The sequence below is a fragment of the Vampirovibrionales bacterium genome, assembly GCA_016712355.1.
Classification (GTDB): domain Bacteria; phylum Cyanobacteriota; class Vampirovibrionia; order Vampirovibrionales; family Vampirovibrionaceae; genus JADJRF01.
Genome location: JADJRF010000005.1, coordinates 1,724,244 through 1,839,586, shown reverse-complemented (window position 1 = coordinate 1,839,586; position 115,343 = coordinate 1,724,244). Strand labels below are relative to the sequence as shown.

Below are 115,343 nucleotides of genomic sequence, written 5' to 3'. Positions count from 1 at the left end.
CCGCAGGGATTTTCGCGATGGACGGATACGCCATCGCATGATGGTAGCGGTTGAGCTCGCCCAGCAACTGGGCCAGCGCGTCGCCGCTGCGGCTTTGCTGGCCATCCTTGCTGAAGAGTTCCAGATTGGCGATGCCGCGCAGGCGCAGTTTTTTCTCGAGGGCGCGCTCGTCGTAGAGATACTCCTCGTGTTTGCCTTGCGACAGCTTGTACAGCGGCGGTTGCGCGATATAAACGTAGCCGCGCTCAATCAGGGGACGCGCATAGCGGAAGAAGAACGTCAGCAGCAGCGTGCGGATGTGCGCCCCGTCCACGTCGGCGTCCGTCATGATGATAATCTTGTGATAGCGCAGTTTTTCGCAGTCGAATTCTTCTTCGGTGCGCGATATGGTGATGCCCAGGGCCTGAATCAGGCTCTGAATCTCGTTGTTATTGTAGATTTTATCCAGCCGCGCGCGCTCGACGTTGAGAATCTTGCCGCGCAAGGGTAAAATCGCCTGGAATTCGCGGTTTCGGCCCTGTTTCGCGCTGCCGCCCGCCGAATCGCCTTCGACGATGTAGATTTCGCAGCGTTCGGGTTCGCGGCTGGCGCAATCGGCCAGCTTGCCGGGCAGGTTGCTCGATTCCAGCGCCGTTTTGCGGCGCGTCAGTTCACGGGCCTTGCGGGCCGCTTCGCGCGCCTGCGCCGCCAGAATGGATTTCTGAATCAGCGACTTGGCCGCCTTGGGGCACAGTTCCAGCCAATCGTTGAGGCGATCGCTCACGACGTTTTGTACGATGCCCTGCACTTCGCTGTTGCCGAGTTTTTCCTTGGTCTGCCCTTCAAACTGCGGATTCGGCACCTTGACGCTGATGACGGCCGTCAGCCCTTCGCGCACGTCGTCGCCGGACAGATTCTGGTCGTTATCTTTCAACAGGCTGTTTTTGCGGGCGTAGTCGTTCATAATCCGCGTCAGCGCGTTGCGAAAGCCGGTCAGGTGGGTGCCGCCGTGCGAGGTATTGATGTTATTGGCAAAGCAGAGCACGGTTTCGTTATACGAATCGGTATACTGCATCGACACTTCGACTTGCACGCCGTCGCGCTCGTCGTCGCAGTAGAAATAATCGTGCAGCACCGTGCGGCTCTCGTTGAGGTAGGCGACGTAGCTGCCGATGCCGCCTTCGTAGAAGAAGGTTTCCGGCTCGGCGTTAGCGGCCTTGCGGTCGGTGAAGATGATTTTCAGGCCCTTGTTGAGGAAGGCCATCTCGCGCAGGCGCGTGGCGATGACGTCGGTGTCCATAATGGTGGTTTCAAAAATATCGCCATCGGGCCAGAAGGTGGTTTTGGTGCCCGTGCTTTGGGTGACGCCGATTTTTTCGACGCCGCTGGTCGGAATGCCGCGCGCGTAGCTTTGTTTCCACACATGGCCGTCGCGGCACACTTCCACCACGAATTTTTCGCTGAGCGCGTTGACGACCGAAGCCCCCACGCCGTGAAGCCCGCCGGAGACTTTATAGCCGCCGTCGCCGAATTTTCCGCCGGCGTGAAGGACGGTATGCACGACTTCCAGCGCCGAGCGGCCGTCATCTTCTTTCACCGCGACGGGAATACCCCGTCCGTTGTCGGAAACGCTGACGCTGTCGTCCTCATGCACTGTCACAAAGATTTCTGAGCAATAGCCTGCCAGCGATTCATCCACCGAATTGTCGACAATCTCGTAGACAAGGTGATGCAAGCCGCGCTGGCTGGTCGAGCCGATGTACATGCCGGGCCGTAAACGAACGGCTTCGAGGCCTTCGAGCACCCGGATCTGATCTGCGCCGTAAGAAGAAGAGGGTGTGGTCATGGTGGACATGCAATCTGCCTTCTCAGAAACAACGGCGACGCGGGTTGAGCGTCACTTAAAACCCGGCGCGCGGGGCGATTATATCACGGTCGCGCGCCGAACGCCCGCGTCGGTGAAGCCCTTCAGGCTTTTTTACAATCTCATGCCTGTCCCTTGCGCGCCACCGGGGTTTCGCTTCGTAAAAACGCAAAAACGCGCCAAAAATATAGCAATTTTGCATCACGCATGGCACGGAATCCCGTCGCGGCGACCCGCATTCTCATTAGCGCTTTCAGCGAGACGGGGAGAAGCGCGATGCCTCTCCCCGTCGGGTCGTCTCAAGCGCTGATCGTCAACTTATAGCCCAGACTGTCCAGAATCGCCTTCAGGCTATGCCATTCGGGGTTTCCTTTGGCAGAAAGCATGGTATAGAGCTTTTCCCGGCTGACGCCAGCTTCTTTGGCCAGCGCTGATTTAGACAGATTCTGGGCGTCCAGAATTCGGCGCAGGGCGACGAGAAAGGCGCTCAAATCGCTTTCACCGGCCAGCGATTCATTCAGATAGGCAATGGCAAACGCCTTGTCCTGAAGCCTTTGCGACATGTAGTCGTCATAAGGAAGCGCTGCGTCGTTGTTCATGGAAACGATCGTAACCTATAAGTCACAAATTGCAAGTGTAGAAATACTTGGAATGGCGACGGGGAGAAGCGCGATGCCTCTCCTCGTCGGGTGATGGATTGGAAATGGGCTAGTTGACGGCGCGGTCGACGAGTTTGGACTCTTTCAACCAGGTCATCATCCCGCGCAGGCGGCGGCCAACGACTTCCAGCGGATGGCCGTGGTCTTTCTGCACGGCCGCCTTCAGCGACGGCATGCCGGCGCGATACTCGGCAATCCACTCGCGCGCAAACTGGCCGGACTGGATTTCGTACAGGACGGTCTTCATCGCGGCCTTGACTTCGGGGCCCACCACGCGAGGACCACGCGAAACGTCGCCGTAGCGCGCCGTGTCGCTGATGGAATAGCGCATGTCCTCAATGCCGCCTTCATACATCAGGTCGACAATGAGCTTCAGCTCGTGGAGGCACTCGAAATAGGCCAGCTCCGGCGGATAGCCCGCCTCGATGAGGGTTTCAAAGCCGGCCTTGACCAGCGACGTAGCGCCGCCGCACAAAACGGCCTGCTCACCGAAAAGATCCGTCTCGGTCTCGTCCTTGAACGTGGTTTCAATCACGCCCGCGCGACCCGAGCCAATGCAGGCGGCATATCCCAGCGCCAGATCCCGCGCCTGGCCGCTGGCGTCTTGATGCACAGCAATCAGCGCCGGCACGCCGCGCTGGCGTTGATATTCCGAGCGGACCAGATGGCCGGGGCTTTTGGGGGCGATCATCAAGACGTCGACAAACGGCGGCGGCTCGATTTCCTTGTAATGAATGCTGAATCCATGGCTGAAGACCAGCGCCTGACCTTCGCGCAAACGGCCTTTGAAGTACTGCTCATAGACATCGCGATGCTGAATATCGGGGATCAGGAACATCAGCATATCGGCCCATTCAACGGCCTGCTCAAGCGTGACGGCTTCCAGACCGGCGGCCTTCACCTTGGCCTCGGTGGCGCTGCCCGCGCGCAAGGCGATGCGCACCTGCGCGCCCGATTCCTTGAGATTGACGCTTTGGCCGAAGCCCTGACTGCCAAAACCAATGACGGCGATTTTTTTGGCGAGGAGTTTGGAGGTATCGATGTCCGCGTCGTAAAACAGGCGCAGAGGGGTTTGCGTGGCCATGAGAGAGTGGTCCTTTCCATCGTAATGCGAGTGACTGGATGCGATTAACGCTGTGAAATTCAGGGCCGGGACGCGCGGCGCAAGGCAAGGGGGGCTTGCGGGAAAAAGACGCGTCTGGGGCGCGGGGGATGTTTAACCGGCGGCGGCGAAGGGCGCGTCGTCGACGGCCTCGACGGTCACTTCCAGCGTGGTGACCTGACGCTCGATGGCCTTGAGAAGCTTGACCAAGCGCTTTTCATCCGGGCAGTGTACCTGAATCGACACGCGCAGACAAGGTTTCATGTCGCCCGAGCGCGCCGCCGCGCGCGATTCAAAATAATCCGGCACGTAGCCCTGATGACTGAGCGTGCCCATCACGCGATCCAGCGCGCCGAGGCGGTTTTGAATCAGACAAATCAGGCGGCGTTTCATGCGCGCGGTCCTCCTTCAGCCGAGGCGTCGTCGGTCTTGGCGCCCATCAGCATCTGATCGTTACTGCCGCCGGCGGGCACCCACGGATAGATATCCGCTTTTTCCTGCACGCGGAAGTCCATAATGACCGGGCGATCCGTAATGGCATAAGCTTTTTGAATCACGGCATCAACTTCTTCAGGCTGCGAAACAGCGAAACCAACGGCGCCGTAAGCATCTGCGAGCTTGACGTAATCCGGCGAGGTCATCCGCACCTCGGACTCGCCCTGAAAGAAGCGGCCCTGCCACTGGCGAACCATGCCCAGATAGCCATTATTAATGATAGCGATTTTGACCGGCATGGCGTAATCCACGGCCGTCGCCAGTTCCTGAATCGTCATCTGGATGCTGCCGTCACCGGCGATATCCAGCACCAGACTGTCGGGAAACGCGAACTGCGCGCCGATGGCCGCCGGAAACCCGAAGCCCATCGTGCCCAGACCGCCCGAGGTAATCCACGAGCGCGGGCGCGACAGGTTGAAATACTGCGCCGCCCACATCTGATGCTGACCCACTTCGGTGGTGATGATGGCGTCTTTGGGCAAGAAGTGAAACAGGCGTTCAATGACGCCTTCCGGCTTCAGATAACGCTGCGGCGAGCCGTTATCGGCCACGCGGCGTTGTTTAAACTGTTCAATGCGCGCGCGCCATGCGTCGCGGCCTTCCAGCGGTCCTATGTTCTCGCTCTGGGCCAGAAACGCCTTGAGCACGTTGCGCGTATCGCCCTGAATCGGGATCAGCGCTTCGACGTTTTTATTGAGCGAGCCGGGGTCGAGATCAATATGAATAATCCTGGCATTGCGCGCAAAGCGGCTCGCGTTGCCGGTCTGGCGCTCATTGAGGCGGTTGCCGACAATCATCAACACATCGGCGTTGGCAATGGCGATGTTGGCCCAGTAATGGCCATGCATGCCGCAATACCCCAGATAAAGCGGATGCTCGTAAGGGAATCCGCCCAGCCCCATCAATGAGGACGCCACGGGGATTTGCATCCGTTCGGCGAAGGCCAGAACTTCTTCGTGCGCCGCGCCGCCGATGACGCCGCCGCCAATCAGCATGACGGGCTGTTTGGCCGATTTCAGCAAATCCAGCGCCTGACGCACCTGCGTATCGGTAAACGTCTCGTGCGGACGGTAGCCCGGCAGATCAATCACCGACTCATGATAGTTAAACTCGCCTTCCCCGGTCAGAATATCCTTGGGAATATCCACCAGAACGGGACCCGGGCGTCCGCTGGCCGCGACATAGAAGGCTTCCTTAATCGCGCCCGCCAGGTCTTCCACCCGCCGCACGCTGATGTTGTGCTTGGTGCACGAGCGCGTCATCCCCACGATGTCGGCTTCCTGGAAGGCGTCGCCGCCCAGCAGGGTGGTCGGCACGTTGCCGGTAATGACCACCAGCGGAATCGAATCGTAATAAGCATCCGTAATGCCGGTCACGGTGTTGGTCGCGCCGGGGCCCGACGTCACCAGCGCCACGCCCGTTTTACCGGAGGCCTTGGCAAAACCTTCCGCCATATGGACCGCGCCTTGCTCGTGGCGCACCAGAATGTGGCGGATGGGGAACTGGGGCAAATAATCGTACACCGACAGCACCACGCCGCCGGGGTAGCCAAAAATCGTCTCGACGCCGGACTCAACCAGCGATTGCAGCAAGATTTGCGCGCCGTTGAGCCGCGGTCTGGGCGCTGCGTGCAGGGGAAGCGAATCCAGCGGGGGGCTGGTTTTCATGGTCGCCATGATTGTCTGCGTCTCCTTGTGAGGGGGTGAAAATGGGGTTGACGGGGAGGGGCAGGGGGAGGAGGAGGGGGAGGATGCGTCCACTTGCGTCAAAATCCTAAAAGCGAGGGGGATTGATTTGTAAAAAACGCCGTCGGGAGATTTTGGAACCCCGGCGGCGTTAAAAGCGTTGTTTCGTCTAAATCGATCGAAGCGCGCTGCCGCCTACCGGTCAAGGCCGACAAGGACGACTTGCGTTTGAAGAGGGGGGCGGCGCGTCAACTTGAGTGAATCCTGTTGAATAGGTTAATCACACTGTAGGGCACACGATAGCACAGCCCCCTTCCCTCCGCAAGCCTTTTAGCGACGCGCGTTTGGGCGATTTTTCGTACTTACCGGCGAGAGGTGGAGAGGCATTTTGGGAGACGCGCCCAAAAAGGCGCAACTTTTGAGCGCCGCTCGATTTTATCGAATGGAGTGCATATTCCTAATAATTTTCATATTTGAATCCCCTCTTGAACCCCCTGAACAAGGAGTCTCCCTCTGTGCGTATCGCGTTTGGTTCCATCTTTACAAAACCGTCTACTGATAATAATGAATCCACTGACAAGCAGCCAAAACGCCTTCCCGTTGCGGAAGTGACTGACTACATGCTGCCTCCTCCGAAAAGTTTGATGGGACGATTCAAAACGTGGTGGCAAGATAAAACTGACCACCGCACTGTTCTGGAGAAAATTTCATTACAAGAGCGCCAATCGTTTGAAGACCGGTACGGCGTCAACTTGCCTCCGTCGTCTGCGGCGTCTCAGACACCCGATAATCATGAGTCAACACCGCCTGCCCTTACGAACAAAAAGCATTATCAGCCTGAAGAAGAAATTTTCACTCCCGAACGCATCCAACAACTGGAAGACAGGCATGTTGTTAAGAACCCGAGCCACCCGGAAAATTATTATAAATGGTTTCCCCGCGCAGGCGCCGCGTCGCCCCCTGTCCTCATGCTGAGCCCGAAGGTCCCTGAGGAATCCCAAAAGCAAAATCCGCCTTCGCGCCTTATTAGAGAGAATGGAGCCTTCCATTTGCAAGTGCCAGACGGTAACGGTCAGTACGTCGTTCCTGATGAGGGCTCGATACCGAATTTCAGAACGACGGGTAGCATTGAGGATAAACCGCCTTCAGCCAGAGGGAACGTTACTTCAGCCCCTGACGCGCCTCTCACTCTAACGCCTCCATTTAATTACCCGAAAGCAGACCTGCTCGTCATTCCCGGCGGTGGCGCGTTGACTCCGCCAGAACCGCCTACGATTCGCGTACTTGAGCAAGTCGCGCCTTCAGTAAGCGTTGTTTCTGACATTCCTTTTGATAGTCTCCTTCCGAACCCCATTAAGAGTATTAACTCTTCTGGGGATGTGAAATATGACTTCCCCCTGAGCGCTATTGATAAATTAAATAATATTAGCCGCGCTTTCTGGGATGATATCTCGTGTGAAAAAATGCAAGATGTCCAGACGTCTTCAGATGGCCGTCAAGTGTCCTTCCATTTGGATGGCGCCAAGTATACGATAACAGAAGACCCCGACCAAAGGCTGTCTGTTTCCCGTCATTCAGACGATGGAAAGGAAAGCTCATTAAGTATGAGTATTCCAAGTCGAGCTAATAATTTCCGCGCGCCGAGTTATATTATTCAATCCACAGATGGATTCAAAACGGCGCTCCTTATGACCAAGGATCCTTTAAAAAGCCCGGAGGAGAAACGGGCTTATCATGAATTCCGTGAGTCTTTCGGTAGAACGCTCCGCAAGATGCTGGAAAAAGCGTCCGCCTTAAGCGAGAACCCTATATTAATTACAGTGCCTTCTATTTTTCCTGGCGATCCTCACAAAATTAAGGACTATTTCCCCATTAAGCGCGCAGCCTTTGAATAACTCTCACTAAAGGACCCCTCTCTCGTGATGAACGCCCTCCCCCCCGCCCGCTTCGGCGCTAAAACCATGCCTCCAAGACCGGCGGCTGACCCGCTAATTGTCGGGGATGGCAAAGCTTTCTACTTAACCGACCCCAATGCCGTCAAGGCGCAACCGCGACAAGACGCTTTTGCCAGCGAAGGGTTTGCCAGAGGGCAGCGAGGCATACCTGGCGAGGCGTTGACAGACCCCAGGTCACTGCCCGGCGACCTCGGCGCAGCCATCCCGGATCCTCAATTAAGGGCTCTTTTTTATTTTACGAAAGCCCTCTCCCATGACTTAAAAGCACAAGAAAACTCTTTATTGGTTGACGATCAAGGCACAAGGATTCTCTCCCTCAAACAGGTTCCGCCCTCGCAGGATGCTCCGCCCTCGCGAGACGCCCAACCCTACGATGTTGTCCAGAGATGGTCCTTGGATAAGCATGGCGCACTCATCATTCAACGGCAAACAGAGAAGGGCGTCCAACAGCTTCGGATGATAAATTATCAGGATGAAACCAATTGCTCTGTTAATTTCAGTGATTCAGAAGCGGGGAACATCCCCTTATTTAAACCGAGAAATATCCCCGAAAACGAACGAGTCGCGTTCTGGCGACTCGCGTACGAAAGAATTATCCTGATAAATGACAGACTCACCCAGATTGCCGCTAATGCTAAACAAACGAGCGCGTCCTGACGGCTTGGCCCGCCGCGCGCTTTGCCGTATGATGGCCGCATCGCACTCACCGCGCCCGATTCATTCGCCCTGAATCGGCGCCCATGGCAGCTATGACGATTGATCCGTTTGAACATGCGGCAGACGCGCCGCTGGTGGCAATACCGGGCGCGCGCAATGGCTATCTGCAACTGGCGCCCTCAACGCGGGCGATTTGCTATGCCGATCTCCCCGATGTCGCCCTGCTGGCCGCCAAAGACTGGGCCGCGCGACTGGAAGCCCTCGGCGCCCCGCGCGTGTACTGGCTGACTCTGGCGGAAGTCGTGCGCCGCTTGCATATTCATCTCTATCCACGTTGGAGCGACGATCTGGCGCGTGGCATCGCGTTGTTCGAGGCGCGCAACACGGCGCCGCAGCCGCCATGGACGCCGCGAACGCTCGCCGAACGCGCTGCGTGGGCCGAACGCTGGCAGGTGGCCGTGATCGACTCCGCCCCTTAACTATGCAGAATCAGCGTCACCGGCCCGTCGTTGAGCAGATGCACCGCCATCGCCGCGCCAAAGACGCCGGTTTCCACGCGACAGCCGCCGTCACTGCGCAAACGCGCGACGAATTGGTCGTAGAGAAGCTCGGCCTCGGCAGGCGGCAGGGCGTCATCGAAGCTGGGACGCAGGCCTTTGCGGCAATCGCCCGCCAGCGTAAATTGCGACACGGCCAGCAGCGCGCCGTCGACATCCAGCAGCGAGCGATTCATTTTGCCCGCCTCATCGGCAAAAATGCGCAGATGCGGGATCTTTTTGAGCGGCAGATCGAGTGACGCGGCGTCATCGCCTTTCTCAAAACCGATGAGCGCCAGCACCCCCCGCCCGATTTCGCCCACCGTGCGCCCGTCCACCGCCACGCGCGCCTCTAAAACGCGCTGAATAACAACAATCACGGCGTTTTTGCGCTCAAAAACCGTCGCCCTTCCACCAATACCGGCAGCCCGCGAAGCGCGCAGAAAATCACGGCGATGAGCGTCATGATCCAGGCGGCGTCTTGCCACGGGGCGAGCGAAGCGGCAGGGACGCCTGGGCGATGGGCGACAATCATCAGGGCGAAGGCAAGCGCCTTGGTGACAGCGTAAGTCCAGCGGCTGAAGCGCGAACTCACCAGCAGCACGCCTAGCGGCGACTGCATCATCGTGGATTGCCCGAAGGCGCTGTAACCCTGAGCCTGAGCAATGGCGCGAAACCCATCGACCAGCACGCCGCGAATCATGACCGTCATCGGAACCCACAGCGGAATCCAGCCAAGCGCCAGAAACCCCAGCCAGTACGCCTGCTCGACGATGCGATCGGCAAAAATGTCAAGCTGCGCGCCGATGGTTGACGTTTCGCCGCGCGCGCGCGCCACATAGCCATCTAGCCCGTCCATCCAGATGGCGGCCACCGTCAGCCCAAAGGCCGCCCAATAGGCGCCCGGGCTGGACGTAAACAGCAGCGCAATGGCGAGCAGGGCCATTAAGGTTCTCAGAGCGGTAATCCAGTTTGCCAGCATATCAGCCGCCTTTTACGCAGACAGATCGAGATACGCCCTCTCTTGCGAGAAGTATCCGACTCATACTAGTACACGGGCAAGCGTTCGATAAGCGCCCCCTTTTTCAGGCTCGCCTGCGGCTACAGCCAGATTGTCGCCAGCGGAGACGCCAGATAGAGCGGCGTCAGCGACAGCGTCAGGCTTAGATTCTCCATCTCCAGCTCGCTGAGCGCATCGCAAGAGGCGTTCTCAAGCGCCGCCAGCAGCTCAGGATCCAGCGCATGGGCCGACAAGCCGCCGCCGGACGCGCCCTGTAAGCTGTCCTGCAAGCGCTTAAGCGCTTCCAGATTCGACGTCAGCGCGGCGTATTGCTTCTTGCAGGCGGCAGCCCATGGGAGATAGGCGCAGTCGGGCGCCATCACCACAAAGGGAGAATCCGGGTAATCGCGGCAAAACTGCGGGCGATCCTCGTGAACGCCGCATCGGTTATCGCGTTGCAGAAAACGGCAGCGGTAAAACACCACGTCCGCCTCGTTGTTTTCAAATTCGGGCGATTGGCGCGCGGCGACGAGGGTTTTTTCGACAATCCCCGGCACGACGCGGCGCGCATCCTCGTGCGAGGCGTACGGCGTCATAATCGAGAAGAAATTCCGCGCGAACTCATCGCCCTCGGCGGCGCGTTGGCGTAATTTGCGCGTGGGCGTGCTGGGCGAAACGCCCTTGCAGCAATCGCCAGCGCTGCAACAGCGCGGCAGCGGAATGCCGAAGGCGGATTCAAACGGGTTGGCGGGCATCGAGGGAGGGCCTGTTATCCAACAGACGGGGGCGATGCTGTCATTATAGCGTCCGTTTGAAGCGCCGCCTTCGCATTCGGCGAGAAATGCTTTTTCGTTTAGGCCGCAAGCGGCTCGGGCGCGGCGGGCGTATCAGCAGCAGCCGGGGCAGCGTCTTTCTGCGGGAAAAACAGCGCATGCGTCTGTTTCAGCGCTTCGCCCAGCATCGTCAGGGGCGATTTCGTGCCCTCGGCGCCCGTGTCAGGCAACTTATAAAAGCTGAGAATCTGCGTTAGCGGCTTAGTGAACGGCTCGATGACGCCGTTGAGCTTTTTACCGATGGCTTCCAGCGCGTCGATCTGCGATTCAATCGTCTCCACCGCGTCGGCGGGCAAGCGATCGCGATGCGTCGTGAGCGCTTGCCGCGTCGGCGTAACCGGATCATCGGCAAGCAGCGTAAAGGCCGCGAGTTCCTCCGCGCCGAGCGAACCCTTGCCATGCACGTCGAGCGTCTGGAAAGATTCCTCAGCGGCTTTTCTAACCGTCGCCAGCATTTTGTCTTTCAGTTCTTCAGAGACGAGGCGGGCCACATCCTGGCCGTCCAGGATCTGACTCATCGACGGCAGGGCCTGCTGCGCTTCATCAGCGGCGTCGGCACTTTTTGGGGAGCCTTTTTCTGCGCCTTTTAAAGCCGTGAAGAACGCTTTGGCATTGGATATAAACGATTTGGCCGTTTGGAGGAGAAAGAGCGTCGCCCGCTGCGCCGACTGGGTGATACTATCCACGCCCTCGCTTTTCTCAAATTCGGCGATGTTCAGGCGTCCGTCGCCGTCGACGTCGTATTTCTCAATCACATGCCGCGCTGCGCCTAGCGCCGCTTGGCGAATCTCCTGACGCTGGGCGCCATCCGGGGCATATTGACGCGAGCTTTCAAACAGATCCGCCAGTGGTCGGTCGTTCTGCTCTAAGGCGGCGAGGGCAGCTTGTCGAGCCGCGTCATTCGCCTGGGCAAAACTTTTGCCATAAGCCGCCGCATCGGGGCTGCCGCTTACGCCGGTAATCGCAGGGGGACGGGATGCATCCATTCGGGGGCGTCTCCAGAAGTCGGGGAAAATACAGAAGCAGCAAACAGAAGAGAGGGGGAGAGAGAGGGGGAAACCATAACCGAGGATCGTCGACGAATCGGGCGCCGCGTACCCGTAACAACGACGGGCAATCTTAAAAGTTGCGCTTCTTTAACGCCGTGTAACAACGGCGCCGATTCGCGCACTTTGTTTCAAGCAAGCGTGTTGATATCGTATATATGTTACATAAATAGCAGGACAAAGCCCCCGATGTCTTCACTCGGCCCGTTCGCCTTCTCTCCGTCCCTGCGCTTTGGCCATCTGGACCGCTCCGGCGAAGATCTGGAGGGCTGGAGCAAGATGACTAACGCTACGGTGCAGCGGATTTCTCTGAATGGTCACTTCAAGACCGTCTACCTCCTCATTCCCAATGACCCGCAGCAAACCGATCCTTTTACCGTCGTGGGCAAAGCGAAATTTGTAGCGGAACGCGCGCAGTCAACGGTTATTTTGCGGCATCGCGGGATCGAGATGGCGGTTTTCCCCTATTCTCGAAATTACGAGTTGGTGGAGGCCTTTACAACGCTGATGGCCTTACAAAAATCAAACGCCCCCGCCCGCTGAGGCAATTCAGCGCGTTGAGGCGCTTTATCTTTACCAATCCCCTCGTTGGGAGAATCCATAATCCACAGGAGATATTGTCTATGACTGTTAAGTCTATCCCATTAACCTACCTGAACAAGGACGTCGGCGGGAGAGTCTTTCTTCAAGCGGCAGGCCCTTCCGGTAAGAAAACTACAATCGTATACCGCCCTGGCCATGACGTTTCACCTGCAGAGGCGCTCGACAATAAGAAGTATTTGGAGAAGCTTACGCGCAGGCCCGTTGAGGTCAAAGGCATCCTCGGATTCGACGCTTAAACCGCTGTTTTTTGACGCCTCGCGCCGGGGCGCGCGCTTTGCCCGCTGGATTCTTTCAGCGGGTTTTGCGTTTTTGAGCTTCCGTCGGAAACAGCGGCGGTCCAAAGACGTAAGCGGATCCTGAACGCAGGCAGTCAGTAAAACGGATTTTGAGGGTGAAACCCTCAAATAAGGACAGGGTGGGGGCTCGGGGGCGGGAACGGCCCCCGAGAGTCGGACTGAGAGAGACGATCGAAGGCATCCTCGGATTCGACGCTTAAACCGCTGCTTTTTGACGCCTCGCGCCGTGGCGCGCGCGTTACCCGCTGGATTTTTTCAGCGGGTTTTGCGTTTTTGAGATTCCGCTTGACGTAGGGGTCAAATGGCTCATAAATACCACGGCTGGCAAGCCGCAGCAGCAGCAAGAGCGCGCACATGACGGACACTGAGGCAAAATACGCCAATTAAAGGAATTGGCGCAGGAGAAAGCGCGTCTATAATGCGACTGAAAATAATCATTTCAATCAGCCTGATCAAACGCACAGCCGTCTGTCGCGTCAAATGAGTCGCTGTCTGAAATCTGATTCCGGTACAAGAAGGAGTGTCCGCGCAATGAACCATTGGCTTGATACGATCTGCAAACCCGCTATGTCTCTGGTGGCAAGACTGAATTATTCTCAAAAATTCATGGTCGTTGCGGCGATTTTTCTGCTGGTACTCGCCCAGCCCCTGTGGAATTTTTATGGCTTTGTCTCCAATACGGAAACCATCTCTCAAAGCGAACTCAAAGCGGTGGAATATATGCATCCGCTGTCGTCGCTGCTTTTTAAAGTGCTTTCTTACGAATTAGAAGCCAAGGATGTTGAAAGCGGCCATGCCGAAAAAGGGGAAGCCGCTTCCCAATTACAGAAGTTCCAACAGGAGATTAATCAACTCGTTCAGAATTTTTCAGACACGCACAAAAAGCTGGGCTCCTCACTCGATACAGATAAAAATGGAAGTCAGTTTATCGCGTTATTTCAAAGTCAGGAATGGAAAGAAAACCCTTCCAAAGTTATTCTGGTGGCCAAATCCCTTCTGGATGACACGGCCAATAACGGCAAAATGACGCTGGACCCTGAAAATGATACCTATTATCTGGGCAGCATTCTCTATGATTATGCCCTGTCGTCCGTCATGGTGCTGCCGAGAATCGAAGGCGCGCTGGACACGCTGCGCGAATCTGGCGGCGCCAACGCAAAATTGAGCCTTGAATTGATTACCTCTAGCGAAAAATTTAAATCGAGTTCCGAAAATATCCTCAACAATCTGGATCGCGTGATTGCCGCAATGCCCGATAACGACCAGCGTCGACGACTGGAAGAGGCGCGGAAGACGTATCATCTTCAAACCCAAGAATTACTAAACGCGATCGAGAACGACATTCTGAAACGTTTTCAGCAGCCGAAAACCATTCAGATCAATGGCGATCGTTTTACGAATCTCGTTAAAAAAGCCATTGACTCGCAAGATGCGTTGTTTGATAGCGTCGCCTCGGTATTTAACGAACTGGTGAAGGATCGCATCGAACACACCCGCGCCCCCTTCTACCAGACGCTCCTGGTTGCAGGACTCATGCTGCTGGCGGCAGGCTATTTTATGACCGGCTTTTATTTATCCGTCATCCGCTCGGTAAAAAATCTGCAACGCGTCACCACTGCCGTGGCGCAAGGCGACCTGACCGCCGAAGCGCCCGTCGACACCCGCGACGAGTTAAGCCGCGTCAGCACCTCGTTTAACGAGATGGTCGTCTCCTTCCGCGAAATCGTCGCCAACCTCAAAGCCAGCGCCCAGGACGTCATGAACGCGTCTCAGTCGCTGTCTGCCACATCCACCCAAATTAAACAGGGCGCTGAAGAAGTCAGCCAGCTCTCTTCTTCGGCCTCACAATCCACCACCACCGTTGACAATAGCATTAAAACCGTGGCGGCGGCGGTGGAACAGTCTTCTTCCAACCTGCAACAGGCCCATTCCGCCAGCTCTCAGGTGGAGCAGAATATCCATGACGTGGAACAGGCCGCCGAAAAAGTATCCGATCAGATGCAAAACGCCTCGGCCGCAGCGGAAGAAATGTCCGCCTCCGTTAACACCGTCGCCAGCGCCATCGAAGAAATGAGCGCCTCTCTGGGAGAAGTCTCCCAGAACGCCAGTCATGCCCGGCAAATTGCCAACAACGCAGAACAGAGCGCGCAAAGCACCAAAGAAACCATGCACGCGCTGGACGCCTCCACTCGAGAAATCGGCGACGTGCTGGAAATTATCAGCGATATCGCCTCACAAACCAATCTGCTCGCACTCAACGCCACCATCGAAGCCGCCAACGCAGGAGACGCCGGCAAGGGTTTTGCCGTGGTCGCCAACGAGGTCAAAGCGCTGGCGCAACGTTCTGGCGAAGCCACCGAGGATATTCGTCGCCGCATTGAGGGCATTCAAAGCAATACCGATGCCGCCATCAATGCCATGAACGAGATCTCCGGCATTATTGCCAACGTCAACCAGTTTATTACCTCCATTGCCAGCGCGGTCGAAGAGCAAACGGCCACCGTGAACGAAATCAGCAACAACGTCAACAGCGTCGCAACGGCTGCCGACTCGGTTTCCGAAAACGTCCAGCAAACCGCCGGGCTCTCGGTGGAAGTCGCACAACGCGTCCAGCAAGCCAACGTCGGCGTGCAGATGATCTCGCAAAGCATGAGCGAGCTGGCCAAAGGCTCCGACGATATCGCCCGCAGCGCGGGAGAAGTCGCCGCCAGCACGGGTGATATGACGCTGACGGTCGAAAAAGTCTCGCGCTCCAGCGCCGAAAGCCGCAGCGGCGCCGTTCGTCTGGAAGGCGCCGCGCGAGAACTCTCCGGCGTGGCTCAAAAACTGGAAACCGTCGTCAACCGCTTCCGCATCGCCAGCTAAGGCGGCGATCGCCCTCTTTACGCGTAAAGCGCCCCCAGCCAACGGCTGCCGGGGCGCTTCGCCTGAGCGCGAATCCCCATCGGCGCGCCGTCGATTCATCCCGCGACGCGTGTGGTATCATGCGCGTCGGGATTCAGTGAAATCAGGTTGTTGTGAAGGAGAATAAGATGACACGCACGGCACTCCACGTTGGTGATACGCGTCCAGCCCCAAAGGCGCTTCAACAGTTGCGAGCTGACAACGGGCTTCGCGAGTTGGGCGAAATCGGTTCTGGCAATCGGCGCTACCTGACGTTGACTGTGGAAAAAGGCGATCCCTTGTTGGGACTAAAAGTTTCGCGGGGCCTAGAAGCCGCAAGGAGCGCAGACCGCCCGATTATTTTCGACTTCGCCGGCCAGAATGTTCGCCTGGTCGAGCGTCCCGGGGTGACTTCGGTTGATGTGGAGCGGGACCTTGCGGCGGTAAAACGGCTGGATACAATGGCGTAATGGCCTGACAGTCTGACGCCGCGCGCGTGAAACCCCTCCGCGTCGACCCGCTGGATCGCGGCGGCGGGTTTGGCCTATGATGGGGGCGTTTCGGATGCCCTCCAGAGAAGGAACGCCCCGCCCATGGATATGAGCCGCCTGCTGGCGACCACGCTGCGCGAAACGCCCGCCGACGCCGAGGTGGTCAGCCACCAGTTGCTGGCCCGCGCCGGTTACATCCGCCGTCTGGCGGGAGGGCTGTATAACCTTCTCCCGCTGATGAAGCGCGTCGTGCGCAAGGTCGAAACCATCGTCCGCGAGGAGATGGACGCCGCTGGCGCGCAGGAACTGCTGATGCCCATTCTGCAACCCGCCGACCTGTGGAAGGAATCGGGTCGCTGGGACGTCTACGGCAAGGAGCTGATGCGTCTGCAAGACCGCCACGGGCGCGATTGCGTGCTGGCCCCTACTCATGAAGAAGTCATCACAGCGATCGCCCGCAACGAGGTGAAGTCGTATCGTAATCTGCCGGTGAATCTCTACCAGATTCAAAACAAATACCGCGACGAGGTGCGCCCGCGCTTTGGCCTGCTGCGCGCGCGGGAATTCGTGATGAAGGACGCCTATAGCTTCCACGTCAGCGACGCCGATCTCGACCGTGAGTACGAGGTGATGGCGGCGGCCTATACGAGGATTTTCGAGCGCTGCGGCCTCGAAACGGTGATGGTGCGCAGCGACAGCGGCGCCATTGGCGGCAGCGTCAGCCACGAGTTTATGGTATTGACCCGTATCGCCCCCGGCGAGCCGGAAAGCGGCGAGAACGTCGTCTTCTACACCGACGACTACGGCTACGCCGCCAACGCCGATCGCGCAGAATCCATCCTCCCGCCGGCGCTCACCGACGGCTCGGCTTTATTTGCCACGGAGCAAGAAGTCGAAACCCCCAATTGCGATACGATTGAAGCGCTGTGCCGCTTTCTGAACTGCCCGCCTTCGCTCATCTGCAAGGCGATGCTGTATATTCGCAACGAAAGAGAACCCTTTCTGGCGCTGATTCGCGGCGATCTCGAAGTCGAAGAAACCCGGCTGAAGAACGCCGTTCTGGCGCAAGAAATCCGTCTGGCCACGGCGGAAGAGATTCAGCAATATACGGGCGCCGTCAAAGGCTATGTCGGCGGCGTCACGCGATGCGTTATTTCTGGCGGCCCGCTGAACGAGTCGCTCTCGCCGATTGCCAATAATCCTGACGTTGCGCCCACGCATCTGCTGCTCAACAATCGCCCGATGCCGGTGATCTTTGACGCGAGCGTCCTGCCGCTTCGACGCTTTGTGATGGCCGATAACCGCGCGGGATTTCACACCGTCGGCGCTGAGTGGCCCTGGACCGCAAACGCAGGCGCCAGCGCGCCGCCGCCTTTTTGCGTGCGCGATATCAAACTGGCCCGCGAAGGCGATCTGTCGCCCGATGGCAGCGCCCAGCCCCTGCGGCAGACGCGCGGCATTGAAGTCGGCAATATCTTCAAGCTGGGAGTCAAATACTCGGAGCGCATGGACGCGCGCTATATGGCTGAAGACGGGACGGAACAGCCCTTTATCATGGGATGCTACGGCATCGGCGTGACGCGAACGGCGGCGGCGGCAGTCGAGCGCTTCCACGACGTAAACGGCATCGTCTGGCCGATGGCGATTGCGCCGTATCACGCGATTGTGATCCCCGTCAATACGTTTGATGAGACGCAAATAACCCTCGCCCGACGCGTCTATGCAGCGTTACAGGCCGCCGGCGTTGAAACCGTCTTCGATGATCGCGACGAACGCGCGGGCGTCAAGTTCAAGGACGCCGACCTGATTGGCTTCCCCATCCGCATCACCGCCGGAAAAAAGGCAGCCGAAGGCTTACTGGAAGTCCGCATGCGCGACGGCGCGGCGGCCGCTGATATTCCAGAGGCGCAGGTCGTCGAGTGGGCGCGTGCGCAGATGGCCAGCTGGCGGCCGTTCGCAGATTGCGCTTCGCGGCAGGCAGGCGCTTGAGCGAGCAGCAACGCCTGTTCGAGACGAGCCTCCCGTCCCCGGCGGCTCGCGATCAGGCAGCGCAGAATCCCGACGGGACAAAGCCGCCTGCGCCCAAACGTAAACGCGCCCCACGCGCCGACGCCGCCATTTCGAACGCAAATTCATCTTCGCTGGCGCCCTCGTCTCCCTCCCCGCTCACGGTCAGCGAGCTTACCGCACTGATTAAAGGCGCGCTGGCCCGCGATCCGGCTCTCGGGCAAACGATTCTGGTGGAAGGCGAACTCTCAAACGTCAGCGTCTCCTCGCGCGGGCACGCGTATTTTATGCTGAAAGACGACGGCGCGGCGATTAAGGGCGTTATTTGGGCCAGCGTGCTGCGCGCCATGCCCTTTGAGTTGAAAGACGGCCTTGCTGTTACCGTCAGCGGGGCGTTAGACGTCTATGCGCCCAACGGAACCTACTCGCTGGTCGCCCGACGCGTGGAACCTATCGGCGTGGGCGCGCTGCAACTGGCATTTTTACAGATCAAGGAGCGTCTGGAGCGAGAAGGCCTGTTTCTGCCTGATCGAAAGCGCGACCTGCCCGCCTTTCCGCTGCGCGCGGGCGTGATAACCTCTCCCACCGGCGCGGTCTGGCACGACATGATGCGCGTCATCCGCCGCAAGAATCCTGTGGTGAGTGTGCTGCTGGCGCCGGTCCCGGTGCAGGGCGCAGGCGCGTCGCAGGCTATCGCCGACGCGCTGGACGCCCTCAACGCGTTGCGCGGCCCGCAGGCGCTGGACGTCATCTTGCTGGCGCGAGGCGGCGGCTCGTATGAAGACCTCTTCTGCTTCAGCGAAGAGCCCGCCGTGCGCGCCGTCAACCGCTCGCGGATTCCCGTCGTGTGCGGCATCGGCCACGAGCCGGACTTCTCGCTTTGCGACGCCGCCGCCGATTACAGCGCCTCCACGCCTACCGCCGCCGCCGAGTGGGCCATCCCCGACTACTATGCGATGACCGACGCGCTGGCGTCCCGTCGCGACGCCTTGCTGCGCGCACTCGGCAGCCAGTTGATGTTTTTTGAACAATCGCTGGATCAGCGCGCCACACGCCTGCTCAGCGTATTCGAGGGCGTCTGCGTCCGCGCGGACAATCGCCTGCGCGACCAGCGCGAAGCCTTAATCGCTGCGATGGAAGCTGTTTACGCCAACAGCGAGCGAAAATTGAGCGCCGCCGCCGCCGCGCTGGAGGCATTGAGCCCGCTGCGCACGCTGTCGAGAGGGTATGCGATGATCGCCCGCCCAGACGGCTCGCTGATTCGTTCAGTCGCTGAAGTCACGCCAGAGGACGCGCTGACGCTGCGCTTGAGCGACGGCGAGATTCTGGCTCACGCGCGCGCCATCAGCCCGATGTCCCCCCATACCCCATAGGAGCCCTGATTATGGCTAGTTCTTCGCCATCTCAACCCCTGCCCGATTTTACTCAAGAAGCGCGCGCGCTGGACGAGATTCTCGACGCCTTTCGCAGCGGCAATCTCACGCTGGAATCGTCGCTGACGCTGTTTGAACAAGGCGTCGGCCACCTGCGCGCCTGTCAACAGGTCCTAAGCCAGTCGCGCGGCCGGATTGAGACCCTCACCAGCGCCCTGCGCCAAGAGGGCGAAGCGCTCAGCGATCTGGCCGATTCGCTCGCCGGTGACGACGACGACGACGCTGACGAATCGAGTTCCGACGAGGCGCAATGACCGCCCGCCCGCTGATTATCGCCATCGACCACGGCACCACCGGCCTGAAAATTCTGGCGCTCGATCGCGCGGGCGTCCTCCGTGGGCGCGCAGTTACGCCCGTGACGCTCTCGCATCCCGCTCCCGGCTGGGTGGAAGCAGACGCCTGGACGCTCTGGGCCCTGACCCTGCCTGCCATTGAAACCGCTCTGGCGCAGGCGCGCGCCGGTTGGGAGGACGTCCACGCCATCGCCATCACCAATCAGCGCGAAAGCGTTGTGGCGTGGGACGATGACACCGGCGAACCGCTGGCCCCGGCCATCATCTGGCAGTGTCGGCGAACCGCCGCCCAATGCGAGACCTTGCGCAAAGCGGGCGTCGAACCCCTGATTCGCGCCAGAACCGGCCTGCTGCTCGACCCGTATTTTTCGGCGACCAAGTATCAATGGCTGCTGGAGAACGTTACAGCGGTTTCTGATCGCGCAAAAGCAGGCAAACTCAGATTCGGAACAATTGACAGCTGGATTCTCTGGCGATTATCCGGCAAGCGCCTGCACATCAGCGATCTGACCAACGCCTCGCGCACGCTGCTATTCGATATTCACCGCCGACAGTGGGACGAGGAGCTGTTGGCCTTATTTAACGTCCCCGCCTCAGCGCTGGCGCAGGTGACATCCTCCTGCGCCGTCTATGGCGCCACGGATCCCGCGCTGACCGGCGGTCGCGCCATTCCCCTGGCCGGAAACGCCGGCGATCAGCAGGCCGGTCTGTACGGTCAACGCGCCTGGACGCGCGGCGCGACCAAGCTGACTATCGGCACGGGAGCCTTTCTGCTCGCCAATCTTGGCTCAGATGCTCAGGCGGAAGCGACCAGCGCGCCGGGTCTTTTAACCACGCTCGCGTGTAATGCCGCAGGAGAAGCCGCCTATGCACTGGAAGGCGGCGTTTTCTGCGCCGGGGCGGCGCTGAACTGGCTAGGCGACGCTCTGGGGCTTTTCGCCGACGCCACGCAGGCCGATCGTCTTGCCGCCAGCGTTCCCGACAGCGGCGGCGTGACGATGATTCCCGCTTTCACGGGTCTGGGAGCGCCTCATTGGCGGCCTGAAGCGCGGGGGCAACTGCTCGGGCTCAGTCTGCGGACGACGCCTGCGCATCTGGCGCGCGCGGCGTTTGACGCCATCGCTTTGCGGGCGCACGACAATTTGCGCGCCCTGACGCCGACGGTCGGCCCCGTCGCAGAAATCCATCTGGACGGCGGCGTCAGTCAGTCGCCGGTGTTACGTCAAACGCTGGCCGATATTTTAGGCGTGCGTCTGTTGTGCAGCGACGACCCGGACGTAACCGCGCGCGGAGCGGCTTATCTAGGCGGCCTTGCAAGCGGATTCTGGTCGTCAAGCGCGGCGATCGCCGATCTGCCGCATCCGGCGCATGAGGCGCTTCCTCAACGCGACGCCGCCTGGCGCGCCGAGCGCCTCGCCCACTGGGACGCCGCTCAAGGAGCGCTGTTAGAGAGTTCGTGATCTTAGCTGCACTGATCACGTGAGGCAACTAACAGGAAAATCTGAATTCAAAAAATTTCAGAGCAAGCGATCATGGCCAGCCTTTAAATCACACTTGATTTTTGAGTGATGTTATATCACGCTAAGGAATTACGCATTAGCGTAAAACTTCCCTAAATCACTTCTAGTCCAAGAAACATTATTTAAGTATTTACTCATTCTTCGACAGAAGGTTTAATTGATTTTGCCCTCTTCTCGGAATAGGTTTCTCCATTGAACGGAAAGCGCACATGAGAAAGTGTAGTCTAAGACAACAGAGATGGAAAAACATTATAACTTAAAATCAGATTTTGAGCTAACTGGATTCTTCTGGCTCCCAGGGAAGGAAAATGAGAAGATGCCAGGAACTTTAAAACATGTTAGCGGAGAACGTATCGAGTTAAAAATATACGAAGAGGGGTCGATTTTTTCAGGGAAGGGATTTTCTCGTGATCCCGAAATTAAGATTCTTCATGGAACTGGGTTTAATGAACATCCCAACACCCCAAGAAGAAACCTAGCGATTACTTTATACAAACTAATGCTGACGAGAGAAAACCATGGAAACTTTGAAGTCATCCAAAGAACTTATAGTAGTGAATTTGCCCTGTTAGGCAATACACTATTCAAAAATGAAGAAGACATTTGTTTTGACGAGATTACAGTGCACATCGACCAACTGGAAAAATGGCTCCAGACAAAGCCCTTTGAATCTCAAGCCGAGACTAACGAATCAAAAAATATTAGATCTATTAAAGTCAGATTTGAATTAAAAAACGATATTGAACATCGTATAGAAAATGAGAATCTCAACTTTCTAATTGGCAGCACTATAAGCATGAATTCTAAAAATAATTACAGAGAAATCCAACTTGGATTCACTCCAAACATTACTGTAAAACCAGATAAAGCAAGCCAACTTGAATACTATATAAGCACATTGTCCCACATCAGGAGCTTGCTAAGCCTATTAACAGGGGAGCCAGTTTATTTTAATTCTTGCACAGGAAAATTTTTCAGAGGAGCAGAATCTTCAGAGTATGCCCAGATAATATTTCGAGAGACCCGGAAAGAGCCGCGCAGAAAATGGCATGCCCATCAAATTATGATGCCATACTCAGAAATCGACGAAAAATTTTCAGAAATTTTAGAGAAATGGTTCTCTAAAAAAGAAAAATTGGAATCTGTTTCAAATTTACTGATGAGCAATTTATACGCGATTCAGAAATATACAGAAATCGAGTTTTTTCGCTTGATAAATGCTTTAGAAGAATGCCATAGACGCTTAATAGACGAAGGGCGGAAAAACCTTAAGACACGACTTTCTGAGGTATTTTCGCGATTGCCGCAAAGCCTCAAACTCCTCATAACAGACTCTGAAGATAAACTGATTATAAAAATAGTAGACTCTCGGAATTATTATTTTCACCGGAACGCCCAAGATAAGAGTAAGGCCTTCACGCCAGAGGAACTATATGACGCCAACAAGAAATTAGAAATGTTATTTTTTATACTTCTCTTCACAGAATTGTCTATAGAAGATGAGCATATTGAACGTGCTCTAAAAAGAAACTCTAAATTTTTCTATAATCCATCCTCCAAATTTGGCGAAATCTTACAAGAATGGCCTAATAAAGACTCTTAACAGAGGGCCTCAAAGCCCAAAAGACCTGGATCCTTACGAATACCATGCGGCGGCGAACTGTTCGCGCGTCCAGTATTTCAGGGCGCTGTGAGACCGCTCGATATTGTAGCTCGCGCCACATCTCAATGACGTTCTGAGCCTCTCGCAGGCTGCCCGGTCACTCGGCATTCAAACATTCGTCCCAAATCGACCGTTGAAAGATTCATATTTCCCGTTCTGACAAGGATTGTCCGGATCAATGAGCAACGGCAGGGTTCCCTGTCCCCTCAGCCAATCCTGTAGACTGGCGGCATTGAACTCGGAACCATTGTCACTACGCAGATACAATGGCCTGCCGTAATCCCTGAACAGGTGGACCACTCCCAAGATCCACCCAAAACGCGCTCAGGGGGCGGGCTGCTGAAAATCGTAAATATTGATCTCTATGCTTTTATAAACGCATGCGCTAGCCTGATAGTATCACCTCTCTCAAGCCTCTCGCAAACAGGGAGAAATCCTCTCATGGCTGGCGTTTCGCGCCAAAAGGCGCTGTTCTCAATCCTCATGCAGAACATCTCGCTCTTTGACGAGGTGATGTGCGCTGCGCTCGATGTCGCGATGGCCGATAAAACCCGCGATCCGGGCAAACGCAGGCTGGGATTCTGGGCGGTGCAGTTTGTCACGCGTTTTGAACGCGCCATGCGCACCTGGATGGGCATCGGACGCCGGGCGCCTCGGCCATTACCGACGCAAACCCCGCTGCTGGAAACCCTGCGCGCCGTGCTGCGCGTGCTGCAATGCCCGCTGGCGATGCTGAATCCCGGCGCGTCAACTGCGCCGCGCGTCTCGTCAGCGGACGAAGCCCTTTCTTCGGCGCAGAGCCCGCCTGCGCCGCGCCCCGGCCTCGGTTCGGGCATGCGGATTATGCTGCCCAAGGCGTTTCTCATCGACTACATTCAGAAACGCCTGTGGGCGCTGGAAGGCGCGGCGTCGGGCGGCGCATGCGCCGTGAATACGGACGATCGCGAGCGTCGTCAGAAGGCGACCCGGCTGCGTTCGCCGCTGCCTGCGCCTTGCGGGACGCTTGCAAACCCCGCAGGCGCGCTGCTTCAGGCCCAGCAGCCCCGTCCCCATCCCGCGCTGGAGAAAACCCCGCCGTGTACGGGCATTCTGTCGGATACGCGCGCGCAAGCGCTGATTACGGCCCGTTTTCCGGCGTCAGCGCTCGCGCACACCGTGACGCTGCGCCCGGAAGATTTCTACATCGAGCCGCAACAGGCCTGGTGGCAGCGCTGGACGTTTTGCGGAAAGCCGCCCCCCTGCTGACGATGCGCGCTTGTCTCCTGTCGGATCCTTGCGAAGCCATGCGCTCGCCATGCGCTCGCCACGCGCGCCCCTCGGCGCGTCCCGCTGGCGCGCGCCTAACGCCAAAAGCAACGCGCTCCCTTCCAGCAGAACGGGAGCGCGTTGGCGTTAAGAAGACGTACGGTTTACAGGCTCATGCCCGCCATTCGGGCAACATTTTCGGTAATGGCGACGCTGGTGGCGACGGCTTCAGAGACAGAGCGACTAATATCGTTGGTCACCGAACTTTGTTCTTCCACGGCGCTGGCGATCGTCGAATTGGTCATATTAATCTGATCGATGATCTGGCACACTTGCGCATTGAGCGAGACGGTTTGCGTCGTGTTGTTCTGAATTTCCAGAATCTGCCGACGAATTGCGCCGACCGATTCCGCCGACTGGTTGGCCAGCACTTTTACCTCGTTGGCGACGACCGTAAAGCCGCGACCGGCGTCACCCGCGTTGGCGGCTTCAATGGAGGCGTTCAGCGCCAACAGGTTGGTTTGCGACGCAATATCCTGAATAAGATCCAGCACCTTGGTAATTTCCGTCACCGAGCGCTGAAGCGTCTCAATCGTGCCCTTGGATTGTTCGATCACCGTCACGGCTTTGCCTGAAATCTGCGCGGCGGTTCCGGCGTTCTTGGCGATCTCAGAAATGCTGGCCGACATTTCTTCAGTCGCGCTTGCAATCGATTGCATACTGGCATTGACGGCGCTGGAGTCGCCCGCGACTTGCCGGGCCTGCTCTTTCAGGCGCTGCTCAGCCCCGAGTTTTTCTTCGATGCCCAATTGCTGCTGAATTTTTTGCGAAATTAATTGACTAATATTGCGCAGCACATTTAATCGTTCTTCTGTCGGCGTAATGGTCTTCGTCACAAAGAAATCCATCGTCCCGTAAAGGTCGCCATTGACGACCACCGGGAAGCATACGCCCGACTTCACGCCTGCGCGCTGGGCAGATTCGCGGCGCACGCAGTCGGTCATTTCGCCCAAATCTTTCACAAAGAGGAGATCCATTTTGCTCCAGGTTTTACCGCTAAACCCTTCGCCGCGCCGGAAGCGGGCCGTCTGCGTAATGCGCTGAAACTCCGGCGTCACGGTTCCCGAATCGACCGAAAAGCGCAGGGCGTTTTCCTGCTTGTCGAGTATCCAGAAAGAGCCGTAATTCCAGGAAAAGGCGCTTTTGACTTTCTCAAGCGCCACGCGCAAGGCGGAATTCACATCGTTTTGAACAGAAATGGCGCTCAACACTTCATTCATCGCCTGCGCATTCTCGGCGGCTTCTTGCGCATGCTGGGCCTCGGCCAGGCGCTCCAGAGTCGCGGACACCAATTGAGCGACGTTTTTGAGCAGGGCCATGCGCTCATCAGACAACGTCAGCGCTTCCATCGTGAAGAAATCCATCGTGCCGATAAACTGGCCATTCAAGACAATAGGAAAACACACGCCTGACTTGACGCCTGCGCGTTGGGCGGGTTCGCGGCGGCAGCAGTCGGTCATCTCGCCCAAATCCTGCACGAACATCAGGTCCATCCGGGCCCAGGTCTTGCCGCTGAGGCCTTCGCCCCTGCGAAACGTCGCCGTCTGCGTCACCTGCTGAAACTCCGGCGTCACCGAGCCGGATTCCAGCGAGAATCTCAGAACATTATCGTTGGCATCCAGCGCCCAATAAGAGCCATACGCCCAGCCAAACTGGTTTTTGACCTCATCGAGGGCGGTCACGACCGCTTTCTCAAACGTATTGGCAGCGGACAATTTCTGAATGAGATTCAACACCGCGCGCGTGTTTTGGCGCGCCTCATCGAGCTGATAGCCAAGCGTACTGGCTTGCGATGGAGCGGGAACAGACGTTTCGGTCGCCAAGGCCATGTGATTCGGTCTCCTTACAGACGTTGGACAAATAGACTCAGAGCCACAGCAAAACGCCATGATGTCTTGCAATGCTGTCTAATGCTCAGGCTACCCTCCTTCGCCCCTCTTAACAATCCGACAAGTGGGGGAATCTGAACGGCAGGTCAATGGAATGGTCTCAGGCCCAAAAGCCCCGCAGCCAAGGCGCACGCGAACACCCCACGGGCGAAATTGACTCCAGGCGGGTTAAAACGTTGTGGCTTGCGCTCGCGACGTAGCTTCCTGTCGCAAGACCTCGCACACCCGGGCAAGGGGCATCGCTCCCAGATTGCCCGCGCGGCGCTCGCGTACGGCCACAGCGTCCTGCTCGATTTCCTTATCGCCCAACACCAGCATATAGGGGATTTTTTGCAGTTGGGCCTTGCGGATTTTATTGCCGATGGTCTCGCCGCTTTCATCCACCAGGGCGCGCAAACCGGCCGCGCGCAGGGTTTTCTGGGTTTGACGCGCCGCCTCCAGATGCCGGTCCGAAATGGGCAGAATCATCGCCTGCGTCGGCGCCAGCCAGAGCGGGAAAGCGCCCGCGTAATGCTCGATCAGAATGCCCACAAAGCGCTCCATGCTGCCAAAAATCGCGCGATGGATCATAATGGGGCGCTTGACGGCGCCATCGCTGTCTTTATAGGACAACTCAAAGCGCGCCGGCAGATTGAAATCCAGTTGAATCGTCGCGCATTGCCACGTACGGCCAATGGCGTCCTGAATCTTGAAATCGATCTTGGGCCCGTAAAACGCGCCATCGCCTTCGTTGACGACAAAGGGCGAGCCCGAGGCGTCCAGGGCGTTTTTCAGCGCGGCTTCGGCTTCATTCCAGTCGGCGAGTTCGCCCACGTACTGCTCGGGGCGCGTCGACAGCTCCACCTGCGAAAACGCCATGCCAAACGCCGCAAACGTCTCATTAATAAAGGCAATCAGATCGAGAATCTCGCTCTGAATCTGGTCCGGGCGGCAGAACAGGTGGGCGTCATCTTGCGTAAAGCCGCGCACGCGGTTCAGGCCGTGCATGACGCCGGACTTCTCGTAACGGTAAACTGTTCCCATCTCGGCGATACGAATCGGCAGGTCGCGATAACTGTGCAGATGCGACTTGAAAATCATGGTATGCATCGGGCAGTTCATCGGCTTGAGAATATACGGCTGGCCTTCGATGTCCAGCGTAAACATATTCTCCAGGTAATGGCTCGTATGGCCGGAAATATCCCAGAGGTCCTTTTTGGCCAGATGCGGGGTGTAGACGGTTTGATAGTCATACTCGCGCAGCTTCTGGCGCAGAAAGGCTTCCAGTTCTTCGCGCACCGTGGCCAGAGGGGGATGCCAAAGGATCAGCCCCGGCCCGATTTCGTCGCGAATGCTGAACAGATCCAGTTCGCGGGCCAGTTTGCGGTGATCGCGCCGCTCGGCCTCTTCGCGCTGCTGTAGAAACGCGTCGAGATCGGCTTGTGACCAGAAGGCCGTGGCGTAAATCCGCTGCAACTGGGCGTTCTTCTCGTCGCCGCGCCAGTAGGCGCCCGCCACGCTCAACAACTTCACAGCCTTAATGCCGCTCGTATCCTGCAAATGCGGCCCGGCACAGAAGTCAAACCATTTCGCAGCGCCGTCTTCAGGCGACACGCAGTCGTAGAATGTCGGGCCGTGATCCCGATGCGACTCCAGCAGCTCAGCCTTGTAGATTTCGCCTTGGGCGCGCAATTGCGCCAGCGTCGCATCAACTTCCGCAGGCGACACTTCGCGGCGGCGCAGGCGCTGGCCTTGCGCGACAATCCGCGCGATTTCGGCCTCAATGGCGGCAAAATCGTCAGGGGTCAGCGTATGGTCCGGGATCTCAAAATCGTAATAGAAGCCGGTTTCGATGGCCGGGCCAATGGCGATCTTAGCGCTGGGAAAGAGCCTCTGCACGGCCTGGGCCATCACATGGGCCGCCGTATGACGCAGCACCCACAAGGATTCCGGGTCTTTGGAGGTGAGCAGTCGCACGCGGTCGCCGTCTTGCAGCGGGGCATGAAAGTCCGACAGGAAGGGCTCGCCGCCGTCGCGAACAATCTCACAGGCCACGGCGGCCTTGGCCAGTCCGGGACCGATGGCCCTGGCAAGATCCAGCGCCGAGGCGCCGCGCGTCAGGGATTGCGACGCGCCGTTGGGCAGGGTAACCGTCATCGAGGGCGGAGGCGTCACGGCGTGGGGAGAGGAAGCGTCGGGCATCAAAGCGGCGTCCATCGGTGGGTTGGGCCAAGGCTTCCATTTTACGCGCGAAGCGGGCGCGGATCCAGAGGAGGCGTTTGAGCGCCGCCGTTTGCAGCGCGCGCTTGTATCGATTATCGCCGGCGGCTATCAACAAATCGCCTTGAGGCGCTTTAGTCCAGTACGATTACAAGCAGACTTGGGTTCGCTTGCACCAGCGAGCGCATGCCGGAAACGCTTCTCAGGAAGTCCCTTTTCAGGAATTTCTCCATGGCTTACCAGTACGCCCCAATGTATTCGCCTTACCCGACGTCGCCTTATCCGGCGGCGGGATATGGCGCGGCGGGTGGCGCTTACGGCCAGTTTTTACCCGCGCCTTCGCCTGTTTCTCAATATCCGGGACCGTCTCCGGCATTTTCTCCAGCATATCCGGGGTATCCGGGCGGGGGCCCCTCTGTGTCGTCGCCGTCCTGGCAGACCGCTGCGCTGGCCCAGCCCATGGCTTACAGCAGCAATTTTCCGTCGCCGGGCGACGCGTATATGCGAATGGGACCGCCGCAATCCAAAACCCCGGTATCGTCCCGACCCATCGAGAAGATGGAAAGCCTCTCCGACGCGAGCGCCGCGCCCGATGATTTCGCCAACGCCGTCGGGCGACAGGCCGGTCGTCTGGTCACCCGCGTCCTGGAGCAGAATCCCGAATTACAGGATCGCCTGCAAACCCTGGGGCTGGATCGCCTGCTGGCCGACCCCGAGCGCGCCGCCGGCGAAATCCGCCAGAATGTGCAGCGCTCGTGGATGACGCGCCAGTTACTTCAGCGCTTCGGCGTTCCCCTGGTGCGGATTCTGCCGGAACAGTTAGAACCCGCTGGCTTTGAAGCGCTCCGCTGGCTGCAACAGCCGCCCGGCGCCCATACGCTGTAAGGCGATTCAAGGCCCAGCGCAATTTTCTTCTTTGAACAGCGTCACGCGCTTTTGCCTGTTGAGAATCCCCTGAGAGGGTTTTCTAAGCAGGATAAGCCCGCTGACATGGGGCGTAAATCGATTACGCTGCGTGCGACTCACGGGTGAGCAGGCGATAGATTTCAATATCGAGGCCCTGATCCGGGCGATCAGCGCGAACCAGTTGGCGGGCGTCGTTGACGACAAAGCGCTCGCCGGATTTAACGTCGCGGTAAGTGGCGCCGGGCGCAATGTCGATGGCGGCCAGATCGACCTTATAATTGCGGGCGACAGGCTGCATGGCCTTATGCTCGTAGTACAGGCGCGTATTATTGGGCTGGGTGATGTGGTCCCAGTTCTCGCGCAGGGGCTTGCCGGTATTGACCAGCATCAGGGTCTGCTGCTCGCCATTGTCGCGGACGATGGGGACCACACCAGGGTCCTCAGGCGTTGCCGCGCCGCCGTTTTGGGGCAGCGGAACCGTCGGGATATAAGAGAATCCATTATTAAGCGACTCGTAATCGGTTCGCAGGCGCAGAATCTCGCCCAATTGCGCGACGTGGGCGCGAATGTTGGGCTTGCTTTCCAGCCAGTCGTGGCGAATGAGCGGACGGTTCTGCAAGAACATGTTCTTCATGTACTCGCCGCCTGTCTGGCCCAGCAAATCGGGCAGGTTCAGGGTCGGATTGCCGGGCACGGCGACGTTGAGGGCGGCGGCGCGCTGCAGTTTGATCAGAACAGGCGCAATGGCCTCATCGTACAGGGCGTTTTTAAAAGTCTTGCGGAAGGTACTGGCCGACGCGCCCGCAGGAAGGGCGCTGGCGGGCATGGCCTCGACAATCTCATGGACCAGCCGATCGAGCGGCAGGTAGCCGAAATGGCGGCCGTATTCGCGCGCCTTCTCATCCAGCGCGGCGTAGAACCCGCGATGCACGCCTTCGGCAGGGGCCTGAGCGTCTTGCAGGAAGCGGGCCAGTCCCTGACTTTCCAGCGCATTATTGAGAACGCCGCGCATGGCGCGCGTTTCGCTGGCTTCGGCCATACGATCGCGCAGCGCGGTTTTCAGCAGCGCGTGCGCTTCGCGGCCCACGCCCAACTTGTCGGGCGTCACCGCCTCAAACAGCGCGTCTATCGCAGACAGCTTCAGTTCGCTGGGGTTGGGGATCATATAGCGGCCCATATCCGCATCGGGACCAAGATTCAGCGTCTTGACGAAGTAGGCCTGCTTCTTGTCCTGCGTCCAGAAATCCTGCACAGGCGTCGGCAGTTTGGCCTGAATAGCCGGCGAGTCCGCCAGCGATTTCAACTGATTGAGGACGCCGGGCATATCCTGCACGCCGGCGCGGCGCAAGGCGTCCCGGGTGGCGTCAAAGCACGCGGCCTGCAATTCATCGGCGACATCCGCCAGATTTTTCGACAGCGGCGCCCATTTATCCATATCCTTGCCGTAAATCAGCGGCGTATAGAGCATCCGGTGACTGAGGCTCGACGCGTCGTGACTGGCGTTTAAATTCTGGAACTGACGCGCCGTGTGCCACGGAAACAGCGTGTTAAAGGCGTAGGTTTCGCCGTAAGTCTCGCGCCCTTCGGCGTCTTTGCCCGAATACTGGTTATCGGCGCCCAGAAAATAGAACGGCGAAATGGTTTTATTGGGCGGACCGTCTTCCCACGGCGTGGGGCACGAGTGCAGCAGGCGCGCCGGGGTATTAAACATCCGGTCGAAGTTCGGCATGCTGGTAAACGTGCCGTCATCGAGGAATTTGCGGTACATCGGCATCGCGTCGCCATAGCGGTTGCAGTCGGTGAGTTCGGCAATGATGGTCGCCTTGGGGAAAACTCCCTTGACGCTCTGGGACGCATCTTTGAAGAAGCCATGGACAAATTCCATCTCCTGGCGGAAGAGTTGGCCTTTGTCTTCGCCCGTCTCTTCGTGCGGATTGCGCACGCGGTCCATATCGCCGACGTCCTTGGCGGCGTCGATGCGCCAGTTAAGACCAAACTCGCGACGATTGAGAATCGCTTCGGCCAGGCAAACCGTCTGCGGATCGAGCGTCGCCAGCTTTTTCTCGACGTCTTGGGCCAGCACGTGATAATCGACCTGCTTGAGGCGCTTTTTCAGGAAGGGCGAGAGCATACGCGCCGCCGTGAGCGGATCTGCCGTGTGAATTGCCGTGGGGACGGTTTTATACAAACCGTCTTCAATCGCTTTGGGCGTCGTGTGGTGCTGATTGGTGAGCATCTTGAGGAAGAGATCCTCTCCCATCAGCTCGTAGACCAGCGAGCGCATTTGCGGATGACGCAGTTTCTCGCGGGCATCGGCGCTCAGCAGGGGGAGCAGCTCCTGCTCAAAGCGGCGCGAAAGCCGGGCTTCTACCGTGTCGGCGTTCAAAAAGCCGGTGAGCGAGTCGTGCGCGCGTTCCATCCCGAATTTATCGAAGGCCCAGACCAGCGGGGCGGCGACGATCGAAAGCGTCTGACGCAGCGGGCCGCGCGCCTGCAAGGCCTCTTGGCGAAATTCGGGCAAATACAGCGTCGATTTAAACTCAATGGGAACAGGCAGCGCCATCAGCGGAAACTCACCCAGCAGGCCGTCGGTGAGCATGCGGCCGGTAATATGGGCGTCCTGCTTGTGCGCGTTCTCCAGCGCAGTCTGGATATCCGCCGGATGCAGGCGCTCAGAGCGCATGCGCTGGGGCGGCAGCACCTGATAATCGGCGCGCGGCGCGCCTTGCTTGGGGTTGTAGTCGAGCGCAGCGATGCGCGCAGCCCAGTCTTCGACGTCAACGCCGGGCAGGCCGGCAGTTTTGGAGAGCGCATCGGCGACCGTCTCCTGATACGCATTGCGAACAAAGCGCGTCCAGTAGGCCATCGCGTCCTGCACCATCGCCTTGACCGAGGGCTCACGCATATTCATTTTGGCGACGTCGATCTGACCATCCCACTTAATAGAGGAGTTATCGTCCTGAGGCGCGCTCAGACGGAAGTTCGACCAGTCGCAGAAGGCCTTGCGCTCGGCGTGCGCGGCGTCTTCTGCGCTCAGACCGGCGCTATCGAGATGAATCTGGGCCCGTTTTTTGGCCAGTTCGGCCGGGCTGACCGGAAAACGAAAGTGCTGCGCGGATTTATCAAACCACGTCTTGGAAAGCGTCTCGCCGGGCTTGCGCAGCGGATCGTACAGCTCAATATACGTCGCCTTGGCGGGATGATACCCCTTTTGAGCCGGATCGTTGAGGACGCGAAAGGCGAAGCGATTGTAATCAATCTGGAAATCCGTCTTGTCATTGCCCGCCAGCGTGGGCAGAACGCCAAAGCTCAGCTTGCCTTCCTGAATCAGCTTGGGATACAGGTCGTGAGACGAAGTTTCCGGGAAGTTAAACTGATTCCAGTACGGCGAGCGCTCGCGGTGGCGCAAGTTCGACAGCATGTGAACGCCGTTGAGCCCCTCGTTGACGAAAGCCCCGTCGAAAAACACCTTGGTATCGCGGCGCATCGATTCAATCAGGAAGGCGCGCATCGCGTCCTTGGAGCTGAACGTGTTATTGAGGCCAAAGAGGTCTTGAGTCCAGTATTTATTGGCGGAAATCGAATCGCCGCCGATGACAGGGCGCATGATAATGGCCCGCAGCGCGTTTTTCGGATCGAGTCGGTTATAGAGGACTTCAAAGCCGTGTTCATCGCCGCCGAATTGATTGAAGTGGTCGCGATAGGCCTTCTGCCCCAACGGATCGCCGGGAATCAGGAACGGGTTCAGCTTTTTGGCGCCCACCAGCGAATCCTGAAAGACATCTGCGACAGGGCCGCTCTTTTGCGGCGTATCAAAGTCCGGGACGACGTTATACGTCACATCGTTGGCGGCGTCGTCCTGAATCGTCTTCTGCTCAGTCGCCTCCAGAACCGGCTTGCCATCGGCCTGAATCTGATACAGCGCGCCCGCGCGCAGCAATGGAGAGGCGGCGCTGGTCCAGTAATCGCCCTGACGCTGCATGGGAATGACAATATCTTCGTTCTCGGGCTTCTCCCGCACCGACACCGTGACGGCGCGCGCCCCCGCCAGACCCGGATGAAAGGCCTGCAACCCGGCAGCCGTCTGGCGAATGCCGGAGAAGCGAATCGGCTTGTTGTCGAGCGTCGTCATAGACTGGCGCTTACCCCTGATCGACGAATGACGATAGCATTGAATACAGGCAAATACTGGACGGCGAAAACGGGCTCCCCCGCTTTCTAGACTTTTAAAGCCCCTGAACCCATAAAATTGCCAAGCGCGTTACAATTTTGATATAAATGCTATCAAGGTCGACGCCGGGGGCTACGGCGATCGACAGACGCGAAGCAAATCCGCCCAAAAACCCGTCGCAGCAACGCGATGCGGCGATGTGGCAAATCGTAAAGCAAATCGCAACGTAAATCCGCAATTTTTGAGATCCCTCGACGTTATAACGAGTGGAACCTCATCGCATGGGGTTTTGAAAGTCTTTCTCAGGTATTTCGGGCTACAGTCGATTTTTGATAGGGGTCAACGTACGTCAGTGAGCGACGCTCAGGACAGGGACAGGCCAACGGCGCGAAACGACGCCGGGACGTTCGGGCATCCGACGCCTCCCACTCCTGATGTTGCGCTGGCGAGGTAAGCCGCCATGGGTCAATCGCCATCCATCCTGATGCCTTCCGGCTCGCTCTACGGCGCGGGGGCGATGCCGGGCGCGTATGGCGTCATGTCGCCCTCCCTTCAGGCCTACCCGTCGGCCTCTAACGCTTACCCTCCTCAAAACATGCCGCCGTCTGTCCCGGGCTTGCCGCAACAGCCCGCCGACGCCGCGGCGCCCGCCGCATGGCCGTGGCAGCGCAGTGACGAGCCCGCCATCCAGCAGAAGCCGATTTTCTTCCCGGATATTACGTTTGAGAAAGAGCGCGTTATCCAAATGAACGCGCTGCAACGCGCGAAATACAACCTTAAACACTACACGGTCGACCTGAGCAGGGCCGTGGGCAAAGGATTCCGCGGCGACCCGGATTTCTCGTTTTCAGACTTTCTACTGACCTCTAAAATCCCCTATTTTCTGGGCGGGCTGGCGCTCACCTCGCTGTTTGCCATGGGCGGCGACCGTCAAGCCGCCGCGCGACAGGGCGCAGGCGTCGCGCTGTATATTCTGGGCTCGTGGGCGGGCAATAAATCGATCGATACGGCCATTAAAGCCCGCTACGGCGTCGATATGAACCAGAAATTCATGAAATACGACGGCACGATTGAAAATGTCATCACCAGCCCGACTTTCTCACGCTATGACCTGATTCCTAACAAAGATCTGGCCATTATGCAGAAAAAAATGGGGATTCCTGAATACGTCATCGCCCCGCGTCAGGCCATTAAAGGGACCATTCAGGATTTGATTCCCGCCGAGCGCACCAGTCGGGCGATTCTGGCCAACGTCGTCGCGGCGATCGGCGCGGGCTATCTGGCGCGCAGCCTCGCCTGGAATCGCATTCTGGGCGGATTCCGCCACGTCCCGCAGGCGTTGTCCCCATCGCTCAATCCTAATACCACGCCACTGAATCGCCTGGGCAACGCCGCGCGCATCGCCGTCAGCGACATCCGCGCCGCCTTCGCCGACAAGCTGATCGCCAACCCGCGCGAAGCCTCTCCATTGCTGCGTCGCGGCGTGTGGGGCCTGCTGGGGCTGACGGCGCTCTATAGTTTTGGCCGCGTCCTGACGATCGGCTCGCATAAGCAATGGGAACGCCCCGGAGACGGCCTCGCCCTGAGAGCGGCCGCCACGCCGGACAGCTCTGTATTCGGGCCGTTTCGCGCCATGCGCGACGTGCGGGGGACCGTCTGATGACCACCGCCATCGAACGCCAGAATCTGTTGATGCCCGAAGCGCGCCTGACCGGGTCGCGCCGCTTCACGGAATACTTTGGCGATCCGCGTAAAATGGCGAGCGTCGCCGTGCGGGTGAACAAACCTGAGCAGCGGATTTTCCCCGAAGAAATGGCGTTTTTTGACGACCGCGCCAAACTGGTCGGCGGCGCCATGATCGCCGGGCTCTCGACGCTGGGCGTCAATCGAAAGATTCTCGGCGTCGGCGAAGCGCTGGGATTTCTGGGCTTTTACAGCGCCATGACGATGGTCTCCAAAGCCCAACGCTGGTTAGTCCAGGCGCGCACCGGCATCCCGATGGATCAGAGATACCTCAGCCCCGACAATCAGTCGCGCTGGCTGTTCAGCGATCCACGCTATCTGCCTTTGCACCTGTTTTCCGACGAGAAAATGAACAAAATCGCCGACCGCCTCGGCGTCGACAAGGCGCTCAAGCCCGAAGAGCGCCGCCGCATTACGGAAGAGAAAATCGGCCAGGTCGCGGGCCAGTCGATGCTCTGGTGGATGCTGATCGCAGGCCCGGCCACGGCGGCGCTGGGCAGCGTCATCGCCCACGGGCTGGAATCGCCCGCCAAGCAAGGCGTGGGCCTGCTGCAACGCAAATATCACGAATCCATGCTGAAAATGGCGCAAACGCCCGAGACGCGTAATGCGCACCTGCAAAAAGCCGTATCGGCCCAGGTCGGCGAGGTCGCCCAAGCCCGCCTGTCGGCCTGGTGGGACGCCTTCGCCGATGGCGTCAGCAAGCATTCGGGCCTGTCGAAGGCATTCACCGGGCCGGAAATCATGAAAATCCCGCAGGACAAGTTTATCGACAAACTGACCGAGCATTTCCTCGCGCTGTCGCGTCAGGGCGAACAACCCAGCGTTCAGGCGCTGGGCCAGTACCTCACCCAGCAAGAGCAGGCGCTGGCCGCGATGGAAAAAGACGTAATGCGCGTACTGGACGCCAACGCCATCGCCCCCCTCCAGAACGTCCAGAAGAAATACGCTGCTGCGCGCATCAACACGGCGCGCTCGACCATCGGGCATTACCGCGCGCTGCTTGAAGCCGTCGCCCCCGGCCAGAATCCCACGCGCGAGAGTCTGCGCTCACTGCTGGCCGACTCCAAGCTGCATACAATCGAGCGTATCATGCACGCCAACCCGCAAGCGGCCGCTAAAATGGCGGGCGGCGAAGGCGTTTTCGCCGCGATTCGCAGCGCTATCGGCCAAGGCGAGTACAAGCGCGCCGAGAAGATTCTGGGCGACTCGCTGGATCACCATCTGCGCGGCGCTCTGGGCAGCGCGCTGCGCAAGTCGATGTGGCGTAAACGCGTGATGGGCGCGGTCATGGGCGCCGTGGCGCTTTCGAGCGTCGCATACACATGGATGTTTATGGGGCGCAATACGCCGCGCAGCCATGTCAAATTGCTGTCGGCCAGCCAGATGCTCGGCAAATACGATCAGGGCGACTTTACGCCGGAGCAGGCGGAATTCCGCCGTCTGGAGAAAATGCGCGAAACGCTGGGCCCAATGCCCCCCACCGGCTGGAAAAACAACCTCAAGCGGATGTTCCAGAACAATGAAGCCGTCATTTACGCCCTGAACATCCGTACTTTTGGCGCGACTGACGCTAACCGCGACGGGACCATTACCGTCGGCCAGGAAAACGGGACGTTTCTGTCCTCGGTTCGCCGCCTCGACGAACTCAAGGCCATGGGCGTCAATACCCTGCACCTGCTGCCGATTACCGCCGCCGGACAGGTCAAACGCTTTGGAGACGCAGGCAGTCTCTACGCCATCGGCGATCTGCTGGCGCTCAACTCGCAATTTGACACGCCGGGCAACGCGACCAACGTCTTTGAGGAAGCGCGGACGTTTATCAACGAATGCCACAAGCGCGGCATCAACGTGATGGTCGACGTGCCCAGCGTCGCCTCGATTGATTTGGCCCTGCGCCGCCCCGACCTGATTGCCACCGACAAGAACGGCCGCGCGCTGGTGCCGACGACGTGGAGCGATATCGTCAATTTTCAGAATAACCCGGCGCTGGAGCGCTATTACCATCAGTTCTTCGATTTAATGGCCAACAAGCTCGGCGTCGACGGCTTCCGCGTGGATGTTGCGCGCTCGCGCACGCTGGACTTCTGGAAACGCGCCATCGAACAATACCCAGACAAGGCCTGGCTCGGAGAAACCTATACCTACGAAGCCGCTTCGCCGATGCCCAACATCAACCGCGATGATCCGCTCCAGCACCTGAAAGTCGGCTTCGATTCAATTTACGGCCAATTGCATATCTTCCACGAGATGCGCACGGCGGGCGAGTTCCTGAACTACCTGCTGGACGCCAACCGGATGTTCAAGATGGCGGGCGGACAAGGCAAGTCGATGATTGCCTCGTTCCTGACCCACGACGACCCCAAAACGCTGATGGCCCATGGCGGCGTCATCAACTCCAATCTGGTTTCGGGCCTGATGGCGACCATCCCCTTCGCCAATCCCTACATCATGGACGGCTTCACCACCGGCGACGAAAAGGCGCTGGATATCTTCAGCTACAAAGATCGCCCCAAGGGCAAGCACCCGGAGATCGGCGACTACATGACGCAGATGTTCAACCTGCGGCGCGCCTATGGCCCGATCCTCACCAACGGCCTGTTTATCCCGCTGCCGGTTTACGACAACCCCGGCGATCAGGTCATCTCCTTCGCCCGGCAGTTCGGCGGCCGCACGCTGCTGGTCGTCGCCAACAAGGACGTCAACGCCCGCAGCGTCGGCAAGATCTACATCCCGACCCTGGCCGGTAACCAGACGCTCACCAATCTGGCGCCGGAATACGGCCGTCCCAGCCAGTTCCGCGTGGATCCCGCCGCCCACGCCATTGATGTCAGCCTCGGGCCGGGCCGTTTCCATGTGTTTGAAATCAATACGCCCCAATTGCCCTATTATTTACGGGCGTATCAATAACGCTCGCCCGATTGCCTGCTGTATGCCCTGAATCGCATGACGTGCCCGTAGACGCTCTTTATCGATCGCTGCCCGCCGCTGCCTCGCGTCCCCGCCCGGCGGCGGCGCTGCGCTTTGGCGAAACGTCCGCCGCGCCCTCAAGCGACGCCTCGCCGGATGCCTCGCCGGATGCCTTTACCCGCGCCTATGAAACGCGCGCAACCTCTTTTCTCGCCTGCCCCCCGGCCGAGGCGCTGGCCATGTCGACGCCGCAAACGCTGGCGATTCTGGAAAAGCGACTGGGCGCCGACGTCCTGCGACGCGCCCTGACTCCCGGCGAGAGCATCGAAAGCCCCCTGGCCGACGCGCACGCGCGCGAACGTCAGACCGACAGCAGCGCTCACGAGTCCGGCTGGCTGGCGAAAAGTCATATCGTGGGAGCGCATCCGCGGGCGCTGGGCTCGTTCTGGAACGTCGTGAAATACGCCATGACGCTGAGCGCCGCGCAAAACGCCATTCATCTGTTGCCTGTCTTCGAGCAGCAGCTCAATTCCCTTTATATGCAAAACAGCTGGCGCATTGAGAGCGAATTCTTCGATCCAGCGCTGGCTCAGGCGCATCCGCAATTGGACACGCCCGAAAAACAGCTCAAAGCCACGATCAACGTACTGCATGCGATGGGAAAAGCTGTCGGGTTCGACCTGATGAGAAGCAGCGCCCATTATTCTGAAATGATGATGGCGCACCCGGATTATTTCCCGTGGGTACAGCTTTCGGAAGATTTAAGCGCCATCGCGCGTCAGGATAATCGCGCCCATGAGCCAGCGCAAGCCGTGATGCGCGGGTTTTTACAGGAATTCGGGGATGCCGGCGCGATGGACCTGCAGGCGCTGGCCGCTATTGAGGCCAGAATGGCCCGAGACGGCTGGTGGACCGTCCCCGCCGACGCCTGTAAGGGCCCGCCCCCGCCGCCGGATTTTGACCTGTTCGCCCCGGCGAGCGAAAGCAACGAAGAAGCCCGTCTGTCGGCGCTATTGGGGCCCGTCTCATGCCCACAACTGAGACTGGCGCGGCGCATCGCGATTTTGACCCGACTGAAGGACGCGCGCCTGTTTCCGGCCCCGGTGGTCGACGGGCCGCCGTTTCGGCCCCTGTCGCTGGCCGGGCTCAATAAAGACGGCTGGCCCCTGTTTGAAGTCGGCGCGCTGACCCAGCGCGATCGCGGCGGATTCAGCAGTATTTTCGGTGGGATGGCGCCATATAAGCTGTACGAAACCGACGACGCGGGGCGCTTCCAGATTGATAAGCCCCTGCCCGCCGTCTGGGCCTACTTAAAGCGGCAGGCCGTCGACTTACAGAAAGCCTATGGCTTTGATTTCATTCGCGGCGATATGGCGCATCTGGACTACCGGGCCGCCGCCGCCAGCCAGAACCCGGCGCCAGAAGCCCTGACGCCTGAGGCCTACGATATGTTTTCGGCGATGAAACAGGCCGTTCAGCGCGAGAATGGCGCGCCGTGGTTTGCCTTTCTGCCCGAAGCGATGTTTCATATCAAGCCCCACAACCCGGACGCGCTTCAACACGCGCGCTGGATGACGTCCGACGCCGCGCTGGGGCAACTTCAGGGCCGTTCGCTGGAGGGCGACGACTTTCGACGCTCCCTGCAATGGCGCAATCAGGCCCACGCACAAAGCAATCTGCCGATCTGCAACGGCATGATGACCGCCGACAGCGACAATAGTGCGCGCGCGCACTTATACGCCAGCCCGCGCGGCAATCTGGCGCGCGCCTTTGCGGGCCTGTTTTCGCCGCCCAGCTATATGGGCATGGGCTTTGAGATGAAAGGCGACCCTGCGGGCGCCGACAGCGCGTCGTCCGCCCCTGTCGATAAAACGGCCTTCACCCATCCTTATAACAATGGGCTCAAGAACAAGCCTTACCAGTGGGGCAAAAGCGCCGAAACCTTTAACGGTCTGACGCGGATGAAACGTCGCCTCGAGGCCGACGAGCACGCCCTGGGCAAGGCCTTTCAGCGCGGCGTCATAACGCCTCTGGATCCGCACGCAGACCCGCGCCAGCCGGTGGTGAGCTGGGTCTTGAAACCCGACGGCGCCCGCCCGGAATTCCTCTTTGCCCTGAACACGGATATCGAGCGCCCTCAGAACAGCGCTCGCATCGCCGCTGGCGAGATTCTCGATGAAAAGGCGACATTCGCCTTTGACTTCAGTACGCAGGCGGCGCGTTCGCCGCGTCAGGCGCGCATTCAGCGTCGCGGCAGAACGCTGGTTCTGTCTCGCATGGGACCGGGCGAAGGCCGCATTTACCGCATCCGTTCAGGCCCTGACAGCCTGCCTTAGGCGTTATTGCTTTTCCCATTCGGCAATCGGCCCCTCGATTACCGCAAACGAGGGGTGCGGCTCAACCGGCGCGATCGTCTGAAGGCCTTGCCCCTGAAGGGTCTGCCCCTGAAGAACCTGCCATTGTTCGGGCGCGCGTTGCTGGAGTTTTCGCATTAAATGACTGAATTCGTAAGCCATTTGCCCGCTCGTCACCGGAATGACAATACGCGAAGAGTCTGAGGCGTTGATTTTAGAGGCATCGAATCGATACCCGCGCCGCTGGGCCTCTTCCAGTACCGCCGCCAGATACTGATGAATCGCCGCCACCGGCGTTTCCAGCGCCTTAAAGCGCGTCAGTTGCGGATGGTTCCGGTAGCCCCTGGTGAGACCTTCGAGCGCATGGCGCGCCAACAGGCCTTCGCGCCAGAGCGCAACGAGTCCCTTGGCGTCCAGATAACGCGGATTCAGCGACCATAAACGCATACGAGCCAGTCTAGCGCGACGGCAAGACCAGCGGTAGCGCTGCTGTTGAGCGCAGACCTCAGAGCATCTCGTAGGCGTTGAACATCGGCAGGTAAATGGCCAGAGCCATTGCGCCGACGATCAGGCCCAGTAAGACCAGCGCGAGCGGCTCCAGGAGCGTCACCAGAATATCCAGCCGCTGATTCAGCTCTTCTTCGACGAATTCAAACGCATTGCGCAGCATCACGTCCAACTCGCCGGACTCTTCGCCCGAGGCCGTCATCAGCAATTCGATATCGCCCAGAACCCCGCTTTGAGCCAGTGCGCCGGTCAGGCGCTCGCCCGCCTGAATCTGCAAGGCCACAGGCGCCAGCGAGCGCCGCAGCGCCGGGTTTGGAACCGTCTGCGCAGCCAGCGGCAAGGCGTCGATAATGGGCACGCCCGCCGCAAAGGCCACCGACAGCGTCGACAGAAAATGCGACGCTCCCACCAGCCGGGCCACTTCACCCAGCCACGGCAGCCGCATCAGGCGAGCCTGCAAGCGCTCCTGCACGGCCTGCGAGCGCGCCTGACGAACGATCCACACAATCGCGCCAATCCCCAGCGGCAGCCAGACAAACCAGGCGCCGCGCAGCGCGTGGGAAACCCACAGAAAGGCCTGCGTCGGCCACGGCAGCGACACGCCCATGCGGTCGTAAATCACCTCAAACGTCGGCAGGACATACATCGTCAGGATGGTAAAAACCGCAATGACCACCAGCATCACCACAGCCGGGTAGGCCAGAGACGTGATCAGCTTGGAGCGCATGCGTTGCGCGCGCGTCAACAGGTCAGTCATCCGCGTCAGAGAGGCGACCAGATCCCCGCTGGCTTCTCCGGCACGCATGACAGCGCAATAGACCGGATCAAAGGCCTTGTTCTGGCGGGCGATAGCATCGCCAAAGGTCGCCCCCGCCAGCACGTCTTGCCGGATATCGCGCAACATGCGCCGAAACGCCGGATGCAGGCCGTACGTCTCCAGATGCGTCAGCGCTTCGGTAATCGGCACGCCTGCCTTGAGCATCATGCCCAGACTGCGGCTGAAAGCGATTTTCTCGCGCAAACCAACGCCTCGAAAGCGATTAACCCATTCGCCAAGTCCGCGAGACGAGGCCGACGCCACATCGCCGCCCGCAATAACCAGCGTGGAAAGCCGGGTCGGGATTAAGTCCTGTTCACGCAGCCGTTCACGGGCCTCACGCTCATTCTGCGCCTGAATCAACCCGCGATGACGCGAGCGGTCCAGCAGATGCACCGCCTCGTATTGATACTGCGGGCGGCTCATGGGGCGGACGGCGAGAAGGCCGCCGCAAACGTCGCGCCAGTGGCTAACAATGCAGATTCATCCCCAGCACGCGCACCATTTCGTCAAGAGAGGTCACGCCCGCCACCACCTTACAGCGCGCCGACACCGGCAGCGTCACCATCCCGGCCGAAACGGCGGCGTCTTCGATTTCAATGTCCGACCGGCGCTGATTAATCAGGTGCCGCAATTCGCGCTCCACCAGCATAATCTCGTATGCGCCCGTGCGTCCGGCATAGCCCTGATGCCCGCAGGCGTCGCATCCGCGCCCGCGATACAGCGTCAGCGGCATTTTCTGGCGATTCTCATCGTAGGGGTAGATGATCCGTTTTTCATCCAGCGAGGCGGCGTAGGCCTCTTTACAGTGCGCGCAAATCATTCGCAGCAGGCGTTGCGCTACCACGCCAATCACCGAAGCGCTGACCAGATGCGGCGGCGCGCCCATATCCACCAGACGCAGCAAGGCCGCCGAAGCCGTATTGGCATGCAGCGTGCTGAACACCAGATGCCCCGTGAGCGCCGCCTGAATCGCCGCGTTCAGGGTCTCGCCGTCGCGGATTTCGCCGACCATCAGGACGTCAGGATCCTGCCGCATCAACGAGCGGATGCTACTGGCAAACGTGTAATCGACTTTAGGATTGATTTGCGACTGGTTCAAACCGTCAATGCGAAACTCAATAGGGTCTTCGACCGTGCTGATATTGCGGACATCCTCGTTGAGCTTGTTGAGAACGGCGTACAGGGTCGTGGTTTTACCGCAACCGGTGGGTCCGCACACCAGCACGATGCCGTAAGGACTACGATACAAGCGTTCCAGCCGTTCGACGTCTTCTGCGTCCAGGCCCAGATCAGGGAAGGGCATCACGGCGTTAAAGGGCTTGAGGATACGAATTGTCATCTTCTCGCGATTCTCCGAAACGGGAATCACGCTCAGACGCAGGTGATAGTCCTGTCCACGGTGCGTATAACTCATCCGGCCGTCCTGCGGGCGGCGGTGTTCGGCGATATCCATACGGGCCAGCACTTTAAGCCGGCTAATCAACCCGGCTTCCAGCGTGACAGGGATTTCAACCATCGGACGCAGAATGCCGTCCACCCGCAGACGGGCGACATAGCGGCCGGTTCGCGGCTCAATATGCAAGTCGCTGGCGTTGCGATCGATAGCCTCTTCAATGAGCGAATTCAGCAGGCGGGCGACAGGCCCCGACGCGTCGGCGAGTTCAGCCTGAGAGGGCGCTTCCACTGCGCGCGCGGGCGTGGCTGCGGCCGAGGCGATTTCTTCCATCAGCGACGCGGCGGCCCGACCGCTGAAGTAGCGTTGCAGCGCCTCCTGAAATTCATGCGCCGTCGTCACCATAGCTTGCGGCCGCATGCCGGTGATAAAGGTGATTTCGTCATGCGCGGCGCGATCGCCCGGATCAACCATCGCCACCACCAGACGCCCCCCTTCGCGCGCGATGGGCAGGGCCATTTTCTGGCGGATAAACGCTTGCGGCAGCATCTCCAGAAGCGCGGGATCGATTCTAAGGCGCGCAATATGCGCGTAACGCGCGTTATGTTGTTGTGACAAGCGCTCTCCCAACTGCTCGCAGGTGATTTTACCCTGACGTATCAGCGTCTGACCCAGACGCTCGCCGGATCGCGCGGATTCTTTCAGCGCGGCGTCGAGATCAGCTTGCGCAATATAGCCCGCTTCCATGAGCAGTTCGCCGATCCGCTTGCGCGCATTCGGGGCTGGCATTGGGCGCGACGGTCCCAGATCGCCTTGCGCCGCTAACGCGGCAGGCGTTGCGGCAGCGGGGGGATTTTGACCCTGAGGCGAGGCGGTCATGTCAGGGCGCGCCTCCCAGATGATCAAGTCTCTGATTGGCCAGTCGCGTCACGGGCGGCGCAGCGCTGTAACGCCGATAGTCGGGCCCCCCGTCGGGCGGAAGATCCTGAAGGCGCGGCGTAATCCAGAGCATCAGCGAGCGCTTGGCGCGCGGGTCATCGCTGGGAATCACAAACGCGAAAGTCTGTCCCGGCAACAGGCGGCAGCCCGGCAGCGTATAACTGCGCGCGCGATCCGCGCTGCGGCGAATCGTCGGGCGAACCGTCAGCCAGATGGCGCCGTCGTTAGAAGCCACAGAGGGAGTCAACTCAAGACCAAGCGACGATCCACGGGCATAGCCGGCGCGCGCAGGCAGACCGTCCCATTCGAGCGAGGCGCGGGTCTCTTCCGCCGCGCTGGTCTGCACAGAAAACCCATCGGTCGCGACGCTCGCGCCTGCCTGAGGCTGCCAGCCAATCAGATGCATCGCCTCCGGGCTGAGAATACCGGAATCGGGTCCTTGGCGCAGGCTTTTTTCAAGAGCGCTTTGCGCCTCTTTTACCGGCAAGGCTTTCATACGAACGGACAGCGAGACCGAGCGCGCCGGGCGGTCATGGGCCAGCATCCAGCTGTCAATCAGCGCCAGTTGCTCCGCATTGCCTTGCACCGTCAGCGTCTGAGCGCGCGCATCGGGAATAATCGTTAATCCGCTTACGCTAACCGGCGTGTCGACATCGCCGGAAGCAAATTCAGTCTGGCGAGAATCGCCTGTGGCCGTCCCGCTTGCAAAAAACGCAGCCATCAAGCGCGCCAACCGGGCGGGATTCCCGCTTTTAACCGCATAAGCGCGCTGTGGCAAAGGCGTATCCAGTTGCGCGATGGTTTTATCCACGCGGGCCAAAGCTTGCGGCGTCCCAGCCATGATCAAGCGGTTGGCCGCCGGATCCGCGCTGACGCGCAACGGCGTGGGGCCGTCCAGCGCATTGGCATGAAGGGTCTCTTCCAGTTGCCGCACAATATCGGCGGCCCGTCGGTAACGAATGGAACGCGTCCTCAGCTCAGATTCGGGAGAAAACGCCGTCAGCGCGCGCGACGAGGCGGTAATCAGCAGGGTGGAGCCGTTGTCGACCTGAGCGAACGACGCGCCGGTGAGCAGCATGAGGTAAGAAAGCGCCTGATTCAGGGTTACGCGCTCCAGCGAAGCGCTGATACGCCCGCGCACGCCTTTTCCCAGCAGGAGATTCAGGCCGCTTTGACGGGCGAGCATTTCGAAGGCGTCGCGCACGTTGGCTTGACGCAGTTGCAGGCTGACCGCCGTCTCGCCGCGCGGCACGCTCACCAGCGTATCCGCCCCCCGCGCCGAAAACAGCCCGCCGGTGAAGCCTTGAGCCAGCATCGCCAGCGTCAGGCTGAGCGCAAGCGCGCCCATCGCCCGCCGTCTTCGCCATAAAGCGACGCCCGCGCGAATACGCGCGTTCAGCCCAGCGTTCAACCCTTCCTCTCTCATCTCTCCTCTCAACTTCTCCCAAGCGCGGGGCGTCTGTAACGCCCGGCTTATTCGGATTCAGCCCCTCCGGCAGCGTTATCCTGAACGGAGTCCGCCGTCTCCAGCGACGCGCGCCGATGACGCGCAGGCGCATTCACGTCAACCAAATCTACCCAGTCCTTATGAATCGCGGCAACGCGCTGCGATTGACTCCCAGAACCCACCGTGTCACCGCGTTGAACCGTCTGGCTACGGCCATCGCCACGCGAGAGAATCGCCATGGGCTTTTGGGGATGATAGGCGATGCCCACCACCTGAACAGCAGAGCCCTGTTGTTGCGTCGCGGGAGATGGGGCCTGCTCTGAGGGCGCAGCGGCAGGCGCCAGCGTCGCCGGGATTTCGGAGCCAGAGGCCGTTCCAGATTCAGAAGCAGACGACGGCATCCCGCCTTGCTCGCCCGAAGCGTCTTCGCCGGGCAGCTCGGGCAGAACGCCCGGCGCTGGCGCGACATCGCTGGGACGAAGCGACGATTCAATCGCCATGCCGCTCATCGAGGGAAGCTTGCTCATAAAGGGGTTTTTGCGGGCCGTCCAGAGTTCAGACGCGCGCGCCATCCGCGCCAGATGCAGCGACAAAGGCGCTTCACCATCCTGGGCCGTCGTATTGACGTCATCAGCGAGAGAATCAGCATAAGCGCCATCGTAGAAATGGCCCATGGCAAGGGTTCCGCTGCGCACGTTTGCGCCACAGCCCGCCAGCGTACACAACAGCAGCGTCGCCGCCACAAGAAGCGTCAAGGGAGTCGCCGAAATTGTCAGGCGTTTCAGTCGTTCGCTCATGCCACTGGTTTCATCTTCTGCGACCTTCATCGTCGTACGATCGGGTCGCGCACACACCTGCCACATCTCATATCATAGCCCGGCCTTTGCGTCGACACGATCCCCCATCCACACGAAATCCCTGTAAAAATCCGTAAAACAGTCTATACTGACCCCAGAGACGCGCGTCGGGGGCTTGCGCCCTCTTCCCGGCGCCCGCGCCGCCACCCCTGCGCCCAGCCACTGAAAACCAGCGCGACAAGCGCGACTCCCCCAACGAGGCGAAAAGGGCTGCGTCAATCAGGCGAATGTAAAGGACGCTTGACGAGTTGAAGCTGATTGCCGATATGGCGGCGCTCGATCGCCGCGCCATCGAGGAATACGGGATTCCGGGCTTCCTGTTGATGGAGGAGGCGGGCCGCCAGGTCGCCGCCATCGTCGCAAACGTTCGCCAGAAAACCACAAACGGCGGCCTCATCGCTATTTTATGCGGCCCCGGCAATAATGGCGGTGATGGCCTCTGCTGCGCCCGCAAACTGGTCAGTCTTTTTGGGGATTGCGGGGGGCAGGCCCCGCCTGTGATAGCCCTCTTGACCCAATCCGCCGACGCTTACCGCGCAGACGCCGCCGAACAACTTCGCCTGCTCAAGGCCTTCGAGATTCCCCTATTGGAAGCGCCGCCGCTGGAGACGCTGGAAGCCGTCCTGAACGACGCGAGCGTGGTCGTCGACGCCCTCTTCGGCGGCGGACTGAATCGCCCCATTGAGGGCCGAGAAGCCGACTGGATTGCCGCGCTGGCAAAACGACAGGCGCAGGCCCGCCCGGTCGCCGTCATTGCGATTGATTTCCCTTCAGGGGTCACGGCGAAGGCGGGCGCGATTCTCAACAGCGCCGTGCGGGCCGATGTCACAGTGGCGCTGGGCGCCGCCAAGCCGGGCCATTACCTGCCGCCGGGTAAGTTTCATCGCGGCGAGCTAATGATAACGCCGATCGGCCTTCCACCGCGCCTGTTAAGCGAAGATGCGTCTCCCTTCTGGCTGACGAATCCTGTTATGGCGCAAGCCGCGCTTCCCAAACTCGCCCCCGATGCGCATAAATACAGCCGGGGCAGCGTTCTGATCGTGGGCGGCAGCGCGCAAACGCCGGGCGCCGCGCATCTGGCCGCCCGGGCCGCGATGATCTCAGGCGCGGGGATGGTCACGCTCGCGATGCCCCAGTCAGCCATGAGCGGCCTGACGCTGGAAGCCGAACTCCTGCGCGCGCCCTTACCGCAAACGCCCCAGGGCGATCTGGCGCAAACTGCCTCTGACGTGTTACTAGAGACGTTTGAAGCGCGCCGATGTCGCGCAATTGCTATCGGACCGGGCCTCGGCCTGACGCCCGGAGCGACCACCCTGCTTCTGAAGACGATTCAGGCGCTCGCCCCCCGGCAGACGCCAGTAATTCTGGATGCGGATGCGCTGACGTTGCTGGCTCAGAACGACGAGCCTCCTGCGCTGGGGCCGCACGTCTTTCTCACGCCGCATATCGGCGAATGCGCGCGCCTCTTACGCTGCGATGTCAAGGCGATTCTGGCGGATTTACCGGCGGCGGCCCGGACGCTACAAGCCAAAACAGGCGCGCATGTTCTGCTGAAAGCCTCTGTGATGATCGGCGCAGGCCCCGACGGGCTCATCTGGCTGAACGAGACGGGAACGCCGGCGCTCGCGACCGCCGGCAGCGGCGATTCCCTGACAGGATTGCTGGCAGGCTTGCTGGCTCAGGGCGCACTGCCTGCGTTGGCAGCGCCATGCGCGTCGTGGCTGCACGGCGCCAGCGCAGAAGCGGCAGTTCAGACGCGCGGCGCGCGATGCGTACGGGCAGGCGATCTCATCGCGTCTCTGCCAGCGGCCTTTCAGCGACTGGAAAGCGCTTTGACCCAAAGAGACACGCGCTAGCCCAAAACCCCCCGCCTATTATCCAGAGGAAACCTCATGGACGACGCCATTCCCATCCAGAAACACGTGTCCCGCCGCCCGGACGGCGGGTCGACGAGCCTGTTTCTTGTGACGGCCATCGCCCTGCAAACGCCGGAAGGCCGCAAATTGATTCCGCATCCTTCGGGGCAAGAGGTCGCCAGCTACGCCACGCTGGAAGAAGCCGAGCAAGCCATTTCGCAAGCCGGATTTGACGCTGTTCTGGATGGTCGACGCCTGTCCCATGCGCGCCGCGCGCCTGCCCATGTCAGTCGGCGGGGGACCAACGATCCGGCGAGCGCGCCGTTTCAGGCATTGATTGAGTTGCTATTGAAGGCCCTCAGCGATCGTGAGGCCGCTGTCGTCAGCAATGCCGCGCTGGCCTTGGGTGAGCTAGGCGAATATGCGGATCAGGCCATCATTTCGGGGCTTCTCTCGCATCTGGGCGACGATGATCCCGGCGTTCGAAAGGCCATCGCCGAGGCGCTGGGCAAAATCGGAGCCCCGGCTCTGGCGGCGATGGAAGACGCTTATCAGCAGGCTGCGCGCCAACGCGCCGAGAAGAACGCCCTGCATACGCGCCTGACGATTGTCACGGCGTATCTGGAGATGTTTCACTCTCACCGCGAACTGTTGTTTCAGATTGTGCCGCGCCTGCAAACCGCGCTGGTTGACGATCACTGGCTGATCCGATCGCAAGCGGCGCTGGCCGCCGGGCAAGCAGCGCGCCTGTGGCAAAACGGACAACTCAGAAAACCGTCCGCCTAGCTGGCTTTGGCGCGGCGCGTTCGCTTTTTGGGAGCGGTCCCGGCGCTTTTAGTGCGCGGAGAAGTCGTCTTTACAGCGGGTTCAGACGCAGGCGAGCCTGAAAGCGCTGGCCCTGAAAGCGCTGTCAATGAGGGATCGTTCAGAGGCGGCTCAACACCATCGGCTACTCCCGTGAGGCAAGCGCCTTCCTCGTTTTCAGAAATCAGCGCATCGACCGGCAGAATAGGCTTGGCGACATTCAGAATCTTGATAAACACTTCAATCAGCTCGGGATCCCATTGCGCGCCCGCGCCTTCGCCCAGAATACGGGCGGCTTCGGCCACCGGCAACGCCTGGCGGTAAGACCGATCGGACGTCAGCCCATGGAACGCGTCCACAATCGAGACAATGCGTGCGCCCAGGGGTATCTCTTCCCCCTTCAGGCCGGACGGGTAACCGCTGCCATCCCAGTTCTCATGGTGAAACTCCACCAGGGGAATCACATCGCGCAAGGCGGACACCGGCGCGAGAATCTGACGCGCGCCGATCACAGGATGCTGCTTCATAATGGCCCACTCGGCCTCATTCAGCGGCCCCTGCTTGCACAGAATCGATTCCGGGATGCCGATTTTACCGATGTCGTGCAGGAAGGCCGCCAGACGGATTTTTTCGACTTCTGACGGCGGCAGCTCCAAGGCGTGGGCGACTGCGACAGCATAATTGGCCACAGCCTGCGAATGGCCGCGCGTATAGCGATCTTTCGCATCCAGAGCGCCTGCCAGCGAGCCGATAGTCTCCAGCATCAGATTGGGCGACGTGGCTTCCGGCACGTCGACATCGCCGGGACGCTCCATAGCCGTAATCAACTGGTCAAACAAATGATGATTATCGTATTGCTTGGCAACCTGCGAGGCGAACACTTCCAGAACCGTCTTGTCGTTGAGGGCCATCGCCTCGTGGTAGGCGACCTTGTTGGAGACGCCCGAGTCGCCCGCCTTGAATTTGGCCAGATGCAGCGCCTGTTCGGTAAACTTGAGAAGGTTGTCCTTCTTCTGGGTATCGTGCGGGAAGGTCGCATAGCCGATGTTAACCCGCAACGCGCCCAGCTTTGGGAGTTTCTGGGCGTTCAGACCTTTAATCAGGCGGCAGGCCATGGTTTCAGCGTCTTCCGGGCCGGTTTCGGGCAGCACAAGGACAATTTCATCGCCACCATAGCGGGCCACGGTGTCAATACCGCGAATGAGGCGGCGCGTCATCGACGCCAGATGACAAATCGCGTCGTCGCCCACGTCATGGCCGCAGTTTCGGTTAATTTCCTTGATATTGGCGATATCCACGACCATCGTGGTCAGAGGCTGGTTCTGGCGTTGGGCTTTCTTGAGTTCGGCCTCCAGCACGCGCTGAAAATACGTATGCGTCATCAGCCCAGTGAGGGTATCGATCTGCGCTTGAGACTTCATACGGTCTTGCAGCGTGAGATTCCAAACTAACTGGGCGATTTGATCGCGCAGAGTATACACATACGACAACTTGGCCTGCGAAAACGCGTCGACTTCAGAAAAACCAAGCGTAATCATCGCAATCACGCGCCCACCGGCGATAAACGGCGCGGTGAAGATATTCAGATGCTGCCGCGAGGTTTCCGGCAATTGCAGATACGCCTGTAAATGCTCGCCCAAATCCGCCGGCCGCGAAGTGAACGTCGTATCTTTACGCTGAGAAGCCTGCACAAGATGATTATTGCGGTCCGACATCGAAATAATCGGCTTATCGAAAGGCTTATCCGGGTTCTGCGGATGCAGAAAGTTCAGGCGAATAAAGTCCGCGCTGTCATCCAGCACGGAAAAACACATCAAATCGAGCTGTGAGCTTTGATTCAAGCGCTTCAGGAAGAATTCCCAAACGTCTTCCAGCTCGCGCGCATCGATCATCAACTGGCGGACGTCTTCTTCGGGCGGAATCTGCCGACGGCGCGCCGGGCGGTCGCCATATTTCTTGCGAGCCGGAGAATCGTTCTCCGCCTTGAGCAAGGCCGACGCAAAGCCGTCAAGCGCTGTCCACAGCGATTGCGTCCATCCCGGAATTGCCGCCTGTCTAACCAACGGACGAAGCTCCGCCTTTGCCATCTCTATCCTGCCGAAGGGCGTCGCTCGTCTTCACGGGGAATCTCACCGGGGGACGAGCGCCCACACGATCGTAAAGTGATTGTGTTATTTTATAACAAAGTGTGAAGGAGCGCATCCTCCCCTGAAAAAATTCCCCGCAGGAGATTCAAGGGCGCGCGCCTCAGCAGCAACAGCACTCAGGAAAGAGCGCCCTCCATGGCAAAGGCAATCAACTGGCCCCAGGCCTTTCGCGATGAAATTCTAGCGGAAGACAGCGAGGCCTTGCGTCTTGCCCTTCGGCCCGGCTCGTTTTACTACGACGGCGGGTATTGGCAGGCCGACGAAGAGGTAGATATCCGCTGCCATCACGCGCGCCTGCGCCGGGCGATCATCGTCGGGCCGCTGAGAACCTGCGCCATCGCCGATTTATCGGCCGAAGACTGCGCGCGCCTGAAAACCACTCTGCGCACGCCCGAAGCCATCGCGCGCTTTCTCGAAGAGACCTATCGCCAGCCCCAGACGCTGCACAGCATCGTCACCATCGTGACCTATCGCAACCTGCCCGTCGATCCTGAGCAGGTTGAGCCGGACGACGACCCCAGCGGGCGTCATGTCTGACGGTTGAGAGTTGCCCGTCAGAGGATAGGGCCGCTCTGCTTTACAAATGCTTACCAACTAGCACGCCCCGGGGTTGACCCTCTTTTAACCACCATCTGAAAGCGCCAGACAGGCGACACGTAGAGGGGATCCCCGTATGTCCGCGATTTTTGACGCCCATAATGACCATCACGGCGCTTTTCAGCAGCCCATCGACCTCAATGAGCCGATAGCCGCCGCATCCGAGAGCGGCGATATCGCCTGGCTCATTCCCGCGCCCAAGCAGGGCGGATTCATCTTGAACGGCCGCGATCACGCCAATATCAACCTGATGCATTCGCAAGGCGGCGCGCGGGCCATGCAGATTTTCAAGCGCCTGGGCGACCATTTACGCCCGCTGTACTTATCGCAGCAGTTTTTCGACGCGCATCATCCACGCCCGTAAGGGGCTTACAGGGGACTCGACACTGAGAGGAGACGTTTCACAATGGTTCGCATTCAGAATTTCAATACCGGCGTCGCCCAAGCGCATTTCGGGGCGGAGGCGGGCAACGGCGCAGGCAACGCCAGCAATACGCGTACGCCAGATGCCAGCAGCCCCTTCAAGGGATTCACCGACCATGCAGCCGACAATAACGCTCCACGCCGCGCGATTGGCGATCGATTCCGATCCTTCTTTCGCGGTGACGTGAAAGGCGCCCTGTGGCGAGCGACCAAGATGGCCGTCGCCCGCCCGCGCGGCTGGGTCCAAACGGCAATTTCGCTGATGGCCTTTGGCGGCGTACCCGTGTTCTTCTTCAAAGACCTCGCAGAAGGGCTCATCGGCGCCAATACATGGGTGAAAGCCAGCAAGCGATTCAAAGTGACTAATTTCTCAGAAGCGCACAACCCGGCGCTTCACGTCGAATTCTCACGCGGCAACCTGCATGTTGACCAGAACCGCACTGTGTGGGACGCCGTAAAAGGCCTGTTTACCGGACGCGAAGCGTTCGATCAGCAGATTGCCCGCGTCTGGAACGAGGGCGGCGAGGCTGGTCGCGACGCGCTGCGAAAATCAGGCGTTAATCTGAAGAAAGCGGGCATTACAGAAGCCTGAGCGTGCTGAACGCGTCCAGGCGTCCTTGCTACTCGCCGACGGCGCGCGCGTCAACGGCCTGCGACTCGGCGGCCTGCGAGTCCGCCTGCCAGTCAGATTCCATCCGCCGCAGCAGCATGGAGATTTGTTCGAAGCCCCCATTGCGCGAATCGGGCAAGCGATACCGCGCCAGCGGGCTTTCTCCGGGGGCGAGCGCGGCGCGCGGCGAAGGCGACTCGGGCGGTTGCGCGGCCAGGCGACGAATAAAGCTTTTGGCGGCGTTTACCGGCGCCGCAAAGCCAATGCCGATATACGTTCGCGCCCCATCCGGGTTAAAAATTGACTGATTGACGCCAATCAAGCGCCCGGCGCGGTCCATCAGCGGGCCGCCCGAATTGCCCGGATTCAGCGCCGCATCGGTCTGAATGCGGTTACGTTCAGCGTCCAGACGACTCACCACGCCCAGCGTCAGCGTCCGTTCAAAGCCATAGGGATTCCCAATCGCCAATACCTTCTGCCCGACGCGCACCCGGCTGGAATCGCCGAGCGCGAGAGAGGCAAACGGCTGCGTCCCGCTGATTTTAATCAGCGCCAGATCGAGATTTTCGCCTACGCAGCCTAGCACTACGCCTTCGTAGGTATGCGTTCGCCCCGCAGCGTCCTGTAACGAGACCTGCGCCTCGGTGGCAGAACCCACCACATGGCGCGATGTCAGGACAATCCCGCTGGGATCAATCACCGAGCCTGCGCCCACGGCCGGTTGGCCCTCATTCATAGCTGTAATGGAGGCAACAGCAAGCGATGCCTGTGCGTAGACACGGATCGTGTCCTGTTCATCGCGATCAGCTGCGGGCAAAGCCGCCGCCAGCAAGTTGGGAGAGGGCGCACTCTGGCCCCTGCCCATCGAAGGCATTGCTGTGATGGCTATCACAGACAACAGAAACGCGACAAAAGCGCGAGAAAAAGGCTTTGGGGTGAATCTGGGCATCAAGCGCTTCATTTAGCGTGTTCAAATCAGGCGGTCTTGAAATCCAATCAACTGGCTTCGTATCAGTATCAGGGCGTTTACGGCCCGAGGCGGCGCGGGTCATGGCCGTTTCCAGCGAGAGGAAGAATCTACTACAAGCACGCTATCATGGCAGGTCGCGCATGCAAACCCATGGGCGTCAATTGTAAACGGCGGGCGCGACGGCGCGTTTGGGCTATAATAGCCGCGCGCCCGCCCCCACTTACGCTCAGGAGAGGGAGCCCTTCGTGTCAGCGCCCCAGAACCCATCTCAAGCCGCCAAAGGCCCCAAGCCCTCATGGCTGAAAATCCGCCCGCCTCAAGGCCCACAAGCCGCCTGGCTGCGCGAACGCGCTGAAACCTTGCGGCTGGCAACCGTTTGCCAGGAAGCGCGCTGCCCCAATATGGGCGAGTGCTGGAGCGGCGGCACCGCCACGTTTATGGTGCTGGGGGACATCTGCACGCGCGGATGCCGGTTTTGCGCCGTCACTACCGGCGATCCGCAAGGCCGCATCGATCCAGACGAACCCCACAAGCTCGCCCAAACCGTTCACGACGCCGGATGGCAATATGTCGTCATCACGTCGGTGGATCGCGACGATCTCCCCGATGGCGGCGCGGCCCATATCGCGCGCTGTATCGAAGAAACCCGCAAGCTGAATCCTGACGTGATTATCGAGGCCCTGATCCCGGATTTTCAGGGCAATCGCGAGGCAATGGCCCGCGTCGTCTCGGCAAAACCCGAGGTGCTGGGCCAGAATCTGGAAACGGTGTCGCGTCTCACCGCAAGAGTGCGGGATCGCCGGGCCGGTTATCAGCGCACGCTCGACTGTCTGGCGCAGATCAAGGCGCTAGACTCCTCTGTTCTTACAAAATCGTCGCTCATGCTGGGCCTTGGCGAGACAGATGACGAGATCCGCGAGGCCATGAGCGACTTGCGACGTCATCAGGTCGATTTACTGACCCTTGGCCAGTATCTTCAGCCATCGCCCAAACACCTGCCCGTGGAAGCGTACGTGACCCCGCAGGCCTTTAAAGCCTGGCAGGAATTTGCCGAACATGATCAGGGGTTCCTCTATTGCGCGGCCGGGCCGCTGGTTCGCAGTTCATACCGCGCAGGCGAGTATTTCATGCGCCGCCTGCTGCGTTCGGATACGCCTCGCGAACGAAGCGGGGTATAATCTGAAAGTCGCCGAAAGGAACCCGCTATGGTCGTCTCGTCTGTGACCCGAAGGAATCCGCCGATGTCGGACTCGCTGTTGAGAATTATGCAGGATGATCCCGAAGCGGGAACAAGTTGCGCGCGTCCGCCAAAAGGCTTGTCCCCCGACGATTTGCGCCGCATCTACCGCAATATGGTGATGATTCGCGCCTTTGACGAGCGTCAGCGGAACCTGCAACGCTCCGGCCGCATTGGCTTCTGCGTCTCCGCCACCGGCGAAGAAGCAGTCTCAGCAGGCGTATGCGCCGCACTCGAAGACGACGACTGGATTTTCCCCTATTACCGCCAGCATGGGATGCTCCTGTGCCGAAACGTCCCTCTTGAGCGGATGATGGCCCACCTCTTCGGCAACGAGCAGGATCTCGCCAAGGGCCGCCAGATGCCCGCCCACTTTACGGATCGCAGCGCGCGCTTTGTCAGCGCCTCCAGCGTCATCGGCACGCAGTTGATTCACGCTGTGGGGGCCGCGATGGCTGCCAAATACAAGAAAGACCCCGTGGCCGTGGCCGCGTTCATTGGCGATGGCGGCACCTCTTCCAGTGATTTCCATTCGGCGCTGACCTTTGCGGGCGTTTACAAGGCGCCGGTTGTTGTGTTCATTGTCAATAACCAGTACGCCATCTCGCTGCCCGTCTCCAAGCAGTGCGCCGCCGAGACGCTTCACCTCAAAGCCCAGGGTTACGGCCTGCCCGCCCTGCGAGTGGATGGCAATGACGCTGTGGCGGTCGCGCTTGCTTCGCGCGAAGCGCTCGGACGGGCGCGCTCCGGCGAGGGACCGACGCTTATCGAGCTGGTCACCTATCGTCTCGGGCCGCATTCCTCGTCTGACGACCCTTCGCGTTATCGCGACGAGTGCGAAACCGCTGAGTGGGCTGCAAAAGACCCCATCGGGCGGATGCGGCGCTATCTGGAGCATCTGGCTTTATGGGACGCTGACGCTGAAACCGAGGTCTGGGAGCAGGCCCGCACTGCGGTCAACGCAGCCAGCGCCACCGCCGAGAAAGTTTCTGAGCCTGGCTGGGCGACGATGTTTGATGACGTTTACGCCGAATTACCGCCGGCTCTTGCCTTGCAGCGCGATGAGTTTCTGGCCCGCGAGAGCGGGTTGAATCGCGCCAGTGAAGGCGAGTTTCCGCTTTAGTCGCGCGGCTGAGGATCTTCGCCGATGGCGTATTTGAGTGACGATCTGGGCTCAGGGGGCCGTTCCCGCCCCCTGAGGACCCCCACCCTGATTTATTCCTTCATTCTTGAGGGCGCTGCCCTCAAACTCCCGCTTGGCTCGTGGGGTACAGTTTCTGCCTATCGGCGGAGCGGTCGCTTTGGACCGCAGCGCCGTTTGGCGCTTTTAAGCGACGATCTGGGCTCAGAGGGCCGTTCCCGCCCCCTGAGGACCCCCACCCTGATTTATTCTTTCATTCTTGAGGGCGCTGCCCTCAAACTCCCGCTTGGCTCGTGGGGCACAGTTTCTGCCTATCGGCGGGGCGGTTGCTTTGGACCGCGACGCCGTTTGGCGCTTTTAAGAGACGATCTGGGCTCAGAGGGCCGTTCCCGCCCCCTGAGGACCCCCACCCGGATTTATTCTTTCATTCTTGAGGGCGCTGCCCTCAAACTCCCGGTTTGCTCGCGGGCCGAAGGGGCGTTTAGAAGCGCTTTCCTTCCTGCGCGCGCCCTCCAACTCCCAATGGGCAGAAGCGAACAGGCGCGAAAAATAGCCTGAAAGCCTGAAAATAACGCCGCTTTCTCTTTCCAGAGCCCCAGTCAACAACAGTGTAAAAGGATCTTCCCCTATGGCGACTCTCACCATGCTGCAAGCCATCAATGACGCGCTGCAAACCGAAATGCGGCGCGATGACCGCGTGGTCGTCTTCGGCGAAGACGTCGGCGAGAATGAAGGGGTGTTTCGCGCCACCGCCGACCTTCAACGACAATTCGGCGAAGAGCGCGTCTTCAGCGCCCCGCTCAGCGAAACCGGCATCGTCGGCGCGGCCATCGGGATGGCCCTCTATGGACTGAAACCCGTGCCGGAAATCCAGTTCGCCGACTTCGTTTACCCCGCCTTCGACCAAATCGTGTCGGAAATGGCCAAATACCGCTATCGCTCCGGGGGCGAGTATCCGTGCCCTGTCGTCGTACGCATGCCCTACGGCGGCGGCATTCGCGGCGGGCTGTATCACTCGCAGAGCCCTGAAGCCTATTTCTGCCATACGCCGGGCCTGAAAGTCGTCATCCCCTCGACCCCCGCCGATGCCAAAGGGCTCCTCGCAGCGGCGATTCGCGGCGATGATCCGGTGATCTTTATGGAGCCCAAAAAAATCTACCGCTCCGTGCGAGGCGAAACGCCGGAAGGCGAATGCGTCACGCCCATTGGGCCCGCCCGTCACGCGCGATCAGGCGCGGATCTGTCGATTTTCTGCTACGGCGCGATGGTGCCCGCTTGTGAGGCCGCCGCCGACAAGGCGCTCGAAAAACTCGGCGTCCAGGCCGATATCATCGACCTGCGTACGCTTTATCCCGTCGATGAAGACGCTATTCTCGCCTCGGTCCGCAAGACAGGCCGCGCGCTGATTGTCTATGAAGCCCCCCGCACCTGCGGCTACGGCTCTGAGATCGCTGCATTGATTGCTGAGCGCGCCGTCGATTCTCTCAAAGCGCCCATTAAACGCGTGGCAGGATTCGATACGCCGTTTCCGTATACGCTGGAGCGACTCTATGCGCCGGATGCCATCCGCATTTATCTGGGCATTCAGGAGCTGATGGCGTTTGAGTAATCCAGCAGCGGCTTATTTCGCAGCCGGCGCGAACTCCAGATTCAGCGCGCCCAGAATATAGGCGAAACTGGCGTTATACAACAAGCTTGGCGCATTACTATCACAGGCGTCCACGTCGTCGCGGTAGCTCAGCGCGCCGCTGTCGGCAGGCGTTTTACCGTCTCGATCGGCGGCATTCGGCCCGGCGACGACCAGACCGGGCATCGTGGCTTTAGCGGTCTTCATCCACGGATGGCACGGATGCTGAACCGCCCGCGCGCCCAGACCGCTCACAAACGTCTGGCTTAGCGGGTTAAGCCCCAGCAGGAAGTCGACATTGCCCACAGCGGCCGTTAAATACGCCGGGTCGCGCGTCAAGCGATAGGCAGCCAGAAGAGTCGCAGCCTGCTCAGAAAGTTGCGCGCTGGCGCCATCTTCAAAACGCGTCACACTGGTCGCCAGCGGGTTATTCGCCCGGGCGCGCCGCGATTCGCTCAGCAGGGCATCCGCCGCCTGAATCACACGAGGACGAAACCACGCGCTGATAGGATCATCCTGCGGGTTACGGGCCAGATAGTCGGTAATGGCGAGCATCGCCGGGTTGCGCCATGAGAAAGACGCCACGGGGATTTGGCGATAATGCGCCAGCAGATATTGACGATAGACGGGCTTGCCAGTCGCCAGCGCCAGTTCCGTCGCGGCCCAGAAGCGATAAACGCCGTCGCCGTCCGGATTAAGATACTCGCGCGAACCGGTCGCGTCGTCGGGCGATACCTCCAGCGTCATACCGTGGGCGGCGAGATAACGCCAGCCTTCTTCTGCGGCGAGCAGGCACTTGATGGCGTAGCCCATTTCCTTGCGCCGATAAGCCCGAGACGCCATCGCCAGCGTCGCCGCGCCGACGGCAGTATCCTGAGACGTGGCGCCAAAGGCGAAACGCTCCTGCGTGTCGTCATCCGGCGGGCCCTTGCTCACTTTTTCGCGCCCGGCGACCTTGCGGAAAAACGCGCCATCCTTGCGCTGCATGGCCATTATCCAATCCAGCCCCCAGCGCATCTCGTGCAAGAAGTCCGGCAGATCGCCCAAACCCTCTTCCGTCAAGGGGTACGAGAGCTTCAGGGTGTTAAAAATAGACGGCGAGCTGTCGTACAGCGACAGCAGACGGCCAATCGCAAGGCCGGTCGGCGTGACGTACTTGTTGTAATCGGAGCCGTCATACCAGCCGCCGGTAACGTCTTTTTGATAGCGGGCATGGGTTTCCGGACTCTCCACAAGGGCGTCTTCAGCATGAGACAAGCCGTGAGCCAGCCCGGTTACTTCATCGTCAAGTTCCACGCCGCTGCGTTGCAGATAGAAGGCGCGGATCACAGGGACCATGGCGTCCCAGTAGACGAACTCAGACACGCGCAGCAGCAGCGTCAGAGGCGGCGCGTCTTTGCCAAGTCCCTCAATTTTAAGCTGTAAGTCGCCCGACTGACGAAAATCGGAGAAATCCAGCGCCCAACGCTCAGCGGCAGGCCCCTGAAGCGAATTATCCGGGGATTTCTCAATGTTGTTAAAACGATACACGACCCGCCCGCGCGTCAACGGGGTTATTCCGGGGCGATTGGGGTCATAAAGCGAGAATTTCAGCTTGGATTGAGGCGCGACGCCTTCGAGAACCAGGCGTTTTGGGGCCATCGGGTGATACCCCCACGGATTCATGCGCGTTTCCAGCGCCTGAGCCGGATTCTGAGCAACGACGCCCAGCGACGCAAGAGCCAAAACAGCGGCAGATAGGCCCCGAAACGAGAATCCTCGTGAAAAAGAGCGTGCGCGATCGGTCATGGTCAAGGCGACGTCCCAACGATTGACACCACAAGCGCACGGTCGGCGCGCGCCGCTATCTTCATATGAACATAAAAAGACGGCAACACCCTTGGAATGTGTTGCCGGCGGTATTCACGTGTCTAACAGCCAACCGTTTTATTGTCGTTTGATAAAAACCTGTACTTAAAGCCTTTGGGACGTAAGCGTCCGGCGCTTAATACGCCAAGGAAATGCAAACTGAAGAAAGCGCACAAGCCCGGAATCGACCCAGAAAACGCAAGCCAAACGAGTCATTAAGACCCGAGTAATATTCCAACGTCAGACCCAACCGGAATGAACGCAAATCGCAGCAAGCCGCGACGCCCCTCCTGGCGCAGAGCCCCCTGCTTCGCCAAGCCCTGTCCGGCTTGCGACGCGTTCGTTATCAACTTGTGCTGCATTATGCGCCAGACCCGGTTGGCTAACATCACGCCGTCAGGTACTCCCCGATGGAGGGAGGAATGAGATCATCCTATCGGGCGTGGTCTAACTGCAGGACCATTGGTATGCTGTAAAGACCGAGAAACTTGCAGCGTTTAGAACGTGTGGCTCAGACGCAGTGGAGGACCTGCCCGGAACGACGTCCCTGAAACACCCCCGACACTGACACCGCTTGGCGCTGGCCCGCCGGGCAAATAGAATTCAGGGCGTGAGGAGATTCCAGTTCCGGCAATGTCGTCCGCTTCAGGAAGGGTATTAATTCTTTAATAAAGGCGATTCGTTCCCCTGTGATGGTCAGGCGTACGGCGTCCCAACGGCATCCGCCGCGCGATCATGGCTTGGTGGCCTTATCAAGCGAGCCGGGCGACTGGAAGAAGCCAAAAGACGCATGCCCATTGAAGATAGTCCCTGAATGAAAAGCGTCTGCGCGCGTAGCAGGGCGCAATGCCTTGCCTCAGAAACGCCTGAGACCCACGGGCAAGGGCTTTTCTCCTCGCCATTCGCCCCGCCCATTGCGCCCGCTGCAAGTTTTAAGACGATATTGTATTAAGGAGGACCTCGCGCCATGACGTATCGGAACTCGCAAAACGACGCCCTGCCAGAAAAACCGCCGGTCGCCTCGTTTCATACTTCTCTTCACGAAACGCAGTTCATGGCGTCAAGGCTGCCGGAGTATCATCAACTCGACTGGCGCGGCTATCTGGACGACGATTGGGACGAAATCCTGGACGAGGACGAAGCGGAAAGCACCCAGGTAGCGGCTTCTTCACACCCCTCGCTGGATTATCCCTATGAGTGGATTGAACATATCCGCCAGATGAGCGCGTTTCGCAAGCAACTGCGGCAATTCAGCGAAAAATTCTGCCCGCGCGCCTGCGCTGCCGCTGCCGGGTAATGCGCAAATATCCTCCATCCTCTGAATAAACAGCAAACGCCTGAGAAGCAGAAGGTCTCGCGCGCATAGTAGCCGCGAGAATCTCATCAGCGAACCAGCCCCCAAACGCAGTCATTGCGAAAAAGGGGCTGGTCGTTGTTTACAGACGTCTTTCGCGTCAGCCGCCCATCAGCCAGTCGATCAGGCTTTGAGCGGCGTAGAATCCGGCCAGGGCCTGCGGCAGGCCACTGCCCCATAAACGCCGCCACAAGGGCGTGGGCCCGTGGGGCTGGCTTTCGTACTGGCGTAAAACGGCCTGAGCAGCCCGAATTCCGCTTTGAATCTGGGCGTCGCTCGGCGCGCGCGTGGTGAAATAGCGCTGAAGCCACAACCCCGCTGTCCGCCAATAGCGCATCAGCAAGACGATCCATCCCAGCAGAAACAGCACACGGCCGGCTTCATTGACATACGGCCCCATCGCCTCCAGCGTCAGCCAGCCCAGCAAGGCCCCAGAAAGCAAAACCGTCAGATTCGTACCGCAGCGACGATGCTCGCGCGATTGGCCGCGAACCGCCTCCAGCGTCAACGGCAAGCGACGCTCGACCGCGTTAATCGTCATGTGTTCCGCCGCATGAAGCCCAGCCAGTGGCGTTAGCCGCAGCATGATAAACAGCGCGGGAATCAAAAACGCCGTCTCCAGCCAGATCCGCGCCAGGAATCCCAGTTTCCCCAGCGCCGGAAACCACGTCATAGCCGCCGCAAAAGCGATCATGAAGGCTATTTGCGCCAGCGTCGAGCCAACGGCCAGCGCAGCGCCGTTGAGCGCTATCGCCCAGGCAGGCGCGCCGCCGCGATAACGCCCCGACGTGATATACACTCCCAGCGGCGTCGCCATCCCGCCCAGACGCGGCGGTTTCGGCGCGGCGCGCAGACACAGTTCCCGCAACGCCTGACGACTGGCGCAATAGCCGCTATAGCCCCCGTCCGCCATCATCAGGGGAATCCAGCGCAGGGCGGCGTCTTGCAGAAAACGCGCGCGCGCCTCGCCGACACACGCGTGAGCAGAAAGACCCTCGACAGGCGTGGGGAGGGCAGCCCGCGTTGCGCCAAGCAGAATTCGGTCATCGATCAGGCCGCACAACGCGCCATTGGCATCGATGACAGGATAGCAATCGCGCTGCGGGTCGGGCTCGCCCCCCGCACACGGCGCCGACAAGGCGAGCGTCTGCGCAGTGAGCAAGGTATCGGACCGCTGGGCGGCTATGGGGTCAAGACGTTCCGCAATACAGGACACCGGGCGCGCGTCCAGCAGCGCCAGCGCCGGGCTGTCCAGAAGCGGACCGGTCGCCGGAAGCGGATTCTCCGGGCACGAGGACGACGCAAGCGGCATAGGCTATCCCGTATAAAAGGCCAGTGTCGCCCCTATTATACCGGATACGAGCGGCAAAACAGCCCGCCTGTGACGCATCGCGCAAACGTCCGCATTTTTGCGTCGTCAGCGTGCTGCTTTAAGGTTGTCATGCTACGCCATACTAAGGCGCGCTTTACGCAGCAGGCGCTCAAAATATCGAAGATTCTGCGACGGACCTTCGACCATAATGCGTAAAGCCTGCGCCGGGCCTGCCCCTTCGCCCTCGAAGACGGGATCGATGGCGCTAATGGCAACATATTGCGCCCGTAATAGCGACTGATTCAGCAGGCGAATGTTGACGGCCACTTGAAACGTCCGGCATTCATCGTCGCTGAGCTGATTCAGCTTGCGGCGGACGTTGGCGCAGCCTTTATTGAGGGCGCGGGCGGGACGGCGGAGTAATTGTTTCATCGCAATATCACCTTGTGTCAAATGCAGCGTTAAACTGTCGTGTCGGGCCGATCGCGCCGTCACGGAGCATTTAATCGCCTCTGCCGGATCATCAGTGGCGTTCGGAGCGTCGCACTCCGAGCATTTTGAAACAGGAACAAACAAGGGAAGGAGAATTGCATGAATGGGCAATTTAGCCTATTTCATTGCGGATGATTGTCATTGCCTTTTAAATCAGACTGCCTCTCCTTGCGTTTTATTATAAAGGCTGTTTGCATGTTGTATACCGCTAAAGCCCATTAACGAGACGATCTGTTACATCGCGAAAGAAACAGACGTCTCCCCCTCTTCAACAGAGAGGCGTATTGTCATGCGAGGCGCGACTATTGGGCGCCAGCGCCCTGAAGCGCCCGCCAGTCAGCGGTAAAGGCGGCGATGCCTTTTTCTGTCAGCGGGTGATGGTACATTTTTTTAAGGACATCGAAGGGGATCGTCGCAATATGCGCGCCCGCCTCGGCCGATTGCGTGACGTGCAACGGATGACGGATGCTCGCCGACAGAATTTTGCTGGCGAAGCGGTGGGTTTCCATCAGTTCGACCGCCTGCGCAATGACCTGGATGCCGTCGTAGCCAATATCATCGAGCCGTCCGACAAACGAGCTGATGAGCGTCGCGCCCGCATTGGCCGCCAGCAGCGCCTGATTGGCGGAGAATACCAGCGTCACATTGGTGGGAATGCCTTCCTCGCTGAACTGGCGCACAGCTTTAACGCCTTCAACGCAAAACGGGACTTTGACGTATACATTGTCGCCCCACTGGCGAAAGCGCCGCCCTTCGGCCAACATGCCCGCGCAATCGTCGCTGACGCATTCCATGCTCACGGGACCTGGCACCAGTGCGCCAATTTCGCGGATCACCGATTCGACATTGCCCGCGCCATTACGCGCCAAGAGCGTTGGATTGGTGGTAACGCCGCTAATGACGCCCATTTCGGCGGCGGCGCGGATTTCATCCAGATTGGCGGTATCCACGAAAAGTTGCATCGCAACGGTCCTTTTCTAAGTCTTGGGGTTCTAAAAAACGCGGGCAAGGGCATTCTATGGCAAACCCGGCGCGGGGCGCAAACGTCGTGCAAACAGGTGACGGAAATTGGCTCTTTGCGGGTAGAATAACAATACGCGCCCTCAGCGACAGGCATCCGGCTGAGGGGACGCGACGCCCTTGCGTGCGGAGACTATTTTCATGCCAGACGCCCTTTTAATTCCCAAGAGCCTTTCAGGCCCCTTTCGCCGTCTAAACCGGCGCGTGAACGGCGGCATGCTGGCGCTGGCTATCAGTAGCCCTTTTGCGCTGGGCCTTTGCGTCGCGCATGCCGAGCAAGAACCTTTACAGGGCTCAATTATTCAGAGCGAGCAACGCCAGGACCCGCATGTCAATTACGATGACGTAAAGGCCATCGAAAAGGGCGTCGATCTGGAAATGACCGTCACCACGCCCCTCACCTCGATTTCCGCCACCGAAGGCGATGAGTTCTTTGCCAAAATCTCACGCGATTATCAGGTGGACGGCAAGACCGTGATCCCGCGCGGGACGCTGTGTCACGGCATCGTCTCGCAATCGAAGGGGCCGCGCTGGGCGGGACGGAATGCCTATATCACCACGCGTTTCGACTATCTGATCACCCCCGATGGGCGCGAAATCCCGATTGAGGGGCAGTTTTCCAACAAAGACAAGCCGCTTACCGCTGCGGCGAAGATCGTTGGGCGCAGTACAGCCTACACCGCAGTCGGTGGGGTCGTCGGTGCCGTCATGGTCTTGAAATATGGCGGAATGGCGGCAGTTGCAGCCTCCAACGGCTACGCGCTGGCGGGCGGCGCGGCGCTGGGCGGCGCGGCGGGCCTGACATCCGCAATCGTCACCAAGGGCCACGCGGCAATGATTCAGCCGGGCGCGGATCTCAAAATCAAGCTGCAGGAGCCGCTCAAGCTCCCCACAGTCGATATGCCCGACCAGGCCGCCAAGAACTTTGCGCCAGAAGGCTTCACGGCTAAAATTCTGGCCATGCGCTTGGGAAGCGACCCATTTGGCGAGCCCAACGAGTTGACGATCAGCGTAGACTTGGATAATCGAACGGCGAACACCGTCTCTTTCTTTGATATCGCGCTGGAAGATGAGAATGGGACCATCTTTTACGCCTCGCCCTTTGGCGACTCAGGTCTGTGGTTCCAGAAACTCAATCCCAACAGCCGTTTGACGGGCAATCTGAGCTTCAGCGTCGACAATCCGAAGTTGCAGCACTTTCTGGTGATTTACAAGCAATACACGCGCGAACCGCTGGCGCGCCTCGCCCTGACCGATAAAATGACGGCCAGTAAGAAAGTCGCCCGTGAGCGCCTGCGTAAGGCCTCTGAGAAACCCGAAACCGCCGGCGCGCAACAGCCGGACTAAAGGCAAGTCCCGAACGGGCAAGCAACGACAACGTTTTAGGCATGATACGGTTTTCGATTCTGACCCTGTTTCCAGAGGTGATTGCGCCGTATGTGGGCGCAAGCATTCTGGGGCGCGCCTCTCAAGCGGGATTGATCCGTGTAGAGGCTGTTAATCCGAGGGATTTTACCGTCGATCCGCACCGAAAGGTCGATGATGCGCCCTATGGCGGCGGCAGCGGCATGGTCATGACCTGCCAACCCGTAGACGACGCCTTTAAAAGCCTAATGCCACTAGCGCAGCCGCATCAGGTCTTGCTGACCAGCCCTGCTGGACGCCGCTTCGATCAGGCGATGGCGCTTGAACTGTCTCAATGCCAGCAGATCGTGATTCTCTGCGGGCATTACGAAGGCTATGACGAGCGCATCGTCTCGCTGATACAGAAACGAACGGCGTGCGTTCAGGAAGTGTCGCTGGGGGATTTCGTTCTGACCGGCGGCGAATTGGCTGCGCTGGCCATTGTCGATGCCGTCAGTCGGCAGATTCCCGGCGTGGTGCAGAAGCGGGATTCCGTCGAGGCGGACTCTTTCTTCCATGGCTTGCTGGATTATCCTCATTACACGCGCCCCGCCTGCTACGACGATTTACCCGTCCCCGACGTGCTGCTCAGCGGCGATCACGCGCGCATCGCGGATTGGCGACGCGATCAGGCCCAGGAGCGCACCCGGCGGCGGCGTCCTGACCTGTTGGACTCATAACGACAGGCCGAGGCCGTTAAGCCATCTGCGCCCGGCCTTTGGAAAGTATGGCCTCCAGTCGGCGCCCCAGCGCAGACAGGCCAAAACAGAGTAAAAAATACGTTAGAGCAAGAAACACAAGCGCTTCAAAGTCGTGATACGTGTTCTGGTAGAGGATTTCCCCCATTCTAGTCAGCTCCATGACCCCGATAATCGAGGCGAGCGAGGTATCTTTCAACAGGGAAATCAACTGACCGACTAATGCGGGAAGCGCCCGCGAGAAGGCCAGCGGCGCGTAGATGCGTCTATAGCGGTCCAATGGCGAAAGGCCCAGACTCCGAGCGGCGTCTCGCTCGCCGGAGCGAACGCTCAGCAGCCCCCCACGCCAGATTTCAGCAAAATACGCAGCCTCAAACAGGATAAATCCTGCGAGCGCCGATTCCAGGAAGCTGGATGGGCGGTCCAGCGCATTATTCACCCAGAACATCAGGCCGTAATGCACGAAGGCCAGCCATAAAATGAGCGGAAGGCTGCGCATTCCCTCAATATAGAGCGTCGCCGCCACTCGCAACGGCCAGAGTAAGCGGGGAGCGTCCGCGCGCAAAGACCCCAGCGCAATTCCCAGCGGCAGGCTGAAGAGAGCGCTTAACACAGCAAGAATCACTGTCGTGACAAGCCCTTGAGCCAAGAGCGGCCAGCCAGTGAGAATATCCTCAAAGTGAAAATCGCGCATCACGGCCTAACTCCCGGTCGCCGTCAGCGCCGGAGTAGACGCAGGCAGAACGGCCCTGTTAAAACGCCGGCCCAGCAAACGATCCAGACTGTGAATCACACCCGAAACCAGCAGCGTTGCCGCCACATAGAACGCCGCCCCCGCCAGAAAGTACGGCGCAGGTCGAAACTCTTCTACCGCGCCGCGATAAACCATATAGAAAGCTTCTTCGACCGTGATAAAGGCCAGCAGCGAGGAGTTCTTGAGCAGACTCGCCAACTGGTTTCCCACCGCTGGCAGGCTCATGCGGGCAGCCTGTGGCAGCAACACGCGCAGGTAGACTTGCAACGGCGTCAGGCCCAGCGCCAGACCGGCATCGCGCTGTTGAGCGGACACCGCTAGCACGCCCGCCCGAAAGATCTCCGCGAGAAAGGCTCCGGTATACAACGAGAGCCCCACAATTCCGCAAAGCTCGGGAGCGAGAGTCACGCCGACGCTTTGAAGACCGCTATACCAGAACAGGAGCTGAATCAGCAACGGCGTATTTCGAAATATCTCAATATAGCCGATCGCCAGCCATCGCAAGGGCTTAAAAGACGACAGGCGAGAGAACGCCGCCACCATCCCGATGAGAATCGCGCCCAGAGAGGCGACCGCAGAGAGCCACAGCGTGACCAGGGCCGCCTGCCGCATATCCGCCGCCATCAGAATGCGGGCTGTCTCCTGCAGAAAGGCGATCCCACCCGCCAGTTCCGGCGAAACGCTCACCCCGAAGGGCCCGCTTGAACGGAAGCGCCAGGCTTCCCCTGCGCAGGCGGATTGCAATGATGCGGCGCTTCGTAAGGGCCCATCCATTTTTGGCGCAGGCGTTCCAGCGTGCCATCTTCACGCATGTCTTTCAGGATTTGATTAATCGCCAGACGGAAGCTTTCAGTCTCGTGAGAATCCAGATCCTGGCGAATCCCCAGACCGTAAGGCTCTTGAGACAGGCGCTCGGGCAGCAGGCGAAAATCGCAGCCGTCTTCCATCAGGCCGTAAAGAATGGTGTCATCGCTGGTGAAAGCTTCGGCGCGATGACCGCGCAGAGCGGTAAAGGCCTCCACAGCGCTCTTGAAGCCTTTAAAACGCGCATGAGGCAACGCCAGACGGATATTACGCTCGCTGGTCGCGCCAATCACGTAGAAGATGGTGGCGCGGTCCAGATCGCGAATCGAGCGCGCCGGGCTGCTCACCGGCGTAATCACCGCCTGACGCGCCATGTAATAGGGGTCGGTGAAGTCAATCAGGGTCTCGCGCTCAGGGGTAATCGTCATCGTCGCGGCCACCAGATCGAGCTTGCCCAGATTCAGCCCGATGATACGGGTCGACGACAGCACTTGCTGAAACTCCGGCTGAATCGGCGTACGACGCTTGAGGGTTCGGGTCAACCGGCGGGCGATTTCGCGGATAAGATCGATGTCGTAGCCCTTGATTTGGCCATCAGTGTCAAGGTAGCCGAAGGGGCGCGCGTCAAACTTGACGCCCGCAACCAGCCGCCCCGAGCGATAGATTTTGGCCAGCAGCGTGCCTTCGCCGGTCTTACCCAGCATCGGCGCGTTCAGATTGGGCAAAGCGCCCCGGCAAGAGCGAAACGACAGCGCCAGCAAGGCGATCGCAACGCCGATCAGGATAATCAACAGCCATTGGCGCTTCTTGGGGGCAGACATGGAGAAAACGTCCTTTCTCAGGCCCCGCCGCCCGCCAGCGCATCGCGGAAACGTCCCAGAACACTCGCAGATTGCGGCGTCGGCTTTTTGCGACCCTCTCGGCGATCGCCAAGTTCGGCCAGTTGCTCGAGCAGCTTCTTCTCTTCGCCTGACAGCTTGGTGGGGACGCGGGCCTGCACCTGGATAAAGTGGTCGCCGCGGCGTTGCGGGTGATTAAGATGGGGCATGCCGTGTCCGCGCAACGTAAATACGGCGCCGTTCTGGGTTCCGGCGGGTATCTTAAGGGATTCAAGCCCATCGAGGGTTTCAACCTCAACGGAGCCGCCCAGCGCCAGCCGAGGAAATGACGTTTCCAGCGTAGAGAGGATGTTATAGCCGTCACGCTGAAACACCGGATGCGGATTAAGGTGAATCATCACGTACAAGTCGCCGGCAGGCCCGCCGTGCGGCCCCGCATTGCCTTCGCCCGCCACGCGCAGCCGCGTGCCGTGATCGACGCCGGGCGGAATGGTCAGCGTCAGGGTCTTTTCGCTCTGAGCGCGGCCAGCGCCATTACAGGTCTTGCATGGATCGGCGATCATCTGGCCCATCCCCCGGCAGCGCGGGCATGCGCCGATTTGGGTGAAGTGCCCAATGATGGTTTGCGTCGTCTGGCGAATCTGGCCCGAGCCGCCGCAGGTGGAACAGGCGCTGGGGCCCGTTCCGGGCGCGCAACCAGAGCCAGAGCACTCATCGCAGTGGGTCAGGCGCTGAATGGGCAGGTCTTTCTTCAGCCCATTGAGGCAATCGTGGAAGTCCAGCGCGACATCCACGCGCAGATCATCGCCCTGATAGGGGTTCTGCTGGCGTCGCCCCCCGGCGGAAAAGCCGAAATCGCCCCCAAAAAACGAGGAAAACAAGTCGTTGAGGTCGGGAAAGCCCTGCATGAAATCCCAACTGGGCGAGTAGCCGCCGGATTTCAGGCCGTCGTGGCCGTAGGCGTCGTAGACCTGGCGTTTCTGATCGTCGCTGAGGACGTCAAAGGCCTCGCCCAACTCCTTAAAGCGCGCATCGGCGTCCGGGCTCGGGTTAACGTCCGGGTGAACCTCTTTGGCGATTTTGCGGAAGGCCTTCTTGATCTCGTCCTTGGACGCGCTGCGGCTGAGGCCAAGGATCTCGTAATAGTCGCGTTTGGCGGTACTCACGGTCATCCTCGCAGGCGACGGGCCGATAGAAGGCTCAAGGAAACGGATCTCAAGGGGATGAATCTGACAAGCGCGCGCATGGGCTAGGCGTCCGCCGACGGCGGGGGCGTAAACGGGTTGCCAGCAGCGGGCGCAGGCGGTTCCGATGGCGCCGAAGAAACCGGCGGGGCGGCGACCATCACCAGCGCGGGGCGCAGGACGCGATCATGAAGCATGTAGCCGCTCATGGCCTCCAGCAGAATCTGATTTTCAGGGACGGCGTCGGTCGGCGTTTGTCCGGCGGCCTCGTGGAAGTTGGGGTCAAAGGCCTGGCCGACGGTTTCAATCCGCGTGAGACCCAGTTGGGTGAGGGCGTCGAGCAATTGGCGGCGCATCAGCGTCATACCCTGAAAGAGGGTTTTAGAGTCAGATTGCTCGGTGAGGCTGCCCAAGCCGCGATCGAGAGTATCGAGGACGGGAATCAGCCGTTGCAGCGTGGATTCCGCGCCGAACTTCATGAGGGCTTCTCGCTCTTGAGTGACGCGCTTGCGGAAGTTATCAAAGTCTGCGGCCAGACGCAGATGCTGATCGTAAAGGCCATCGTACTGGGCCTTCCAGTCTTCGGCGTCGCTGGCGGCGGGGGACTCCGGCGTCGGGGCGGCAGCGGAGGACTCCTCGACAGCGTCTTCCCCAGGCGCGGCGGAAGCGGCTTTTTGAAAGGGATTCATCGCAAGACGACTCTCTACATCAGAATGATACGGCGCTGGTATTCTACCGAAAACAGGCGACGGCGGAAATAAAGGCTCAAAACAGGCCCCGCGACGGGCCAGCCGTCGACAAAGCCGAAAGGCGACACGCGTCGAGTCCCGGCAGGCATCCGGCATAAGCGCTCAGAGAGCGGGTTTTACCTGGTGGATGTAACAAATATTTCATATTCACCGGGCGGCTAGCAACACATTGGGTTCATCGGTCTTTGAATGGTAGATTGAGCGCTAAACAGCAACCCTTCCCTTCTGCGATCCGGCCAGTTCCTCACGATAGAACGTTTTTGGTAAAGGGGTCTTTGCAACCGATGGCTATAAGTCCTGTGATGCCTTCCACCTCCTCGGCGGTCAACATTCAGATCATCGAGCCGAAGAACTTCCCCAATGGGGCCGTTCCCGGCGCGATGATGACGTCTGCGCCGTATGGACAGACGCCTTACGGCGCCCCCGCCCCCGGTCAACCGGGTCAGCCCGGCCAGTCGCCTTATGGTGGCGGATACCCCTACGGCGGCGGATATTATGGCGGTACGCCGCAGCAGGCGCTTCAAGGCGCTTACACCGACGCCGTTTCGGCCCGAAACGCCGCCGAGGCGCAGCGCAACGCGTATCTGAATATGGCCAGTCAGCTTAATAACATGGCCTATTACCAGCAGATGATGAATCCGGCAAACTACTACCAGCCGCAATATCCGCAACAGCCATACCCGATGGAAGCGCCGCCCCCGCCGCCGATGGCCCAACCGCCGATGGAAGCGCCGCAGACCTCCTCGCTGAAATCTGCGACGATTGAGCAGTTGAACCAGATGCTGGATAAACCCGGCATGCTGCAAGAGCGCATTGATTCGATGGAGCAGATCGCCATGCGGGGCTTCGGTACGCCGCGCACGTACGAACTGCTCAAGCGCGAGGCGATGGCCGACACCAGCCAGTATGAAGGTCAGGCCAAGGAAGACGCCCTCTACGTCCGCCAAGCCGCCCTCTGGACGCTGGGGATGCTCAACAAGGCCCAGAATGCGACAATGCCCACTCAGGATTTGCCCGGCATCGATATTGTCGAGAAGATTCTGAAGAATCCAAACGAGAACAAAGACGTAAAAGTCGCCGCCATTCAGTCGTTGATGGTCGTGAATCGCACCAACGATTCGCATATCAAGCGCATTCTCAAGCCGCTCATCCATAGCTGGTGGCCCGGCAAGCGCGAGAAAGACCCGCATGTCCAGCAGATCATTAAAGACGCGCTCGACGGCAAGTCGATTCCGATTCCGGCTTCAGCCACGTCCGCCACGGCTGGCATGCCGCCGATGATGGCCTAGGCAAAGGCTTTTCAGCCGCCGGGGCTTCTGTCTCTCTCATTCATCGAAAAAATCCCCTCGCCTGCGCGTGACGCGGACGAGGGGATTCTGTTCAAGAGGAAGGCTTATCCCCGGCTTAATGCGAAAACGTCGCGTCGCCGCGCTTGCCGCGGTTCTGGGTGAGGGCGTCCAGCACGTCGATGGGAATGGGGAAGAAGATAGTTGTGTTTTTCTCGGCGCCCACTTCGACCATGGTTTGCAGGTAGCGCATTTGCAGGGCCATGGGATGCTCGCCCATTAATTTGGCGGCGTCTACCAGTTTTTCGGCGGCCTGAAACTCGCCTTCGGCGGCAATGACTTTCGCCCGGCGTTCGCGCTCGGCTTCAGCCTGGCGGGCCAGGGCGCGTTGCATATCCGAAGGCAGGTCCACCTGCTTCACTTCAACATTTGTGACCTTGACGCCCCACGGATTGGTCTGCTCATCAAGGATTTCCTGCACTTCACGGCTGATTTTTTCGCGATTGCTCAGCAATTCATCGAGTTCGGCCTGACCGACGACGCTTCTGAGCGTGGTTTGGGCCATTTGCGACGTGGCGTAGTGGTAGTTTTCAATCTCGGTGATGGCTTTCAGCTCGTCAACGACGCGGTAATAGACAACCGCATTGACCTTAATCGACACGTTGTCGCGCGTAATCACGTCTTGCGGCGGGACATCCATGGTCACCGTGCGCAAATCGATCTTCACCATACGGTCCACAAAGGGCGGAGCCAGCAGGAAAAACAGGCCGGGGCCCACGGGTTCGGACTGAATCCGGCCCAGTCGGAAAATCACGCCGCGTTCGTACTCGTTGAGAACCCGAATCCAGCTGATAAAGAAGAAAAACCCGATCACCAGAACCGGTAACACGGGAACCAATAACATCAGGGAATTCATCCGTTTGCTCCTCGCCTCCTGGTTGACAGTTTCAGAATGGGGGTAAAAAATCGCACGCATCCGATCAGCGCGCATCCTGACCATCGTAGCCGTTGCGCGCGATTTGCGCATCCCCCATTGAGAAATGCGCGCACGACACAGACCCTGCGCAGGCGCTCTAAACGCGGCCATACGCTGAGCCCCACCCTCGAGGGTTGTGTCAGCGTCTGAGAGTTCTGGAGAGAGAGGTTCTCAAACTCTTGAGAGGTTTCCCGAAACCGGGAGGGCCGTCAATGGGGTGCCACGCCAAGGGCGGCCCACCGGTGGGGAACGGCTGCGCGGAAGAAGCCGAAGAGTGCAGCGCCGGGCGCTTGCGTCATCGCGCGGTATCGAAAAGCGAGACCCCGCATTACCAGCCCCTCGCACGGGGGTGCGCGCAGAAGGGTCATAGGCTGGGTCTGAGTCAACGTCTAGACGGGCCGCGATTTAGGCGGCTGTATCGCATTTACGATTCATGCCTGATCATGATTCATACGTTTAAAAAACCATAGAGATCAATATTTACGATTTTACAGAACCCGCTCAGAGAGCGCGTTTCAAGCCCCAGTCATGATTTTATATTTCTTTACAAAGCAAGCGAAAAACGTCTAAAATCAGCGTAGCAGCAGGCGATTCGCTATGCGCGAGCGTCATTCATCTTGCTATGCCAGAATCCATAGCCAAAATAAACGGCCATACCCAGCAAGAACCAGCCGATCGTAACGATCCAGGTGGTTGGAGCCAAGCCCAGCATAACGATCAGACAGCCGAGCCCGCCAATAATAGGAAAGGTCAAGCCCAGCGGCGTGCGGAAGGGACGGGGACGCTCGGGATCCGTGATACGCAGCATCGCCACCCCGGCGCAGACGACCAGAAACGCGCCGAGCGTCCCGATATTACACATTTCGGACAAGAGCCCGATGGGCAGCAGACCTGCGCCGATGGCAACAAAGAAGCCCACCAGCACGGTGCAGATGTGCGGCGTCTGGAAAACCGGATGCACCTTGGAAAACAGCGCAGGCAACAGGCCATCGCGAGAAATCGCATAGAAAATACGGGTGCCGCCCAGTTGCAGTACCAGCATCACCGAGGTAAGGCCGGCAATCGCGCCGACGCTGATGAGAATCTGCGCCCAGGGGTAATTGCCCATATAGCGCATGGCGCCGACCACAGCGGCTTCGGTATTGATTTGGTCGAGCGGCGTAACAGCCGTCACCACGGCGGAAACCGCAATATAGAGAATCGTACAGATAGCAAGCGAACCCATAATGCCGATAGGAATATCGCGCTGCGGGTTTTTGGTTTCTTCGGCAGCGGTCGACACTGCGTCAAAGCCGATATAAGCGAAGAAAATCGTAGACGCGCCGGTGAGAATCCCGTAAAAGCCGTTGGGCGCAAACGTCTGCCAGCCATTGGCGAACCAGTTTTCATGCGCAATGGCCATGTGCTGCGGATTGCCGCCAAAAATAAAGAGGGCGCCCACCGCCACAAACAGCAGAATGACGCCCGTCTTGATGAAGACCATCACGGCTGCGGTGCGAGCGCTTTCGGAAACGCCGAAAAACAGCAGCGTGGTAATTAGCATCACGATAATAAACGCCGGGACGTTAAACGCCTTTTGAATCAAGAGGTAATAATGATCATCCGTAAACGGGATCGTAAACGGGATGGCCTTGAGTAATAGAGAGGGATCCGCCTTGTCGAGGCTCACCTCGGTGGTCAGCGTATTGCTCGATAGAAAAGCCGGCATCGTGACGTTAAAATGCGACAGCAGGAATTCCTTGACGTGACCGGTCCAACTGACGGCGACCGCCATGTTGCCGACGGCGTATTCCAGCACCAGCGCCCAGCCGATAATCCAGGCGATGAATTCGCCCATCGTGGAAAAAGCGTAGGTATAGGCGGAACCCGAAATGGGCGCCATCGAGGCGAATTCGGAGTAGCAAAGGGCGCACAGGCCGCAAATAAAACCGACAATCACAAAGGAGACGACCACCGCAGGCCCTGCGCCCGGGTGTCCGGCAGCGCCGACAGCGGCAGACCCGCACAGAGCGAAAATCCCGGCCCCGATCATCGCGCCCACGCCGAAAATAACCAGATCAAAGGCGCTCAACGTCTTTTTGAGCTGATGCTCCTGATGTCCCGCCTCGTGCAGGATGCGATCCAGACTCTTGGTGCGAAACAGGCGGCTCAACAGCGAGGGGCGAGACATTTCGGCAATTCCAGACATGGACGACTCCCTTAAGTACGCGGCATCCGCCGGATCAATGCGGATATGAAAGGTCAAACGGTAACATAAACATTTAAAGGCGCTCAAGCGGCGCGCATGCGCGAAGGCCCCTTCATGTAACGATGGCCTGCGCAGCAGCAGCCTTTTGACGGGAACGGACGGGGATCCGGGGGACTCCGAAGCTTGTAACAATTTTAAGGACACGGGCGCCTGCGCGTATCAAGAGTTCGTTTATTTGGTCGATACCAAAAGCAGTCGCGCCGGTCGACCATGAAGACAGCGATGTTGAATCATCGCAAGTCGCGCGTTCGGGCGATTCAGGCCACTTCTGACGAGGGCGTTTGTCTATGTCCAGCACCTCCCCGATTTCTCTCAGCGGTCTGGCGTCGGGCTTCCCAACGGAAGACGTCATCACCAAACTGATGGCGATTGAAAAACGACCCGTCGACATTCTCAAGACGCGCCTTCAGAACCTGAATCTGGGCGATGCGCAGTATAAAAACGCTAAATCGCGCGTGGAATCGCTTAACGCGGTGCTCAAAAAGCTGGTCACCCCGTCGGTGCTGGAGGGCGACCCGTTTAAGGCCAAGGCGTCGAAGTCAGCCAATGACGCCATTGCCACGGCGACCGTTACAGGCAACGCTTCGGCGCAAACCCTCAAGCTGGAAGTGCGCCAGTTGGCGACTGCCACCACCGCGCGCAGCGTCAGCAACGTCGCCTCGCAACTCGCCGCGGGAACAGATCTCATCAGCGACGTCGCCCAAGGAGGCATTACCAGCGGGACGTTTACCGTTTTTGTGGACGGCGCGGCTCATAGCATTACCGTCGATGCGACACAGAATTTTGACAGCGTGTTTACGCAGATAAGCGCGCTGGCCAATATCACCGGCGTGAGCGTCTCGGGCGGCAAAATTCAGATCGACAACGCCGCCGGCCATACGGTGCAACTGGGCGCCAATGGCGATACGTCGAATTTTCTGGATCTGACGTTTTTAAAGACCGGCGATAAGACGGCCACCAGCGTCACCAGCTCGGTCGCCCTCACGCGGGTAAATCTGGGCGCGGTTGCCAGTACGGCGGGCGCAAACCTGGCGACGCCTCTGACTGACGGAACGTTTACCATCGGCAAGGCCACGTTTGACACCACCGGCAAAACGTTGAATGCGATTATCAGCGAAATCAACAACAACGCCGACGCCGGCGTGTCGATTTCTTATGACGTGGCGGCCAACCGGCTGAATTTGAGCGCCACGGGCAGCGGCAGCGCACTGATTACCATGGCCGACGGCACGAGTAATTTTCTGGGCGCGATGGGGCTGATCAGCGGCGGCGATTCGACGCTGTCGCAGACCGCCGGCAAAAACGCTGAATTTTACGTCAATGGCACCCAGCTCTTCAGCGGATCCAACACGGTCAGCTCGAGTATCACAGGCCTCACGGGCGTGACGCTGGAACTCAAGGGCCAGAACGTCGGCGCGCCGATTGATATTGTCATCAGCCGAGACGCTTCGAAGCTGGAAACAGCCGTCACGGACCTGGTGGCCCAGCTCAATCAGGCCATCTCGTTTATCGACGAGCAGACGGATATGCAGAACAACAACGCCAAGCTCAAGGGCGAAAGCAGTCTGCGACGCTTCCGTGACCAGTTGCGCAGTACAATGTCGAATCCGGTTGCGGGTTTGACGAAGTATTCGACGCTGTTTTCAGTCGGGATTTCGACCGGAGCCGTGACAGCAGGCGATAACACCGCCTCGTCGAAGTTTCAGTTTGATAAAACCCAGTTTGAAGCTGCGCTGGCATCCAATCCCGATGAGGTCAGCGCCCTGATGGTCGGCGCCACCGGCGTTTTGACCCAGCTTAAGACCCTGACCGACAACGCCTTGAACGACGACGCCAACGAATCGCTCGACGGCCTGTTCGCCGGGCACAATAACAGCACCGAGCGGCGTATCAAGGATCTCAACACGCAAATCTCGCGCGCAGAAAGCCGCTTGGCACAAAAAGAAGAGTTCTATCGCAAGCAGTTTCAGGTGATGGAAATGCTGATTTCCCAATATAACAATCAGGGAACGGCCATCACCAATATGGCCAACCAAATTGCGGCCAACAAGGGCTAACGCGGACGCTTAAGCCAGCGCGCGCTTTTCCCGAAGCGTCTTTACGCCACGCCTGACGACAGATGCGCCGACGCCAGGGCCAATTGATACGGATTGCGCAATTGTTGCCATTGCGTCATCGCGATTTCGACAAACTGCATGCCCCGTTCCTGGCGCTGAATACGCTGGACGCCCTCTGGCAGGCGATTGGCCATCGCCAGATACAGTTCGCCCACAGCGCTTGCCGCATCGGCAATCAACGGCAGGAAGCCGGTTTGCTTGATTTCGGGCCACAAGGGCTGCAAACGCTCGCCCGCCGCGCGAATATCGCCTTGAGCCAGTAGAATGCGCGCCATCGTCAGACTCAGCAGATAACGCTCGCGGGTATTGCCGACATCCGGTTTTTCGGCGATTTCCAGCGCGCGGGCGGCGATTTCCAGCGCAGGTTCGAGGCGACCCTGGACGAGTTGGGCTTGCGACAGCAGACGCCAGCAAATCAGCGCGCAGGAAGCGAATCGGCGCTCCGCGCTTTCGGCAGCCATCCCCTCGAAAATACTGAGCGCGTCGGCGGCGCGATTCTGCCCCAAGGCGATACGCCCGGCCTCGGCATTGATTTGAATCCAGGTGTAATAATCATGAGCCTGCTCGGCCTTGTAAAGGCTATGCAGGGTCAGATCCTGGGCGCTCTTCCAGTCGCCTTTGTCGATGTGGAGCGTCATGGCGAGCAGGCCCCATTGGCCCAGCAGTTCATCTGGACGCGGGAGGGCTTCGATCTCGGGGAGAAGGGCGTGCAGATGGCGATCGACGCTCTCATAGGCGCCGCGCCACAGAAAGCCGCGAATCCGCGAGAGCTTCATCGAGAGGGCCAGCGCGCCATAGCCCCGCTCTTCGGTCAGGGCGAGCGCATGGCTGAGCGCCTCGGAGGAATCGGGGCGGCATTGCCAGAGATCGATCTCGTGGTGCAGCCAGCGCGCGGTAAACAGGGATTCGGCGAGGGTGGGATCGCGCAGGGCGTCAGAGTTTTCGGTGAGCGGGGCGAGTTCGGCAATCAGCAGCTCGCGGGTTTTTTCGAGGCGACCGAGGCGATACAGACAACCAAGGCGCGACGCCTGCAAGATAGCGTGTTCTTGCGGCGAGCTTTGGCGAGAAATCAGCGCGAGGCTCTTCTCGAGAACGTCGTGCGCTTGTTGAAGGCGTCCCATGGCTTCGTAGCCTGCGGCGAGATAACCATAGGTCTCGATTCGGCGGGCGCTGTCGCCTTTTTCTTCGGCATAGGCGGCAGCGCGCTCCAGTAGGGAAACGGCCAGAGCCGGATCGTCGTCGAGATTCAGCATGCCCAGATTGCAATACAGCCGCGCCGCCAAATCAGCGGCATCAGGCGAGGCTTTTTTCTGGAGCAGGGCCAGAGCCTGAGCAAAGGCCAGATTCAGCCCGACGCGATCGCCGATCTGCGTACACCAGACCCCGGCCAGATTCCAGTAATGGAACGCGCGATCGCCCATCCCGGCGCGTTCAGCGTGCATGGCGCACAAGAGGGGATTGACCGTGACGCGATTACGGACGAGATTCTCCAGATATTCGCTGGCCAGCTTATGCAGGTCGGCGCGCAGTTCTGGCGTCAGGCTGCGATAGACAAGCTCCCAGAGAATCCGGTGACGGAAATGCCCTGTCTGCTGGAAATCACTAACGATAAACTGTTGCACCGTCAGGTGTTCGAGGATGCGCTGAAGCGTTTCGATATCAAACTGACACAGATCCACGAGCGTCTTGAGCGTGAAACGCTCGCCCAGCACGCTGGCGACTTGCAGGACATAGCGCTGTTCGGCGGAAAGACCGTCAAAGCGGGCTTGAATCATTTCTGCTAGCGACGCGGGCAGGCTCAGCGCAGTTTGATCGACATTGGGATTCGGCGCAAGCTTGCCGGTCTGCGGGTTCACCCAGAATACCTGGCTGATTTGCAGGTAGGCTATAGCCTCAAAGAGGTAAATCGAGCGGCCTTGAGAATAGGTCATCAGGTCGTCGATATGGCGTGAGGAGAGGGTTTCCAGCGTCCCGGCAAAAGGGCCTGAACTCAGGAAGCTGACGATTTCTTCTTGATTAAGATCCGAAATAACGACATTTCGAGAAGTGTGCAGCGCCAAGACCTGCTCCAGACGCCCCAGCGGCAAGAACTCGCGATCGTGCGTCAACACCAGACACACGCGATGCGACAGCAAGCCGCCCTCGACCAGACGAACCAGCAGCTCCAGCGAAGCCGCATCGGCCTGATCCAGGTCTTCGATCACCATGACGACCGGCATTTGCTGGGCCATGTGCGCGATAAAATCGCCCATATAGCGCTCAATATCGCCCAGCCCGTCGAGCGCGTCGAGCTGAATCGGAGCAAGCGGATTAATCAGGAAGAAATTGCTCCAGAAGCGCATCGCCTCGGGCGGAGCCTGACCGCGATAGATGTGGTTGAGCGTATGCGACAGCCAGGACTGTAAACTGCCCGGATCGGAGCCTTCGAGCATCATGGGCAAAGCGTTATGGAACATCTCGATCCAGAGCAGCAGCGGCAGGCCGCGCCCGCCGAACGAGGCGTAATTGCTGCCCTGAAACCAGACCATTCGCGGTTGGCGCGGGTCGGGGGCGAGGGCGCGCAGTAGCAAATTGCTGACGATATAGGATTTGCCAACGCCCTCATTGGCCGACAGCGTGAGGATGCGCCCGGCGGCGGATGGGTCGTCGATAAAGGCGCTCAATTCGGCAATGAGGGTTTCAACGCCTTTTTCGTAGCGGACGTTGGCCGATTCTGGCGCGCGACGCCCACAGAATAGCGGCGGAGAATAGCCCGTGACCGTCTGGTGGGCCGTATCGCGCAAGGGTTCTTGCGGCATTTCCGCGCTGGCCATCGCTGACGGAGGAGGCGCAGCGCCCATGCCCATCATCCCCAAGACGCCAATCATGGCAGGATCATCAGGGGGGGGCGAGGCAAACGCGTCCATGTCCGTCGTTTCGGGCGTCAGCGTCGGGCTGGGGTGAGAGTAAGCATCGAGGGAATCAGACGCAGCAGGCGACTCAGGCGGACCCTGAAACCGGGCGTCAGCGTCAGCGAGACCGGGCGACGCGGCGGCGGCTGCCAGAGACTCGCGAAATCCACCCGCCTCGCCCACAGGCCCCGAAGCGTGCGGCGCTTCATGAGAAGCCGCTGAAAAAGCCGCTGGCGATAGTTCTGACGCACCGTCAAGAGACTCGTCCAACGAGGGCGCATCTCCCGTCGCGCGGGGAAAGAGCAGAGCAAAAACATCGTCTTGCGACTCGCCTTGCGGGGCGCCGACATCTGGCGCCGTCAGGGGAGAAATTGCGCTGACCGGCGACAAAGGCGACGCGTTAGGCGAAGATTCCGGCCCGACCAGAGAAGCCGCAGGATCAGGCAACGATTCAGACCGAACGGGCGACAGTGGCATTTCCGGGTTTGGGTGCGGGCTTGATTCCGGGCCTTTGTCAGCGGCGTCGGCGACAATGGCCGGGTCCGGCATCACGGCGGGACGCGGCTTGAGAATGCGGTAAAACGTCTGAAAGGTCTCGCCAATGCGGATGGGGCCGACGGGTTCGACGGCGTAGTCGTCTTCAAACAGCGTGTAAGCCTGTTCACTGGCGACAACCATGCCGGGAGAGGCGACCGAGCGCTCAATAGCTGATGTCATGGGCTGACGCTCGCCTGCAGACTCCAGAGCCAGGCCGATTCGGATTTTAAGGGGCAACTGCTGAAACGTCAGGGGCTCTTCCAGCACCTGCAACGACAGCGCGACAGCTTGAGCCACGGACGCATAAAGCGTCTCTTGGCGCGGAAAAATAATAAACAGGATGTTATTTCGGACGGATTCGACCACGCCTTGCGCGCGGGCGGCCATTTCTTCGATACGGGCGACGCATTCGCCGCGATAGCGCTCAATCAGAGACGGGTCTTGCACCGAAGACGCCAACTGGACGAAGTTCATAAACTCAATGGAAATCTGCGCGAATTGCGTCAGATGCGACTCGTCGGCGGGCGGCTCGGGCTCGGGCTCGGGCTCAGATTTCGGCGCCGGCGCATGCTCAGGCGCGCTGTCCAGTGTCAGGGCATTGGAATCAGCGAGGCCCGCCGCATCGTTCGGGCGCTCATACGCAGCAGCCAGCGCCTCTTCTTCTGCAGCGGCCAAGCGCGATTCAATCAGGGTTTGAGACGACTGGCGGCCTTTAAGCGGCAACGGACCCGGCGTTTTTTCGGTGAGCGCAGGGGCTTGCGCGTCGTCTGACTCAGCCGCATCGCTCAGCGATTCAAAACGGCGTCCGCAAAAGGCGCAAAAGCGGTTAATAATAGCATTGGTCGAGCCACAGCCGGGACACGACTTCTCAAATAGAATCGCCCCGCCTGCGCTTGAGGCCGGGGGCGGCATCGCCGACGATGACTCCCGAGGCTGGTCTGCGGTCACTCTCTGAACCCTTGACGCTTGACCCTGACGGCGCGAACCCTCTCCGTAAAAAGGGCCGCCAAGCCCGGAAAGGCGCAAGCGCTGATTCCCGACCTCTTGCCAGTATAGCCGATTCAGCCTGATCCGTAGGCGTCGGTCGCAGAGGGGTTACAAAAATTCACGGCGAAGCAGCCCGCGCAACTCCGCTTATAAGAATTGAGGCTGACTGGGCGTTTCCTCAATATGGCGCTCAATCACCTGCTTTTGAAGCTCGAACAGGGCCAATTGAGGGTTGCCATCGAAGAACTCATCTGCAATGGCCTGAAACTGACGCCATACGCGCTCTTCTGGCGTGTTTTCGCACGACCGCGCCAGATGGAACGAATAGCGATGATGCAAACCCGGATTCGGGTGGGTCATGCGGGTGACCGCTCCCTTGCGCGTCAAGCGCCCCAGCACCACGAGGATGGTTTGGATGGGGTAGGCCACGCCATAGGTCTGCAAAATGCGATTGGTAATCTCACGCGCCGTGACGCCGTCGGCCGACGACGGCTCTTCTTCGAGAGCCGCCAGGGCTGCCAGCGCCATTTCATTCAGAGGTCGTCGCGCATCACGAGTCGCCACGCCTAAGCCCAACCCAAATTAGTAAGGAGCATCCTGATTTTGCGCGTTGACGGGGCTCAAAGAGCGTCCATGCATGCCATACGGCAGAATCATTCTGGATATTCTATCCTAAATACGGCCATTCGTATATCCCGTTGCGATTCTCCGCGCCGGTCGCCGCGCGCGAGCCCTTGCAAAGGCGTCGGGGTTTTGGATATAGTCGGGAGCATCGGATTGGATGCGCTCGTAGCTCAGTTGGATAGAGCGCATGGCTACGAACCATGAGGTCGGGAGTTCGAATCTCTCCGAGCGCGCCAGTCCGTTTCCGTTGTCATCATCAGACGCCAGACGCATGCTCGCGGATGCCGGGCGCCATAAAACCGCAGGGCGCTACGGGGCGACAGCCACATGCAGGGCGCAGACGCCGCCCATCAGGTTCTCAAAACGCGCGTCTTGCAGGCCGACGCGCGTCATCATCTCAACCAGCGCGTGCTGAGGCGGAAAAGCCTGAGCTGAATGCGGCAGGTATTGATAGGCCTCGCCATCGCGCGCAATCAGGCGGCCCAGAATGGGCAGAATCGCAAACCGCCAGCCGCGCGAGAGTCCGTGCAGCAGCGGGGTCGGACGGCTCATCTCGAGAATCGCCAGCCGCCCGCCCGGGCGTAACACGCGCGCGATTTCTCTCAGGCAGCCCTCGGCGTCGGCGACATTGCGCAAGCCGTAGGCGATGACCACCCCGTCAAAGGCGTCATCCTCAAATGGCAGACGCATCGCATCGCCCTGCATCAACTCGCAGGGGGCGTCGCGCAAGCGGCGGCGAGCAATGGCAAGCATCTCCTCGCAGAAATCGACGCCGACCACCCGCGCCGTCGGCGTCTGGCGGAGAATTTCCAGCGCCAGATCGCCTGTACCGCAGCACAGATCCAGCGCGCGCTGACCCGCCTCCAGACGCAGAGCCCGGCACGCGCGCGCCTTCCAGCGCCGATGCAGGCCGAAGGTCATCACGTCGTTCATGAGATCGTAATGCCCCGCGATACGCGAAAAAAGCGCCTGAACATAGTGCGGCTTGCGCGCAGGTTCGGGCAACGTATAGGGCTGGACCTCAGGCGATGGCACGCCGTCCCCTCTATAACAAGAGCGCCGGGCAAGCCGTCAAACGGCTGCCTGAGGCGCGATAAGCGGAGATGACATAAAAATGGCGGGGCGGACGGGACTCGAACCCGCGACCTCCTGCGTGACAGGCAGGTGCTCTAACCAATTGAGCTACCGCCCCATATCATTCGGGCGACTTCCAGATATAACACAACGGGATTGCGCAAAACAAGAGGCGCCCGTCAGCGCGCAACGGGTTGGCGCGCTAACATCGACGGCGACGTCATTTCGGCGGGAATCGGCAGGCCCATCAGGTCGAGGATCGTCGGAGCAATCGAGCTGAGACCATAGCGGCCTTGCGTATCGAGCTTGAGGCCCGGATCCGACGAGACGAGCAGAAACGGCGTGTCGTTGGTCGTGTGCGCGGTGTGCGGGCCGCCGTCGGCGTCGATCATCACCTCGATGTTGCCGTGATCGGCGGTCAGCAGCAACGTGCCGTTGACGCGGGCCAGCGCGTCGACAATGCGCCCAAGCGCCAGATCAACCGCCAGCACGGCGCGAATGGCCGCCGGCAGGACGCCGGTATGGCCCACCATGTCGGGGTTGGCGAAATTGGCGATGATGAGATCGTAACCGCCGCTCTCAATGGCCTCTACAATCGCGTTGCAGACTTCGGGAGCGCTCATTTCCGGCTGAAGATCGTATGTGGCGACCCTCGGAGAGGGGATTAACGCGCGGTTTTCGCCAGGATAAGGCTCTTCGCGTCCACCATTGAGAAAATACGTGACGTGCGCGTATTTTTCGGTTTCGGCGCAGCGAAATTGCTTTAAACCGGCGTTGCTGATGATTTCCGGCAGGATATTGGCCAGCGGGTCTTTATCGAAGGCGACCGGCAAGCCGAAGCTCTCGTCGTAGGGGGTCATACAGACGAAATGCAGGTTTTCCGGCTTTTTGGCGCGTTCAAATCCCGTAAACTCACGCTGAGTGAAAGCGCGGGTCAGTTCGCGCGCGCGATCCGGCCTGAAGTTAAAGAAAATAACCGCATCGTTGTCCTGAATCCCCTGAAACGTCAGGTCACACACCGTCGGCAAGACGAATTCATCGCCCTTGTCGTCCTGATAGCTGGCCTCCAGCGCGCGGGTGCTGAACAGGACGCGCTTGCCGTTGGCCAGCGTCAGATTGTCGTAAGCAAGCTGCACGCGTTCCCAGCGGTTATCGCGATCCATGGCGTAATAGCGTCCGCAAATGGTTTGAATCGGCGCAAAGCGCAATTCTTTAAGCTTTCGTTCGATTTCTGCGAGCGGTTCGCCTGCGCTGCGCGGCGGCACGTCGCGACCGTCGAGAAACGCATGGACAAAGACGCGATCCAGCTTGTCCCACTTGGCCATATCGAGCAGCGCGAGCAGATGATTCTGATGGCTGTGAACGCCGCCGGGACCAATCAGACCCATGAAATGAAGCGCGCTCTGGTGATTGCGCGCGTGCTCAACCGCCGCGCGAAACGCAGGGTTACGGAAGAAATCGCCCGTCTCGATCGCTTTGTCGATGCGCGTGAGTTCCTGGTAAACCACGCGCCCGGCGCCGATGGTCGTGTGACCCACCTCTGAGTTGCCCATCTGGCCTTGCGGCAAGCCCACGGAGTAACCTGACGCATCGATGGGAATCCAGGGGTGATTGGACATCAGCGCCTCATAGCGCTTGGGATGGGCCAGCGCAATGGCGTTTCCTTCGGTCTGCGGGGTCAATCCCCAGCCGTCAAGAATCAGCAGCAGAATCGGCGTCTTGGTCATATAATGGAAAGGCCTTTCAATTGGGAGGCGGCGATTCCCTCTGTTGTATCAAAAACAGCCCCTTCTTTCGACCCGCGCGCATCCCCTTCGCCATTGCCGCGCCCGGTTAACCGCGTTACATCAGAAGCCCGAGGTAGGTTCCCCATGGATTACGCTTATTTTGACGGCGGCTTTATTCCGCTCAGCGACGCGAAAATCAGTATCCGCACGCACGCATTTTTATACGGCACGGCGCTTTTTGAAGGGATTCGCGGCTATTGGCTGCCGGAAAGCAACAGCGTTAGCATTTTTCGGATGCGCGAGCATTATCAGCGCCTGCTGGACAACAGCAAAATCTTCCGGCTGACCCCCAGCCTGACGCTGGACGACCTGATGCGGATCACCGTCGAGCTGATCCAGAAAAATGCGCCGAAGACGGATACGTACATCCGGCCGACGCTCTATAAAGGAGGCGAAATCATTACGCCGCGCCTCGACAAGACCAGTAACGATATCTGCATCTGGACGGCCCCCCTTGGCGAGTATGTCGATATCTCCAAAGGGCTGCGCGTGATCACGTCAAGCTGGCGGCGCGTGGATGATAACGCGATTCCGCCGCGCGCCAAAGCCACAGGGGCTTACATGAATTCGGCCCTGATCGTGACAGACGCCCGCCTGATGGGCTTTGACGACGCCATTGTGCTGAACGCCGACGGCTCCGTATCAGAAGGCTCGGCCATGAATCTGTTTCTGGTGCGTCACGGCAAGCTCATCACGCCGGGACGGACGGATAACATTCTGGAAGGCGTGACCCGCGACGCCCTGATTACGCTGGCCCGCGAGGTGTTCGGTCTGGAGACCGAAGAGCGCACCGTCGATCGCACGGAGCTCTATATGGCCGATGAAGCTTTTTATTCGGGCACCGGCGCCCAGGTCGCGCCCGTCACGGAAATTGATCTGCGGCCGGTGGGCGACGGCAAGCCGGGGCCCATCACGCTGAAACTGCAAGAGCTGTATTTCCGCGCGGTGAAGAACCAATTGCCTGCGTACAGCCGCTGGTGTACGGTCGTTCCCATTAAATGACGGTTCCTATGAACGAAACGCGCGCGCCGGGACGGCTGGAGGCGATGGCCACGCAAGCGCTGTCGGCTCTGGGCACGGCGTTGACGTTTCTCGCGGAAGCCGTTGCCCATATTGCGCAAGGTCGCATCAACTGGCGGTTGACGCTGGCGCAAACCGCCGCCATCGGCTTTGATTCCGCGCCGATGAGCATTATCATCTGTCTGGTGGCCGGGTCTGTACTGGCGTTGCAGACGGCGGCCAAGTTCGCGCAGACCGGCGCCGACGCCTATGTCGGCGGGCTGGTCGCGCTGGCGATTGTTCGCGAAATAGGGCCGATTTTCACGTGTATGGCGGTCGGCGCGCGCGCCGGCACTGCCATCGCAGCCGAAATCGCCAACATGAAGGTCACCGAGCAGATTGACGCGCTGACCACGATGAACGTCAGTCCCGTACGCTATTTATTCGTCCCCAGGCTGCTGGCCTGCGTGGTCGCGTTGCCGCTGCTGACCATTGTGGACTCGCTGATTGCCATCATCGGCGGGATGCTGATCGCTCAGAACGTCTCATATCTGCATTACAGCAAATATCTGGAATCTGTCTGGCTGTATCTCAAGCCGTATGATATTCGGGTTTCTCTGATTAAATCGATGATTTTCGGCGTAATTCTGGCCGCTATTTGCTGCACAATTGGCTTAACAACGCGCGGCGGAGCCAAGGACGTAGGAGAGGCCACCACGCGCGCCGCCGTGTGGACGGTGGTTGCCATCCTCATCGCAGATTTCTTTCTGACCTGGATGTTTTTCGGGTCTTCATTTCAAAAATAGCGCCCGCCGGGACATTACGCATAATGAGCCAATTTTATGACGGTTTCAGAGTCCAGTTCATCGCCAGCGCCGCCTGACGCGGGGTGGCGCATGGCGCAGGCTGACGCGCAGACCTATGCGGGCCTGCCGACGGTTTTCTTCTCGCACTTGACGCCGACGCCTGTGCGCGAGCCTCGCGTCGCGATAGTCAACCACGCCCTGGCCCGGACGCTGGGCCTTGACCCCGATGTGTTGGACAGTCCGCAAGGCGCGCGCATCCTCAGCGGAAATGAGTTGCCAGACGGCGCAAGACCCTTGGCGCAAGCTTATGCAGGGCATCAGTACGCGCGCTTCGTTATGCTCGGAGACGGGCGCGCCCTCTTACTGGGCGAACACCTGACGCCCGACGGTCGCCGGGTAGACATCCAGCTAAAGGGATCCGGTCCCACGCCGTATTCTCGCGGCGGCGACGGACGCGCGGCGCTGGGCCCGATGCTGCGCGAATACGTGATCAGTGAGGCCATGCATGCACTAGGGGTCGCCACTACGCGCAGTCTGGCCGTGGTGACGACGGGCGAGACCGTCTATCGCCAGACGCCGCAGCGGGGCGCGATTCTCACGCGCGTGGCGGCCAGTCATTTACGGGTTGGGACGTTTGAATACGCCGCCTCGCTGGCAGATCCGCTGGCGGTCAAAGCGCTCGCCGATTACGCCATCGCGCGCCATTATCCTGAGGCGATGAGCGCGCGTAACCCGTATCTCGCCTTTTTAAACGCGGTTTCGGCGCGTCAGGCCCTCTTGATCGCCCAATGGCAAGCCATCGGGTTTATTCATGGCGTGATGAACACCGACAATATGGCCATCAGCGGCGAAACCATCGATTATGGGCCCTGCGCCTTTCTCGACGAATACGATCCCGCCGCCGTCTTCAGCGCCATCGACCGGTACGGGCGTTACGCCTTTGGCAATCAGCCCGCCATTGCGCAATGGAATCTCGCGCGACTCGCCGAAACCCTCCTGCCCCTTCTCGATGAAGACGCGCACGAAGACCCGCAAGCGGGGCTCAGCGTCGCGCAAGATGCGCTTCGTCCCTTTCTAAGCCACGTACGCGCGGCCTGGCTGGGCATCACGCGCGCGAAACTGGGGCTGTTTAATGAAGAAGACGATGATGACGCGCTCGCCCAGAATCTGTTGACGTGGATGCGCGACCAGCGCGCTGATTTCACCAATACATGGCGCGCGCTGATCTCTGAAGGCCAGTTACAGAGCGACGATCTATTTCAGGACGCAGGGTTTCTCGCCTGGCGCACGCGTTGGGAAGAACGACGCCGGCGCCAAACGGAGCCATGGGCGCTGTCCGCGGCGCGCATGCGGGCCGCCAGTCCGGCGATTATCCCGCGGAATCACGCCGTTGAAGCAGCGCTGACGGCATGGGTCGAGCGACAGAACGAAGCCCCGTTCAAACGCTTGCTGGCCGCCCTGGCCGCGCCGTATGACGATCCGACGCCTGACGCTCAGGCCCAAAATTCAGAAGACGCTTCGCTGCGCCGACCGCCAACACCACAAGAGCGCGTACATCAGACATTCTGCGGGACTTGATACGCCTGTGACGCTGCCGCCGCCGCTCGCCCTCCCTCTTCCCGTCGTGATTTTCCGCGCGGACGCCTCACGCGCCATCGGGTCAGGCCATCTTATGCGCTGTCTGACACTGGCGCAAGCTTTGAGCGCGCGCGGGGTTTCCTGCGGCTTTCTGTGTCGGCGCGCCGACGGGGATCTCATCGACTGGATGCGTGAGCAATCTTATTTTCAGCAGGCGGGTTTTTTCACGCTGGAACTGGCTCCAGACGTTCCCGACGTCCCGGCGAGCGTCGCCGCGTTACAGGCGTTGCCCGCGCGTCCCGCATGGCTGGTGGTGGACCACTATCAACTGGACGCCGACTGGGAACGCGCCATTCGGCCTTATGCCGGGAAGATTCTGGCGATTGACGATCTCGCGGACCGCCCGCATGCCTGTCATCTGTTGCTCGACCAGAATCTGCACCCGGACACGCAACGCTATGCGGCGCTCCTGACGCCAGAATGCCAGCCGCTCCTAGGCCCGGCGTTTGCGCTGCTGCGCCCGGAATTTCTCTCGGCCCGCGAGGGTCTTTCGCCGAGAAACGGGGATTTTCGGCGCTTGGTAGTCTCCTTTGGCGGCAGCGATCCGCAAGACGAAACCGGCAAAACGCTGAAGGCGATTCAAACGCTTGAAAATCGCACTTGGACGGCAGAGGTGGTAATCGGCGGGCAAAACGCCCGTCGCAAAGCGCTTGAGGCTCAATGCGCCGCTATAACCGGCGTAAGGGCGCATGTAAACGTGTCCTATATGGCAGAGCTGATGGCCCAAGCGGATCTGATGGTCGGCGCCGGCGGTACGACGAGCTGGGAGCGCGCCTGCCTGGGACTTCCCGCGTTGGTGACGCTGATTGCGGAGAATCAGCGCGAATTGACGCGGCATTTGAGCGATCGCGGCGTGGTGCGAAATCTGGGAGCGGCGGACGACGTTTCTCCCGAGGCGATCGCCGAAGCGCTTCTATGGGCGGAACACTCTCCAGACTGGCTGCGTGAGGCGTCGCGCGCGGGCATGGCGCTCGTGGACGGACATGGAGCGGCGCGCGTTGTAGCGGCGATGGGATTTTAAAGGCGAGACGACTCTATCAAGGGCCGCCTTCTCAAAATCGCGGCCAATGGGCAGGATTCACGAGAGCGTCGTCATTCACGGCGAAAGCGGCATAATCAAGCCCATGGCTGACGCGCGCAGAGTCGCGGTAGGCAGCCAGAATCTCCAGCAGTTGCGACGCAGCGGCGACGCCGCAGACGATACGATCGATTGCCCCCACGCCCTGAACAAAACCCAGCGCCCCCGCCAATGGCGAAAGCCCCTGGGCCTGAATCGCCGCATGATAGGCGCGCAGAGAGGAGCGCCACGGCGTAAAGTAATCGGGCAGCGCCTCAGGCGGCATTAAGAGCGCTCCCTGCAAAAAAATCGAGCGCGCATGCAGCTCAATCCCCTGAGAGTTCAGCCCCTTAAGGAAATCATCCGCAAGCAGACGCTGATCCATTACGTTGAGGGGCAGTTGAATGAGGTCGATAGCAAAAGCATCTGTCACGCGCTCTATTTGCGCGCGGGTATAGACGGAAACGCCGATTTTACGGGCCAGACCTGCAGCCTTGATCGCCAGCATCTCCTCAAACAAGCATTCGCCGCCCGGCGTCAAGAGATCATCGGCGTGATGAATCAGCAGCGCGCCAACTTGAGACACGCCCAGCCGCGCCAGAGAAGTCTCAAAAGCGGCCCGCAGGGTCCGGGCGTCGTCTGCGTCAAGACGGGCTCGGGCGAATCGCGGCGTCTTGGTGATGCAATCAAAGTCCGCACAGCCCGGCCCGTTTGACAGACAGCGCATCGCGTCCCCCAGCGCGCTTTCGCTGACGCCATAGGCGGGCGCAGTGTCTAGCGTGCGCACGTTCGCCTGAGCCGCAACGCGCAGAATCGCAACAATGTCGTCAAGCGAGGGCTGGCCCTGAGCGTTGGAAACACCATAGGGCATACCGAATTGCGCCGTTCCCAGCGCAAGCTTCATACGCCGACGCGCTCAAGAGCCGTCTGAAGCGCAGCGACCACGCGGTCTTGATCCGCTTCAGACAAGCCAAAATAAAGGGGCAGGGTGATCGCCTCCCCGTAATACGCTTCCGCCTGCGGAAAATCGCCATGCTGAAAGCCCATGGCGCGATAATACGGCTGCGTATGCACGGGAATATAATGAACATTCACCCCGATGGCGGCGGCGCGGAGCGATTCAAACACCTCGCGTCGACGATGAGCGGCGTCTTTCAGGCGCACGACGTACAGATGAAATGACGACGCGCCCGCCGGATCCTGCCAGGGCAGGGTGAGCGGCAGGTGAGCCAGTTTTTCATCGTAGCGACGCGCCAACGCTTGACGCCGCAGGACGAATTCGTCGAGTCGCGCCATCTGGCTCAAGCCGAGCGCCGCTTGAAGATCCGTCATTCGGTAGTTAAAGCCCAGCGCCAGTTGCTGGTAATCCCACGGGCCGTGGGGCGCGCGCGTCATCTGGGCCGGATCACGCGTGATGCCATGACTCCTCAGGCTTTTAAGCCTCTCATACAGGCGCTGATCGCGGGTCGTCACCACGCCCCCTTCGCCGGTGGTGATAATTTTAACGGGATGGAAGCTGAATACGGCCATCTGCGAATACGCGCAATCGCCGATGGGCCGTTGCTCATAGCGTCCGCCGACCGCATGGGCGGCATCCTCAATAATGCTTACCCCGTAATGCGCCGCTAATTGCCCAATAGCCCGCATCGCGCAAGACTGCCCGGCAAAATGCACGGGGGCCAACGCCTTGGGCAGGCGTCCGGAAGCGGCGGCGACGGCAAGTTTTTCAGCGAGTTTGCCTACATCGAGGTTATACGTCTGCGGGTCGATATCCACGAAATCCACCTGCGCGCCGCAATACAACGCCGCATTGGCGGTAGCGACAAAGGTATTGGGCGACGTCCAGAGCCAGTCTCCCGGACCCAGCCCCACAGCCAGACAGGCCAGATGAAGGCCTGCGGTCGCGCTACTGACAGCGACCGCGTACGGAACGTCGCAATAAGCGGCCACGGCCTGCTCAAAAGCCTCAATCGCCGGGCCTTGCGTGAGAAAATCAGACGTCAGGACGCGAACGACCGATTCCACATCGCGCGCGTCGATGGTTTGTCGACCGTAGGGAATATACGCGTCGTCTGCCGCCATCGGACGCCCTCTAATCAGGAAGCAGTCTGCGTCTGCGGCAAGCTGAACTGAAGACGCGCGTTCAGGTCAGCGATTTCAGAAACCGTCATAAAATGCGGGTTGCTGTCCGAGCTGTATTCGAAATCTTCATCCACATGAAAACCGGTCTGTCCCAAGGGATTCCGCGTATAATCAACCGTTTTGAGGAAATTAACCGTCGGCTTGATAATAAAGAACTCCGGAAACTCAATGGTGTCGCGCGCATTGTCTTTGGGGCAAAGCAGCTCATGCACTTTCTCGCCGGGGCGAATGCCGACCAGTCGCACAGTGGCGGTGGGATCCATGGCGCGCGCGAGATCCACAATACGAATTGAGGGAATTTTCGGGACGAAGGTCTCACCGCCCTGCATACAGGCAAAGGCCGTCAGCACCATTTCGACGCCCTGCTCAAGGGTAATCCAGAAGCGCGTCATTCGCTCGTCGGTGATGGGCAGCTCACGTTCGCCGCGTCTGAGACGCTCATAGAAGAAGGGCAACACCGAACCGCGCGAGCCCACGACGTTGCCGTAGCGCACCACAGAGAACTTGGTAGGTTTACCGCCGCCCCAATAACCGGCCGATACAAACAGTTTGTCGGAGAGTAATTTGGTTGCGCCGTATAAATTAATCGGGTTGGCGGCCTTGTCGGTGGAAAGCGCCACGACTTGCTTTACGCCAGCTTCCAGTGAGGCTTTGACGACGTTTTCGGCGCCGTAGACGTTGGTCTTGATGCATTCCATTGGGTTGTATTCTGCGGCCGGGACTTGTTTCAGCGCGGCGGCGTGAATGACGTAGTCCACGCCCTGCATTGCTTCTCGCAGACGCGCCAGATCGCGCACGTCGCCCAGAAAATACCGCATGCAGGGGTGATTAAATTCCTGCGCCATTTCAAATTGCTTCAACTCGTCGCGCGAAAAAACGATCAATTTACGCGGGGCAAAGCGTTCGAGAATCATTTTGACGGCCATTTTGCCAAAAGACCCGGTGCCGCCGGTGATAAAAATTACCTTGTCGTTAAACATCGCGCTTGAATCCAATCCATGATTGATGAAGGGAAAGAAAACAATTCCGAAAGAAAAATCCTGAAAGAAAAATTCTGAGAGAAAAACAGGGAAAATCACAAGCAGAAAAGAAGACCCGTCCAGCCAAGGGCTCTCGATCAGCCAGACGAAGCGGCATTCTACCATAAGCCCCCCCGGGCGAAAACGCATGATGAAGCCCCTCTGAGCGGCCTTTCTCAGGAGGTTTCTGGAGAGGGGAGCCTGAGGGCGGGTTCTCCAGCGCTTCGGTCTCAGGACAAAAGCAAATCCCAGCTCAAGGGCTCGCCCTGGGAGACGGCGCGCACGACGCGGCGTCCCAACAGGCGATCATAATATTTAGGAGGCAAACCGTCGCCGGGACGCACGCAGCGCAGATTTTCGGTCGTCAAGGTTTCTCCGGCGGCCATATCACGCGCAATATACAGCGAGCGACGAAAAACCAGAGACTCCGCCTCTGCTCCCTGTGGCCCGTAAGCGACACGGCCCAGCGATTGCCAGGCGCGCGCGGATTCCGTCGCCAAAAGGCGCAGCTCCTCAGGCTCCATGGAAAACGCCGCATCGACGCCGCCATCCGCACGACTCAGCGTGAAATGTTTTTCAATCACGCTCGCCCCCAGCGCCACCGCAGCCAGCGCCACCCCGACGCCCAGCGTATGATCCGACAGGCCGACCTCCACGCCAAAAAGCACTCTTAAATGCGGAATCGTGCGCAAGTTAGCGTTTTCTGGCGGCGCGGGGTAGGCGCTGACGCATTTGAGCAGAATCAACGATCGGCATCCGGCATCGCGGGCGGCGCGGACCGCTTCGTCCAATTCGGCCGCCGTGGCCATGCCGGTCGACATAATTAGCGGACGACCCGTCGCCGCGACCTTGCGAATCAGTGGCAAATCAATATTTTCAAACGAAGCAATTTTATAGCACGGCGGATTAAAAGACTCGAGGAAGTCGACTGCCGAGGCGTCAAACGGCGAACTGAAACAGATGATCCCGCGTTGACGGCAGCGCTCGAAAATTGCTTCATGCCACTCCCACGGCGTGTAGGCGGCTTGATATAACTCATACAGCGAGCGCCCCTGCCACAGGCTATTGGGGTTCTCAATAAAAAACGCGCCCTCGCGTTTCGCCAGCGTCATGGTTTCAGCCGTATAGGTCTGGATTTTAAGCGCATGCGCGCCCGCTTGCGCCGCCGCATCAACGAGCGCAAGCGCCCGATCCAGCGATTGATTATGATTGCCAGACATTTCCGCAATTATCCACGGCGGATGCCCCAGACCAATCGCGCGATCGCCGATAAGAATCGCGTCAGAAGGCAGGTTTGGCAAATCGGAGGAAGTCATTCGAGCATTCTACCCAAAACAAAGGCTTCAGCGGCATCCACGCCGACCGAAGCGCCGCGCCAGCGCGCCAGATGGGTGACCGCCTCCAGCGAGCGCGCGTGCGGCCATGGACGCATCTCGCAAGCATAAGCCGACAGCGCTTCGAGCTTTTGGGACAACGTTTCAGAGATATCCACAAACCAATCCGGCGCAAACGGCGTAGCTGAGGCGGGGGGGCGCCACTCGGTACTCGATGGGGTCTCAAAAAAGAGCAGACGTTTGACGCAACAGCCCGGAAGCGGCCGGCACGCGGTCACTGTCGCCTCGTGAACGCGCCGATGGTCTATATTCACGTCATGGGCGGCATGCGTATAAACAATGTCGGGCTGAAAGCGCTGGAAAAGGCCTTCCACAAAACGAATCACATCAAGGCGAGGACGCTCATCCATGCGATTATCCGCAAAATCGCCCAATACAAGTTCTTGAACGCCGAGAATGTCATTAGCGGCGCGGGCGGCGCGGGCCAAAGCCGATAGCGCCTCTCCACAGGAAGCCCGCTCACTTGACAAAACCCGGCTGGTAACGCCTTCCGCCAGAATCGCGACGAATACCTCGTCGCGCCGCTTGGCATGTCGGGCCAGCGCGCCGCCAACGCCCAGTATTTCATCATCTGGATGGGCAACCAGCGCCAATACCCTGCTCATACCACGTCCTCCGATTCGATGGGGCGGATGACGACGGTTGCCGTCACGCCTTGCGCATCTTCACTCAGAATGGCGTCGCGAAACGACAGATGCAGACCGTCTACTTGTAAAAATGCGGGCGGATAGCCCGGCGCATCCAGCATTCGAATATGATCATAAATTTGATGCGCCGTCCGCACGCCAGCTAAATTGCTCTGGTACGGCTTCCGGCGCGCAAATATCGTGGCGTCTCCGCATTGGGGAACGGGGGTTGGTTGGGAAGCCAGCAGTTCAACGATCATCTCCTCGATAATTGCGCTGGCCTGTTGATACAACGCCTGAGCCGATCCCTCGCGCAGGCTGAACGGACGTTTCAGGTAAACGGGGCCTGCATCCACTTGCGCTTCACAACGCAACGCAGAGATCTGCGTGTCGTAAACGCCTCGCGCAATTAAATTCTGCAGCGGGCTGCCGCCACGGCCATAAGGGACGTCGGTCATATGAAACACAACGCATTCAAAAGCTTCGTAGATTTCAACGGGAATTCTCCACGACCAATGAGGGAAAAATACGTATCGCGGCTTAAGCGCCGTTAAATAACCCAAAGTTAATTCTTCGGGCGCTGAAATCAACGTAAACGAACAACCTGTTTTAAGACAAAGTGACTCTTTCATGGCGCAATGCCACGGTTGCGCGCTGACAAGAACACATTGCGTCACAACGCTGCGCCTCCAGCGCGATCAAGGGACTTCCGATAACGGATCAGCGCAGCGCTATACCCGGATTTTTCAAAAGCCTTTCGAGAGCCGATATTTTCAGACAAGACGCTCGCTTCTACCGCAATAACGTCAGGATGAGCTTCTCGCAGCCATCGCTCACCCGCCAGCAGCAGGGCGCCGCCATAACCCTTGCCGCATTGATCAGGCACGACGTATATAGAAACCTCCGCGAGGCCTTCCGGCGTCAGGTCATAGCGCAGCACGCCAATCGGCTGATGATCCGCCGTTTCGCCAATCAACAGGATTTGGGCGGGATTGATAAGAACACGCCGAAACCAGGACAGATGCGCCTCCAGCGTCAACGGACGAGAATCCAAAAAATAACGCCGGGTACTTTCTGCGTTTCGCCAGTTAAAAACCGACTCAGCGTCTGTTTCAACAGCCAATCTCAAATGAACGCTAGTCGGACTGGGCATTGAACTCTTCTCGCAGCAAGCCGTATTCCAGCAGATCGGCATAACGACCATTTTTGTAATGCGCTTGTCGACGGCGTCCCTCAAGCGTCATTCCCAACGAGAGCGCCAGTTTTTGCATGGCTTCGTTTTCTTCAGACGTGCCGCAAGTAATTCGACGTAAATTCATCGCATCGAACCCATGACGACAGATTAACAGGGAGGCCTCACGGGCATAGCCCTTTCCCCACTTTGTTTTATCACCCATTAAAATCGCGAAATCGGCCTGACGAGAAATCCAGTCGATGCGACTCAACGCGATATTACCCACATGGCAATCGTCTTCTCGCAGGCAAATCGCCAATGCCAGCGTCGCCGGATCGTCATTCACGCGCCGAATATAAGCAGCCGCCTGATCCGGCGCATAAGCGAATACATGATGACCATTGTGTCGGCAGACGTCCGCGTCATTCAGCCAGGCTGGGTAAGGGCCTTGGGCGTCTTTTTCGAGCAGAGGACGCAGATAGACGCGCGCTCCCGTTAAAAAAGGCGAGTTCATCGGCGCGACGCTTCCGGCGAATCTTTTAAGGGGATTTCCTGGATGACAGGCTGAGTCGCCGCATAATTTACGCTGAAAACACGAATACGATTGTCACCTTGTTTAAAGCTCTGTTCTGGAAGCGTACAGGCGAACAAACGGCCAGAGCCCATGGGTTTAATCAAGGGATACGAGCACCAGACGGAATCGTTTACAGCCACCAGCAGATCAGATGGCAATTTTTGAGCGCCTGTTGAAATAATTTCACCCATTAAGTGCGAAGGAACAAGTCCAGAAGAAACGTCTACTTGCAGAAATTGCTCAGGCGCGGCCAAACGAAACGCCAGCCCTGAGGCCATGGGCGCTCTCAAGGCGCTGACAGGCTTTTTGATAAAGTCATGATGTGGACCCGAATCGTACAGGCGATCCGTCGAGCCGTCGCCAAACCAGTTTATTTTCCGCTGGAGAGAGGCGGTGCGCTGCTGAGCTGACGGCAGCGGGAAGGTATACCATTTTTCGCCCAAATTATCGACAATACGCACCGACGTCGGCGGGCGGTAATCCTGACTCAGCAGTGATTTCCCCTGAACGGGGCCGGGCAGCGGCAGACGGGCCATCTGCGCCAGGGTTGGCAAAATATCAATCGTCAGCGCAGGCCGATCCACGATTCGCCCTTGTCGCTGGCCCGGCGCATGAATAAGCAACGGAACAGGCAAAATATCCTCATAATTGCCGGGAAGCAGCATGCGACGCTCATGGCCAATGCCTTTCCAGCTTGCGCCGTGATCGGCAACCAGCATGATAATAGACTGATCGTACAGATCCAGGGCTTTCAATCGACTGATAAATTGTCCGAGCCAGACGTCTGCGGCGCCGAGCTGCATGAGGTGGCGCTGATAGTCGTAATAAATTTCGCGATCATCTTCCCATTTTGTAAAATATTTATGATAACCCGTTTCGTAATAATGACCCGATGGCGTGTAATTATAAGGCACATGCGGGAATAAAATATGCATAAAATACAGCGGCGGCTTATCGCCCGCTTTCATCGGCGTCATACGGTTCAGAAAGCGCTCAAACAGCATGCGCTTATGATTTACAACTATTTTTTTAAATCCGCGGTGAGACTTCAGTCCCAACACATCCTGAAAACGGTTTTTAGGCGGGGCCACGACAGTCGCACCATCGTGAGAATGCGAAGTCGTTGACTCCGGCGGCGGCTGATCAGGATCCACAGGGCGGATATGCGCCTGAGTATTATCGCCTTGTTGATGACCCTCCTGGGCCGCAAAATCGCCCCAGTTATTCGAGACATCCGGCAAAGACGCCGCAAGAGCAGGAGGAGAAATTATATGCGAATAGACGAAATATAAATCTTTTAATGAACTCAGCAATTTTTTAAAGGGCTTTTTACGTTTTTGTTCACATAAATACTGCGGACAAAGGCTCGTGTGCTTTTCGATGACATTTTGAAACTGGTGGGTTTTAGACAGCAGCGTAAATAAATTAACCGACAAATGCCCTTTAGAAGGCGTTGGATCGCTGAAAGGCATCTGACCGCTTAAAATTGAAGGCACCGCCCAAAGCGTAGACCCGCCAACCGTATATGTATTTTTATACCAGGTGGCGCGATTGGCAAATTCATGAAAATTCGGGTAACGCGCCGCATCTAGCTGACCCGATCTGTCCAGCAGGGAATTCACCGGCAACTCATCGAGAATCAGGACAATTACCGGCGGATGCGCCTGATGCAGCATCGCATCGCTCACATGAGGGTTAGAATAACCCGTGGGCCTGGCAAAAAGCAGCGGAGTCGCCTTCGAGAAAAACAGGAAAACCACAGGAAAAATCAGCGCGGCAGGTGAGAGAAAGCGTAAAAACGATCGAAAAGAGGAATGTTTCCAATACGCCTGCGTCAGTAAAAACCCCGCCAATAAAGCGATTGGAATGAGAAATAAATCCCAAGATTTGAAGAATCCCAGCAAAATTGGCATCACGACAAGCGCAATTAATCCGACCATAAAGAAGCTGTGAAGCGCCTTTTGAAGGCGCTCTCCTCCCAGTACGCCGGACAAAGATTTCAATAGAATCAAAACCAGCGGGATTCCTAGCGACAGAACCGATGCCAGTAGTACAATATCCGTAAAATCCAGACGGTTGGCGGCAATAAAGCCCGGCTGATCGCCCAAAAGACCCAGGATCGGCTGCGTGATCGCAAAAGCGCTTAAAGCCACCAGCGCCAGATTATCCAGCCAGGTATCCCGGTTAAAAGAGAAACGCATGCGTCAATAGCCGCCTTGACTTGAATTGTAACATCGCATTTTATTGGGCGCACCTTACTATAAACAACTGCCAAGAACAGCAAAAAACCGGCAATTAAAAAGTTTTTTAACGACTTGACCCCTGCAAGACGGAGTGTTAGGATTCACGGACCTTTAGTTGTTTTTGACGCGGACGCAAAGCCCCTCACCGCGATTGACCTGACGCCAAGGCGCTCAGGCTGGCCTTAAAGGACCGCAACAAACCGTAATCACTGCCTAAGGAGTTATTGGATGGCTCGCTTTAAACCGCTTGACGCGCTTGTCGCTCTGACGCTTGTGTGGCTTTTTACGCCGCAAACGGCCTTCGCCTATCTTGATCCTGGCGCTGGCAGCTTTGTGGTGCAAGTGGCTGTGGGCTCCTTGTTGGGGGCCATGTTCTTTTTCAAGAATTTTTTCGGGCAACTAAAGTTTAAGATCCAGAAATTTTTCAGCTCTAAACAAAAAGAAGTATGAACGAGACGCTCTGCGCACAACAACATGCGCACTCTTTTCGAGACCCGGACGGATTTATTTTTACCGCAGGCGCGGATTTGTACCGTCAAATCAACCACAGCGGCAAGCCTGCTTACGACCAATTAATAAGCTCCGGGTTATATCAGGCGTTGATTGAAGACGGCAGCCTTATTTCGCATGAGGAAATCCACGCTTCACGCGCGCTGGATGCTCAGTCGGCGTATAAGGTTATCGCGCCGCAGAAAATTCCTTTTATTTCGTATCCTTACGAATGGTCCTTTGGCCAGCTTCAAGATGCCGCCTTACTGACGCTGCATCTTCAAAAAACAGCCCTTTCTCACCAGATGACCCTCAAGGATTGCAGCGCCTATAACGTGCAATTCCATCGCGGGAGGCCTGTCTTTATTGACACGCTGTCGTTTGAGCCTTACGTGGAAGGGACGCCGTGGACGCCCTATCGGCAGTTTTGCCAGCATTTTCTAGCGCCTCTGGCATTGATGAGTTTCACTGACATTCGCCTGTCGCAATTATTGCGCTTATACATTGATGGCGTTCCGCTGGACTTGGCCAGCAAACTCCTGCCCTTTAAGACCCGTTTCAATTTTTCGCTACAAACGCACATTCATTTCCATGCCAGCGCGCAAAAAAAACATGAAACCACCTCAAGCGCGCCATCGCCCAAGTCCGGGAGCGGACGGGTGTCCAGACTGGCCTTGATGGGATTGATTGACAATCTTGAGAGCGCCGCGCGCGGACTGCGCTGGGCCCCAAAAGGCACCGAATGGGGCGATTATTATGAGAATACCAATTATTCTGACGCGGCGTTTGACGCGAAAAAATCGGCCGTCGATACGTTTTTAACGCAACTCGACGCGCAGACGGTTTGGGATATGGGCGCCAATTGCGGCGAGTTTAGCCGGGTAGCAAGCCAGCGCGGCATCCCGGTTGTGTCGTTCGATATTGATCCCGCGGCGGTTGAAAAGAATTATCGACAGGTCAAGCGCGAAGGGGATCCCTTGATCCTGCCCCTCACAATGGATTTAACCAATCCGAGTCCCGCCATTGGCTGGGCGAATCAGGAACGTGACGCTCTGGCGCAGCGCGGGCCGACGGATACGGTATTGGCGTTGGCGCTGATTCATCATCTGGCGATTTCCAATAATTTACCGCTCAAACAGATTGCCCGCTTTTTTGCAAGCCTATGCCAAAAATTGATCATTGAATTCGTTCCAAAAAACGATTCACAGGCGCAGCGCCTGCTGTCTAGCCGAAAGGATATTTTTGGCGAGTACGACGAGCCTCATTTTATCGAGGCGTTTAACCAGGAATTCGAGATTATCGCCTCGACGCCGATTGCGGGTTCTCAACGCACGCTGTTCGCCATGCGAGCGCGAGCGCGATAACACGCTCACGTATCATCATCCATTCGTCGTCAGCGACTGAATCAGATGTATCACGTTTTGCGTCGGCGTCTGGATCCAGTCAAGTGCAGGCAAAGAAGCAGGCGGATTCAGTAACAGGCCGCGCAGTTCGGCCAGAAGCGCCTCCTGAGAAGTAATCGCGCAGACATACCCTCTTCGTGACAATACAAACGGATCGTCTCCTGTCAGATTTAATTGCGCGCTTACAATGGGCTTGCATGCCATAAACGCTTCAATCAATAACATCGAGAACATACCGATAACAACGTCTGAGACTGCAATCATCTCGTCGGGGTCGGTTTCACGATTCAACATGATGCGCAATTTTGGGTGAGACCATGCGCGTATGACAGACGCCAGACGGTCCGGCGCTTCTCGCGGGTGTAATTTAACAATTAGACAAATCGGCGGCATCTGCGGATCGTCTAACAAAGTTTGCAGCGCCGTCAGAATAGCCGTTAAAGTCGTCACCTCGCTATAACCGTACGGGGAGCGCCCTTCGTACAGAGTCTCCAGAGGTTGAGACGCGAACGTCAGCGCGCGCGCATCCAGTGGAATTCCCAGCTGATTGCGAAGGGTTTGAACATCTTGAGGCGTCCAGGTGCGCGAGCGTTCGTGAATCCACTGAAAATAAGGTTGCCCGGTAACAACGAGCGTCTGCGGCTCAAAACCCAGGGCCAGCATTTCGGCGCGGGCAAAGGCATCCATCAGCGCGATGCGATCCGGCGTATAATCGCGATCATGTACGGCGTCCGACAAGCCGCCAGAGGAAAATCGGACGCCATAATTCATCCATTGATCGAGAATCGCAATACTGGGAATATTAAATTGAGACGCGGCGCGCCATAGCCATTTTTCGGTAAAATCGTCTGCGCTGGTACCGGTGACTATGCAATCGGGCGCAAGGCGCCCCATAAATGAAGCCAACTCGCCGGGCGAAACGTCTGGCGGAAGTTCAAGACCGCTGAATCCGGCTTGCTGATAACACCCCAAGGCGAAATCTTTGCCGTAGAGCAACGCCTCAAATCCCTGAGCCGCCAAGGGCTCCAGCAGGGGAATCAGCGCGCGAGCGCCGCCAGGATCGCGAGAAAATAAAAAAATTCGGGACATCTCGACGCTCTGCGCAGGACTATTCAAAATCAGGGTTCTATGTTAATTGTAGACGTTGCAAAGCGCAAGGATTCTCCGCAATGGAACAGGCGCCAGAAGCAATTCTAAACGTCTTGATTATCGGGGCCGGGCAGATCGGCGCGTTTTATGACACGCCGCAAGACGTCGCTATTTTAACGCACGCGCATGCCTTTACGGCGGATCCGCGGTTTCGTCTGGTCGGGTTTTACGATGCGCAACCGTCTCGATCTCAACAGGCGCAAGCGCGCTGGGGCGGACAGGCGTTTTCCAGCGTTGCAGCGGCGTTCCAGAACCAGGCTATTGATATTGCCTGCATTACCGCGCCAGACGAGGTTCACGCCGAACTGCTGCAAAAATTGGCCACTTATCCCGTTCAACTGGTTTTTTGCGAAAAACCGCTGGCGACAGATTTAAATCAGGCGGATCGTATTCTCTCGCTTTATCAACAGCAATCGATTGCGTTGGCGGTTAATTATACGCGTCGTTATGTACCACAGCTTCAAACCCTCAGGCGCAACATTCAGACCGGACGCTATGGCGATTTTATAGGCGGCTGCGGCATGTATGGTAAAGGCTTGCTGCATAATGGATCGCATTTACTGGATTTGGTTCAATTTTTTGTGGGGACGCTGAGTCCGGTGGCAGACCATAAGAGCATAGGCGAGACAATCTACGATTATACAGAATCGGATCCCAGCGTAAGCGCTCTTTTAGAAAGCACTCGTCAGAAACAATTTTATTTGAAAGCGATTGATTCTCGCCTATATACTCTGATGGAAATCGATCTGATGTTTGAGCGCGGCAGGATCCGTCTAAGCGAGTGCTGCCGTCAGCTTGAAATTTTTGACATCGCGCCGGATCCCCTGTTCGCCGGCTATCAGGGACTGCGCCCAACCTCGTGCGAGATGACGGATTATACCCGCGCGCTCGCCTTCGCCGCCGACAATTTATATCAGGCGCTGCGTCATGGCGCGCCGCTGCTTTGCTCGGGACGCGACGCGCTGCAAACTCTAAAGCTTTGTAAATCGTTGATTTAAGGCGCGCGCGTCTTGGTGCTAAAATAAGCCTCCGTTAACTGGGAGAGGCTTTCATGCAAGGGCTTGTCACGCGAAAACTGGCGATTCACGGCGGCGAAAAGATTCGCGACCACTATTTTCCAGGCTATCGCACCATCGGGGCAGAAGAACGTCAAGCCGTTCAGCGCGTGATGGAAAGAGGAGTGCTGTCACGTTTTTTGGGAAGTTGGCATAGCGATTTCTACGGTGGGGAAGAGATTCAGGCGTTTGAAGCGGAATGGGCCTCCTATTTTAAAGTAAAGCACGCGATCGCGGTGAATTCCGCCACCTCGGCTTTATATGCGGCGGTGGGCGCATGCGGCATTGAACCGGGCGACGAGGTCATTGTGTCGCCTTACACTATGTCCGCCTCGGCGACGGCCCCGCTGACCTATGGCGCGATTCCGGTTTTCGCGGATATCGAGCCGCAGCATTATTGCCTCGACGCGCAATCGGTTGAAGCGCGTATTACTGAGCGCACGCGCGCCATTATCATTGTGGATATTTTTGGCCAGCCTTACGATGCCGACGCCATCAACGCCATTGCGCGCAAACGCAACCTGAAAATAATTGAAGACTGCGCGCAAGCCCCCGGCGCGAAATATCGCGAGCGCTTCGCCGGAACGCTGGCAGATGTGGGGGTTTATTCTCTCAATTATCATAAGCATATTCATACCGGCGAAGGCGGACTTATTGTCACGGATAACGACGAACTCGCCGAACGCGCGCGATTAATTCGCAATCACGCGGAAGCGGTGTTATCTGACCAGCATTATGGCGGCGTACGGGAGATCGGCGAAGCGGATCTGGTGAATATGATCGGCTTTAATTACCGCATGACGGAACTGGAGGCGGCGATTGGACGCGAACAGCTTAAAAAACTCGAAGGCCTCCTGAACCAGCGCGTGCACAACACGCAGTATTTAAACGAACGTCTGGGCGCGCTCCCCTGCATCGAGCCCACGCGCGTGAGAGAAGGGACCACGCATTCTTTCTACTTCCACCCGCTGCAATTCAAGCCGGAAGCAGCGGAAGGTATTTCGCGCAATGATTTCATCAACGCCGTCAAAGCCGAACTGGCCCCGTCGGAATTGCGCGAAGGCCTTGGCGTGCGCATCGCGTGCGGTTACCTGCGTCCGCTGTACTTACAGCCGATGTTCCAGAAACGCATTGCCTTCGGGCGCAACGGGTTTCCCTGGACGAGTCCGCATTACGGCGGCTCGGTGGATTACGGTCAGGGCATTTGCCCCGTTGCGGAGCAAATGCATTTTGAGCGCCTGTTTAACCACGAACTGATGACGCCGGGCATGACGCGCAGCGATCTCGACGACGTGGTTCGGGCCTTTGAAAAAGTCTGGGAGAGCCGGGACCAGCTGCGATAAGACGAGCGGCGTTTCTCAAACGCGTTTTCGTATTACAATGCCAAGGACGGGGCCAGACGCAGGCCTGCGGCATGCGTTTTCGCAATCGTTTATGGGTTATCTGGCTACAGAGGTTTTGAAACGTGGATATCGGACATGCGCTCGTCAAGGCGGTTTTACAAGGTCTTACGGAGTTTCTGCCCGTCAGTAGTACGGCGCACCTGATCTTTACAGATGCGCTCTTTAAGCTGTACGGCTGGAGCGAACGCACGCTGCTGGGCGAAGACGAGTTCTATGACATTTTACTGCACGTCGGGACGTTGCTGGCTGTTCTATTCTACTTCCGCCGCGACTTGACGGCGATTTTCTATACAATGATCGGCCAGACCAACAAACTTGACGTACCGCAGCACCTCGGAAAATTCGACCTCAAGCAACTGCCCTGGCAAGGTATTCTCACCACGATAACCACCATGATTTTTATCGTCGTGATGCTGTTTGGCTCCAAGCTCGTGATGGGCGCAATGGGCTGGACGAGCGCGCATATTCACGACCTGTCTGATTTTTACCTGGCGCATCCGCATTGGGTGGCGATTCACTTAATGGTGACCGGCGGGCTGCTATGGTTTACGGATTCCTATGCCTCGCGCCGTCAAGGGGAAGGCGCGCCATTGACGTCGAAAAGAGCCATCATTGTCGGATTATTCCAGGGCGTGGCCGCCATTTTCCATGGCATCTCCCGTTCAGGCTCAACGATTTCCGGCGGTCTGGTCAGCGGTCTGGACCGCCTGACAGCCACGCGCTACGCCTTTATCATCAGCATCCCCATTTTTATTATCGCGCCACTGTACGATTACTGGAAAATGCGCGATATGGGCCTGGACGGACATTTTAACTGGCCCGTGATGCTCACCGGCGTGGCCGTTTCGGCTATCGTGGGCTATTTCTGCATCAAATATTTCATTCGCTACGTGGCTACCCACGGCTTAAAAGCCTTCGCCATTTATTGCTGGGCGATGGGTCTGCTAATGCTTGCACTCTTTGCCACACGGGGCTTTAACTCCATTGCCCTTCTGATTCGATAGAGATCATGCGCCATGCGCTGCGCCGCTCATCCGCATACTGAAACGCGCTTGCAATGTTCGCAGTGCGAAAAGCCCATTTGCCCCAAATGCATGGTGACATGTCCGGTCGGGCTGAAGTGCAAGACGTGCGTCAACAAAACTGAAAGCCATGTCCTGAAAGCCTCCCCAATGCAATACGCCGTGGCCATCTCGCTCGGCATGGTCGCCGGGGCGGCTGCCTGCTGGGCGACAGAGTCATTTGCCATGGGGTGGTCATGGATCACGCTGGTTGCGGCGTATTTGGGCGGCATGCTGATTGGCAAGCTGATTCAACGCGCCAGCGGCAACAAGTTATCGCGGCGAATGGCAGTGGTGACGATGGCCAGCGTCGCAGGAGGAATCTTGGCGTATTGGGCGTATACTATGATGGTATTTTTTCCGCCGGGCGTGTTCCTGTACTCGTTTGATGCCAGTTTGCCCGTTATGGGCCCACTCTGGCTGCATCACGCCCTGTTACTGGGAGGTTGCTGGCATGGGTTCTATCAAGGCGTCCGATTCCGCAGTTAGGAAGCAGACAATTGAAAAAACTGTCGAAGCCGCTGTGATTGACACTCCCTTGGGTCGCCTGGGCTTGCGCCTAAGCGATGGGGCGCTGGCTGCCGTCGATTTTCTGCCATCCGATGCGCCGCTTTCTTATGATGGCCTTTCTGCCGAAATGACAGAGATTGTCGGCAGGTTTCGACGATATTTCGCTGGCGATGCGCAAGCGTTCGATGGTTTGGCGATAAGCGAAGAAGACGGCACGCCTTTTCAGAAAGACGTCTGGCGCGCCCTCAAAGCGATCCCCTATGGCCAAACGCGTTCTTACGCCGAGATCGCGCGTCAACTGAACAAACCAGGCGCATCGCGAGCGATTGGCCAGGCAAACCGACGCAATCCGCTGCCTATTGTCGTTCCGTGTCACCGTGTGATTACGGCAGACGGAGGCCTTGGTGGGTATCAGGGAACCCAGGGGCTGGAAGTCAAACGCGCGTTGCTTGCGCTGGAATCGTCCAAGGCAACGCCATCGCGGGCCTGAACTGTTTTATTCTGAAGAAGCCTAAAGCAGCGCAGGCGACAGCCTATTTCACACGCACCATCATCGCGCCGTTGCGGGTTTTGGAGCGACCCAGCTCGGTGTTCAGCGCCACGATACGTCGTTGGATGAATTCAGCGTTTCGCGCCGTGGGTTTGAGCGTCAGCACCCGGTGATAGGCGGTCAGCGCTTCACGTCGAGAGCCCATGCGATCGAGCGTCAGCGCCAATCCCAAATGGCCACGGCCGAATTCGGGCGAGCGCTCGACAAGTTCTTCAAACACTTTGCGCGCGTCGTCGTAGGCGCATAGGCGCAAGTGAATACTGCCGAGATTGTTGTAAGCGGGCAGGAACTCTTCATCCAGCGCGACAATTTCTTTGTACAGGCGCATGGCGTAAGTCGTATCGCCCTGAAGCTCCACAATGAGCGCCAGGCCGAACTTGGCTTCCAGAAAAGTCGGATCGAGCTTGACGGCGCGCTCATAGTGGGCAATTGCCTGCTTGACCAAGCCCAGATCGTTATAGCACTTGCCAATATCCAGGTGGACTTCCTTATTAAAGGCGTTCTGCGACAGCGCGCGTTTAAACGCGCCGACCGCATCCTGAAATTCCCCCTTGCGCCGCAGGCATTTGCCCACGCCAATATGCGCCTCCACAAAATCCTGACGCAGGTCGATCGCCTGGCGGTATTCCGTCAGCGCAGCGTCCAACTCTTCTCGATAACGCAGGGCGTCGGCTGCGATGAGGTGATCATACGCCCTGCCATATTTATGAACCATCGGATTGGGAGCCTCTGCGGCCAGATTACCTGTAAAGCGGTTAAGCGCAGCCATCAGGCGCGAAGAATAGCGAATGCCCGCCGTCGACCCTTGGGCAATGGGTTCATGAGAAGACATAATTTCAAACGCCTCCGAAGCGATCATCCCGACGATCCACAACACGACGGTCATCCTGACTGGTTTTATTGTAGGGGATGCCGCAGGGGAGGGAATCGACCATCGGGTGGGGGGAGGCCTCCTCCCAGAGATCGATCTTCCAGAGCAATCTTCGAGAGATGCAATCATCACGATCGACCTTCAAAACCCACGCATGATCGCCTCGGCGTTTCTCGCGGGGCGAGACTTGTTCTTTACATGGCGGTCATCAAGGCCGCCTTTCCGGGTCGCTCATTACCTGCGTCGATCACCTGATTTCGATCCTACGCCTGCTTTAAATGCGAGGGAAGTCTTGACACAGCATGTCAAGAGGATCAAACAGATCGCACTACTTGAAGAAGCGCATTTTAGGGCCATCGCTCCTAAAATAGAGTCCCTCCTTCAAAGAAGTCCGGCGATGCGTTTCAGGCCCGGCGAAGACAGGACGCCGGGAAGACAGGACGCTCGTCAGGCGCGTTGGCAGCGGGCGGCAAACCCCGTACAATGGCAGACATGCTTGAAATGATCACGTCGTTTGTCTGCGGCGAATCGGGCGGCGGCCCGCAGACGGGAGAAATTCAGGGCCGTTACACCGTTCGGCGGGGAGAATGCCATTCCTGCGGCGATTGTTGCCGCAATATCTACCTGCTCCATGACGAAAAACCCATCGCCACGGTGGGAGATTTTCGGCGACTACAGGCCGAAAACCCTGAATACGGCTCGTTTGAGCCGCTGGATGAGACCGACCATGGCGTGCGTTTCCGGTGTCATCATCTGACCGATGAAAACCGATGCGCCCAATACGCTTCACGACCGGGGTTCTGCCGGACTTACCCGTCGGAGAAAGGCGTTTTGTTGGGCGGGCAACTCTCGCCCCAATGCGGTTACGCATTCACGCCAATTCGCTCCTTCTCACAAGCCCTCGCAGATGCAGCGCGCACGACGCCCGGCCCATCCAGAAAAGGACGTTCGCAATGAGCGCGACGACGCCTGCAGGGGCTTTTATGCCCGCGCCCTACGACAGCGTAGGGGTTGGAACGCTCATCGGGCGAGCCTGGAATCTGTTTCGCGGCGACATACGGCGCAGCGTCTCCGTGATGTTGCCGTCGTTGCTCCTGAACGGCGTTGCAGGCGTTCTCGTCGCGATTCCCTCGTCGTTTTCCGCCAGTGCGCGATCAGGGGGCTCCTATCTCTGGACGCTGGGAATATGTTACGGCATCGCGCTGATTCTAATAACGATTGAGTTTTTTTTGCGAGCCGGGTCCTTCGTCGTCTTAAGCCGTTTATATCGCGCCACGATTGAATTACGGCCGCCGATTCCCATTCGCCAGGCGGTTCAGGAGCTTTTGGGCAAGGCGCCGGGCTTTATCAGCGTTGCCATCGCGTTGATTGTCACGGGTTTTTTCTTTTTAATCGCCGACTGGGCCGTTCTGACGCTGGGCATCATTTTATTTTCGATGCTGGCAGCCGGTCTGCTGGCGCCGATGGTAGCCTCTTTCAGCGCATTCCCGTTTATTCCCATTGTGATCGGCAGCGCTTTATTCATGATGATGGGAGCGGGACTGGTCGGGCTGCTCAGTTTCCAGTGTCTCGGATGCCTGCTGCCCCTTGCGGCCGTCGCCAACTGCCGCGACAACAGCATTTCGGCCCAGTGGCGCGAAATGGGACGCACGTATGCCTTTTTATGGCGAGCGCCGCTTCGCGCCGGCGCTTTTGGACTGGCGTTGCTGCTCTGCTATGCGGTTTTAGCCTTGGCGCTGTCGTTTCCAACACAGGCCGCTTACTTCTTTTTCCTGTATTTCAACCCGGTTGCTCCCGGCGTGATTCCGCTTCCTGTCAGCATTGGCGCGAGCGTCTATGGCATTATCGTACAAGGCATCATCTGGCCATTTATCTTTGCCGCGCTCACGCTCTTCTGGTACGATTGTCAGGTACGCTGGCAAGGGGCTGATATGCGCTTACGGTTAGAGCGACTACGCTCGGCCATGGATTCCGCGGATTCCGCAGCCTGAGGCTTTTAAGGACTTTCACGATGAGCGAGCGCAAAGTGATAGAGATGTTCAAACGCCATGGAGGCGGCCTGTTTCCTGCCGACGTCGCCTCGGGAGGCGAGTTTGCCGTAAGCCCGGACGGGTTTCATTACCTCACCTTTCGCCAGAATCAGGAAGACGCCCATGGCGAAGAAGAATTAGTCTCGCTGGCCCATAAAAAGCATTATCTAGTGAAGATGATCGAGCATCACCGCGACGCCATTCGCGTCAATCTCTATCACGTTGAGGGTGAGCGCCTGACGGCATTTCTGCAGGAGCTGGACAAACGCCCCGGCGCGCTCCTGGAAATTCAGCCTTTTTTCCCGGAAACGACCGCATGACGGCGCGCGAATGGAGCAGCCTCGCATTTCGCCGCGCTTGCTTGAGTTTTGCCATCGGCATGATGTCGATAACGATGGCGTCCAGCGCATGGGCCTGTTTTCCGTCTAACGATTCGCGCGCCGTGAACGTTTCTCAGTCTGAGATGACAACGTTGCGGCAAGGCGGCGTGCTCGTAAGAGAATGCCCCGGCGTCAAAAACAACTCCATGCGTCTGGTAATGGCCCGGATGATCATCAACCGGCCCATGGCGAGCGTCTGGACGTCATTAATGAATCAGGAAAACATCTTCCAGAACGAGCCGCATATGAAGAAAGTGTCGACGCTTGTCAAAGCGCCGGGCGGACGTCAGGACGTTTCTTACGCGCTCTCAATCTCGTCGTTGCTGCCGACGTTTAATTACGTCACCCGCATCCAGTTTATCCAGGACTCCTGGACAGCGAACTTCAACCGCATCAGCGGCAGTTTTAAGGCGTTTAAGGGCTTTGCCAGCTTATCTCCAGTAGACGAAGGTCAAAAAACGATGATGACTTACGCGCTTCAGGTGGATCCCGGCTTTTTAATCCCGCAATTCGTGGTACGCAATATTCTTAAGTCCGAACTGCCTAGCCTGATGGGCCATATCCGCACCCGGGTGGCAGCGCCCTCGGCCACCGGCGCGACGCGCCCTAAAAAGCCTTAACATTGGCGCGTGGAGGCGCTTGCCGTCTTACGCGGTTTGAGGTAGTGTACCCTCTATCGGCGACTGTCGGGGTATGGGTGACAGTCGTCACAGAGCGCCTAAAAAGTCCCCGCAGAAAGAGTCCCTAAGGAGCCCTCTGACAAGCGCCTTGCGCGACAGGCGCTCTCCCGCTGAATACGCTTGGCTCAAAAAGCAACCTGTGATTAGCAGCAGCAATAGGACACCGCGCCGATGACGCCCATCATTCCGGATTTTCAACCGATTCCGTTTCCCGCGCCTCTGTGGCTGTTGAAAACGTTGCTGGTACTGGGCTTCTTCTTGCACGCGATTCCGATGAACGCGGCGCTAATGGGCGGGCTTTTTGCGGTTTTCTACGGCGCGAAAGGCCGACAAGGCGATGCCCACGCGGCGCGCTTTTCAAAAACCCTCGCGGCCTCGCTGCCTATTTTTCTGTCCTTTGCGATTACTCAGGGCATTGTGCCCTTGCTGTTTCTTCAGTTGGTATACGGTCCGCTGTATTACGCCTCGTCGATCGTCATGGCGGTTCCCTGGATTGCGGTCTTAGGGCTGCTGCTGATCGGCTATCTGTTTTTGTATACCTATAAGCTGGACTGGAAACGCGTAGCGGGCGGACGGGCGCCGTGGCTGCTGGTCGCCGCGTCGCTGGCGTTTCTGACGATTGCGTTTTTCTTTACTAACAACATGACGTTGATGCTGTCGCCCGAAAAATGGCAGGGCCTGATGGCGGCCCATCCTTACGGCGGAGCCTTAAACCTGTCAGAAGCATCGCTTTGGCCGCGTCTGCTCCATATGGTCATCGGCGCGGCGGCAATTACCGGGTTAATCGTCGGCTGCTTTGGCCTGTTCTGGGCCAAGCGTGACGCAGATTACGGCGCCTGGCTGATTCGCCAGGGCGCAGGGACGTTTTTCGTCATCACCCTGATTGAATGCGTCGGGGGATTCTGGTTCCTGATGGCGTTGCCCCGCGAACAGATGATGGCCTTCATGGGCGGCGAGCAAATTGGCTCGATTGCCTTTATCGCCTCGCTCGCGCTGACGTTCGTTGCGCTGGTCGGCTCCGCCATCGCCTGGCGCAATGGCAAGGCTGCGCCATTTAAAGTCGCGGTTTTCGGCGGCTTGCTGACCATGCTCACCATGAGCGTGATGCGCCATATGCTACGCGAATACGCAACAGCGGGCTTCTTCCGCCCGCAGGATGTGGCCGTGCATATTCAATGGGATTTGCTGATTCCTTTTGTCATTCTGGCGGTTGGAATGATTGCCTATCTCATCTGGTTGGCGCGCGTGGCGTTTTCGGCGTATTTTTCGCCGGTTGCCCCCGAGGCCTAGCCGCATTTTCTCCATGATTTTCAGCAATAATGAGACGGTTGTCAGGCAAGCAAGATAAGGACTCAACGTTGGTGATGAACGACGAAAGCGCGCACGACCCTCATACTGGTTGCGGCTCCTGCCACTGCGGGCCGGAAGAAACGCCGCAGAGCGGGCCGGCCATTCCACGACGATTTTTCCTGCAAGGCGCTATCGCCGCCTTTGCGGCGCTGTGGGGCGCACTGGCCGCCTATCCCCTGTTCCGGTACATGACGACCGGACAGGAAGAGCCCGTTGGAGCGGACGTCAAAAGCGTCAATCTGGGCAAGGCGAGTGAATTTCCCAATAATTCGGCCAGGAATTTCCAGTTTGGCCGCAAGCCCGCCATTCTGGTGCGCAACCCGCAAGGCGAGCTTCACGCGTTTATCGCCGTTTGCACGCATCTCGGCTGTACGGTTCAGTTTTCTTCGGAAAAAGAAGACATCTGGTGCGCGTGTCACGGGGGACGCTACGATCTGAATTCCGGCAAGAATATGTCGGGACCTCCCCCGAAGCCACTGACGCCGCTTAAGGTCGCCACGGTTAAAGGCGATATCATTGTCTCTGTCGCATAAGCGTTAATTAGCAAGCCCTTCCAGCCCCGAGCGTTACAATTTACAAACAGGTGACTGCGCATGGCCAACCCAACCGCCCCTCTTTCAACCGTTTTCGCAACCATCGCCACGTGGGTGGAAGATCGTTTTTCGCTGAATGAACTCAAAGCGATGGGCGCTAAAAAGACGGTGCCGGTCCACAAGACCTCACTCTGGTACTATCTGGGCGGCGTGGCGTTGATTCTGCTGGTGATTCAGACGCTGACCGGCGGCCTGCTAATGGCGCATTACATCCCCGAAATCGGGTCGGCGCACGCCTCTGTGCAACAGATCAATAACAAGGTGGAATTCGGCTGGCTTATTCGCTCGATGCACAGTTGGGGCGCCAATATTATGATTCTGGCGCTGTTTGTTCATATGTTCAGCACGTTTTTCATGCGCGCCTACCGTCCGCCGCGAGAAATCACCTGGCTGACGGGCATGGTGATGCTGGTGGTGGCCTTTGGATTCGGCTTTACTGGCTACTTACTGCCGTGGGATGAAGTCTCGTTCTTCGCCACCAAAATCGGGGTGGATATTTCCAGCAAATCGCCGCTAATTGGCGATATTCTGGGGAATTTGCTGCGCGGCGGGGCGGATATTGGCCAAGGGACGATTTCGCGCTTCTTCATGATTCACGTTTTCGTGTTGCCGCTGGTCTTAATGGGCCTGCTGGGACTGCACCTGATGATGATTCAGTTCCACGGAATCTCGGAACCGGAAGGCTATCAAAAGCTCCCGGAAGGCGAAAAGAAGCGTGAACCGTTCTTCCCCGCCTTTATGCTGAAGGACGCCGTGGTTTGGCTGTTGGTGATCACGGGCGTGGTGCTGCTGTCGGCGCTTGCCCCTTGGGGTCTCGGGCCGGAAGCCAATCCTTATAATCCGGCGCCGGCAGGCATTAAACCGGAATGGTACTTCCTGGCGATGTTCCAGTTCTTAAAGCTCGTCCCGCCGCATGTCGGCCCTATGGAAGGCGAGCAGGCGGGCATGGTCTTCTTCGGTTTGATTGGCGGCGGCTTGGCAATGGCGCCGTTTATCGATCGCGGTCATAATCCGTTTATCGCCCGGATGATGCGGCTCTTTGGCATTGCGGTCTTGATAGGTCTGATTGTCTTTACCATTTGGGGGTACATGTCATGAATTATCCGTTGTGGGAAGTCCCCTTTCTGGGCGGCGCGGGCGTTATCGGTATTATTGCCAGCATCCACGTGTTTTTGTCGCACTTTGCCGTAGGCGGCGGGATTTTCTTCGCCCTTACCGAGCGATGGGCGTTCAATTCGGGCGATAACCGCATTTACGACTATCTGAAAAAGCATTCGCTGTTTTTTCTCATCGTTACGACGGTTTTCGGCGTCGTCACCGGTGTGGGCATCTGGTGGGCCATCAGCTTGTGCAGCCCCAACGGGACGCATACGCTGATTCAAACGTATACGCTGGCGTGGGCCATTGAATACCTGTTTTTTGTCACCGAAATCGCGACATTCTTCGTGTATTTCTATTCGTGGGACAAAATTCCGCGGAAAACCCACCTGCGACTGGCGGACGCTTATGCGATTCTCTCCATTTTCACCTTGCTGGTGATCAATGGGATTCTCACGTTTATGCTCACGCCCGGCGGCTGGCTGACATCGCGCAACTGGGTGGACGGGTTCTTTAATGCGGCGTATGTTCCCGCAACCGGCATGCGTCTTATCGGCATGCTTGCGCTGGCGGGCCTGTACGCCTTGGTGACAGCTTCGCGCCTGCGCGATGAGGCGTTTCGCGTGCGTATGCTGCGGTATGCGGCCAAGTGGTTTTTACCGATTTTCTTTCTCGGTCCGCTGCTAGCGATCTGGATTGCGCTGATTCTGCCGCAAGCCCCGCTGGATATTATCCAAAACGGTCTGTCTACCGCTGCTTCCGGCACGTTTTCGTTGATGGCGCGCGCTATGGTCTTAAGCGTGTTTCTGTCGGCCGCTCTGTTGCTGATGGTGTTTGTCGGACCGTATCTCAACGCCCGCTACTTCTCACCTCGCGCAGCGGCCGCCCTGATGGTCGTTGGCCTGCTCACCGTAGGGATGATGGAGTGGACGCGCGAAATGATGCGCAAACCCTATGTCGTCTATAACTACATGTATGTCAACGGCATCCGCAAGGATGAGATTCCAGCGATGAATCGCGACGGCGCTACGGCGCATGCGCGCTGGATCGCAAAGGATCTGAAAGGCGAAGCGCTTGGCTCAGAACTGTTTCGCGCCCAGTGCATGAGCTGCCATAACAAGCAGGGTTACCGTGGCATGGACAAGTTGCTAGGCGAGCGCGACGTCGCCGCCATTCGCGGCCTGTTGCAGGTGATGCGCGAAACGGATCCCGCCAAGAGCCCGTATGTAAAAATCATGCCGCCGCTGGCCGGAACCGACGCCGAGGTAGACGCTCTGGCCGCGTATCTTTCTACGCTAAACGCCGCCAATCGCAAAAACGAGCCCCAACTCGCCCAGCGTTAAGCGCAACATATTTTATACTGCTTCAAAACCCTGCTTCGGCAGGGTTTTAGCATTTAAATAGGATTACCAGAGCCCCCAATCCCTTGTCTGTTGAGGCATAAAATCCGATGGGATCTCAGTCGCCGCATCTCTATCGTCATCTTACAGCCGTACTTTCTCTCTTCTCAACATTGCTATAATAATGGGAATCACTATTGAGGCTTTGCGGTGAAAGATCCGGTTTATCTCGTCGGCGCGGCGCGAACGGCGATCGGCAGTTTTCAGGGATCGCTGGCGGACGCGCCAGCGCCCACGCTGGGCGCAAGCGTCATTCAGGCGGCGTTAACCCGGGCCGGTCTCTACCCCAGCCCGCCAGATGAAGTCCTCATGGGCTGCGTCCTGAGCGCTGGCATCGGACAGGCGCCCGCCCGACAGGCAGCGTTAGCGGCGGGCTTGTCGACTGCCACCGGAACGGCGACGATCAACAAGGTCTGCGGCTCAGGACTCTATGCGGCCATGCTTGCCGCCAGCCGGATTCGCGCCGGAGATAGCGATGTTATCGTCGCAGGCGGCATGGAATCGATGTCGCGTGCGCCTTATTACTTGTTAAATGCCCGCAAGGGTCTGAGAATGGGACACCAGACGCTGACAGATGGCATGATTCTCGACGGGCTGTGGGATCCGTACAATGATTTCCACATGGGGGCCGCCGGCGAATTGTGCGCCGAGCGCTATGCCTTTTCTCGCGAAGCGCAGGATGCGTTCGCCCACCAGAGCTATGAGCGCGCCCGCGCCGCAAGCGCATCCGGTGCGTTTCGTTCAGAGATAACGCCAGTTAGCGTTGCTCAACGCAAGGGAGAGCCGCTGATTGTCGATACGGATGAAGAACC

97 protein-coding genes and 2 tRNA genes (2 of these 99 cut by a window edge) are annotated in these 115,343 nt (G+C 58.7%); 51 read left to right on the top strand and 48 right to left on the bottom strand.

The window, feature by feature from the left end; genetic code table 11:
- From gyrB to ilvB, 5 genes are all read right to left on the bottom strand, one after another.
- Positions 1 to 1,825, bottom strand: the 5' portion of a protein-coding gene (gene gyrB, locus IPK79_09875) for a DNA topoisomerase (ATP-hydrolyzing) subunit B (GenBank protein ID MBK8190741.1). The gene continues 647 nt to the left of window position 1, outside the view; the window shows 1,825 of its 2,472 coding nt (coding positions 1–1,825); it begins with the start codon at positions 1,823 to 1,825; the stop codon falls past the left edge of the window.
- A gap of 317 nt (positions 1,826 to 2,142) precedes the next feature.
- Entirely contained in the window at positions 2,143 to 2,442 is a 300-nt protein-coding gene (locus IPK79_09870) for a helix-turn-helix domain-containing protein (protein MBK8190740.1), read from the bottom strand.
- A 109-nt stretch (positions 2,443 to 2,551) separates the two neighbouring features.
- Positions 2,552 to 3,568 (bottom strand): ketol-acid reductoisomerase, encoded by a 1,017-nt coding sequence (ilvC, locus tag IPK79_09865; protein MBK8190739.1) that lies wholly within the window; start codon positions 3,566 to 3,568, stop codon positions 2,552 to 2,554.
- A 150-nt stretch (positions 3,569 to 3,718) separates the two neighbouring features.
- The gene (locus IPK79_09860; protein MBK8190738.1) at positions 3,719 to 3,997 is read right to left on the bottom strand and encodes a hypothetical protein; all 279 of its coding nucleotides are present in this window, start codon (positions 3,995 to 3,997) and stop codon (positions 3,719 to 3,721) included.
- Positions 3,994 to 5,766, bottom strand: coding sequence for a biosynthetic-type acetolactate synthase large subunit (gene ilvB, locus IPK79_09855; protein MBK8190737.1), 1,773 nt, complete (start codon positions 5,764 to 5,766; stop codon positions 3,994 to 3,996). Before ilvB ends, IPK79_09860 begins: the two co-directional genes overlap by 4 nt.
- 533 nt (positions 5,767 to 6,299) lie before the next feature.
- Between ilvB and IPK79_09850 the strand changes: the two genes are divergently transcribed.
- The 3 genes from IPK79_09850 (at position 6,300) to IPK79_09840 (ending at position 8,875) form a co-directional block, all read left to right on the top strand.
- Entirely contained in the window at positions 6,300 to 7,679 is a 1,380-nt protein-coding gene (locus tag IPK79_09850) for a hypothetical protein (GenBank protein ID MBK8190736.1), read from the top strand.
- Positions 7,680 to 7,706: 27 nt separating this feature from the next.
- On the top strand, positions 7,707 to 8,396 hold the full coding sequence (locus IPK79_09845; GenBank protein MBK8190735.1) for a hypothetical protein: 690 nt from the start codon (positions 7,707 to 7,709) through the stop codon (positions 8,394 to 8,396).
- A gap of 83 nt (positions 8,397 to 8,479) precedes the next feature.
- A complete protein-coding gene (locus tag IPK79_09840; protein MBK8190734.1) occupies positions 8,480 to 8,875 on the top strand; it encodes a hypothetical protein in 396 nt (131 codons plus the stop codon).
- Here IPK79_09840 and IPK79_09835 read toward each other — a convergent pair.
- The 4 genes from IPK79_09835 to IPK79_09820 all read right to left on the bottom strand — a co-directional run bounded on the left by IPK79_09835 (position 8,872) and on the right by IPK79_09820 (position 11,751).
- On the bottom strand, positions 8,872 to 9,312 hold the full coding sequence (locus tag IPK79_09835; protein ID MBK8190733.1) for a D-tyrosyl-tRNA(Tyr) deacylase: 441 nt from the start codon (positions 9,310 to 9,312) through the stop codon (positions 8,872 to 8,874). The genes IPK79_09840 and IPK79_09835 overlap by 4 nt on opposite strands.
- Positions 9,309 to 9,914 (bottom strand): CDP-alcohol phosphatidyltransferase family protein, encoded by a 606-nt coding sequence (locus IPK79_09830; GenBank protein ID MBK8190732.1) that lies wholly within the window; start codon positions 9,912 to 9,914, stop codon positions 9,309 to 9,311. The genes IPK79_09835 and IPK79_09830 overlap by 4 nt, the downstream gene beginning before the upstream one ends.
- A 119-nt stretch (positions 9,915 to 10,033) precedes the next feature.
- Entirely contained in the window at positions 10,034 to 10,687 is a 654-nt protein-coding gene (locus IPK79_09825; protein MBK8190731.1) for a YkgJ family cysteine cluster protein, read from the bottom strand.
- Positions 10,688 to 10,785: 98 nt separating this feature from the next.
- Positions 10,786 to 11,751: a hypothetical protein gene (locus IPK79_09820; protein MBK8190730.1), complete on the bottom strand. Its 966-nt coding sequence runs from the start codon at positions 11,749 to 11,751 to the stop codon at positions 10,786 to 10,788.
- 249 nt (positions 11,752 to 12,000) lie between these two features.
- On the opposite strand from IPK79_09820, the gene IPK79_09815 reads away from it, so the two are divergent.
- The 9 genes from IPK79_09815 (at position 12,001) to IPK79_09775 (ending at position 22,940) form a co-directional block, all read left to right on the top strand.
- Complete coding sequence (locus IPK79_09815; protein ID MBK8190729.1) at positions 12,001 to 12,354, top strand: hypothetical protein; 354 nt, start codon at positions 12,001 to 12,003, stop codon at positions 12,352 to 12,354.
- Between the two features lie 80 nt (positions 12,355 to 12,434).
- Positions 12,435 to 12,650: a hypothetical protein gene (locus IPK79_09810; GenBank protein MBK8190728.1), complete on the top strand. Its 216-nt coding sequence runs from the start codon at positions 12,435 to 12,437 to the stop codon at positions 12,648 to 12,650.
- A 591-nt stretch (positions 12,651 to 13,241) separates the two neighbouring features.
- A complete protein-coding gene (locus tag IPK79_09805) occupies positions 13,242 to 15,575 on the top strand; it encodes a methyl-accepting chemotaxis protein (protein MBK8190727.1) in 2,334 nt (777 codons plus the stop codon).
- Between the two features lie 167 nt (positions 15,576 to 15,742).
- Positions 15,743 to 16,063: a hypothetical protein gene (locus IPK79_09800; GenBank protein MBK8190726.1), complete on the top strand. Its 321-nt coding sequence runs from the start codon at positions 15,743 to 15,745 to the stop codon at positions 16,061 to 16,063.
- 123 nt (positions 16,064 to 16,186) lie between these two features.
- Positions 16,187 to 18,073: a proline--tRNA ligase gene (locus IPK79_09795; protein ID MBK8190725.1), complete on the top strand. Its 1,887-nt coding sequence runs from the start codon at positions 16,187 to 16,189 to the stop codon at positions 18,071 to 18,073.
- Positions 18,070 to 19,464 carry an exodeoxyribonuclease VII large subunit gene (xseA, locus tag IPK79_09790; GenBank protein MBK8190724.1) on the top strand — a complete coding sequence of 465 codons (1,395 nt, stop codon included), beginning with the start codon at positions 18,070 to 18,072 and terminating at the stop codon, positions 19,462 to 19,464. Before IPK79_09795 ends, xseA begins: the two co-directional genes overlap by 4 nt.
- 11 nt (positions 19,465 to 19,475) lie before the next feature.
- Complete coding sequence (gene xseB, locus IPK79_09785; protein MBK8190723.1) at positions 19,476 to 19,778, top strand: exodeoxyribonuclease VII small subunit; 303 nt, start codon at positions 19,476 to 19,478, stop codon at positions 19,776 to 19,778.
- The gene (glpK, locus tag IPK79_09780; protein ID MBK8190722.1) at positions 19,775 to 21,277 is read left to right on the top strand and encodes a glycerol kinase GlpK; all 1,503 of its coding nucleotides are present in this window, start codon (positions 19,775 to 19,777) and stop codon (positions 21,275 to 21,277) included. The genes xseB and glpK overlap by 4 nt, the downstream gene beginning before the upstream one ends.
- A gap of 298 nt (positions 21,278 to 21,575) precedes the next feature.
- Positions 21,576 to 22,940, top strand: coding sequence for a hypothetical protein (locus IPK79_09775; protein MBK8190721.1), 1,365 nt, complete (start codon positions 21,576 to 21,578; stop codon positions 22,938 to 22,940).
- A 168-nt stretch (positions 22,941 to 23,108) separates the two neighbouring features.
- Here IPK79_09775 and IPK79_09770 read toward each other — a convergent pair whose 3' ends face one another.
- Positions 23,109 to 23,300, bottom strand: a complete 192-nt coding sequence (locus IPK79_09770) for a transposase family protein (GenBank protein ID MBK8190720.1) — start codon at positions 23,298 to 23,300, stop codon at positions 23,109 to 23,111.
- A 141-nt stretch (positions 23,301 to 23,441) separates the two neighbouring features.
- Between IPK79_09770 and IPK79_09765 the strand changes: the two genes are divergently transcribed.
- Entirely contained in the window at positions 23,442 to 24,245 is an 804-nt protein-coding gene (locus IPK79_09765; GenBank protein MBK8190719.1) for a hypothetical protein, read from the top strand.
- Between the two features lie 164 nt (positions 24,246 to 24,409).
- On the opposite strand, the gene IPK79_09760 is transcribed toward IPK79_09765, so the two are convergent.
- Positions 24,410 to 26,134 carry a GAF domain-containing protein gene (locus tag IPK79_09760; protein ID MBK8190718.1) on the bottom strand — a complete coding sequence of 575 codons (1,725 nt, stop codon included), beginning with the start codon at positions 26,132 to 26,134 and terminating at the stop codon, positions 24,410 to 24,412.
- Positions 26,135 to 26,362: 228 nt separating this feature from the next.
- Positions 26,363 to 28,330, bottom strand: coding sequence for a threonine--tRNA ligase (gene thrS / locus IPK79_09755; protein MBK8190717.1), 1,968 nt, complete (start codon positions 28,328 to 28,330; stop codon positions 26,363 to 26,365).
- 294 nt (positions 28,331 to 28,624) lie between these two features.
- Here thrS and IPK79_09750 point away from each other — a divergent pair, with 294 nt between their 5' ends.
- Complete coding sequence (locus IPK79_09750) at positions 28,625 to 29,278, top strand: hypothetical protein (protein ID MBK8190716.1); 654 nt, start codon at positions 28,625 to 28,627, stop codon at positions 29,276 to 29,278.
- Between the two features lie 121 nt (positions 29,279 to 29,399).
- Here IPK79_09750 and IPK79_09745 read toward each other — a convergent pair whose 3' ends face one another.
- Positions 29,400 to 33,431, bottom strand: coding sequence for a hypothetical protein (locus IPK79_09745; GenBank protein MBK8190715.1), 4,032 nt, complete (start codon positions 33,429 to 33,431; stop codon positions 29,400 to 29,402).
- Positions 33,432 to 33,930: 499 nt separating this feature from the next.
- Here IPK79_09745 and IPK79_09740 point away from each other — a divergent pair, with 499 nt between their 5' ends.
- From IPK79_09740 to IPK79_09730, 3 genes are read left to right on the top strand one after another with little or no spacing between them, the layout of a single operon-like run.
- The gene (locus IPK79_09740) at positions 33,931 to 35,130 is read left to right on the top strand and encodes a hypothetical protein (GenBank protein MBK8190714.1); all 1,200 of its coding nucleotides are present in this window, start codon (positions 33,931 to 33,933) and stop codon (positions 35,128 to 35,130) included.
- On the top strand, positions 35,130 to 38,123 hold the full coding sequence (locus IPK79_09735; GenBank protein ID MBK8190713.1) for a hypothetical protein: 2,994 nt from the start codon (positions 35,130 to 35,132) through the stop codon (positions 38,121 to 38,123). Before IPK79_09740 ends, IPK79_09735 begins: the two co-directional genes overlap by 1 nt.
- Before the next feature lie 41 nt (positions 38,124 to 38,164).
- Positions 38,165 to 40,459: a hypothetical protein gene (locus IPK79_09730; GenBank protein MBK8190712.1), complete on the top strand. Its 2,295-nt coding sequence runs from the start codon at positions 38,165 to 38,167 to the stop codon at positions 40,457 to 40,459.
- Positions 40,460 to 40,462: 3 nt separating this feature from the next.
- Here IPK79_09730 and IPK79_09725 read toward each other — a convergent pair whose 3' ends face one another.
- The 5 genes from IPK79_09725 to IPK79_09705 all read right to left on the bottom strand — a co-directional run bounded on the left by IPK79_09725 (position 40,463) and on the right by IPK79_09705 (position 46,380).
- Positions 40,463 to 40,924: a DNA lyase gene (locus IPK79_09725; protein ID MBK8190711.1), complete on the bottom strand. Its 462-nt coding sequence runs from the start codon at positions 40,922 to 40,924 to the stop codon at positions 40,463 to 40,465.
- A 58-nt stretch (positions 40,925 to 40,982) separates the two neighbouring features.
- Positions 40,983 to 42,227, bottom strand: coding sequence for a type II secretion system F family protein (locus IPK79_09720; protein ID MBK8190710.1), 1,245 nt, complete (start codon positions 42,225 to 42,227; stop codon positions 40,983 to 40,985).
- Positions 42,228 to 42,270: 43 nt separating this feature from the next.
- Positions 42,271 to 44,076 (bottom strand): type II/IV secretion system protein, encoded by a 1,806-nt coding sequence (locus IPK79_09715; protein ID MBK8190709.1) that lies wholly within the window; start codon positions 44,074 to 44,076, stop codon positions 42,271 to 42,273.
- 1 nt (position 44,077) lies between these two features.
- A complete protein-coding gene (locus IPK79_09710; GenBank protein MBK8190708.1) occupies positions 44,078 to 45,547 on the bottom strand; it encodes a hypothetical protein in 1,470 nt (489 codons plus the stop codon).
- A gap of 62 nt (positions 45,548 to 45,609) precedes the next feature.
- Entirely contained in the window at positions 45,610 to 46,380 is a 771-nt protein-coding gene (locus IPK79_09705) for a hypothetical protein (protein MBK8190707.1), read from the bottom strand.
- A gap of 308 nt (positions 46,381 to 46,688) precedes the next feature.
- Here IPK79_09705 and IPK79_09700 point away from each other — a divergent pair, with 308 nt between their 5' ends.
- Both IPK79_09700 and IPK79_09695 read left to right on the top strand, forming a co-directional pair.
- On the top strand, positions 46,689 to 48,296 hold the full coding sequence (locus IPK79_09700; protein MBK8190706.1) for an NAD(P)H-hydrate dehydratase: 1,608 nt from the start codon (positions 46,689 to 46,691) through the stop codon (positions 48,294 to 48,296).
- A 36-nt stretch (positions 48,297 to 48,332) separates the two neighbouring features.
- Entirely contained in the window at positions 48,333 to 49,082 is a 750-nt protein-coding gene (locus IPK79_09695) for a HEAT repeat domain-containing protein (protein ID MBK8190705.1), read from the top strand.
- Here the strand turns inward: IPK79_09695 and IPK79_09690 are convergent.
- Entirely contained in the window at positions 49,079 to 51,187 is a 2,109-nt protein-coding gene (locus tag IPK79_09690) for a diguanylate cyclase (GenBank protein MBK8190704.1), read from the bottom strand. The genes IPK79_09695 and IPK79_09690 overlap by 4 nt on opposite strands.
- Positions 51,188 to 51,382: 195 nt before the next feature.
- Here IPK79_09690 and IPK79_09685 point away from each other — a divergent pair, with 195 nt between their 5' ends.
- From IPK79_09685 to IPK79_09675, 3 genes are all read left to right on the top strand, one after another.
- Entirely contained in the window at positions 51,383 to 51,784 is a 402-nt protein-coding gene (locus tag IPK79_09685; protein MBK8190703.1) for a hypothetical protein, read from the top strand.
- Between the two features lie 136 nt (positions 51,785 to 51,920).
- Positions 51,921 to 52,208: a hypothetical protein gene (locus IPK79_09680; protein ID MBK8190702.1), complete on the top strand. Its 288-nt coding sequence runs from the start codon at positions 51,921 to 51,923 to the stop codon at positions 52,206 to 52,208.
- 42 nt (positions 52,209 to 52,250) lie between these two features.
- Positions 52,251 to 52,859, top strand: coding sequence for a hypothetical protein (locus tag IPK79_09675; protein ID MBK8190701.1), 609 nt, complete (start codon positions 52,251 to 52,253; stop codon positions 52,857 to 52,859).
- Positions 52,860 to 52,887: 28 nt separating this feature from the next.
- Here the strand turns inward: IPK79_09675 and IPK79_09670 are convergent, their stop codons facing one another.
- Positions 52,888 to 53,694 carry a trypsin-like peptidase domain-containing protein gene (locus IPK79_09670; protein MBK8190700.1) on the bottom strand — a complete coding sequence of 269 codons (807 nt, stop codon included), beginning with the start codon at positions 53,692 to 53,694 and terminating at the stop codon, positions 52,888 to 52,890.
- Positions 53,681 to 53,929 carry a hypothetical protein gene (locus IPK79_09665; GenBank protein MBK8190699.1) on the bottom strand — a complete coding sequence of 83 codons (249 nt, stop codon included), beginning with the start codon at positions 53,927 to 53,929 and terminating at the stop codon, positions 53,681 to 53,683. The genes IPK79_09670 and IPK79_09665 overlap by 14 nt, the downstream gene beginning before the upstream one ends.
- A gap of 163 nt (positions 53,930 to 54,092) precedes the next feature.
- On the opposite strand from IPK79_09665, the gene lipA reads away from it, so the two are divergent.
- The 3 genes from lipA (at position 54,093) to IPK79_09650 (ending at position 57,834) form a co-directional block, all read left to right on the top strand.
- Positions 54,093 to 55,025 carry a lipoyl synthase gene (gene lipA, locus IPK79_09660; protein MBK8190698.1) on the top strand — a complete coding sequence of 311 codons (933 nt, stop codon included), beginning with the start codon at positions 54,093 to 54,095 and terminating at the stop codon, positions 55,023 to 55,025.
- Between the two features lie 27 nt (positions 55,026 to 55,052).
- Entirely contained in the window at positions 55,053 to 56,207 is a 1,155-nt protein-coding gene (locus IPK79_09655) for a thiamine pyrophosphate-dependent dehydrogenase E1 component subunit alpha (GenBank protein ID MBK8190697.1), read from the top strand.
- Positions 56,208 to 56,853: 646 nt separating this feature from the next.
- Positions 56,854 to 57,834, top strand: coding sequence for an alpha-ketoacid dehydrogenase subunit beta (locus IPK79_09650; GenBank protein ID MBK8190696.1), 981 nt, complete (start codon positions 56,854 to 56,856; stop codon positions 57,832 to 57,834).
- A 12-nt stretch (positions 57,835 to 57,846) separates the two neighbouring features.
- Here the strand turns inward: IPK79_09650 and IPK79_09645 are convergent, their stop codons facing one another.
- On the bottom strand, positions 57,847 to 59,640 hold the full coding sequence (locus IPK79_09645; protein ID MBK8190695.1) for a glycoside hydrolase family 9 protein: 1,794 nt from the start codon (positions 59,638 to 59,640) through the stop codon (positions 57,847 to 57,849).
- A gap of 1,027 nt (positions 59,641 to 60,667) precedes the next feature.
- On the opposite strand from IPK79_09645, the gene IPK79_09640 reads away from it, so the two are divergent.
- Positions 60,668 to 60,997, top strand: a complete 330-nt coding sequence (locus tag IPK79_09640) for a hypothetical protein (GenBank protein MBK8190694.1) — start codon at positions 60,668 to 60,670, stop codon at positions 60,995 to 60,997.
- Positions 60,998 to 61,154: 157 nt separating this feature from the next.
- Here the strand turns inward: IPK79_09640 and IPK79_09635 are convergent, their stop codons facing one another.
- The 3 genes from IPK79_09635 to fsa form a co-directional block, all read right to left on the bottom strand.
- A complete protein-coding gene (locus IPK79_09635; GenBank protein MBK8190693.1) occupies positions 61,155 to 62,366 on the bottom strand; it encodes a DUF1385 domain-containing protein in 1,212 nt (403 codons plus the stop codon).
- 132 nt (positions 62,367 to 62,498) lie between these two features.
- Entirely contained in the window at positions 62,499 to 62,798 is a 300-nt protein-coding gene (locus IPK79_09630; GenBank protein MBK8190692.1) for a hypothetical protein, read from the bottom strand.
- Between the two features lie 362 nt (positions 62,799 to 63,160).
- On the bottom strand, positions 63,161 to 63,820 hold the full coding sequence (gene fsa / locus IPK79_09625; protein ID MBK8190691.1) for a fructose-6-phosphate aldolase: 660 nt from the start codon (positions 63,818 to 63,820) through the stop codon (positions 63,161 to 63,163).
- Between the two features lie 199 nt (positions 63,821 to 64,019).
- On the opposite strand from fsa, the gene IPK79_09620 reads away from it, so the two are divergent.
- Both IPK79_09620 and trmD read left to right on the top strand, forming a co-directional pair.
- Positions 64,020 to 65,225: a hypothetical protein gene (locus IPK79_09620; GenBank protein MBK8190690.1), complete on the top strand. Its 1,206-nt coding sequence runs from the start codon at positions 64,020 to 64,022 to the stop codon at positions 65,223 to 65,225.
- Between the two features lie 44 nt (positions 65,226 to 65,269).
- Complete coding sequence (gene trmD, locus IPK79_09615) at positions 65,270 to 65,962, top strand: tRNA (guanosine(37)-N1)-methyltransferase TrmD (protein ID MBK8190689.1); 693 nt, start codon at positions 65,270 to 65,272, stop codon at positions 65,960 to 65,962.
- 16 nt (positions 65,963 to 65,978) lie between these two features.
- Here trmD and IPK79_09610 read toward each other — a convergent pair whose 3' ends face one another.
- From IPK79_09610 to grpE, 5 genes are all read right to left on the bottom strand, one after another.
- Positions 65,979 to 66,674, bottom strand: a complete 696-nt coding sequence (locus IPK79_09610) for an amino acid ABC transporter permease (GenBank protein ID MBK8190688.1) — start codon at positions 66,672 to 66,674, stop codon at positions 65,979 to 65,981.
- 6 nt (positions 66,675 to 66,680) lie between these two features.
- Entirely contained in the window at positions 66,681 to 67,421 is a 741-nt protein-coding gene (locus IPK79_09605) for an amino acid ABC transporter permease (protein MBK8190687.1), read from the bottom strand.
- Positions 67,418 to 68,359, bottom strand: coding sequence for a transporter substrate-binding domain-containing protein (locus IPK79_09600; GenBank protein ID MBK8190686.1), 942 nt, complete (start codon positions 68,357 to 68,359; stop codon positions 67,418 to 67,420). The genes IPK79_09605 and IPK79_09600 overlap by 4 nt, the downstream gene beginning before the upstream one ends.
- Positions 68,360 to 68,376: 17 nt before the next feature.
- Positions 68,377 to 69,543 carry a molecular chaperone DnaJ gene (gene dnaJ, locus IPK79_09595; GenBank protein MBK8190685.1) on the bottom strand — a complete coding sequence of 389 codons (1,167 nt, stop codon included), beginning with the start codon at positions 69,541 to 69,543 and terminating at the stop codon, positions 68,377 to 68,379.
- A gap of 83 nt (positions 69,544 to 69,626) precedes the next feature.
- Complete coding sequence (grpE, locus tag IPK79_09590) at positions 69,627 to 70,250, bottom strand: nucleotide exchange factor GrpE (GenBank protein ID MBK8190684.1); 624 nt, start codon at positions 70,248 to 70,250, stop codon at positions 69,627 to 69,629.
- Positions 70,251 to 70,594: 344 nt separating this feature from the next.
- On the opposite strand from grpE, the gene IPK79_09585 reads away from it, so the two are divergent.
- Positions 70,595 to 71,599, top strand: a complete 1,005-nt coding sequence (locus IPK79_09585; protein MBK8190683.1) for a hypothetical protein — start codon at positions 70,595 to 70,597, stop codon at positions 71,597 to 71,599.
- Positions 71,600 to 71,714: 115 nt separating this feature from the next.
- On the opposite strand, the gene IPK79_09580 is transcribed toward IPK79_09585, so the two are convergent.
- Both IPK79_09580 and IPK79_09575 read right to left on the bottom strand, forming a co-directional pair.
- Positions 71,715 to 72,500 carry a slipin family protein gene (locus IPK79_09580; GenBank protein MBK8190682.1) on the bottom strand — a complete coding sequence of 262 codons (786 nt, stop codon included), beginning with the start codon at positions 72,498 to 72,500 and terminating at the stop codon, positions 71,715 to 71,717.
- 667 nt (positions 72,501 to 73,167) lie between these two features.
- Positions 73,168 to 74,742: an amino acid permease gene (locus IPK79_09575; protein MBK8190681.1), complete on the bottom strand. Its 1,575-nt coding sequence runs from the start codon at positions 74,740 to 74,742 to the stop codon at positions 73,168 to 73,170.
- A 365-nt stretch (positions 74,743 to 75,107) separates the two neighbouring features.
- Between IPK79_09575 and fliD the strand changes: the two genes are divergently transcribed.
- On the top strand, positions 75,108 to 76,877 hold the full coding sequence (fliD, locus tag IPK79_09570; GenBank protein ID MBK8190680.1) for a flagellar filament capping protein FliD: 1,770 nt from the start codon (positions 75,108 to 75,110) through the stop codon (positions 76,875 to 76,877).
- A gap of 41 nt (positions 76,878 to 76,918) precedes the next feature.
- Here fliD and IPK79_09565 read toward each other — a convergent pair whose 3' ends face one another.
- Positions 76,919 to 81,277, bottom strand: a complete 4,359-nt coding sequence (locus IPK79_09565) for an AAA family ATPase (protein MBK8190679.1) — start codon at positions 81,275 to 81,277, stop codon at positions 76,919 to 76,921.
- Between the two features lie 222 nt (positions 81,278 to 81,499).
- Entirely contained in the window at positions 81,500 to 81,916 is a 417-nt protein-coding gene (locus IPK79_09560; GenBank protein MBK8190678.1) for a hypothetical protein, read from the bottom strand.
- Positions 81,917 to 82,135: 219 nt separating this feature from the next.
- On the opposite strand from IPK79_09560, the gene IPK79_09555 reads away from it, so the two are divergent.
- Positions 82,136 to 82,212 (top strand) — tRNA-Arg (locus IPK79_09555).
- A gap of 73 nt (positions 82,213 to 82,285) precedes the next feature.
- Here the strand turns inward: IPK79_09555 and ubiE are convergent.
- The 3 genes from ubiE to IPK79_09540 all read right to left on the bottom strand — a co-directional run bounded on the left by ubiE (position 82,286) and on the right by IPK79_09540 (position 84,777).
- Positions 82,286 to 83,011 carry a bifunctional demethylmenaquinone methyltransferase/2-methoxy-6-polyprenyl-1,4-benzoquinol methylase UbiE gene (ubiE, locus tag IPK79_09550; protein MBK8190677.1) on the bottom strand — a complete coding sequence of 242 codons (726 nt, stop codon included), beginning with the start codon at positions 83,009 to 83,011 and terminating at the stop codon, positions 82,286 to 82,288.
- An 80-nt stretch (positions 83,012 to 83,091) separates the two neighbouring features.
- Positions 83,092 to 83,168 (bottom strand) — tRNA-Asp (locus IPK79_09545).
- Positions 83,169 to 83,229: 61 nt separating this feature from the next.
- Positions 83,230 to 84,777, bottom strand: a complete 1,548-nt coding sequence (locus tag IPK79_09540; protein ID MBK8190676.1) for a 2,3-bisphosphoglycerate-independent phosphoglycerate mutase — start codon at positions 84,775 to 84,777, stop codon at positions 83,230 to 83,232.
- Positions 84,778 to 84,921: 144 nt separating this feature from the next.
- Here IPK79_09540 and IPK79_09535 point away from each other — a divergent pair, with 144 nt between their 5' ends.
- From IPK79_09535 to pseG, 4 genes are all read left to right on the top strand, one after another.
- Positions 84,922 to 85,839 carry a branched-chain amino acid transaminase gene (locus tag IPK79_09535; GenBank protein MBK8190675.1) on the top strand — a complete coding sequence of 306 codons (918 nt, stop codon included), beginning with the start codon at positions 84,922 to 84,924 and terminating at the stop codon, positions 85,837 to 85,839.
- The gene (locus IPK79_09530; protein MBK8190674.1) at positions 85,836 to 86,642 is read left to right on the top strand and encodes an ABC transporter permease; all 807 of its coding nucleotides are present in this window, start codon (positions 85,836 to 85,838) and stop codon (positions 86,640 to 86,642) included. Before IPK79_09535 ends, IPK79_09530 begins: the two co-directional genes overlap by 4 nt.
- A 90-nt stretch (positions 86,643 to 86,732) precedes the next feature.
- The gene (locus IPK79_09525) at positions 86,733 to 88,220 is read left to right on the top strand and encodes a YdiU family protein (GenBank protein ID MBK8190673.1); all 1,488 of its coding nucleotides are present in this window, start codon (positions 86,733 to 86,735) and stop codon (positions 88,218 to 88,220) included.
- 7 nt (positions 88,221 to 88,227) lie between these two features.
- Positions 88,228 to 89,301 (top strand): UDP-2,4-diacetamido-2,4,6-trideoxy-beta-L-altropyranose hydrolase, encoded by a 1,074-nt coding sequence (gene pseG, locus IPK79_09520; protein ID MBK8190672.1) that lies wholly within the window; start codon positions 88,228 to 88,230, stop codon positions 89,299 to 89,301.
- A 31-nt stretch (positions 89,302 to 89,332) separates the two neighbouring features.
- Here pseG and IPK79_09515 read toward each other — a convergent pair whose 3' ends face one another.
- From IPK79_09515 to IPK79_09475, 9 genes are all read right to left on the bottom strand, one after another.
- Positions 89,333 to 90,241 carry an aldo/keto reductase gene (locus IPK79_09515; GenBank protein ID MBK8190671.1) on the bottom strand — a complete coding sequence of 303 codons (909 nt, stop codon included), beginning with the start codon at positions 90,239 to 90,241 and terminating at the stop codon, positions 89,333 to 89,335.
- Positions 90,238 to 91,419, bottom strand: coding sequence for a UDP-4-amino-4,6-dideoxy-N-acetyl-beta-L-altrosamine transaminase (gene pseC / locus IPK79_09510; protein MBK8190670.1), 1,182 nt, complete (start codon positions 91,417 to 91,419; stop codon positions 90,238 to 90,240). Before pseC ends, IPK79_09515 begins: the two co-directional genes overlap by 4 nt.
- Before the next feature lie 14 nt (positions 91,420 to 91,433).
- The gene (gene pseB / locus IPK79_09505) at positions 91,434 to 92,459 is read right to left on the bottom strand and encodes a UDP-N-acetylglucosamine 4,6-dehydratase (inverting) (protein MBK8190669.1); all 1,026 of its coding nucleotides are present in this window, start codon (positions 92,457 to 92,459) and stop codon (positions 91,434 to 91,436) included.
- A gap of 269 nt (positions 92,460 to 92,728) precedes the next feature.
- Positions 92,729 to 93,814 carry a pseudaminic acid synthase gene (gene pseI / locus IPK79_09500; GenBank protein ID MBK8190668.1) on the bottom strand — a complete coding sequence of 362 codons (1,086 nt, stop codon included), beginning with the start codon at positions 93,812 to 93,814 and terminating at the stop codon, positions 92,729 to 92,731.
- The gene (locus IPK79_09495) at positions 93,811 to 94,497 is read right to left on the bottom strand and encodes a PIG-L family deacetylase (protein ID MBK8190667.1); all 687 of its coding nucleotides are present in this window, start codon (positions 94,495 to 94,497) and stop codon (positions 93,811 to 93,813) included. The genes pseI and IPK79_09495 overlap by 4 nt, the downstream gene beginning before the upstream one ends.
- A complete protein-coding gene (locus IPK79_09490; protein MBK8190666.1) occupies positions 94,494 to 94,976 on the bottom strand; it encodes a hypothetical protein in 483 nt (160 codons plus the stop codon). The genes IPK79_09495 and IPK79_09490 overlap by 4 nt, the downstream gene beginning before the upstream one ends.
- A gap of 215 nt (positions 94,977 to 95,191) precedes the next feature.
- Entirely contained in the window at positions 95,192 to 95,671 is a 480-nt protein-coding gene (locus IPK79_09485; protein ID MBK8190665.1) for a GNAT family N-acetyltransferase, read from the bottom strand.
- Positions 95,655 to 96,206, bottom strand: a complete 552-nt coding sequence (locus IPK79_09480; GenBank protein ID MBK8190664.1) for a GNAT family N-acetyltransferase — start codon at positions 96,204 to 96,206, stop codon at positions 95,655 to 95,657. Before IPK79_09480 ends, IPK79_09485 begins: the two co-directional genes overlap by 17 nt.
- Positions 96,203 to 98,467 (bottom strand): sulfatase-like hydrolase/transferase, encoded by a 2,265-nt coding sequence (locus IPK79_09475; GenBank protein ID MBK8190663.1) that lies wholly within the window; start codon positions 98,465 to 98,467, stop codon positions 96,203 to 96,205. The genes IPK79_09480 and IPK79_09475 overlap by 4 nt, the downstream gene beginning before the upstream one ends.
- Before the next feature lie 270 nt (positions 98,468 to 98,737).
- Here IPK79_09475 and IPK79_09470 point away from each other — a divergent pair, with 270 nt between their 5' ends.
- On the top strand, positions 98,738 to 98,959 hold the full coding sequence (locus tag IPK79_09470; GenBank protein ID MBK8190662.1) for a hypothetical protein: 222 nt from the start codon (positions 98,738 to 98,740) through the stop codon (positions 98,957 to 98,959).
- Positions 98,956 to 100,362: an SAM-dependent methyltransferase gene (locus IPK79_09465; protein ID MBK8190661.1), complete on the top strand. Its 1,407-nt coding sequence runs from the start codon at positions 98,956 to 98,958 to the stop codon at positions 100,360 to 100,362. Before IPK79_09470 ends, IPK79_09465 begins: the two co-directional genes overlap by 4 nt.
- A gap of 15 nt (positions 100,363 to 100,377) precedes the next feature.
- On the opposite strand, the gene IPK79_09460 is transcribed toward IPK79_09465, so the two are convergent.
- Positions 100,378 to 101,490: a glycosyltransferase gene (locus tag IPK79_09460; GenBank protein MBK8190660.1), complete on the bottom strand. Its 1,113-nt coding sequence runs from the start codon at positions 101,488 to 101,490 to the stop codon at positions 100,378 to 100,380.
- 80 nt (positions 101,491 to 101,570) lie between these two features.
- Here IPK79_09460 and IPK79_09455 point away from each other — a divergent pair, with 80 nt between their 5' ends.
- The 5 genes from IPK79_09455 to IPK79_09435 all read left to right on the top strand — a co-directional run bounded on the left by IPK79_09455 (position 101,571) and on the right by IPK79_09435 (position 106,069).
- Complete coding sequence (locus IPK79_09455; GenBank protein MBK8190659.1) at positions 101,571 to 102,548, top strand: Gfo/Idh/MocA family oxidoreductase; 978 nt, start codon at positions 101,571 to 101,573, stop codon at positions 102,546 to 102,548.
- 53 nt (positions 102,549 to 102,601) lie between these two features.
- Entirely contained in the window at positions 102,602 to 103,948 is a 1,347-nt protein-coding gene (locus IPK79_09450; GenBank protein MBK8190658.1) for a DegT/DnrJ/EryC1/StrS family aminotransferase, read from the top strand.
- 122 nt (positions 103,949 to 104,070) lie between these two features.
- Positions 104,071 to 105,012: an undecaprenyl-diphosphate phosphatase gene (locus IPK79_09445; GenBank protein ID MBK8190657.1), complete on the top strand. Its 942-nt coding sequence runs from the start codon at positions 104,071 to 104,073 to the stop codon at positions 105,010 to 105,012.
- Positions 105,013 to 105,180: 168 nt separating this feature from the next.
- Entirely contained in the window at positions 105,181 to 105,558 is a 378-nt protein-coding gene (locus IPK79_09440) for a hypothetical protein (protein ID MBK8190656.1), read from the top strand.
- Complete coding sequence (locus IPK79_09435) at positions 105,524 to 106,069, top strand: methylated-DNA--[protein]-cysteine S-methyltransferase (protein MBK8190655.1); 546 nt, start codon at positions 105,524 to 105,526, stop codon at positions 106,067 to 106,069. Before IPK79_09440 ends, IPK79_09435 begins: the two co-directional genes overlap by 35 nt.
- Before the next feature lie 43 nt (positions 106,070 to 106,112).
- Here the strand turns inward: IPK79_09435 and IPK79_09430 are convergent, their stop codons facing one another.
- Positions 106,113 to 107,015 carry a tetratricopeptide repeat protein gene (locus tag IPK79_09430; GenBank protein ID MBK8190654.1) on the bottom strand — a complete coding sequence of 301 codons (903 nt, stop codon included), beginning with the start codon at positions 107,013 to 107,015 and terminating at the stop codon, positions 106,113 to 106,115.
- A gap of 468 nt (positions 107,016 to 107,483) precedes the next feature.
- Here IPK79_09430 and IPK79_09425 point away from each other — a divergent pair, with 468 nt between their 5' ends.
- The 9 genes from IPK79_09425 to IPK79_09385 all read left to right on the top strand — a co-directional run.
- Positions 107,484 to 107,957: a YkgJ family cysteine cluster protein gene (locus IPK79_09425; protein MBK8190653.1), complete on the top strand. Its 474-nt coding sequence runs from the start codon at positions 107,484 to 107,486 to the stop codon at positions 107,955 to 107,957.
- Positions 107,954 to 108,991, top strand: coding sequence for a hypothetical protein (locus tag IPK79_09420; protein ID MBK8190652.1), 1,038 nt, complete (start codon positions 107,954 to 107,956; stop codon positions 108,989 to 108,991). Before IPK79_09425 ends, IPK79_09420 begins: the two co-directional genes overlap by 4 nt.
- A 20-nt stretch (positions 108,992 to 109,011) precedes the next feature.
- Entirely contained in the window at positions 109,012 to 109,350 is a 339-nt protein-coding gene (locus tag IPK79_09415) for a hypothetical protein (protein MBK8190651.1), read from the top strand.
- Between the two features lie 59 nt (positions 109,351 to 109,409).
- Entirely contained in the window at positions 109,410 to 110,030 is a 621-nt protein-coding gene (locus tag IPK79_09410; protein MBK8190650.1) for a hypothetical protein, read from the top strand.
- Between the two features lie 231 nt (positions 110,031 to 110,261).
- A complete protein-coding gene (locus tag IPK79_09405) occupies positions 110,262 to 111,380 on the top strand; it encodes a hypothetical protein (protein ID MBK8190649.1) in 1,119 nt (372 codons plus the stop codon).
- Between the two features lie 248 nt (positions 111,381 to 111,628).
- Positions 111,629 to 111,973 (top strand): Rieske (2Fe-2S) protein, encoded by a 345-nt coding sequence (locus tag IPK79_09400; GenBank protein MBK8190648.1) that lies wholly within the window; start codon positions 111,629 to 111,631, stop codon positions 111,971 to 111,973.
- A gap of 60 nt (positions 111,974 to 112,033) precedes the next feature.
- Complete coding sequence (locus IPK79_09395; GenBank protein ID MBK8190647.1) at positions 112,034 to 113,131, top strand: cytochrome bc complex cytochrome b subunit; 1,098 nt, start codon at positions 112,034 to 112,036, stop codon at positions 113,129 to 113,131.
- Positions 113,128 to 114,474, top strand: coding sequence for a cytochrome ubiquinol oxidase subunit I (locus tag IPK79_09390; GenBank protein ID MBK8190646.1), 1,347 nt, complete (start codon positions 113,128 to 113,130; stop codon positions 114,472 to 114,474). Before IPK79_09395 ends, IPK79_09390 begins: the two co-directional genes overlap by 4 nt.
- Before the next feature lie 207 nt (positions 114,475 to 114,681).
- On the top strand, positions 114,682 to 115,343 hold the 5' portion of the coding sequence (locus IPK79_09385) for an acetyl-CoA C-acyltransferase (protein MBK8190645.1). It continues 520 nt past the right edge of the window; 662 of the gene's 1,182 nt are visible here — the first part of the coding sequence; it begins with the start codon at positions 114,682 to 114,684; the stop codon falls past the right edge of the window.

Bases quoted from the DNA above. Each gene is read 5' to 3' on its own strand.
- IPK79_09870 (MBK8190740.1), bottom strand. From the start codon at position 2,442: ATGAACAACGACGCAGCGCTTCCTTATGACGACTACATGTCGCAAAGG.
- IPK79_09860 (MBK8190738.1), bottom strand. From the start codon at position 3,997: ATGAAACGCCGCCTGATTTGTCTGATTCAAAACCGCCTCGGCGCGCTG.
- ilvB (MBK8190737.1), bottom strand. From the start codon at position 5,766: ATGAAAACCAGCCCCCCGCTGGATTCGCTTCCCCTGCACGCAGCGCCC.
- IPK79_09845 (MBK8190735.1), top strand. From the start codon at position 7,707: ATGAACGCCCTCCCCCCCGCCCGCTTCGGCGCTAAAACCATGCCTCCA.
- IPK79_09840 (MBK8190734.1), top strand. From the start codon at position 8,480: ATGGCAGCTATGACGATTGATCCGTTTGAACATGCGGCAGACGCGCCG.
- IPK79_09830 (MBK8190732.1), bottom strand. From the start codon at position 9,914: ATGCTGGCAAACTGGATTACCGCTCTGAGAACCTTAATGGCCCTGCTC.
- IPK79_09825 (MBK8190731.1), bottom strand. From the start codon at position 10,687: ATGCCCGCCAACCCGTTTGAATCCGCCTTCGGCATTCCGCTGCCGCGC.
- IPK79_09820 (MBK8190730.1), bottom strand. From the start codon at position 11,751: ATGGATGCATCCCGTCCCCCTGCGATTACCGGCGTAAGCGGCAGCCCC.
- IPK79_09815 (MBK8190729.1), top strand. From the start codon at position 12,001: ATGTCTTCACTCGGCCCGTTCGCCTTCTCTCCGTCCCTGCGCTTTGGC.
- IPK79_09810 (MBK8190728.1), top strand. From the start codon at position 12,435: ATGACTGTTAAGTCTATCCCATTAACCTACCTGAACAAGGACGTCGGC.
- IPK79_09805 (MBK8190727.1), top strand. From the start codon at position 13,242: ATGAACCATTGGCTTGATACGATCTGCAAACCCGCTATGTCTCTGGTG.
- IPK79_09800 (MBK8190726.1), top strand. From the start codon at position 15,743: ATGACACGCACGGCACTCCACGTTGGTGATACGCGTCCAGCCCCAAAG.
- IPK79_09795 (MBK8190725.1), top strand. From the start codon at position 16,187: ATGGATATGAGCCGCCTGCTGGCGACCACGCTGCGCGAAACGCCCGCC.
- xseB (MBK8190723.1), top strand. From the start codon at position 19,476: ATGGCTAGTTCTTCGCCATCTCAACCCCTGCCCGATTTTACTCAAGAA.
- glpK (MBK8190722.1), top strand. From the start codon at position 19,775: ATGACCGCCCGCCCGCTGATTATCGCCATCGACCACGGCACCACCGGC.
- IPK79_09775 (MBK8190721.1), top strand. From the start codon at position 21,576: ATGGAAAAACATTATAACTTAAAATCAGATTTTGAGCTAACTGGATTC.
- IPK79_09765 (MBK8190719.1), top strand. From the start codon at position 23,442: ATGGCTGGCGTTTCGCGCCAAAAGGCGCTGTTCTCAATCCTCATGCAG.
- IPK79_09760 (MBK8190718.1), bottom strand. From the start codon at position 26,134: ATGGCCTTGGCGACCGAAACGTCTGTTCCCGCTCCATCGCAAGCCAGT.
- thrS (MBK8190717.1), bottom strand. From the start codon at position 28,330: ATGACGGTTACCCTGCCCAACGGCGCGTCGCAATCCCTGACGCGCGGC.
- IPK79_09750 (MBK8190716.1), top strand. From the start codon at position 28,625: ATGGCTTACCAGTACGCCCCAATGTATTCGCCTTACCCGACGTCGCCT.
- IPK79_09745 (MBK8190715.1), bottom strand. From the start codon at position 33,431: ATGACGACGCTCGACAACAAGCCGATTCGCTTCTCCGGCATTCGCCAG.
- IPK79_09740 (MBK8190714.1), top strand. From the start codon at position 33,931: ATGGGTCAATCGCCATCCATCCTGATGCCTTCCGGCTCGCTCTACGGC.
- IPK79_09735 (MBK8190713.1), top strand. From the start codon at position 35,130: ATGACCACCGCCATCGAACGCCAGAATCTGTTGATGCCCGAAGCGCGC.
- IPK79_09725 (MBK8190711.1), bottom strand. From the start codon at position 40,924: ATGCGTTTATGGTCGCTGAATCCGCGTTATCTGGACGCCAAGGGACTC.
- IPK79_09720 (MBK8190710.1), bottom strand. From the start codon at position 42,227: ATGAGCCGCCCGCAGTATCAATACGAGGCGGTGCATCTGCTGGACCGC.
- IPK79_09715 (MBK8190709.1), bottom strand. From the start codon at position 44,076: ATGACCGCCTCGCCTCAGGGTCAAAATCCCCCCGCTGCCGCAACGCCT.
- IPK79_09705 (MBK8190707.1), bottom strand. From the start codon at position 46,380: ATGAGCGAACGACTGAAACGCCTGACAATTTCGGCGACTCCCTTGACG.
- IPK79_09695 (MBK8190705.1), top strand. From the start codon at position 48,333: ATGGACGACGCCATTCCCATCCAGAAACACGTGTCCCGCCGCCCGGAC.
- IPK79_09690 (MBK8190704.1), bottom strand. From the start codon at position 51,187: ATGGCAAAGGCGGAGCTTCGTCCGTTGGTTAGACAGGCGGCAATTCCG.
- IPK79_09685 (MBK8190703.1), top strand. From the start codon at position 51,383: ATGGCAAAGGCAATCAACTGGCCCCAGGCCTTTCGCGATGAAATTCTA.
- IPK79_09680 (MBK8190702.1), top strand. From the start codon at position 51,921: ATGTCCGCGATTTTTGACGCCCATAATGACCATCACGGCGCTTTTCAG.
- IPK79_09675 (MBK8190701.1), top strand. From the start codon at position 52,251: ATGGTTCGCATTCAGAATTTCAATACCGGCGTCGCCCAAGCGCATTTC.
- IPK79_09665 (MBK8190699.1), bottom strand. From the start codon at position 53,929: ATGACCCGCGCCGCCTCGGGCCGTAAACGCCCTGATACTGATACGAAG.
- IPK79_09655 (MBK8190697.1), top strand. From the start codon at position 55,053: ATGGTCGTCTCGTCTGTGACCCGAAGGAATCCGCCGATGTCGGACTCG.
- IPK79_09650 (MBK8190696.1), top strand. From the start codon at position 56,854: ATGGCGACTCTCACCATGCTGCAAGCCATCAATGACGCGCTGCAAACC.
- IPK79_09645 (MBK8190695.1), bottom strand. From the start codon at position 59,640: ATGACCGATCGCGCACGCTCTTTTTCACGAGGATTCTCGTTTCGGGGC.
- IPK79_09640 (MBK8190694.1), top strand. From the start codon at position 60,668: ATGACGTATCGGAACTCGCAAAACGACGCCCTGCCAGAAAAACCGCCG.
- IPK79_09635 (MBK8190693.1), bottom strand. From the start codon at position 62,366: ATGCCGCTTGCGTCGTCCTCGTGCCCGGAGAATCCGCTTCCGGCGACC.
- IPK79_09630 (MBK8190692.1), bottom strand. From the start codon at position 62,798: ATGAAACAATTACTCCGCCGTCCCGCCCGCGCCCTCAATAAAGGCTGC.
- fsa (MBK8190691.1), bottom strand. From the start codon at position 63,820: ATGCAACTTTTCGTGGATACCGCCAATCTGGATGAAATCCGCGCCGCC.
- IPK79_09620 (MBK8190690.1), top strand. From the start codon at position 64,020: ATGCCAGACGCCCTTTTAATTCCCAAGAGCCTTTCAGGCCCCTTTCGC.
- IPK79_09610 (MBK8190688.1), bottom strand. From the start codon at position 66,674: ATGCGCGATTTTCACTTTGAGGATATTCTCACTGGCTGGCCGCTCTTG.
- IPK79_09600 (MBK8190686.1), bottom strand. From the start codon at position 68,359: ATGTCTGCCCCCAAGAAGCGCCAATGGCTGTTGATTATCCTGATCGGC.
- grpE (MBK8190684.1), bottom strand. From the start codon at position 70,250: ATGAATCCCTTTCAAAAAGCCGCTTCCGCCGCGCCTGGGGAAGACGCT.
- IPK79_09585 (MBK8190683.1), top strand. From the start codon at position 70,595: ATGGCTATAAGTCCTGTGATGCCTTCCACCTCCTCGGCGGTCAACATT.
- IPK79_09580 (MBK8190682.1), bottom strand. From the start codon at position 72,500: ATGTTATTGGTTCCCGTGTTACCGGTTCTGGTGATCGGGTTTTTCTTC.
- IPK79_09575 (MBK8190681.1), bottom strand. From the start codon at position 74,742: ATGTCTCGCCCCTCGCTGTTGAGCCGCCTGTTTCGCACCAAGAGTCTG.
- fliD (MBK8190680.1), top strand. From the start codon at position 75,108: ATGTCCAGCACCTCCCCGATTTCTCTCAGCGGTCTGGCGTCGGGCTTC.
- IPK79_09565 (MBK8190679.1), bottom strand. From the start codon at position 81,277: ATGCCGCCCCCGGCCTCAAGCGCAGGCGGGGCGATTCTATTTGAGAAG.
- IPK79_09540 (MBK8190676.1), bottom strand. From the start codon at position 84,777: ATGACCAAGACGCCGATTCTGCTGCTGATTCTTGACGGCTGGGGATTG.
- IPK79_09535 (MBK8190675.1), top strand. From the start codon at position 84,922: ATGGATTACGCTTATTTTGACGGCGGCTTTATTCCGCTCAGCGACGCG.
- IPK79_09530 (MBK8190674.1), top strand. From the start codon at position 85,836: ATGACGGTTCCTATGAACGAAACGCGCGCGCCGGGACGGCTGGAGGCG.
- IPK79_09525 (MBK8190673.1), top strand. From the start codon at position 86,733: ATGGCGCAGGCTGACGCGCAGACCTATGCGGGCCTGCCGACGGTTTTC.
- IPK79_09515 (MBK8190671.1), bottom strand. From the start codon at position 90,241: ATGAAGCTTGCGCTGGGAACGGCGCAATTCGGTATGCCCTATGGTGTT.
- pseC (MBK8190670.1), bottom strand. From the start codon at position 91,419: ATGGCGGCAGACGACGCGTATATTCCCTACGGTCGACAAACCATCGAC.
- pseB (MBK8190669.1), bottom strand. From the start codon at position 92,459: ATGTTTAACGACAAGGTAATTTTTATCACCGGCGGCACCGGGTCTTTT.
- pseI (MBK8190668.1), bottom strand. From the start codon at position 93,814: ATGACTTCCTCCGATTTGCCAAACCTGCCTTCTGACGCGATTCTTATC.
- IPK79_09495 (MBK8190667.1), bottom strand. From the start codon at position 94,497: ATGAGCAGGGTATTGGCGCTGGTTGCCCATCCAGATGATGAAATACTG.
- IPK79_09490 (MBK8190666.1), bottom strand. From the start codon at position 94,976: ATGACCGACGTCCCTTATGGCCGTGGCGGCAGCCCGCTGCAGAATTTA.
- IPK79_09485 (MBK8190665.1), bottom strand. From the start codon at position 95,671: ATGCCCAGTCCGACTAGCGTTCATTTGAGATTGGCTGTTGAAACAGAC.
- IPK79_09480 (MBK8190664.1), bottom strand. From the start codon at position 96,206: ATGAACTCGCCTTTTTTAACGGGAGCGCGCGTCTATCTGCGTCCTCTG.
- IPK79_09475 (MBK8190663.1), bottom strand. From the start codon at position 98,467: ATGCGTTTCTCTTTTAACCGGGATACCTGGCTGGATAATCTGGCGCTG.
- IPK79_09470 (MBK8190662.1), top strand. From the start codon at position 98,738: ATGGCTCGCTTTAAACCGCTTGACGCGCTTGTCGCTCTGACGCTTGTG.
- IPK79_09465 (MBK8190661.1), top strand. From the start codon at position 98,956: ATGAACGAGACGCTCTGCGCACAACAACATGCGCACTCTTTTCGAGAC.
- IPK79_09460 (MBK8190660.1), bottom strand. From the start codon at position 101,490: ATGTCCCGAATTTTTTTATTTTCTCGCGATCCTGGCGGCGCTCGCGCG.
- IPK79_09455 (MBK8190659.1), top strand. From the start codon at position 101,571: ATGGAACAGGCGCCAGAAGCAATTCTAAACGTCTTGATTATCGGGGCC.
- IPK79_09450 (MBK8190658.1), top strand. From the start codon at position 102,602: ATGCAAGGGCTTGTCACGCGAAAACTGGCGATTCACGGCGGCGAAAAG.
- IPK79_09440 (MBK8190656.1), top strand. From the start codon at position 105,181: ATGCAATACGCCGTGGCCATCTCGCTCGGCATGGTCGCCGGGGCGGCT.
- IPK79_09435 (MBK8190655.1), top strand. From the start codon at position 105,524: ATGGGTTCTATCAAGGCGTCCGATTCCGCAGTTAGGAAGCAGACAATT.
- IPK79_09430 (MBK8190654.1), bottom strand. From the start codon at position 107,015: ATGACCGTCGTGTTGTGGATCGTCGGGATGATCGCTTCGGAGGCGTTT.
- IPK79_09425 (MBK8190653.1), top strand. From the start codon at position 107,484: ATGGCAGACATGCTTGAAATGATCACGTCGTTTGTCTGCGGCGAATCG.
- IPK79_09420 (MBK8190652.1), top strand. From the start codon at position 107,954: ATGAGCGCGACGACGCCTGCAGGGGCTTTTATGCCCGCGCCCTACGAC.
- IPK79_09415 (MBK8190651.1), top strand. From the start codon at position 109,012: ATGAGCGAGCGCAAAGTGATAGAGATGTTCAAACGCCATGGAGGCGGC.
- IPK79_09410 (MBK8190650.1), top strand. From the start codon at position 109,410: ATGATGTCGATAACGATGGCGTCCAGCGCATGGGCCTGTTTTCCGTCT.
- IPK79_09405 (MBK8190649.1), top strand. From the start codon at position 110,262: ATGACGCCCATCATTCCGGATTTTCAACCGATTCCGTTTCCCGCGCCT.
- IPK79_09400 (MBK8190648.1), top strand. From the start codon at position 111,629: ATGACGACCGGACAGGAAGAGCCCGTTGGAGCGGACGTCAAAAGCGTC.
- IPK79_09395 (MBK8190647.1), top strand. From the start codon at position 112,034: ATGGCCAACCCAACCGCCCCTCTTTCAACCGTTTTCGCAACCATCGCC.
- IPK79_09390 (MBK8190646.1), top strand. From the start codon at position 113,128: ATGAATTATCCGTTGTGGGAAGTCCCCTTTCTGGGCGGCGCGGGCGTT.